Origin of the sequence: Methylobacterium planeticum, from assembly GCF_008806345.1 — a bacterium.
Lineage (GTDB): Bacteria > Pseudomonadota > Alphaproteobacteria > Rhizobiales > Beijerinckiaceae > Methylobacterium > Methylobacterium planeticum.
In genome coordinates this window covers 1-101,098 of the sequence record NZ_VZZJ01000018.1, presented here as the reverse complement: position 1 = coordinate 101,098, position 101,098 = coordinate 1, and the positions used below count along the sequence as shown (strand labels likewise).

The 101,098-nt window shown below is 69.0% G+C and carries 107 protein-coding genes, 2 tRNA genes and 2 pseudogenes; 57 read left to right on the top strand and 54 right to left on the bottom strand.

What is annotated here, in order from left to right:
* A pseudogene (locus F6X51_RS19145) lies at nucleotides 1–383 on the bottom strand (gephyrin-like molybdotransferase Glp); the annotation flags it as partial.
* A gap of 411 nt (nucleotides 384–794) precedes the next feature.
* Here F6X51_RS19145 and F6X51_RS19140 point away from each other — a divergent pair.
* Nucleotides 795–2,999 (top strand): TonB-dependent receptor, encoded by a 2,205-nt coding sequence (locus tag F6X51_RS19140; protein ID WP_150965266.1) that lies wholly within the window; start codon nucleotides 795–797, stop codon nucleotides 2,997–2,999.
* Nucleotides 3,000–4,288: 1,289 nt separating this feature from the next.
* On the opposite strand, the gene F6X51_RS19130 is transcribed toward F6X51_RS19140, so the two are convergent.
* The 5 genes from F6X51_RS19130 to F6X51_RS19110 form a co-directional block, all read right to left on the bottom strand.
* Nucleotides 4,289–4,705: a GlcG/HbpS family heme-binding protein gene (locus F6X51_RS19130; protein WP_150965265.1), complete on the bottom strand. Its 417-nt coding sequence runs from the start codon at nucleotides 4,703–4,705 to the stop codon at nucleotides 4,289–4,291.
* A 47-nt stretch (nucleotides 4,706–4,752) separates the two neighbouring features.
* Entirely contained in the window at nucleotides 4,753–5,088 is a 336-nt protein-coding gene (locus F6X51_RS19125) for a hypothetical protein (RefSeq protein ID WP_150965264.1), read from the bottom strand.
* Nucleotides 5,089–5,556: 468 nt separating this feature from the next.
* Nucleotides 5,557–6,045, bottom strand: a complete 489-nt coding sequence (locus F6X51_RS19120; protein ID WP_150965263.1) for an SEL1-like repeat protein — start codon at nucleotides 6,043–6,045, stop codon at nucleotides 5,557–5,559.
* A 402-nt stretch (nucleotides 6,046–6,447) separates the two neighbouring features.
* Entirely contained in the window at nucleotides 6,448–7,572 is a 1,125-nt protein-coding gene (locus F6X51_RS19115) for a TAXI family TRAP transporter solute-binding subunit (RefSeq protein ID WP_150965262.1), read from the bottom strand.
* 490 nt (nucleotides 7,573–8,062) lie between these two features.
* On the bottom strand, nucleotides 8,063–8,971 hold the full coding sequence (locus F6X51_RS19110; protein WP_150965261.1) for a LysR family transcriptional regulator: 909 nt from the start codon (nucleotides 8,969–8,971) through the stop codon (nucleotides 8,063–8,065).
* Between the two features lie 155 nt (nucleotides 8,972–9,126).
* On the opposite strand from F6X51_RS19110, the gene F6X51_RS19105 reads away from it, so the two are divergent.
* The 5 genes from F6X51_RS19105 (at nucleotide 9,127) to F6X51_RS29070 (ending at nucleotide 14,500) form a co-directional block, all read left to right on the top strand.
* Complete coding sequence (locus tag F6X51_RS19105; RefSeq protein ID WP_150965260.1) at nucleotides 9,127–10,338, top strand: ABC transporter substrate-binding protein; 1,212 nt, start codon at nucleotides 9,127–9,129, stop codon at nucleotides 10,336–10,338.
* Complete coding sequence (gene mmsB / locus F6X51_RS19100; protein WP_407658641.1) at nucleotides 10,335–11,291, top strand: 3-hydroxyisobutyrate dehydrogenase; 957 nt, start codon at nucleotides 10,335–10,337, stop codon at nucleotides 11,289–11,291. Before F6X51_RS19105 ends, mmsB begins: the two co-directional genes overlap by 4 nt.
* A gap of 25 nt (nucleotides 11,292–11,316) precedes the next feature.
* Nucleotides 11,317–12,828 carry an aldehyde dehydrogenase family protein gene (locus F6X51_RS19095; protein ID WP_210250321.1) on the top strand — a complete coding sequence of 504 codons (1,512 nt, stop codon included), beginning with the start codon at nucleotides 11,317–11,319 and terminating at the stop codon, nucleotides 12,826–12,828.
* Between the two features lie 22 nt (nucleotides 12,829–12,850).
* A complete protein-coding gene (locus F6X51_RS19090) occupies nucleotides 12,851–14,206 on the top strand; it encodes an NAD(P)H-dependent oxidoreductase (protein ID WP_150965258.1) in 1,356 nt (451 codons plus the stop codon).
* A gap of 156 nt (nucleotides 14,207–14,362) precedes the next feature.
* A complete protein-coding gene (locus tag F6X51_RS29070; protein WP_407658643.1) occupies nucleotides 14,363–14,500 on the top strand; it encodes a YciI family protein in 138 nt (45 codons plus the stop codon).
* A gap of 59 nt (nucleotides 14,501–14,559) precedes the next feature.
* Here the strand turns inward: F6X51_RS29070 and F6X51_RS19080 are convergent, their stop codons facing one another.
* Together F6X51_RS19080 and F6X51_RS19075 are read right to left on the bottom strand one after the other, a co-directional pair.
* Nucleotides 14,560–15,963: an MFS transporter gene (locus F6X51_RS19080; protein WP_150965256.1), complete on the bottom strand. Its 1,404-nt coding sequence runs from the start codon at nucleotides 15,961–15,963 to the stop codon at nucleotides 14,560–14,562.
* A gap of 25 nt (nucleotides 15,964–15,988) precedes the next feature.
* Nucleotides 15,989–17,521: a dihydroorotase gene (locus tag F6X51_RS19075; RefSeq protein WP_246696894.1), complete on the bottom strand. Its 1,533-nt coding sequence runs from the start codon at nucleotides 17,519–17,521 to the stop codon at nucleotides 15,989–15,991.
* On the opposite strand from F6X51_RS19075, the gene F6X51_RS19070 reads away from it, so the two are divergent.
* The 4 genes from F6X51_RS19070 (at nucleotide 17,496) to F6X51_RS19055 (ending at nucleotide 21,358) form a co-directional block, all read left to right on the top strand.
* Nucleotides 17,496–18,281, top strand: a complete 786-nt coding sequence (locus F6X51_RS19070; RefSeq protein WP_191970175.1) for a GntR family transcriptional regulator — start codon at nucleotides 17,496–17,498, stop codon at nucleotides 18,279–18,281. The two genes, F6X51_RS19075 and F6X51_RS19070, sit on opposite strands and share 26 nt — an antisense overlap.
* 118 nt (nucleotides 18,282–18,399) lie before the next feature.
* Nucleotides 18,400–18,594 (top strand): hypothetical protein, encoded by a 195-nt coding sequence (locus F6X51_RS28380; protein ID WP_150965253.1) that lies wholly within the window; start codon nucleotides 18,400–18,402, stop codon nucleotides 18,592–18,594.
* Nucleotides 18,591–19,622 (top strand): CobW family GTP-binding protein, encoded by a 1,032-nt coding sequence (locus tag F6X51_RS19060; protein ID WP_150965252.1) that lies wholly within the window; start codon nucleotides 18,591–18,593, stop codon nucleotides 19,620–19,622. The genes F6X51_RS28380 and F6X51_RS19060 overlap by 4 nt, the downstream gene beginning before the upstream one ends.
* A gap of 338 nt (nucleotides 19,623–19,960) precedes the next feature.
* A complete protein-coding gene (locus F6X51_RS19055; protein ID WP_150965280.1) occupies nucleotides 19,961–21,358 on the top strand; it encodes an adenylate/guanylate cyclase domain-containing protein in 1,398 nt (465 codons plus the stop codon).
* Between the two features lie 108 nt (nucleotides 21,359–21,466).
* On the opposite strand, the gene F6X51_RS19050 is transcribed toward F6X51_RS19055, so the two are convergent.
* The 4 genes from F6X51_RS19050 to F6X51_RS28695 all read right to left on the bottom strand — a co-directional run bounded on the left by F6X51_RS19050 (nucleotide 21,467) and on the right by F6X51_RS28695 (nucleotide 25,192).
* A complete protein-coding gene (locus tag F6X51_RS19050; RefSeq protein ID WP_210250320.1) occupies nucleotides 21,467–23,062 on the bottom strand; it encodes an acetolactate synthase large subunit in 1,596 nt (531 codons plus the stop codon).
* A gap of 733 nt (nucleotides 23,063–23,795) precedes the next feature.
* Entirely contained in the window at nucleotides 23,796–24,257 is a 462-nt protein-coding gene (locus F6X51_RS19045) for a tellurite resistance TerB family protein (protein WP_150965251.1), read from the bottom strand.
* Between the two features lie 74 nt (nucleotides 24,258–24,331).
* Nucleotides 24,332–24,535, bottom strand: a complete 204-nt coding sequence (locus tag F6X51_RS19040) for a hypothetical protein (protein ID WP_150965250.1) — start codon at nucleotides 24,533–24,535, stop codon at nucleotides 24,332–24,334.
* Nucleotides 24,536–24,619: 84 nt separating this feature from the next.
* Nucleotides 24,620–25,192, bottom strand: coding sequence for a hypothetical protein (locus tag F6X51_RS28695; RefSeq protein WP_246696893.1), 573 nt, complete (start codon nucleotides 25,190–25,192; stop codon nucleotides 24,620–24,622).
* A 233-nt stretch (nucleotides 25,193–25,425) separates the two neighbouring features.
* Between F6X51_RS28695 and F6X51_RS19030 the strand changes: the two genes are divergently transcribed.
* Nucleotides 25,426–25,719 carry a hypothetical protein gene (locus F6X51_RS19030; RefSeq protein ID WP_150965249.1) on the top strand — a complete coding sequence of 98 codons (294 nt, stop codon included), beginning with the start codon at nucleotides 25,426–25,428 and terminating at the stop codon, nucleotides 25,717–25,719.
* Nucleotides 25,720–26,043: 324 nt separating this feature from the next.
* On the top strand, nucleotides 26,044–27,732 hold the full coding sequence (locus F6X51_RS19025; protein WP_150965248.1) for a methyl-accepting chemotaxis protein: 1,689 nt from the start codon (nucleotides 26,044–26,046) through the stop codon (nucleotides 27,730–27,732).
* Nucleotides 27,733–27,862: 130 nt separating this feature from the next.
* Here the strand turns inward: F6X51_RS19025 and F6X51_RS28030 are convergent, their stop codons facing one another.
* Complete coding sequence (locus tag F6X51_RS28030; RefSeq protein WP_191970173.1) at nucleotides 27,863–28,159, bottom strand: helix-turn-helix domain-containing protein; 297 nt, start codon at nucleotides 28,157–28,159, stop codon at nucleotides 27,863–27,865.
* 336 nt (nucleotides 28,160–28,495) lie between these two features.
* On the opposite strand from F6X51_RS28030, the gene F6X51_RS19015 reads away from it, so the two are divergent.
* Both F6X51_RS19015 and F6X51_RS19010 read left to right on the top strand, forming a co-directional pair.
* Nucleotides 28,496–28,894, top strand: coding sequence for a helix-turn-helix domain-containing protein (locus F6X51_RS19015; protein ID WP_246696892.1), 399 nt, complete (start codon nucleotides 28,496–28,498; stop codon nucleotides 28,892–28,894).
* A gap of 172 nt (nucleotides 28,895–29,066) precedes the next feature.
* Nucleotides 29,067–29,300, top strand: coding sequence for a DUF6894 family protein (locus F6X51_RS19010; RefSeq protein ID WP_150965246.1), 234 nt, complete (start codon nucleotides 29,067–29,069; stop codon nucleotides 29,298–29,300).
* Nucleotides 29,301–29,548: 248 nt separating this feature from the next.
* Here the strand turns inward: F6X51_RS19010 and F6X51_RS19005 are convergent, their stop codons facing one another.
* From F6X51_RS19005 to F6X51_RS18995, 3 genes are all read right to left on the bottom strand, one after another.
* A complete protein-coding gene (locus tag F6X51_RS19005) occupies nucleotides 29,549–30,262 on the bottom strand; it encodes a Crp/Fnr family transcriptional regulator (protein ID WP_150965245.1) in 714 nt (237 codons plus the stop codon).
* A 136-nt stretch (nucleotides 30,263–30,398) separates the two neighbouring features.
* Nucleotides 30,399–30,656 (bottom strand): hypothetical protein, encoded by a 258-nt coding sequence (locus F6X51_RS19000; RefSeq protein ID WP_150965244.1) that lies wholly within the window; start codon nucleotides 30,654–30,656, stop codon nucleotides 30,399–30,401.
* A gap of 212 nt (nucleotides 30,657–30,868) precedes the next feature.
* On the bottom strand, nucleotides 30,869–31,597 hold the full coding sequence (locus tag F6X51_RS18995; protein WP_150965277.1) for a sulfite exporter TauE/SafE family protein: 729 nt from the start codon (nucleotides 31,595–31,597) through the stop codon (nucleotides 30,869–30,871).
* Nucleotides 31,598–31,737: 140 nt separating this feature from the next.
* Between F6X51_RS18995 and F6X51_RS18990 the strand changes: the two genes are divergently transcribed.
* Nucleotides 31,738–31,950, top strand: coding sequence for a hypothetical protein (locus F6X51_RS18990; RefSeq protein ID WP_246696891.1), 213 nt, complete (start codon nucleotides 31,738–31,740; stop codon nucleotides 31,948–31,950).
* Nucleotides 31,951–32,052: 102 nt separating this feature from the next.
* Entirely contained in the window at nucleotides 32,053–32,412 is a 360-nt protein-coding gene (locus F6X51_RS18985; protein ID WP_150965243.1) for a VanZ family protein, read from the top strand.
* A 121-nt stretch (nucleotides 32,413–32,533) separates the two neighbouring features.
* On the opposite strand, the gene F6X51_RS18980 is transcribed toward F6X51_RS18985, so the two are convergent.
* The 3 genes from F6X51_RS18980 to F6X51_RS18970 all read right to left on the bottom strand — a co-directional run bounded on the left by F6X51_RS18980 (nucleotide 32,534) and on the right by F6X51_RS18970 (nucleotide 33,916).
* On the bottom strand, nucleotides 32,534–32,809 hold the full coding sequence (locus F6X51_RS18980) for a hypothetical protein (RefSeq protein WP_150965242.1): 276 nt from the start codon (nucleotides 32,807–32,809) through the stop codon (nucleotides 32,534–32,536).
* A gap of 450 nt (nucleotides 32,810–33,259) precedes the next feature.
* On the bottom strand, nucleotides 33,260–33,565 hold the full coding sequence (locus F6X51_RS18975; RefSeq protein ID WP_150965241.1) for a DUF6894 family protein: 306 nt from the start codon (nucleotides 33,563–33,565) through the stop codon (nucleotides 33,260–33,262).
* Between the two features lie 93 nt (nucleotides 33,566–33,658).
* Nucleotides 33,659–33,916, bottom strand: a complete 258-nt coding sequence (locus F6X51_RS18970) for a hypothetical protein (RefSeq protein ID WP_150965240.1) — start codon at nucleotides 33,914–33,916, stop codon at nucleotides 33,659–33,661.
* 315 nt (nucleotides 33,917–34,231) lie between these two features.
* Here F6X51_RS18970 and F6X51_RS18965 point away from each other — a divergent pair, with 315 nt between their 5' ends.
* The 3 genes from F6X51_RS18965 to F6X51_RS18955 all read left to right on the top strand — a co-directional run bounded on the left by F6X51_RS18965 (nucleotide 34,232) and on the right by F6X51_RS18955 (nucleotide 36,354).
* Entirely contained in the window at nucleotides 34,232–34,561 is a 330-nt protein-coding gene (locus F6X51_RS18965) for a hypothetical protein (protein ID WP_150965239.1), read from the top strand.
* 143 nt (nucleotides 34,562–34,704) lie between these two features.
* Nucleotides 34,705–35,355 carry a hypothetical protein gene (locus tag F6X51_RS18960; RefSeq protein ID WP_150965238.1) on the top strand — a complete coding sequence of 217 codons (651 nt, stop codon included), beginning with the start codon at nucleotides 34,705–34,707 and terminating at the stop codon, nucleotides 35,353–35,355.
* A 72-nt stretch (nucleotides 35,356–35,427) separates the two neighbouring features.
* Entirely contained in the window at nucleotides 35,428–36,354 is a 927-nt protein-coding gene (locus F6X51_RS18955) for an alpha/beta hydrolase (RefSeq protein WP_150965237.1), read from the top strand.
* A 33-nt stretch (nucleotides 36,355–36,387) separates the two neighbouring features.
* On the opposite strand, the gene F6X51_RS18950 is transcribed toward F6X51_RS18955, so the two are convergent.
* The 3 genes from F6X51_RS18950 to F6X51_RS18940 form a co-directional block, all read right to left on the bottom strand.
* Nucleotides 36,388–36,786, bottom strand: a complete 399-nt coding sequence (locus F6X51_RS18950) for a pseudoazurin (RefSeq protein ID WP_407658639.1) — start codon at nucleotides 36,784–36,786, stop codon at nucleotides 36,388–36,390.
* Between the two features lie 249 nt (nucleotides 36,787–37,035).
* Nucleotides 37,036–37,530 (bottom strand): DUF992 domain-containing protein, encoded by a 495-nt coding sequence (locus tag F6X51_RS18945; RefSeq protein ID WP_150965235.1) that lies wholly within the window; start codon nucleotides 37,528–37,530, stop codon nucleotides 37,036–37,038.
* Nucleotides 37,531–37,717: 187 nt separating this feature from the next.
* Nucleotides 37,718–37,984: a hypothetical protein gene (locus tag F6X51_RS18940; protein ID WP_150965234.1), complete on the bottom strand. Its 267-nt coding sequence runs from the start codon at nucleotides 37,982–37,984 to the stop codon at nucleotides 37,718–37,720.
* 326 nt (nucleotides 37,985–38,310) lie between these two features.
* Here F6X51_RS18940 and F6X51_RS18935 point away from each other — a divergent pair, with 326 nt between their 5' ends.
* The 6 genes from F6X51_RS18935 (at nucleotide 38,311) to F6X51_RS18910 (ending at nucleotide 45,020) form a co-directional block, all read left to right on the top strand.
* Nucleotides 38,311–38,889 carry a peroxidase-related enzyme gene (locus F6X51_RS18935; RefSeq protein WP_150965233.1) on the top strand — a complete coding sequence of 193 codons (579 nt, stop codon included), beginning with the start codon at nucleotides 38,311–38,313 and terminating at the stop codon, nucleotides 38,887–38,889.
* 103 nt (nucleotides 38,890–38,992) lie between these two features.
* A complete protein-coding gene (locus F6X51_RS18930) occupies nucleotides 38,993–40,663 on the top strand; it encodes a thiamine pyrophosphate-binding protein (RefSeq protein ID WP_246696890.1) in 1,671 nt (556 codons plus the stop codon).
* Between the two features lie 337 nt (nucleotides 40,664–41,000).
* A complete protein-coding gene (locus F6X51_RS18925) occupies nucleotides 41,001–41,189 on the top strand; it encodes a hypothetical protein (protein WP_150965232.1) in 189 nt (62 codons plus the stop codon).
* A gap of 91 nt (nucleotides 41,190–41,280) precedes the next feature.
* The gene (locus F6X51_RS18920) at nucleotides 41,281–41,553 is read left to right on the top strand and encodes a hypothetical protein (protein WP_150965231.1); all 273 of its coding nucleotides are present in this window, start codon (nucleotides 41,281–41,283) and stop codon (nucleotides 41,551–41,553) included.
* A 559-nt stretch (nucleotides 41,554–42,112) separates the two neighbouring features.
* Nucleotides 42,113–43,009: a DctP family TRAP transporter solute-binding subunit gene (gene dctP, locus F6X51_RS18915; protein WP_246696889.1), complete on the top strand. Its 897-nt coding sequence runs from the start codon at nucleotides 42,113–42,115 to the stop codon at nucleotides 43,007–43,009.
* Between the two features lie 19 nt (nucleotides 43,010–43,028).
* A complete protein-coding gene (locus F6X51_RS18910) occupies nucleotides 43,029–45,020 on the top strand; it encodes a methyl-accepting chemotaxis protein (RefSeq protein WP_150965229.1) in 1,992 nt (663 codons plus the stop codon).
* A gap of 22 nt (nucleotides 45,021–45,042) precedes the next feature.
* Here F6X51_RS18910 and F6X51_RS18905 read toward each other — a convergent pair whose 3' ends face one another.
* A complete protein-coding gene (locus F6X51_RS18905) occupies nucleotides 45,043–45,861 on the bottom strand; it encodes a Crp/Fnr family transcriptional regulator (protein WP_150965228.1) in 819 nt (272 codons plus the stop codon).
* Between the two features lie 228 nt (nucleotides 45,862–46,089).
* On the opposite strand from F6X51_RS18905, the gene F6X51_RS28690 reads away from it, so the two are divergent.
* Nucleotides 46,090–46,647 carry a hypothetical protein gene (locus F6X51_RS28690; protein WP_246696888.1) on the top strand — a complete coding sequence of 186 codons (558 nt, stop codon included), beginning with the start codon at nucleotides 46,090–46,092 and terminating at the stop codon, nucleotides 46,645–46,647.
* 30 nt (nucleotides 46,648–46,677) lie between these two features.
* Here the strand turns inward: F6X51_RS28690 and F6X51_RS28025 are convergent, their stop codons facing one another.
* Nucleotides 46,678–46,830: a hypothetical protein gene (locus F6X51_RS28025; protein WP_191970172.1), complete on the bottom strand. Its 153-nt coding sequence runs from the start codon at nucleotides 46,828–46,830 to the stop codon at nucleotides 46,678–46,680.
* A 282-nt stretch (nucleotides 46,831–47,112) separates the two neighbouring features.
* On the opposite strand from F6X51_RS28025, the gene F6X51_RS18890 reads away from it, so the two are divergent.
* The 3 genes from F6X51_RS18890 (at nucleotide 47,113) to bla (ending at nucleotide 48,706) form a co-directional block, all read left to right on the top strand.
* The gene (locus F6X51_RS18890) at nucleotides 47,113–47,418 is read left to right on the top strand and encodes a GCG_CRPN prefix-to-repeats domain-containing protein (protein WP_150965227.1); all 306 of its coding nucleotides are present in this window, start codon (nucleotides 47,113–47,115) and stop codon (nucleotides 47,416–47,418) included.
* 118 nt (nucleotides 47,419–47,536) lie between these two features.
* Nucleotides 47,537–47,770: a hypothetical protein gene (locus tag F6X51_RS18885; protein WP_150965226.1), complete on the top strand. Its 234-nt coding sequence runs from the start codon at nucleotides 47,537–47,539 to the stop codon at nucleotides 47,768–47,770.
* Between the two features lie 66 nt (nucleotides 47,771–47,836).
* Entirely contained in the window at nucleotides 47,837–48,706 is an 870-nt protein-coding gene (bla, locus tag F6X51_RS18880) for a class A beta-lactamase (RefSeq protein ID WP_150965225.1), read from the top strand.
* Nucleotides 48,707–48,744: 38 nt separating this feature from the next.
* Here the strand turns inward: bla and F6X51_RS18875 are convergent, their stop codons facing one another.
* Nucleotides 48,745–48,996, bottom strand: a complete 252-nt coding sequence (locus tag F6X51_RS18875; protein WP_150965224.1) for a hypothetical protein — start codon at nucleotides 48,994–48,996, stop codon at nucleotides 48,745–48,747.
* Between the two features lie 117 nt (nucleotides 48,997–49,113).
* Nucleotides 49,114–49,341: a hypothetical protein gene (locus F6X51_RS18870; protein ID WP_150965223.1), complete on the bottom strand. Its 228-nt coding sequence runs from the start codon at nucleotides 49,339–49,341 to the stop codon at nucleotides 49,114–49,116.
* 180 nt (nucleotides 49,342–49,521) lie between these two features.
* Here F6X51_RS18870 and F6X51_RS18865 point away from each other — a divergent pair, with 180 nt between their 5' ends.
* The 3 genes from F6X51_RS18865 to F6X51_RS18855 all read left to right on the top strand — a co-directional run bounded on the left by F6X51_RS18865 (nucleotide 49,522) and on the right by F6X51_RS18855 (nucleotide 52,798).
* Entirely contained in the window at nucleotides 49,522–49,731 is a 210-nt protein-coding gene (locus F6X51_RS18865; RefSeq protein ID WP_150965222.1) for a hypothetical protein, read from the top strand.
* Nucleotides 49,732–49,826: 95 nt separating this feature from the next.
* Nucleotides 49,827–52,169 carry an Orn/Lys/Arg family decarboxylase gene (locus F6X51_RS18860; protein ID WP_150965221.1) on the top strand — a complete coding sequence of 781 codons (2,343 nt, stop codon included), beginning with the start codon at nucleotides 49,827–49,829 and terminating at the stop codon, nucleotides 52,167–52,169.
* Nucleotides 52,169–52,798 carry a GNAT family N-acetyltransferase gene (locus F6X51_RS18855; protein WP_150965220.1) on the top strand — a complete coding sequence of 210 codons (630 nt, stop codon included), beginning with the start codon at nucleotides 52,169–52,171 and terminating at the stop codon, nucleotides 52,796–52,798. The genes F6X51_RS18860 and F6X51_RS18855 overlap by 1 nt, the downstream gene beginning before the upstream one ends.
* 36 nt (nucleotides 52,799–52,834) lie before the next feature.
* On the opposite strand, the gene F6X51_RS18850 is transcribed toward F6X51_RS18855, so the two are convergent.
* From F6X51_RS18850 to F6X51_RS18830, 5 genes are all read right to left on the bottom strand, one after another.
* On the bottom strand, nucleotides 52,835–53,413 hold the full coding sequence (locus F6X51_RS18850; protein WP_150965219.1) for a hypothetical protein: 579 nt from the start codon (nucleotides 53,411–53,413) through the stop codon (nucleotides 52,835–52,837).
* Between the two features lie 180 nt (nucleotides 53,414–53,593).
* On the bottom strand, nucleotides 53,594–54,409 hold the full coding sequence (locus F6X51_RS18845; protein WP_150965218.1) for a metallophosphoesterase family protein: 816 nt from the start codon (nucleotides 54,407–54,409) through the stop codon (nucleotides 53,594–53,596).
* Between the two features lie 112 nt (nucleotides 54,410–54,521).
* Nucleotides 54,522–55,076 carry a DUF3016 domain-containing protein gene (locus tag F6X51_RS18840; RefSeq protein WP_150965217.1) on the bottom strand — a complete coding sequence of 185 codons (555 nt, stop codon included), beginning with the start codon at nucleotides 55,074–55,076 and terminating at the stop codon, nucleotides 54,522–54,524.
* Nucleotides 55,073–55,291, bottom strand: a complete 219-nt coding sequence (locus F6X51_RS18835; protein WP_150965216.1) for a hypothetical protein — start codon at nucleotides 55,289–55,291, stop codon at nucleotides 55,073–55,075. Before F6X51_RS18835 ends, F6X51_RS18840 begins: the two co-directional genes overlap by 4 nt.
* A gap of 129 nt (nucleotides 55,292–55,420) precedes the next feature.
* A complete protein-coding gene (locus F6X51_RS18830) occupies nucleotides 55,421–56,050 on the bottom strand; it encodes a helix-hairpin-helix domain-containing protein (RefSeq protein ID WP_150965215.1) in 630 nt (209 codons plus the stop codon).
* Nucleotides 56,051–56,225: 175 nt separating this feature from the next.
* On the opposite strand from F6X51_RS18830, the gene F6X51_RS18825 reads away from it, so the two are divergent.
* Together F6X51_RS18825 and F6X51_RS18820 are read left to right on the top strand one after the other, a co-directional pair.
* Complete coding sequence (locus F6X51_RS18825) at nucleotides 56,226–58,079, top strand: ABC transporter ATP-binding protein (protein ID WP_150965214.1); 1,854 nt, start codon at nucleotides 56,226–56,228, stop codon at nucleotides 58,077–58,079.
* Nucleotides 58,080–58,189: 110 nt separating this feature from the next.
* Nucleotides 58,190–59,080 (top strand): cell envelope integrity EipB family protein, encoded by an 891-nt coding sequence (locus F6X51_RS18820; RefSeq protein ID WP_150965213.1) that lies wholly within the window; start codon nucleotides 58,190–58,192, stop codon nucleotides 59,078–59,080.
* Nucleotides 59,081–59,122: 42 nt separating this feature from the next.
* Here the strand turns inward: F6X51_RS18820 and F6X51_RS18815 are convergent, their stop codons facing one another.
* Nucleotides 59,123–59,416 carry a DUF3572 domain-containing protein gene (locus tag F6X51_RS18815; protein ID WP_150965212.1) on the bottom strand — a complete coding sequence of 98 codons (294 nt, stop codon included), beginning with the start codon at nucleotides 59,414–59,416 and terminating at the stop codon, nucleotides 59,123–59,125.
* Between the two features lie 82 nt (nucleotides 59,417–59,498).
* Here F6X51_RS18815 and F6X51_RS18810 point away from each other — a divergent pair, with 82 nt between their 5' ends.
* Together F6X51_RS18810 and F6X51_RS18805 are read left to right on the top strand one after the other, a co-directional pair.
* A complete protein-coding gene (locus F6X51_RS18810; RefSeq protein WP_150965211.1) occupies nucleotides 59,499–59,873 on the top strand; it encodes a response regulator in 375 nt (124 codons plus the stop codon).
* 70 nt (nucleotides 59,874–59,943) lie between these two features.
* Nucleotides 59,944–61,317, top strand: coding sequence for a PleD family two-component system response regulator (locus tag F6X51_RS18805; RefSeq protein WP_150965210.1), 1,374 nt, complete (start codon nucleotides 59,944–59,946; stop codon nucleotides 61,315–61,317).
* 9 nt (nucleotides 61,318–61,326) lie between these two features.
* Here the strand turns inward: F6X51_RS18805 and F6X51_RS18800 are convergent, their stop codons facing one another.
* Nucleotides 61,327–61,626, bottom strand: coding sequence for a hypothetical protein (locus F6X51_RS18800; protein WP_246696887.1), 300 nt, complete (start codon nucleotides 61,624–61,626; stop codon nucleotides 61,327–61,329).
* Nucleotides 61,627–62,136: 510 nt separating this feature from the next.
* Nucleotides 62,137–62,385: a hypothetical protein gene (locus F6X51_RS18795; RefSeq protein ID WP_246696886.1), complete on the bottom strand. Its 249-nt coding sequence runs from the start codon at nucleotides 62,383–62,385 to the stop codon at nucleotides 62,137–62,139.
* 178 nt (nucleotides 62,386–62,563) lie between these two features.
* On the opposite strand from F6X51_RS18795, the gene F6X51_RS18790 reads away from it, so the two are divergent.
* From F6X51_RS18790 to F6X51_RS18770, 5 genes are all read left to right on the top strand, one after another.
* Nucleotides 62,564–63,739 (top strand): MFS transporter, encoded by a 1,176-nt coding sequence (locus tag F6X51_RS18790; protein WP_150965208.1) that lies wholly within the window; start codon nucleotides 62,564–62,566, stop codon nucleotides 63,737–63,739.
* Nucleotides 63,740–63,783: 44 nt separating this feature from the next.
* On the top strand, nucleotides 63,784–64,260 hold the full coding sequence (locus tag F6X51_RS18785; RefSeq protein WP_150965207.1) for a hypothetical protein: 477 nt from the start codon (nucleotides 63,784–63,786) through the stop codon (nucleotides 64,258–64,260).
* An 87-nt stretch (nucleotides 64,261–64,347) separates the two neighbouring features.
* A complete protein-coding gene (locus F6X51_RS18780) occupies nucleotides 64,348–66,030 on the top strand; it encodes an efflux RND transporter periplasmic adaptor subunit (RefSeq protein ID WP_150965206.1) in 1,683 nt (560 codons plus the stop codon).
* Nucleotides 66,031–66,037: 7 nt separating this feature from the next.
* The gene (locus F6X51_RS18775) at nucleotides 66,038–69,172 is read left to right on the top strand and encodes an efflux RND transporter permease subunit (RefSeq protein ID WP_150965205.1); all 3,135 of its coding nucleotides are present in this window, start codon (nucleotides 66,038–66,040) and stop codon (nucleotides 69,170–69,172) included.
* Nucleotides 69,173–69,195: 23 nt separating this feature from the next.
* Complete coding sequence (locus F6X51_RS18770) at nucleotides 69,196–69,558, top strand: hypothetical protein (RefSeq protein ID WP_150965204.1); 363 nt, start codon at nucleotides 69,196–69,198, stop codon at nucleotides 69,556–69,558.
* 95 nt (nucleotides 69,559–69,653) lie between these two features.
* On the opposite strand, the gene F6X51_RS18765 is transcribed toward F6X51_RS18770, so the two are convergent.
* The 4 genes from F6X51_RS18765 to F6X51_RS18750 all read right to left on the bottom strand — a co-directional run bounded on the left by F6X51_RS18765 (nucleotide 69,654) and on the right by F6X51_RS18750 (nucleotide 71,148).
* A complete protein-coding gene (locus F6X51_RS18765) occupies nucleotides 69,654–70,031 on the bottom strand; it encodes a response regulator (protein WP_150965203.1) in 378 nt (125 codons plus the stop codon).
* A 60-nt stretch (nucleotides 70,032–70,091) separates the two neighbouring features.
* Nucleotides 70,092–70,289, bottom strand: a complete 198-nt coding sequence (locus tag F6X51_RS18760) for a hypothetical protein (protein ID WP_150965202.1) — start codon at nucleotides 70,287–70,289, stop codon at nucleotides 70,092–70,094.
* A gap of 182 nt (nucleotides 70,290–70,471) precedes the next feature.
* Complete coding sequence (locus F6X51_RS18755; protein ID WP_150965201.1) at nucleotides 70,472–70,834, bottom strand: DUF6481 family protein; 363 nt, start codon at nucleotides 70,832–70,834, stop codon at nucleotides 70,472–70,474.
* Nucleotides 70,835–70,938: 104 nt separating this feature from the next.
* The gene (locus tag F6X51_RS18750) at nucleotides 70,939–71,148 is read right to left on the bottom strand and encodes a cold-shock protein (RefSeq protein ID WP_150965200.1); all 210 of its coding nucleotides are present in this window, start codon (nucleotides 71,146–71,148) and stop codon (nucleotides 70,939–70,941) included.
* Between the two features lie 453 nt (nucleotides 71,149–71,601).
* Here F6X51_RS18750 and F6X51_RS18745 point away from each other — a divergent pair, with 453 nt between their 5' ends.
* Nucleotides 71,602–71,847, top strand: a complete 246-nt coding sequence (locus F6X51_RS18745) for a hypothetical protein (protein ID WP_246696885.1) — start codon at nucleotides 71,602–71,604, stop codon at nucleotides 71,845–71,847.
* Between the two features lie 56 nt (nucleotides 71,848–71,903).
* Here the strand turns inward: F6X51_RS18745 and F6X51_RS18740 are convergent, their stop codons facing one another.
* On the bottom strand, nucleotides 71,904–72,107 hold the full coding sequence (locus F6X51_RS18740; protein WP_150965199.1) for a hypothetical protein: 204 nt from the start codon (nucleotides 72,105–72,107) through the stop codon (nucleotides 71,904–71,906).
* 155 nt (nucleotides 72,108–72,262) lie between these two features.
* Here F6X51_RS18740 and F6X51_RS18735 point away from each other — a divergent pair, with 155 nt between their 5' ends.
* The gene (locus F6X51_RS18735; protein WP_150965271.1) at nucleotides 72,263–72,517 is read left to right on the top strand and encodes a hypothetical protein; all 255 of its coding nucleotides are present in this window, start codon (nucleotides 72,263–72,265) and stop codon (nucleotides 72,515–72,517) included.
* Nucleotides 72,518–72,591: 74 nt separating this feature from the next.
* On the opposite strand, the gene F6X51_RS18730 is transcribed toward F6X51_RS18735, so the two are convergent.
* From F6X51_RS18730 to F6X51_RS18670, 13 genes are all read right to left on the bottom strand, one after another.
* Nucleotides 72,592–72,891 (bottom strand): hypothetical protein, encoded by a 300-nt coding sequence (locus tag F6X51_RS18730; RefSeq protein WP_150965198.1) that lies wholly within the window; start codon nucleotides 72,889–72,891, stop codon nucleotides 72,592–72,594.
* Nucleotides 72,892–73,065: 174 nt separating this feature from the next.
* On the bottom strand, nucleotides 73,066–73,233 hold the full coding sequence (gene rpmG, locus F6X51_RS18725; RefSeq protein ID WP_150965197.1) for a 50S ribosomal protein L33: 168 nt from the start codon (nucleotides 73,231–73,233) through the stop codon (nucleotides 73,066–73,068).
* A gap of 109 nt (nucleotides 73,234–73,342) precedes the next feature.
* The gene (locus F6X51_RS18720) at nucleotides 73,343–74,524 is read right to left on the bottom strand and encodes an MFS transporter (protein WP_150965196.1); all 1,182 of its coding nucleotides are present in this window, start codon (nucleotides 74,522–74,524) and stop codon (nucleotides 73,343–73,345) included.
* 182 nt (nucleotides 74,525–74,706) lie between these two features.
* A complete protein-coding gene (locus F6X51_RS18715) occupies nucleotides 74,707–75,501 on the bottom strand; it encodes an NUDIX hydrolase (protein WP_246696884.1) in 795 nt (264 codons plus the stop codon).
* A complete protein-coding gene (locus F6X51_RS18710) occupies nucleotides 75,446–75,940 on the bottom strand; it encodes a DUF983 domain-containing protein (RefSeq protein ID WP_150965195.1) in 495 nt (164 codons plus the stop codon). Before F6X51_RS18710 ends, F6X51_RS18715 begins: the two co-directional genes overlap by 56 nt.
* A gap of 28 nt (nucleotides 75,941–75,968) precedes the next feature.
* Nucleotides 75,969–76,457 (bottom strand): hypothetical protein, encoded by a 489-nt coding sequence (locus F6X51_RS18705; RefSeq protein WP_150965194.1) that lies wholly within the window; start codon nucleotides 76,455–76,457, stop codon nucleotides 75,969–75,971.
* Nucleotides 76,444–76,683, bottom strand: coding sequence for a DUF4160 domain-containing protein (locus F6X51_RS18700; protein ID WP_191970171.1), 240 nt, complete (start codon nucleotides 76,681–76,683; stop codon nucleotides 76,444–76,446). The genes F6X51_RS18705 and F6X51_RS18700 overlap by 14 nt, the downstream gene beginning before the upstream one ends.
* A gap of 59 nt (nucleotides 76,684–76,742) precedes the next feature.
* Entirely contained in the window at nucleotides 76,743–79,070 is a 2,328-nt protein-coding gene (gene rnr / locus F6X51_RS18695; protein WP_150965192.1) for a ribonuclease R, read from the bottom strand.
* Nucleotides 79,071–79,203: 133 nt separating this feature from the next.
* Complete coding sequence (locus tag F6X51_RS18690; RefSeq protein ID WP_150965191.1) at nucleotides 79,204–79,782, bottom strand: NADPH-dependent FMN reductase; 579 nt, start codon at nucleotides 79,780–79,782, stop codon at nucleotides 79,204–79,206.
* Between the two features lie 128 nt (nucleotides 79,783–79,910).
* Nucleotides 79,911–80,549: a VOC family protein gene (locus F6X51_RS18685; RefSeq protein WP_150965190.1), complete on the bottom strand. Its 639-nt coding sequence runs from the start codon at nucleotides 80,547–80,549 to the stop codon at nucleotides 79,911–79,913.
* A gap of 87 nt (nucleotides 80,550–80,636) precedes the next feature.
* Nucleotides 80,637–82,556 carry a putative bifunctional diguanylate cyclase/phosphodiesterase gene (locus tag F6X51_RS18680; protein ID WP_150965189.1) on the bottom strand — a complete coding sequence of 640 codons (1,920 nt, stop codon included), beginning with the start codon at nucleotides 82,554–82,556 and terminating at the stop codon, nucleotides 80,637–80,639.
* A gap of 412 nt (nucleotides 82,557–82,968) precedes the next feature.
* Nucleotides 82,969–84,381 (bottom strand): type I glutamate--ammonia ligase, encoded by a 1,413-nt coding sequence (glnA, locus tag F6X51_RS18675; RefSeq protein ID WP_150965188.1) that lies wholly within the window; start codon nucleotides 84,379–84,381, stop codon nucleotides 82,969–82,971.
* 216 nt (nucleotides 84,382–84,597) lie between these two features.
* Nucleotides 84,598–84,936, bottom strand: a complete 339-nt coding sequence (locus F6X51_RS18670; RefSeq protein ID WP_150965187.1) for a P-II family nitrogen regulator — start codon at nucleotides 84,934–84,936, stop codon at nucleotides 84,598–84,600.
* Between the two features lie 204 nt (nucleotides 84,937–85,140).
* Between F6X51_RS18670 and F6X51_RS18665 the strand changes: the two genes are divergently transcribed.
* Entirely contained in the window at nucleotides 85,141–86,655 is a 1,515-nt protein-coding gene (locus tag F6X51_RS18665) for an NAD(P)H-hydrate dehydratase (protein ID WP_150965186.1), read from the top strand.
* Here F6X51_RS18665 and F6X51_RS18660 read toward each other — a convergent pair.
* Nucleotides 86,648–88,180, bottom strand: coding sequence for a multicopper oxidase family protein (locus F6X51_RS18660; protein ID WP_150965185.1), 1,533 nt, complete (start codon nucleotides 88,178–88,180; stop codon nucleotides 86,648–86,650). The genes F6X51_RS18665 and F6X51_RS18660 overlap by 8 nt on opposite strands.
* A 180-nt stretch (nucleotides 88,181–88,360) precedes the next feature.
* Here F6X51_RS18660 and F6X51_RS18655 point away from each other — a divergent pair.
* The 12 genes from F6X51_RS18655 to F6X51_RS18605 all read left to right on the top strand — a co-directional run bounded on the left by F6X51_RS18655 (nucleotide 88,361) and on the right by F6X51_RS18605 (nucleotide 97,751).
* Nucleotides 88,361–88,445 (top strand) — tRNA-Leu (locus tag F6X51_RS18655).
* Between the two features lie 182 nt (nucleotides 88,446–88,627).
* Nucleotides 88,628–90,019, top strand: a complete 1,392-nt coding sequence (tig, locus tag F6X51_RS18650) for a trigger factor (RefSeq protein WP_150965184.1) — start codon at nucleotides 88,628–88,630, stop codon at nucleotides 90,017–90,019.
* Nucleotides 90,020–90,148: 129 nt separating this feature from the next.
* Complete coding sequence (locus tag F6X51_RS18645) at nucleotides 90,149–90,775, top strand: ATP-dependent Clp protease proteolytic subunit (protein WP_150965269.1); 627 nt, start codon at nucleotides 90,149–90,151, stop codon at nucleotides 90,773–90,775.
* Between the two features lie 215 nt (nucleotides 90,776–90,990).
* The gene (gene clpX, locus F6X51_RS18640; protein WP_150965183.1) at nucleotides 90,991–92,262 is read left to right on the top strand and encodes an ATP-dependent Clp protease ATP-binding subunit ClpX; all 1,272 of its coding nucleotides are present in this window, start codon (nucleotides 90,991–90,993) and stop codon (nucleotides 92,260–92,262) included.
* Between the two features lie 270 nt (nucleotides 92,263–92,532).
* Complete coding sequence (gene lon / locus F6X51_RS18635; protein WP_150965182.1) at nucleotides 92,533–94,956, top strand: endopeptidase La; 2,424 nt, start codon at nucleotides 92,533–92,535, stop codon at nucleotides 94,954–94,956.
* Between the two features lie 206 nt (nucleotides 94,957–95,162).
* Nucleotides 95,163–95,238 (top strand) — tRNA-Val (locus F6X51_RS18630).
* A 68-nt stretch (nucleotides 95,239–95,306) separates the two neighbouring features.
* Complete coding sequence (locus tag F6X51_RS18625; RefSeq protein ID WP_150965181.1) at nucleotides 95,307–95,510, top strand: hypothetical protein; 204 nt, start codon at nucleotides 95,307–95,309, stop codon at nucleotides 95,508–95,510.
* 268 nt (nucleotides 95,511–95,778) lie between these two features.
* The gene (locus F6X51_RS18620; protein WP_150965180.1) at nucleotides 95,779–96,099 is read left to right on the top strand and encodes a hypothetical protein; all 321 of its coding nucleotides are present in this window, start codon (nucleotides 95,779–95,781) and stop codon (nucleotides 96,097–96,099) included.
* Nucleotides 96,100–96,238: 139 nt separating this feature from the next.
* Nucleotides 96,239–96,403 (top strand): hypothetical protein, encoded by a 165-nt coding sequence (locus tag F6X51_RS28020; RefSeq protein ID WP_191970170.1) that lies wholly within the window; start codon nucleotides 96,239–96,241, stop codon nucleotides 96,401–96,403.
* Nucleotides 96,404–96,406: 3 nt separating this feature from the next.
* Nucleotides 96,407–96,673, top strand: coding sequence for a hypothetical protein (locus F6X51_RS18615; RefSeq protein ID WP_150965179.1), 267 nt, complete (start codon nucleotides 96,407–96,409; stop codon nucleotides 96,671–96,673).
* Between the two features lie 681 nt (nucleotides 96,674–97,354).
* A complete protein-coding gene (locus tag F6X51_RS18610; RefSeq protein ID WP_150965178.1) occupies nucleotides 97,355–97,498 on the top strand; it encodes a DUF4175 domain-containing protein in 144 nt (47 codons plus the stop codon).
* Nucleotide 97,499: 1 nt separating this feature from the next.
* Nucleotides 97,500–97,751, top strand: coding sequence for a hypothetical protein (locus F6X51_RS18605; RefSeq protein ID WP_150965177.1), 252 nt, complete (start codon nucleotides 97,500–97,502; stop codon nucleotides 97,749–97,751).
* A 19-nt stretch (nucleotides 97,752–97,770) separates the two neighbouring features.
* On the opposite strand, the pseudogene F6X51_RS18600 reads toward F6X51_RS18605, so the two are convergent.
* Nucleotides 97,771–98,079: pseudogene (locus tag F6X51_RS18600) on the bottom strand (DUF4113 domain-containing protein); the annotation flags it as partial.
* Nucleotides 98,080–98,186: 107 nt separating this feature from the next.
* Between F6X51_RS18600 and F6X51_RS18595 the strand changes: the two are divergent.
* Entirely contained in the window at nucleotides 98,187–99,689 is a 1,503-nt protein-coding gene (locus tag F6X51_RS18595) for an IS1182 family transposase (protein WP_150965176.1), read from the top strand.
* The last annotated feature ends 1,409 nt before the right edge of the window (nucleotides 99,690–101,098 follow it).

Here is a 101,098-nt window from a genome sequence, read left to right as displayed (position 1 = left end):
CGATCGAAGCGGATCACCTCGATCATCTCCCCCGGCTGAGCAGGCGGGGCGTTCGCTGGCCGGATGGTCAGTGCGTGAGCTTTCGCGAGACCCAACAGCATGGCCGTGTCTTGCATGGCCATCGCGGTGAACGTTGGCCGGCCATCCGCCCCTCGATCGAGCCGCCCCCGCAGGAACGTGTCGCGCGGCCCGACCGCGGAGAGCGGAGCCGCCAGGACGGCGCAGTCCCGTGGGACCTCGTCGAAGCCGAGGCCGGCCAGGGCGGACAGCGTCGGCTTGAGGAAGACGAGGGCATTCACGAGGGCTGCCACGGCATTTCCCGGAAGGCTGAGGACCGGCAGCCCTCCGAGAACACCGAACATCGTCGCCTTGCCCGGCCGCATTCGGATTTTCCGGAATGCGATAGGGCTAACCCACGGTTTCGGAAACCGCTGTTTTTGAGCACGGTCCACCTCCAAGGATCACTCGGGCAGCGGGTTGCTGTGAGGGATTGACACCTGCTGAAGGCCTCATCGTTCCGAGATGGCGTAGCATTTCAGCAACAATGTCAAAAATCTTCGCTGGAAGCGGATTAAAGCGTGTGAGGGCGGAAGGGAGAAAAGCGCCGCCGCCTCAACATGTTAAGGTGTCCCAAATATCTTTCATTAGATCAAGTAAAATCTACAGGCTTGGATGATCTTCTACCTCCGCTTGCTTGCGTCGCGCCAGTGGATACACGCTCGAATCCTAGTCGCTCGCAGCATCCACCGCGATCTTCCATACCCGATGGCTGACGAGCGAGCACGAGGACCGTCATGCCTGCCTCTTGTCTGTCTTTGCGTATCCTGCTGTCTTCTGTCTGTCTGAGCGCTGTCACGCTGGCACAGGCACAGGAGCAAGCTGCTCCTGTCGTGCCGGACCGAGCCGCTGATCGCGCTATCGGCTTCGGCCCAAGCGCCGGGGCGGTGACCCTCGACCAGCTCAGCGTCGAAGGACAGGGTGGCGGTGTCGTTGGGCCTCAGGGTGGCATCACAATCGGCTACCTGACCAAGCAGACGCGCAGCGCAACCAAGACCAACACGCCGCTGATCGACACGCCCCAATCCGTTACGATCGTCACCCAGGAGCAGGTCCGGGACCAGAATTTCCAGAACCTCACCGATCAGCTCCGCTACGTGCCGGGCGTGATCCCGGCTCAGGGTGAGAACAACCGCGACCAGGCGATCATCCGAGGCCAGAGCACCAGCGCGGACTTCTTCGTCAACGGCGTGCGCGATGACGTGCAGTACTTCCGCGACCTCTACAACATCGACCGCATCGAGGTGCTGAAGGGGCCGGACTCACTGATCTTCGGCCGCGGCGGCGGCGGCGGCATCATCAATCGCGTCCTCAAGGAAGCGGACGGCCTGCGGGTTCGCGAGATCGTGGCCGGCGGCGGCCAGTTCGGCGACAAGCGCGTGGCGGTCGATGTCGGCGACCGCATCAGCGACAGCGCTTTCTTCCGCCTCAACGGCGTGTTCGAGGACAGCGGCACCTATCGCCAGTTCGGCGAGCTGACGCGCTACGGCGTCAACCCGACGATGACGTTCCTGATCGACCCGGTCACCACGCTGAAGCTCTCCTACGAGTACTTCCACGACGACCGCTTCCCCGATCGCGGCATCCCCTCGCAATTCGGCCGCGCCTACAACTACCGCAACAATATCCGCACGTTCTTCGGCAATCCGGACGTGAACTTCACCAAGGTCGACGCCAACATCGCGACCGCAACACTCGACCACCTCTTCGAGAGCGGTGTCCAGCTTCACAGCCAGTTCCGCTTTGCAGATTACGATCGCTACTACCAGAACACCCTGCCGGGTGGCGCTGTGAACAATGCCGGTACGGCGGTGACCATCACGGGCTATCGCAATGAGACGCCCCGGACGAATTACTTCAACCAGAACGACTTTACCTACAAATTCCTCACCGGTGACGTGAAGCACACCCTGCTCGGAGGCTTCGAACTTGGCTACCAGGAGGGCTCGGCCTTCCGCGAAACAGCGTTCTTTGGATCCAACCTCGCCACCAGCGTCGTGGTGAACCCGCTCGCCCCGATCACGCGCCTGCCGGTCACCTTCCGCAATAACGGCGGCTCGGACGCAAATTCCCGCTATAACCTTGGCGTCGCGGCTGTCTATGCACAGGACCAGATCGAGCTGAACCCCTACGTGCAGATCATCGGTGGCCTGCGCTACGACCACTTCGACTTCGCATCGACCGATCAGCGCACATTCGTGACGAACGCGCGTATCGACGACCTCGTTTCGCCCCGCGCCGGTCTCGTGATCAAGCCGTTGGAAAATCTTGCCTTCTACGGCAGCTACAGCGTGTCCTATCTGCCGAGTTCGGGCGACCAGATCGGCACGCTCACCCCTGGCCTCGTGATCGCGCAGCCGGAGCGCTTCCAGAACCTGGAGGTCGGCGCGAAGTACGACGTCAACCCGGCCTTCCAACTCACATTCGCCGCCTACAATCTGGACCGCACCAATCAGCGGCTGGCCGACCCGAACAATCCGGGCTTTTTCATCCTCTCGGGCAAGACGAACACGCAGGGCATCGAGATCGGTGCCAACGGCTACGTCACCGACTGGTGGCAGGTCGCGGGCGGCTATGCCCTCACCGATGCCCGGATCGACAGCGCCACCTCGGCCACGATCGTAAAGGGCAACACAGTCGGTCTCGTGCCCTTCAACTCGTTCTCACTGTGGAACAAGTTCGCTGTCACGAAGGAATTCTCGATCGGTCTCGGTTACATCTACCAGACGCATACCTATGCCAGTTCGGACGACACAATCCGGTTGCCAAGCTACAATCGTTTCGACCTCGGCCTGTTCTACCAGGTCAATGAGTTTACCAGGGCGCAGTTGAACATCGAGAACATTTTCGACCGGCGCTACATTTACACGGCCGACAACAACAACAACATCACCCCAGGAGCGCCGCGCACCATCCGGGCTCAAGTCATCGTGAGATTTTGAGCACGCTTGCTTGTCAGGGCGTGCAGCGTGTCAAAGCGTGCTTCATCGCAGCCGGTCAGCAAGGCCAGGCCAGCCCCGGCTCTCCCGAGGCGAGCAACCATATTTGAGCCCACCGATCAGCAGATCGGTCTGCTCTCCTCCATGCGTCACCGTCGGCTCATCCTCGGCGGCGAGGAAACGGATGAAGAGCGCTTGAGCTTGCTACAACTTTACGTAGCTGGCCTCATCATTCAGTCGACGAGCCACCAGGGGCTTGATGTGATGGAATGGTGCCTCAGAAGCAAGGCGCGCTTTGCTTCGAGCGTCGGAACTGCGCGGAGATTTCCTGCTGAAACAGCTCTCTTGCATTCAGTTCGTGCCAGCTTGACCATGTTGCGACAAGCAGCGCAGCCCCCCGCCTGCCCTGCAAAGGGCGATCTTGGCGAAGGGAAGCCTCACGAAGGCTTATGGACCGTCACGAACTGCTGACCGGTGACAAGGCACGCCCTATTTGATCAACCGAGGGGATGCGTCGGTCGCAGGGGAGATCGGCTATGTCATTTCGGAGTCATGCTGCCATCGTCGCTCTGGTGATGACGCTTACAGCGTCAGAGCCCGCCTGGGCGTTTGGATTCCCGGGATGCCCCAACCTCCCCGAGTACGCTCGCGCGGTGGGCACGCTCGATGGACTTTCGACCTGCGGCTTAACTGTCGAAGAGGCTCGCCGCATCGTCGCAGCTCACGATGGCCCCGCTGTCCTACCTCAGGAGGGGACGCCGCTGCCGCAGGCCCACCGCCCGCGCCACGGGAGGGCGCCACATCATCGAGCCGCTGCTGGTCGGCGGCATCCTGCACGGTAGCGCACTGCCTCAGACCCTGTTTGAGCGTGTGATCTCAGGCCGGATCGTTGAGGGCGTTCTGCCGTCATCGCAGGCGGGCCGCTCTTGGCTCCGTCGTGGCCGCGCGGCCCGCACCCTGGTGCACCTGATACTCTGCGTGTGGATGATCGCCAGCCGTGGCTCCGACCGGCGTCCGCAACGCCGTCGCTGCCGGCGGGCCGGAGACCGCACCACCAGGTCCTTCAGGCGCCCCTCGTGACACGTCCGATGCCGGTGCGTCCACATCCGCTCACCACGCCGCCCCGCCAAGCGGAATTCTCGGCTGCACGCGAGACAGCGGGGGGCGGCCGCCCGAGGAGCTCAGACAGGCTCTGAGAGAAGTAACGCCAAGTTGCAGCCATCCCGTGATTCAAGAAGGACAAATGCCGTGCTTCACAAATGCACAAGCTGCCTTTGCTTGCCAATCGGAGATCATCCGTTGATCGGTAGTTCTCGAAGCGCGACGAGTGCGGCCTGACAAACGGCTTCATCCTCGTCCGGCTGGGCACCCGAGGATCCAACACCTCCAACGATGTGCTCCTGAAAGACGAGCGGCACCCCGCCGCTCAGCGGCATTCGCCCGGGAAAGGACAGCAGAGCTGGGTTGGTGCTGACTTGCCCCTGCAGCGTCGCGGTCGTCGTCCGGGCAATCGCAGCCGTCCGGGCCTTCAGTGTGGCGGCGTCCGGCGTGTGCAGGCGGGCACCCTCGAGCCTTTCGAGCAGGATCAGGATGCCGGCATCATCAACTACGGCGATGCTAACCTCGAGCCTGCGCCGCGTCGCTTCAACTCGGGCTGCATTCATGATGTGCCGCGCATCCTGGGTGGTCAGAACCAACTTCGTCCACATGGTCCATGCTCCTCTGCGAGAGCAGCTCCGCCAATGACGGCCACATTTCAGCTCGCGGGCGCCAGGACCGTGGCCTCGGTGATCAAGTGATAGAAGCGCCCATTGAACAGCTTCATGACCTCGACGGTGGCCGCATGCGATTCTGGCCGGATCGGTGATGCGAGGCAGGCTTCGATCGCGTCCATGTCGGGGAAGTCCATCTCCAGGATCATGGCGATGGGCCGGGCATCCTCGTCCTTTGAGCGCAACCGTTGAACTCGTACGGCTACGACGTTGGGAAAGCGCCGCCAGAGCGGCTCCAGCTCGTCGCGCACACGCTGGAAGAACGTATCCTCTTGGCCGTCGTGAATCGTCCCCTCGTAGATCGCGGTTCTCGTGAGCATGGAGATCTCCAACATCAGACACAGCTATGCATGGCCGATCAAACGTCGCCCATGAGAGACCGGGCGTTGGCGGCGATCAAGTCTCAGTCGCGGCTGCGGATAACCGGAGCGGCAGAACCACCGGTCAGCAGCGTCACGGCGGCCTCCTTCGCGGCTACGACCTTCGCAGATGCAATCGAGATACTGAGGCGAATAACTACGCGGCCTCTTGGAACTGCGGCGACCAGGTCATTCCGGCCATCATGCACAGAGGATTTGCGTATACTCGGAAATGTTGTAGGTTTAATTTCTTGGTACGAAACTGCAAGATCTCGTGACCTGAATTCCCAAGGCGAACGAGAACCGAGAGACGGCCGCTGACGCGGCGCCTACGAGCGCCGATCACGTCGGCCGCAGCCACTCGCAAAGCTACAGCTGCGAGCATTGCACGCTCCGGCAGTCAGGCTGCGTCCAGGGGCAGGTGGCTGGCTACTTCAGGCTGGACAAACGCGTTGCAGCTTCTGCAAAGCCATGCCTCAGCGCCTGCTCGTACAAGCTCCTCGCTTTGTCAGTGTCAGGCCGGACTCCGCGAACGCGCCACGCCGCCAAACGTGAAGGATCGAAAGTCTCAGCCAAGGCAAATTCGGCTTCCGCGTTGCCATCGGTCGCTGCTCGATCCATCAGCAGCCGGGCGGCTGCCACATCTCCAAGCTTCAGCAAACGACGCGCACGCTCCAAGAGCGCCGTGGTCGACGGTGTCGCATTGCGAGCCGGCGCAATTGCCGCGCTCGACAGGATTGGGGCGGCTTCTGCTGGAATGGCCGACTCGGTGGCCTCATTTGCGGCGGACATCGCAACAACAGCCTGATCGTCCGCAGAGGCAACAACTTGCTTTGACGGCGTTAGCGATGTAGCCACTTCCGATGCCCTGCGCATTTGTTCGCGCAACGTGCTGAGACCGGAAGCCCAGTCTTCCAAGCTCCCGCTTGTTGACCGCTGTTCCGTGATTTGAGCAGGCGGAGACAGTGTCGCTTCGCGCGAGCGGAGCGATCGTGCGATGGCTTCAACCCCAGCATCGGCACGCCCACCTGGGCTGATTATTTGGGTCGCGCCGCGCCCGAATCCCACGAGGGCGGTGACACCCACAACGAGCCCGAAGATTGCAGCGAAGCTCGCCACGGCATACCCAGCACGGCGGCGCGCGGACATGCTCCCGAAGGACACCTCCGCCCCGTCGCCCTGAGCTTGCGGGCGGCACATCTCCAGGATTGTTCGGTCCGAGGCTGCCTCAGCCGCCGCCTCACTATCAACCAGCCTCAAGGTAGGCAGGGGTCGCCGGTTCGGCGTGGCGCTCATCTCGGTTTTTCCCTCGCCGTATTATCAATGCTCGTTTCGCCGCTGCCACTCGACGAAGTCTCGGAACAGGGCTTCGCGCTTGTCTGCCCCGACAGCATCTGAACCGCGGGATGCCATGAATCTGTCGAAGGTGGCCCGACCCTTCGCCTCGGTGTTCTCTGTTGACTTCTCACCCGCACTCGCCCGTGCCAGCCAGTCCTGCGCGGCCTTGAAGCGGGTCCAGCCCGGCACCTCGGCGGCAAGATTCACCTCGGTCCATTTCGGATGGCGCGGCGGCTTCTGAAACTCAGACAGCTTAGAGAAAAAGCTGTCCACGAACCGCGCGACGCGCTGATACCGGTCGCTGCGCTCGGGCCAATTGTAGACCGCCAGCACCGAACTCACCGCAACCGTGCCAACAGGCGCACCGGAGACCAGGTTCGGGTAGTCCTCACGCGTGAACTGTCCAGGCAGATAGAGGTCTGAGATGCTTGGATCGAAGGGGATCTCAACGAGGTGCAGGCGACTGGCGGGATCCAGCTTCGCCACGGCGGAGATCGGCTTTCCCGACATCTGGAATGTCGCAGCGATCTCGCCACGCTTAAGCATCTCATAGGATGTCGGCTGATCGTAATTCGTTGCCTCGACAGCAATGCCAAGTCGCTCGAAAATGAGCCGCCCGGTGAAGTTCGCCCCGCTACCCTGCAGATCGAAATTGACGCGCTTGCCCGCGAGCTGGTGGACATCCGTGATCTCGGGGCCAGCGATGAGGTGTGCCTCGTCCGTGAAGAGGCGCACCACATAGGCGAGCGACTTCGCCTTCTCGGACAAGCGAGGATCTTTCCGCACCGCCTCCAAGCCATCGGAGCGCACGATTCCGAGATCGACACCCTTCAGCACGAGAATGTCGCGTAGGTTCTGCTCAGCGCCCTTGCCGATGATCGGCAGGATGCGCAAGCGGTCGCCGTCATCGAGGACGAAGGCGAGATCGTTAGCGATCTGGATGAAAGTCCCGGAAACCGTACCCGATATGACAGTCACCACACCTGCATTCGCGCGCTCGGTGATGGCTGCAGGGGGCTCCGCTCTGGCGACTTTGCGTACGATTCCCGCCTGGCCGTAGACGCTCGTCGAGCCAAGAGCACATGCCAAAGCCATCAGGCCGAGCATCGATGACAGCAGGCCAGAGCATGCTTGGCGGAGAGGCATCCGGATCATGGGAGCGCTAACACAAGTTAGAAACTTATGCTTGTTCCTGCAGTCCAGAACGTGACTTTTTTAGGGCCAGATGAAATAAGAACAAAGATCGTGTGCCAGACAGGGTCAAGCTTGCCTATGGATTATTGTATTAATTCGTACCGTCAACCTTTAAGCGCCGCGGCTCGGTGTCAATTGGTGTCTGAGCATTTCTAGACAGTCTTCGGCGCAATTCGTAGAATTGGGGGAGCCAAAGATGTGTCCATCCGATTGCGGCGGGTTGTGACGACTGGCAGCGAGCGTGCTTCAGGGCGACGACATGCTGACGTTGTGGCCGCCCGAGAAGGTGTCCGCGTCCGACCTTGCGGACTTTGCAGGCGGCAGCGGTGAACTTCCAGAAAGGATCAACACCGGCCGAACGACGATGTCGACGTCGGCCCATCTCGGGCGTCTTGCCCGCACTTCAAGTACTTGAGGGCAGAAATGCCGGACGAGCAGCTCGCACCACCGAGGCGATGAAATCCGAGGCGACCTTGATGCGCTTCAAATGCGACATATCGGCATGCGTGAGCAACCAGTACGTACGGGTGATCCTGAAGCTCTGAGGCAGGAGGCGGACGAGATCCGCATACTTGTCCGCCATGAAGCACGGCAAGATACAGAGGCCGGCGCCATTCCTCGCCGCCACCATCTGGGTGATCACGTTCGAAATCCGGATGATCGGCTGCAATCCTGGCAGCGCGGTCGCAAAATAATCGAGTTCCGGCGAGAAGACGAGATCGTCGATGTAGCCGATGAAGCGGTGGCGATGCAGGTCGCCATGGTCCTTCGGCCCACCTTGACGGGCGATATAGGTCGGGGAGCCGTAGAGGCCGAGTTCGTATTCGCCGAGCTTGCGCGCGCGGAGGCGCCCCGTGGCTGGACGTGCGAGGCCGATCGCCAGATCGGCTTCCCGCTTGGACAGGCTGAAGGCCCTCGGAGTCGCCACGAGTTCGATCGAAAGGCCCGGGTGGAGGGTCGAGAATTCACCGAGCCTCTCTGCGAGGCAGAAGGTCCCGAAGGCTTCCGGTGTGCCGATGCGGACAGAACCCGTAAGACCGACAGCAGGGTCAACCCGGTCAAGCCAGATGCCGAGCGTCGCACGCTCAATCTCCTCGGCTCGCGGCAGGAGAAGCTCTCCCTCCACCGACAAGTTGTACCCCGTCGGCCGCCGATCGAAGAGTTTGGCCCCCAGCGCTGTCTCCAGCCGCGTGATCCGCCGGCTGAGTGTCGTATGCTCGACACCCATGGCGCGGGCTGCCTCCGTCAGCCGGCCCGCCCGGGCCACTGCCAGAAAAGCCTGCAAGTCGTCCCACTTGTGAGGTGCCGCCATCTGTCAATCCGAAAGCACGCGTTGTGCAGAAATTGACATAGACGGGCCATCGCGTGTGCGCTTTTTTCGCCCCATCCCGCACGGTCCTTAGAATATGGGCCGCAACAGGGAAGTGAACGCGCGGCTCCAGACCGCGAACCAGGGAGGATGATGCGATGGCGCGGGCCTTCTACCGTGTGGCCGCCGCGTTCTTACTCGGCGTCTGCTCCGCAGCCGCAGCCGAGAAGAGCGTCAAGATCGGCGTCATCAACGACCAGTCATCGATCTACGCCGACATGGGAGGTCCCGGCTCGCTCGTCGCCGCCAAGCTGGCGGTCGAGGATTCCGGGCTGCGGGCCAAGGGCTGGACCGTCGAGATCCTCGTCGCCGATCACGGCAACAAGGCAGATGTCGCCTCCGCGATCACCCGGCAATGGTTCGACACGCAAGGTGTCGACGCGGTGGCGGACGTCACCAACTCCGCCGCCGCCCTCGCGGTGAGCCAGATCGTGCGGAACAAGAACAAGGTCATGCTCGCCTCCGGCCCGGCTGTCTCCGACCTGACCGGCAAGGCCTGCACGCCGAACACGGTGCACTGGACGCACGACACCTGGGCCTTCGCCAACGGCATCGGCAAGGCCGTGGTCGAGACGGGCGGCAAGACATGGTTCTTCCTCACCGCCGATTTCGCGTTCGGCCACGCCCTGGAGCGCGACACCGAGAAGATGGTGGAGGCGAGCGGTGGTACGGTGCTCGGCCGCGTCAGGGCGCCGAACAACACCTCCGACTTCTCGTCCTATCTTCTCCAGGCGCAGGCGTCGGGGGCGGAGGTCATCGGTCTCGCCAATTCTGGCGGCGACACGGTCAACAGCATCAAGCAGGCAGCCGAGTTCGGGATCACCGGCTCGAAGCAGCGGCTGGCGGGGTTGCTCATCTACGTCACCGACGTCCACGCGATTGGGCTGCCGCTGGCTCAGGGCCTCTCGCTCGTCTCGCCCTTCTACTGGGACATGAACGACGGGACGCGCGCCTTCTCGGCGCGCTTCGCGGCGCAGCGGTCGGGCGCGAAGCCCTCCATGGTTCAGGCCGGAGTCTACGCGTCCGTTCTCCATTACCTCAAAGCCGTGGAGGGGGTCGGGGATGCGGGCGACGGCGCCAAGGTCGTCGCGGCGATGAAGGCGATGCCCACCGACGATCCGCTGTTCGGCAAGGGCACCATCCGGGCGGACGGCCGCAAGATGCACCCGATGCACCTCTTCGTCGTCAAGAAGCCGTCCGAGTCGCGCTACCCGTGGGATTACTACGAATACAAGGCGACGACGCCGGCCGAGATCGCCTTCCGGCCGCTGGCCGAGGGCGGCTGTCCGCTCGTGGCGAAGTCGCAGTGACCGGCCGGACCAAGAACCGGCCGGACCAAGAGGAGACGATCAGCATGACCCGGATCGGATTCATCGGCCTCGGCCGCATGGGGCTGCCCATGGTTCGCCACCTCGTGCAGGCCGGGCACGCGGTGCGCGCCTGCGATGTCAGCCCGGCGGCGCAGGAGGCGGCGCGGGGGACAGGGGCCGAGGTGCACGCGACCCCTGCGGAGGCCGTCGCGGATGCCGAGTTCGTGGTCTCGATGGTTCCCACGGGCCGCCACGTGCTGGACATCCACACCGGGCCGGCCGGTACCCTCGAAGGTGTTCCGGCAGGCTGCACGGTTATCGATTGCTCCACGATCGCCGTCGCGGAGGCGCGGGCATTGCACGAGGCCGGCCGGCAGAAAGGAATCGCGGTTCTGGACGCCCCGGTCTCCGGCGGCGTCATGGGAGCCGAGGCCGGCACGCTCACCTTTATGGTGGGCGGCGCGCCATCCGATCTCGACCGCGCCCGGCCGATCCTGGAGGCGATGGGGCGCAACATCTTTCATGCGGGCGCCGCGGGTAACGGGCAGGCTGCCAAGATCTGCAACAACCTGCTGGCGGGCATCTCGATGATCGCGGTCTCGGAGGCCTACACTCTCGCCAAGCGTCTGGGGCTTGATCCTGCGACCATGCGAGACATTGTGTCGACCGCAACGGGAAGTTGCCACGCTCTCGTGAGCTACCCGCCAGTCCCGGGCCTCCTGCCAAACGTCCCGTCAAGCCGCGGGTATCGGAATGGGTTCGCGGCCGACTTGATGCTCAAGGACCTGCGCCTCGCAGAGGGGGCCGCGATGGACACGGGCTCGAGCCTGCCGCTCGGCACCCTGGCGGCGTCGATCTACAGCCTTTTCTGCGGCGCCGGCGCCGGGGATCTCGATTACTCCGGCGTCATCCGCATGATCGAGGGCGAGGAAACGGCCGCCGCAGTCCCGTGAACCATCACAAAACGAAGGAGCCACCATGTCGTCACCGCAGGCTGCCGCCGCCTCCGCGCCCGACCTCCCGCTGAAGCGGATGCTGATCGGCGGCGCGTGGCGCCCCGCTCTGTCCGGCCAGACCATCGTCGTCGAGAATCCCGGGCGGCGCGAACCGATCGGTGAAGTCCCCAGGGGCGACGCGGCGGATGTCGACCTCGCGGTCGACGCGGCCGCGGCCGCGTTCCAGGCCTGGTCCCGCGTGGCGGCGCGCGATCGCGGCCGGCTTCTCCTCGCCATCGGCGAGGCGCTCGAAGCGCGGCAGGAGGAGCTGGCGCGCCTGATCGCCAGCGAGACCGGCAATGCCCTACGGACTCAGGCACGGGGCGAGGCGCGGATGGTCGCCGATGCCTTTCGGTATTTCGGCGGGCTCGCGGGCGAATTGAAGGGGGTGACGATTCCCCTCGGCGAGGGCCAGCTGAGCTACTCGCGTCGTGAGCCGATCGGCGTGGTGGGCGCGATCGTGCCCTGGAACGCCCCGGCGCAGCTCGCTGCGCTCAAGATCGCGCCGGCCGTCTGCGCCGGGAACACGATCGTTCTGAAGGCTGCCGAGGACGCGCCGCTCGCGGTGTTGATGATCGCCGGGATCTGCCAGGACCATTTGCCGCCTGGGGTCGTCAACGTCGTCACCGGCTACGGCAAAGAATGCGGCGAGCCCCTCGCCGCCCACCCGCTGGTGAGGAAGGTCAGCTTCACCGGGTCGACCGCCGTGGGCAAGTCCATCATGCGTGCCGCGGCAGAGCGGGTCGCGCCGGTGTCGCTCGAACTGGGTGGAAAGAGCCCGTCGATCGTCTATCCCGACGCCGACGAGGATTGGGTCCTGGACGGGATCGTGGCGTCGATGCGCTTCACGCGCCAGAGTCAGTCCTGCACGGCGGGATCGCGTCTGTTCCTCCACGCCGACATCTTCGATTCGTTCCTCGACCGCCTCGTCGCTCGGGTCTCGGCTCTGAAGATCGGCGATCCGCTCGACGAGGCGACGGATATCGGCTCCGTCATCAACGAGCGCCAATTCACGAAGATTTGCGGCTACGTCTCTGAGGGGCTGAGCCGTGCCGAGTCGCGGCTCGTGACCGGCGGGATGCCGCCTCAGGAGGGCCCACTCACCCGTGGTTACTTCGCAGTGCCGACGATCTTTGCGGACACCTCCAACGCGTGGCGCCTCGCCCGGGAGGAGATCTTTGGCCCTGTGCTTGTTGCGATCCCCTGGACGGACGAGGAGGAAGCGATCCGCATGGCCAACGACAGCCATTATGGGCTGGCCGCCTATATTTGGTCGCGCGACATCGGGCGGGCGTTGCGGGCCGCGCATGCCGTCGAGGCCGGATGGGTCCAAGTCAATCAGGGCGGCGGCCAGGCGCTCGGCCAGTCCTACGGGGGCATCAAGGAGAGCGGGATCGGCCGCGAGATGTCGCTCGAGGGCATGCTCGACAGTTTCACCGAAACGAAGAGCGTGAACGTCAACCTCGCCCTGCCTCCGCCTCCGGGCGCTCGGTGAATGCCATGAGGGGACGCTTTCGATGAACCTCTACCCATTGTTGCTGGCTCGGCAGGCCGCCGGCAGGCCGGTGACCGTCGGCCTGATCGGGGCGGGCAAGTACGGGACGATGTTTCTGGCGCAGGCGCGCACGACGCCCGGCATGCAGATCGTCGCGGTCGCCGACCTCAACGTCGCGCGGGCCGCGAGCCAGCTGGCTGCGTGCAACTGGCCCGCGGAGCGGTACGCGGCGCGCTCCTGCGAGGACGCGATCCGCACGGGCGGGACCTACCTCACGGACGACGCCAACGAGCTGATCCGGGCGGAGGGCATCGAGGTCGTCATCGAGGCGACCGGTGATCCGCGCATCGGTATCCACCTCGCCCTCGCGTCGATCGCGGCCGGCAAGCACATCGTGATGGTCAATGTCGAGGCTGACGTGGTGGCGGGTCCCCTGCTCGCCCGTCGCGCCCGGCAGGCGGGCGTCGTGTACTCGCTTGCCTACGGCGACCAGCCGGCGATCGTCTGCGAACATGTGGATTGGGCACGCGCCTGCGGCTTTCGAATTGTGGCTGCCGGTAAGGGGACGCGCTACCTGCCGCGCTTCCATCAATCGACGCCCGACACGGTGTTCGACAACTTGCCGGGACTGATCGAGATCGCGGATCATTCTTCGATCAACCCGAAGATGTTCAATAGCTTCGTCGACGGAACCAAATCGGCAATCGAAATGACCGCCGTCGCCAACGCGACGGGGCTTCACGCTCAATCGCATGGCTTGGAGTTTCCGCCCGCGACCCGCTTCGAACTCGCCGACGTGTTGCGCCCGAAGGATCAGGGCGGCAATCTGGAGAAGGCCGGCGTGACGGAATGTGTGTCCTCGCTCTCCCGCGATGGATCACCCGTACCCCACAACCTCGCCCACGGCACCTTCGTCGTGGTCGAGGCGGCGGAGGACAGCTCCTACACTCGGGAATGCTTCCGCGAGTACCATATGCTTCCCGATTCGACGGGCCGCTACGCGGCCCTCTACCGGCCGATCCACTTCAGCGGCCTCGAACTCGGCATCTCGGCGGCATGGGCCGCCCTTCTGAGGCAGCCGACTGGCGCGCCGATCGGCTTCAGCGCCGATGTCGTCGCCACTGCCAAGCGCGACCTGAGGGCTGGCGAAATACTCGATGGTGAGGGCGGCTACTGCGTCTGGGGGCGGCAAACCCCGGCCGACGTGTCACTGCGGGAAGGCTACCTGCCGTTGGGTCTGGCGCAGCGTGTGACGTTGACGCGTGACGTTGCGATGGGAACGGGAGTTCGTTGGACAGACATCACGTTCGACCCGACCGATCCCGTCGTGCGCCTTCGGCGGGAGATGGAGGCCGCATTCGGAACGCGGGCGACCTGAGGGAATGGTCATGCCAGGATGCGTGCGGCCCGTCCCAGAGACAGTGGGGTTTAGAGAAATCTCCTCGCCATCCATCGCCTCGACGTGGCCGATCCATCGATCCGGCGGACCTACAACGACGAGCATCGTACGTATCTCGCATCAGCCCCGTGGAAGATGCTGATTGCGGGACCGCTCCTGGATGATGCTGAAACGCGCCCGATCGGACGTCTCCTCGTGGTAGAAGTCGACGATGCCGCGGCCGCCCGATCGTTCGCGTCTGGCGACCCATTTGCCGTCAACGGCGCGGGTTAAACGATCGGCCTCTATTCGTTCAGGGTCCATCGATTATCGGTGAATGCGGGGCCGAACATCTAGACTATCCTGACGGGTGCGACAGCGCTCTGTGTCACTTCTTGAGTGGGCGCGATCGAACTGGCCTCAAGCGACTTTCCCTTGGTCGAGGGGCCGAAGACCAGCACCGCCGTAAAGGCGCACAGGAGCATGACGTCGCTGACGAGGAACAGCACGAGCTTGCCTTGCAGCACCGCAAAGACGCCGAAGGCGAGCAAGAGTAGGATCGCACCAACCCGGCCCCAGGCTGAGCAGATGCCCATCCCCGTCGCACGGATCTCAGTTGGATAGAGTTCCGGTGTATAGGTGTAGATGAATGTGGCGCCGATCCCGAGCGAGAACGCTGTCAGGCCGCCGAACACGATCATCATCGTCGTATCGGTGGCGAAACCGAACAGAGTTCCAAACAACGCGATCGACACGTAGGAGACCGCTGCGGCGTATTTGCGATCCAACCATTCAACTACGTATCCGCCGAAAACGTAGGCTGGAACGAACGCCGAAAAGATGAACACTGAGAACTGGAACGACTTGACGACTGGATAGCCTTCCAGCGCAAGGATCGTCGGCAGCACGGTCATGAAGGTATAAAGCACGCCATACTGCGCAAACCATGCGATCCAGAGCATGATCGTCACCCGGAGGTAGGGGCGGCTCACCAGCGTCCAGGCCGACTGCTTCTCGATGGTGCGCGGGCCAGGCGCCGGCTCCTGGAGAGCGACCGGCGGCAGCGTGATGTTCCTCTCCCGCTCGATGGCGCGTTCGATGCCGGTGACGACACGGTCGGCCTCATCGGTCCGGCCCTGGGCGACCAGCCACCGCGGAGATTCCGGCAGGGCTGAGCGCATCAAACCGCCCAGCGCTGCGAAGGGGGCTGTCAGAAAGAGCGCCCACTGCCAGCCGAGCGTGGGAATGAGGTACAGGGCCCAGATCGGCGACGCGGCAAGGCCGAGGGCGAAGAACCCCATCATCCAGCCATTGAGCTTGCCACGGATGCGGGACGGCCAGAGCTCGATCAGGTACGCGGGGACAGTCGAACTCTCGGCGCCGACGAACACCCACGTGAAGAAGTTCAGGATCGCGAAGACGATCAGGTTGTCTGAGAACCCGCGCGACGCCGAGAAGGCCGAGTACAGCAGGAGGGTATAGAGGATTGTCTTCTTGCGGCCGAGGTGATCGGCCGCAAAGCCGGCCGCGGCCGACCCGATGAGATAGCCGAACAGCCCGATCGCCGAGACGATGCCGATCTCGCGCGGCCCGAAGTCCCAACGGCCGCGCAGATCCGCGAGCACGAAGCCCGTCACGACGGTGTCGAGCGTATCGAAGAAGAGCGACAGCGCCGCGATCACCAGCATCTTGGTGTGGATGCGCGAGCCTGGCAGTCGGTCGAGGCGCTGCGTGAGGTTGAGAAGCGCGGCGTTCATGGCCTCGGATCCTTACGGCTACGGGTCAGGCGGAGACGGCAGGCGTGGTCGACGAGGGCGGAGTGGCGGCGATGCCGGGCGTGAAACGCCCATAGCCAGGCTCCCCGACGACCTTGCCCTCGCGCATCACGGTCGCGCCGCGGACGATCGTGCAGACGGGTGCGCCCTTGGCCTTCATGCCCTCCCAAACCGTGTAGCCCGTCTTCGAGAGCATGTCGGAGTGCTTGAAGACGACCTCGCGATCGAGATCGACGATCGTCAGGTCCGCGTCGGCACCCACCTCGAGCGAGCCTTTGCGCGGATGAAGGCCGAAGATCTTGGCGGGCGTCTCGCTACAGAGGCGAACGGCATCGTTCAGGGTCAGGCGGCCTTGGTTGACGGCGTTCAGGAGCATCGGGACGAACTCCTGAACGCCGGTCCCACCGAGCGGGACCGAGAACATGTCCTGCCAGCCGGGATCGACCTCCTCTGCCGTGTGGGGGGCGTGCTCCAGCACCAGCACGTCGGCGATGCCGTCACGGATGGCGGCCCAGCTCGCTTCGGGATCGACGTGGGTGAAGCAGGTGCGCGGGCCCACCTTGGCCTCCTGCTCGGGCGTGTTGAGCATGGAGGCGAAATCCAGCTCGGCGGTCACGGCTTGCCCGAGGTCGAACTTGGCGTGCCGGATCATCTCGAAGGCGCCGACCGGCATCAGCCCGCAATGGAGCACATGCAGGCGCACGCCGCAGATACGCGCGTAGTAGAGCGATGCCGCGAGGCCGGCGACCATGCCGTGGCCGTACATGTACCCATTGCGGCGGCTGTCGAGGTAGGCGGCGAAGTCGGTTCGACCCTTGTCGATGTAGTCGCGGAAGGTCAGCCGTTTCACCCATTCCGGATCGTCATGGTGGACCGCAGCGCCGAGGCCGACATCACGCGTGGCTTCGTAGAGTTCGTAGAGGATCCCGTGATCGAGCACGCCGAGCTCGGAGATGTAGGGATACACCTCCTTGATGTGGCGCGTGTTGAACACCTTGATGCCGATCGCACCGGCCTTGGCCAACGCCTCGACCGTCCGTGGATAGAGGCCGCCACCATAGAGTGCGTAATCGACGTGTGCCTTCGGGGCGACGAGCGCCTTCTTCATCTCGAACGTCTCGAGCGTCGTCGGATGAGGGTCGTTGTTGGTCATGTCGATGCAGAAGGTCACGCCCCCCGCCGCCGCGGCACGCGTGCCAGTGCCGAAATCCTCCTTGTAGGTGTGGCCCGGCTCCCGGAAGTGGCAGTGGACGTGCCAGAAGCCCGGCACCACGTGCATTCCGCGCGCATCGATGCGGCGGTGGGCGGCCGGGAAGGGACCGCCGATCGCCGCGATCTTCCCGTCGAGAACCGCGATGTCCGCCTTCCACGACGCGGACGCGGTGGTCACGGTCCCGCTTTCCACCACGAGGTCATAGGTTTGCGTCATAACGACCCCCATTGCCGGTCGCCCCACCAGCGGTCGTTTCATGAACCGTATATGCAAGTTTTCATACATCGTGTATGAAATCAAGATGGACGTGCAGATGCCGAGAACCACAACCTCGAAGACGAGTGGGAAGCGCGCGGTGCAGCGGGCTGCGAAGGGGGGGGCCGCCAGCCACGCCTACGACGTGCTGCGCGAGCAGATCATCCGAAACCTCGCGCCCGGCTCGCCGCTCGACGAGGAGGTGTTCGCGAGGCTCGGCCTGTCACGGACGCCCGTGCGGGAGGCGCTGGCGCGGCTCGCCGGCGAGCGGCTTGTGGAACTCTCCCCGAACCGCGGCGCCCGCGTCGCCCCGGTCGGGCTGACCGAACTCCGCGAGCACATCGAGGGATTGGACGTGATGCAGCGTCTGGTCACGCGCTGGGCGGCGGCCCGGCGGACCGAGGAGGAGATGGAACTGATCGACAAGGAAAGAGCCGTCTTCGAGGATGCGGCGGCGGCGCGCGACGGCGTGGCGATGACGGAGGCGAACTGGCGGTTCCACAACGCGATCGGGGCGGCCTCCCGCAACTCCATCTTTGCGGGCTGCTACCGTCAGATCCTGACGGAAGGCCTGCGCATCGACAGGTTGGCCATGTTCAGGGAGGCCTTCGCATCGACGATCGCCTACCGGGACCACCTCGATCGGATCGTCGCCGACCACGCCGAGATGGCAGATGCCCTCCGGCGGGAGGATCAGGACCGCGCCGAGGCAAGTGCGGCGACCCATGTCGACACGGCCCGGCAGCGTTTCGGCGACTTCCTAACTCGATCGACGACGCCGGCATTTTCGATCGACCTGCAAATTCCAGCAAAAGGGGGAAGCCATGTGTGAAGTCTGCGCGATCTTCGGCGCCGGAGAACATTGGAGTGACTTCGGCCGTGTCCGGAACGAGCGCTTCCCGTTTGGCGACATCCGCCACTACCGCGAGGAACGCCGCCGACGTATCGCCATGATCAACGATTTGATCGAGCCACTCGGAGCCTCCTGCGAGGACTGGGACGGCGAGATCCTCGCCGTATTCGACCGGCACGGCAGGTCACGTCTCGCCCCGACCCTGTCCGATCTCTGGTCGGCGGTCGAGGCCCTCACTGGAGAACGGATCGATCCCCTCCTGGGACAAGGCGTTGGAGGCGCGGTGCAATGACCGAACGTCTGCCGCTCTTCATCATCACGGGCTTTCTCGGGAGCGGAAAGACCACCTTGCTTCAGCAATTGCTGCGCAAGCCTTCCACGGGCACGACCGGCGTCGTCGTGAACGAGTTCGGCGAGGTCGGCCTCGACCACCGCCTGCTGGTTCATGCCAAGGAACACCTCGAACTGGTCGAAGGCGGCTGTATCTGCTGCGCGCGTCGGCAGGATATCGGTGAGGCCATCCACGACCTCGTGCGCCGCGCGCAGCGCGAGGGCGGGAACCCGCTGGCAAGGGCGGTGATCGAGACGACGGGTCTCGCGGACCCGTCGCCCGTCGTCTCGGCGCTCGGCCGGGATCCCTGGATGCGGGCACATGTCAGGCTCGGGCGCGTGATCTGCGTTCTGGATGCCGTGAACGGGCTGGCGAGCATCGCGGCGCATGGCGAGGCCCTCCGCCAGCTCGCCGTCGCCGATACGGTCGTCGTGACCAAGATGGACATGGGCCGCGCGGCTGAGTGGGGCGATCTCGTCAGCGCCGTGCGCTCGGTCACGCCGGACGCACGCATCCTTGACGCGCACGCACCCGATTTCGATCTGGAGCAGGTGTTTGCCGCCGAAGACGGCGTCACGCCGCTTCACGGCTCCGGTTTCCGAGCCGAGGACACGACGCACGCAGCCAATTGGACCTCGTTCGTGATGCACCGGGATGGGGCGCTCGATTGGCCCGCCTTCACGCTCTGGCTGTCGGCCCTGCTGCACGCGCACGGTTCACGCATCGTTCGGGTCAAAGGTCTCTTGCGGACGACGACGTCGCCGGCGCCGCTCGTCATCCACGGCGTCCAACACGTCGTCCACCCGCCGCGTCATCTCAGGCCAGAGGATGACGACGGGCAACCGGGCTACCTCGTGTTCATCACGAATGGCATCGGGCGGCGCGAGATCGAGGAAAGTCTTGACCGTTTTCTGGATCGGGTCCGGCACCCCGGCGCACGCATCATCGGGACAGCCGCTGTGGTCGCTCGGGAGAGGGCGAAGGCCTGAGCCAGCGGGTGCGCCGATAACGGCGGAAGCCTTCGCGGCCTCGAAACCCGAGGACGGAATTGCAGCGGCGCCGCAGCCGGCTCTACGCCATCGACCGAGAATGCCGCCGCACCCGACATCCGAGGCTTGATTGAAACCGGGCGTTCCGCATGGAGCTCGTTCTCCTGTACGCTAAGGCGCTGAAGGAGGCGCGAGCGTCCCGAACTCAGCCCTGAACGCGGCTTAACCCCGATCTTGATGCGGTAGCAGCCCGCTTGTCGGCAACGTGAAGGATCGCCACGCTCCTCTTGCGCATCGGATCGGAGGCGCGCCTCCGCGATACATTCCAGGCTTTCACCATGCAGGACACGGACGCACTTCTCGACAGCCTTATTCGCTCGGCGGAGCCAGAGGCGGCGGCCGCCGTTGTGCGCTTGATTCGTGACGGGAGCGACGCCGAGCTCGCCGCTGTCAATCCACTCGCCTTCGCAGCCGAGCACAGGCTCGCCGAGGCGGCGGTGATCAGCGCATTGCTGCACGCTGCGCGCCTGGGATTGTTCGAAATGACCTGGAACGTCATCTGCCCAAGCTGCGGCGGCATCCTCGATGCCAACGCCACGCTCAAGGGCGTGCGTCAGGATGCCTATCACTGCGCCTTCTGCACGCTGGACACCGAGCCGACCCTGGACGACACGGTGGAGGTGAGTTTCCGCGTCAGCTCGCGGGTGCGGCGCATCGGCGCTCACGATCCCGATGGGCTGACATTCTGGGACTATCACCGTCAGGTGTTCTTCGGCTCGGCCGTCAACTTCCCCGACGCTTTCTCGGAATTGGCCGACCGTGCTCTCGTCGAGTCGGCGGAACTAGAGGCGGGCGAGCGCATCATCCTGGCGCTGCGGCTGTCCGAGCCGGCGATCGTGCTCGATCCGGTCACCCACGCCACACACACCATCGAACTCGTTGGCGAGCGTACGGACGAGCGCCAGGACCTGACGCTCGTCTTCAGCGACAGCCGCGGCTGTGCGACCGGTGGCGCGCTTCGGCCTGGGCCGGTGCGGCTCACCCTCGACAACCGTACCGCCGCGCGCGTCCTACCCGGTGTCTTCTCGGCGGGTGAGGCGCTGCAAGCGCTGATCGGCGGCCGTCGGCCATTTCTCAGCGCCAAGCGGCTCCTGAGCAGCCAGACTTTCCGCGATCTCTACCGCACCGACACGCTGGAGATCGACCAACGCCTGAAGATCGTGAGCCTGACTTTCCTGTTCACGGACCTCAAAGGTTCGACGGCGCTCTACGAACGCGTGGGCGACCTCGTGGCCTATGACCTCGTGCGGGCGCATTTCCGGATCCTGAACGAGATCGTCGCCGGCCAGTCCGGCGCCGTGGTCAAGACGATCGGTGACGCGGTAATGGCCACCTTCCCAACGCCGGATCGCGCGCTCGCCGCGGCGCTCGCCATGCACGAGGCGATGAACCGGTTCAATGCCGAGCGCGGCGTGAACGAGTTGATTCTCAAAATCGGCATTCACGAAGGTCCGTGCTTGGCGGTCAGCTCCAACGATCGGCAGGACTACTTTGGGCAGACGGTCAATATCGCCGCACGGGTACAGGAGCTCGCTGGCGCCCAGGCGGTGTTTGCCACCGAATCGGTGGTACGGCACGTGGGGTCTTCTTGCCTGCTGTCGGCACGCCGGGTGCGTTCCGAGCAGCGCAGTCTGCGGGGGATCGGCGGAGGAGTGACCATCTACGAGATCGCCTGATGCGGCCTCGGCCGCACATGAATCGGGTGGCCTGCGTGGTCCGCGACTCCCCTCAGACCATCCCTACAGCGCTATAGCGCAGCCCGAGCACCCCGAAAAACGGAGCCCTCAAACCAGCGCCTCGATCAGCATGGGGCCTCGGCGAGCCATGGCCGTCCGGAAGGCGCTCGTAAAGGCCTGCCTGGTGTCGACCCGGACGGCTTCGACACCCATGCCCTCGGCGAGCTTCACCCAGTCCAAGCAGGGATCGTGCAGGTCGAGCATGGTGCGTGCCGTCGCGCCCGCGTCTCCGGCCTTCACCCCGGCCAGTTCCTCGAGCAGCACCCGGTACGAGCGGTTGGCGTAGATGACGGTCGTGACGTCGAGCCGCTCGCGCGCCTGCGTCCATAGGGCCTGCAGCGTGTACATCGCGCTGCCGTCGCCCTGCAGCGTGACCACCTTGCGATCCGGGCAGGCGATGGCGGCCCCGGTCGCTACCGGCATGCCGTCCCCGATCGATCCGCCGGTCAGCTGGAGGTAATCGTGCGGGGCTGCGGTCTCCAGCAGCGGATAATGGGCGAAGCCCGCCGAGATGCTCTCGTCGCTGATGATGGCGTACTCGGGCAGGAGGTGACCGACGACCCGCATCACGGCCTCGGTGTCGAGGGGGCCGTCAAGGGGCAGGTCCGGCGGCCGGTGGGCATTGCGCGCTGCGGCCGTGGAGACGCGCAGCGCGTCGGCCAGTGCCCAGAGGGCTGCCGGACCGTCCTCGTGCGGATGGGACAGCACCAGCGGCTCGCAACCGGTCGGCGTCAGCTCGCTCGGCTGATCCGGGTAGGCGAAGAAGGCGACGGGGGCCTGCGCGCCGACCAGGATGAGGTGGCGCGTCCCGCTCAGGAAGGCCAGCGCCTGCTCCGCGCGGTAGGGCATGCGCTCGATGCTCGGACGGCCGGCACCTCGTTCGATCCGCGGCGCGAAGGTGTCGCAGAGCAGCCGGGCGCCGGTGGACGCGGCGATCCGCCCCGCCGTGATCAGGCTGTCGCCGCGCAGGACGTCGCCCCGGAGAAGGAGGGCTGCCGACTCACCCGAGCGCAGGGCGGCGAGCGCGTGCCCGATCGCCGTATCCGGGACCGTGACGGCCCCGACGCGCGGAAGCGGCGGCGCGGATCGTTCGGCGGGCGACCAGGCGGCGTCGGCGGGCAGGATCAGGCTCGCCACCTGCCCCGGCGGCATGCGGGCGGCCTGCACGGCCCGGGCGGTATCGGCGGCGGCCGTTCTGGCGCTGCGGGTGGAGGCGACCCAGTGCGAGACCGTGTGCGCGAAGGCCGCGACGTTCGAGGTCAGCGGCGCGTCGAAGCGCTGGTGGGTGGTCGCATGGTCCCCGATGATGTTGACGATTGGCGTTCCCGCCTTGCGCGCGTTGTGGAGGTTGGCGAGCCCGTTGCCGAGCCCCGGACCGAGATGCAGGAGCGTCGCCGCCGGCTTGCCGGCCATGCGCGCGTAGCCGTCGGCCGCACCGGTGACGACGCCCTCGAACAGGCCGAGCACGGCCCGCAGGCCGCCGACCCGGTCGAGGGCGCTGACGAAATGCATCTCCGACGTCCCCGGATTGCCGAAGCAGACGTCGACACCGCTGTCGACGAGGGTCCGGACCACGCTCTCGGCCCCATTGATGGGTGAGGATCCGCGGTCGTCCACCCTGGGGGTTGCGTCGGCTGTTGCCATGGTTTTGATGCTCCGGCAGTCCCGGTCTCCGACGCGCTCACGCCCGACTGGGGCCGGCGCCGGTCCTTCGGGCGACGACGGATCGAAGGCCGGAACGGTGTCAACGCGATGAGCGCGAAGACGATCGCATCGTGACGGATTCTTTTCGGCGACCGGTCTCCGCCGAGGGAAAGCGCCTCGGCACATTGGCGCTCGGTCGGCCGACATGGTGCGGTCGGTGGCGATCCAGGCGCGTGGGGATCTTCAGTCCCGCGTCTCCGGAGGACCGTAGCGCCGCGTCGAGGGACACCCGACGGACAGCGGAACTCAGCACGGGCGTCGGTGGGCCGGGATCGCCGCAGACGACCTGAAGGAGGGTGTGCGCCCGCACGCTGGGCGAACCAGCGTGTCACCATCTAAGGATCAGCCCTCATCGCGACCTGCATCAGGCCGGAGCCAGGGCCAACCCCACGGGTGTCGACATGCCCCTTCGTCTTGTATCCGCCGCTGCCGCCGCTGTTGCCACGGCGTTGACCTTCGGCCTCCTGGCGAGCGCGGCTCTCGCGTAAGCCTGCGACGGGTCTCCGATACGCCAGAGGAAATCTGACACGGCAATCCTGGAGACGCGATTGGCATCACGCCCGGGCTCCGGGATGGCGGTCCGCTCCCGTCGCGGCGGAGCCTCGGTCGGATCGAACGTTCAACAGAGGTCCGGGTGGTGCTGAAAGCTCGCCCCGCCGCGAATCCTGAGAGGTCACGACGCTGACGGCAGCGCCTGGGCCGTCGCAAGGAGGGCGGCCTTGTCGACCGACAGGGCGGCGGCGATCTCCGTCAGGGCCTTGCCCTCGATCGCGCTGATGCCCTCGTGGTCGGCAACATCCGCGGCGATCAGGAACACGTTCTGGCGCTGCTCCTCCGATCGGTCGGCGATGGCCGCGACCCGGCGCAGATTCTCGACCCGGCCGGCCCGCGTCCGCGCACGCGCGATTCCCTCGTAGAGCTCCTGCTCCAGCATGAGGGTGTCGTAGCCCTTCTCCAAGATCGGGTGGGCCCGCATGCCGAGGAGCGCCGTCTCGAACTCCTCACCGGCGACCTCGCCATCGGCGACGATGACGTTCGAGGCCGCGGAGACAGCCGCCTGCATCAGCGGCGCGTCCCCCGTGTAGGCCTTGATCGTCTGGCTGAAGCGGCTGAAGACGTTCTGCAGGATGCCCATGACGGCCTTCTGGGGAGACAAAGCCAGGGAGGAACTCGTGGCCGTCCGAAACGTGCCACGTCCCGTCCGCGGCCTCAGTCGTCCGATTGTCCGAGACGCGCCGCCTGAGCCATCTCGACCAGTTCGCGGCCGGTCAGGCCGCCGCCGTAGCGCGCCAGATCCTCGATCCTCCGGCCCCTGGCGCCGGACCGGGAACCGAGGCGCTCGCTTCGGCGAGCCTGCATCCGGGAGGCGATCTCACGCTGCAGATTGATCTGGGTGGCTAGGGCTGTCGGCATCTCGGCTCCTCCATCTCCACGGTGAGGAGCCTACCAAAGCTTAACCATACGAAACAGACTTGACAGTGATCTATCTGTCCGAGGTCAGGCCGCGTTCGAGCAGGCGCCGGCCTCGGGATCCCAGGATGCGGCAGAAAATTCAATGACTTGCATGGCGGCAACCGCCATCTCCGGAATCTGCGTCGGCCGCGAGGCCGGCTGGGTCGCCGGCTCCACGCGCGACTGCACGAACAGGGCAGCCCCGACTTCCGCACCCGCGGCTTTCACCAAGGCGGCTTCCGTGCAGGTGCCGGCGATCCTGAGGGCCAGGGCATGCAGCCGCTCCCTCTCGATGCAGTAGGCCGCGATTCGGGCACGAGCGTAGTCCGACAGGGGAGCCATCAGCGCCTCGAACTCGCCCGCGTCCGCACGGTAGAGCGGCGCGATCAACCCAACAGGGATGGGGTAGCGCGCAAGGGCGGCGGCGGTCGGCCGGAGGGGTGTCGATGCCACGGCAAGCCCTGTCGCTTCGGGGGATGCGGAATCAAGCCGCATCATGGTTAACGACGCGTTACCGTGCCGGATTGCGACTCCGTCGACCGATCCCGTGGGGGCGTGCCCGCACGACGGATCAGGGCCGTGGCTGATTCGGGCGCGAGAAGCGATCTCAGCGAGCACGCGCCTCACCTTGGTCCTGTACGGCCGCGGCGGAGATCCGCGGAGTGTCAGAATGGAAGCTCCGCCTCGCGCAGGTTCTCATCCTGAACCTCGATCCAGGCGGGCGCGCGGATCCGAGCCCGTACGGCCGGCGCACGCCGACCGGCCTCCCGCCCGCGGTGGGCAGGGCAGGAGGACCCGTGTAGTCTGGGGCCGAGAGCGGGCGCCTCGGATCGTCGGACGGAGGAGGTCGCGTGATCTGGCGTGCCTTCGTGATCATCGTCGCAATCCCCGCCGCCGTGGTGGCCGCGGGCTGCCTCGTATGGCTGATCTTCATCAGCCCGGTTCTGCTCCTGGCCGGACATCTCGGCTGGATGCGGCGGGATCTCGCGATCGACTTCGCCGTCGCGCCGGCCGAGTTCCTGGCCCTGTGCGCGGCCCTCGAGGTGCTGGCCCGCTTGTTCGTCACCTGGTTCGACGACGAGCTGCGCACGGGCGGCTGGGTGTCCTACTGGTGGCGGGAATGGTGGGCCCGCCTTCGGAAGTAGAACCTGCGGGGACCCAAGCGCGCCTCGGAGCCTCGCCCGGATCAGGGATTGGGATCAACGGGCAGGGTCGATGCGCGACCTTGAGATGCGGGGGTACATCCGCATCGGTGGGCGAGCACCGATGGTCCTGGCCTTTCACCGGCTTGCCGAGCCTCCGCGCCAGCTCCTCGCGGGTGGCCTTGTCCGTCGCTGAGCGTAACCGCCCAGGTCGCGAGGGTAATGCCGATTCCGACGCATTGAATGGGTTCAGTTAACGATTCTCGGCGACACCTATTCCCGGCGCTTAGTGGCATTTTCTCGACCAGACTGCGCCTGGAGTTCACCGTGTTTCTTCACGCTCTGTCGATTCGCACCAAGCTGATCGCTGCCTTCTCGCTGCTGACGCTGTTCATCGTCGGACTGGGCCTGTTGGGTCTAGGCAGCACGCAACGCATGCGCGAGCAGGCCCTCGAAATCGAGACGAATTGGCTGCCGAGCATTCGGACGCTGGGGGAGATCGACACCCTCACGGCGCGTTCCAGTGCCCTCGTCCTGCGTCACACCCAGGCGAGCGACCCCGCCCTGGTGGCCGGCATCGAGAAGGACATGGAGCGCTTCAGCAAGAAGCTCGACGAGAAGAAGGCGACCTACGAGCGCATGATCAGCTCGTCCGCGGAGCGAGCCCTCTACGAGACATTCACGACGGAAGCGCGCAATTTCGAAGAGGTGCGACGGGCAATCCTGCAATTGTCGCGTGATGGTCAGAAGGCGCAGGCCTACGATCTCTATGAGAGCAAGGGCATCGTTCCGCGTCGCGCAGCCTCCGTCGCGCTCGACAAGCTGGTCGCCATGAACAACGACAGCGCCGGCCAGGCCGAGGCCAGGAGCAGGGCGCTGTTCGAGGCCACCCAGACGTTGGGCATCGCGGCGGTCCTTGCCGGACTCGTGCTCTCGATCCTGTCCGCCGCCCTCATCATCCGCGGCATCACCCAGGGCATCGACGCCGTGGTGCGACCGATGCAGGCCCTGGCCGGGGGCGACCTCTCCGTCACCATTCCGCATCAGGGGAAGAGGACCGAGATCGGGACGATCGCGGACGCCGTTCAGATCTTCAAGGACGGCCTCGTCCGCATGCGCGCGCTGGAGGAGGAGACGGCGCTCGCCCGTGCCGGTGCCGAGGCGCAGCGCAAGGCCGCGATGCGCGAGCTCGCGGCGGAGCTGGAGCGGGCGGTCGGCGGGATCGTCGGCATGGTGTCCGCGTCCGCGACCGAGTTGCAGGCGACCGCGCAGACCATGACTGCCACCGCAACCCAGACGGCGAGCCAATCGACGACCGTGGCGGCGGCTGCCGAAGAGGCCGCATCGAACGTCAACACGGTGGCGGCGGCCGCGGAAGAACTCGGCGCCTCCGTGCAGGAGATCGGCCGGCAGGTCAGCGGTTCGGCGACGCTTGCCCAGGCTGCCGTCAGCGAGGCGGAGCAGACGGCCGACCGTGTGCGGGAGTTGAGCGCGGCGGTCGCCCGGATCGGCGATGTCGTCACGATGATCACGGCCATCGCCGGACAGACCAACCTCCTGGCGCTGAACGCGACGATCGAGGCGGCGCGGGCCGGCGAGGCGGGCCGGGGCTTCGCGGTGGTGGCGGCCGAGGTCAAGGAACTCGCCAGCCAGACGGCCCGGGCGACGGAGGAGATCGGGGGCCATATCAACCAGATCCAGGGCTCGACCAACCAGACCGTCTCGGCCATCGGCTCCATCACGGCGCGCATCCAGGAAATCAGCGGGGTCGCCACCACGATCGCCGCAGCCGTCGAGGAACAGGGGGCGGCCACGCAGGAGATCGTGAGGAACGTGGCTCAAGCCGCGGCCGGCACCGGCGAGGTCACGAGCAACATCGCGGGCGTGGCCGGCGCGGCCGAGGAGACGGGCGCCGCGGCGAGCCAAGTGCTCGGCGCAGCCTCTGAATTGTCGCGCCAATCCGAGCAGCTCAGCGCCGAGGTCGGCCGTTTCCTCGCGACTGTCCGGGCCGCCTGACTCGGTCAATGGTGGGAGGACCGCCGTTCGAAACGGCGGTCCTGTCGATTGCCGGTCGGGATACCGGCTGGCCCGGAGGCGGCGGCGTTCGCCTCGCTCTCGACGCGGGGCGTGCGCGTTCGCGGGAGCACTAACCCGGCGTCGGCCCATGGCGGCCCGGATATCGGCCGAAGCGCACGCCCGGCCCCTCCGGGCTTCCATCCTCAGGGATGAACGTCATCCCGTGCGCCTCGAAGCAGCCCTGCAGCTTGAGCAGCGTCTCGATCGTCACGTTCGGGGGCACGCCGTAGACGGCTTCGATGCGGCGGATCGTCTTCTCGCTCACCCCTGAGCGCTCCGCCAACGCCTCCACGCTCCAGCGCTGAGCGGAACGGGCCATGCGCACCTGGCAGGCGGTGAGTACGATCGGGCTGCGGCGTAGATCCATCCTCGGGTCCTTCTCGTCGTTTCGGTCAGCCGAAGGTGGGGATTGGCTGGATGGCTCGGTGGGTGATCCCCTTCGCAGCCGACATTCGTCACGATCACCACATGGCACATGCGGATCGGGAGATGCCACAGGGCATGGCCCGCCGTCCCAGGCCTGTGACCGGTTGCTAACTCTCCCCTCACGGAATTTCCGAGGGACCGCCTCGTGCGCGGCGAAGGCCGTTGACGGCATGAGCAAAAATCGGCCATTCATGACCGGATTTTTGAAGCGTTCGTGTCGACAAGGCTCGAAATCGCTCTCGAGGGCTTGCTCCCCAAAACCGCGCGTGGATGTCCCATGACCTGCTACGCTGACGATGACGTCTGCCGGGATCCCCTGCTGAGCAGGCTTGAGGACGTGGCGGGCCGGACGGGTGATAGCTTCACCGACCTGCCCACCATGAATGCTGCGCAGTGCCGGGCGGCTCGGGCACTTCTCGGCTGGTCGCAGCGACGCCTCGCCAAGGCCTCCGGTGTGGGCCTCTCGGCGATCGTCTCCTTCGAGCACGGAGGCGGGCGCCGCGTGTCGCGGGAGGCGGTCGCGGAATTGCGGGGCACCTTCGAGGAGGCTGGCCTGGAGTTCCTCTCGGGGAGCGAAGGCGGGACCGGCGTCCTGTCCCACGCGGGGCCAGGAGAAGCGCATCCGCACGACCCCATCCGGCCGGATTCGATCATGAGCGAGAGCCGTGCGCAGTGATGGCAGCAGGAGCGCCGGAATTCCTCCGATGTCGGTCTCGCCGGATCGATCCGGGTGATTCAGGCGGCCGGCGGGATCTGTACGCGTCTCTGACGGATGCCAGGCTCCGAAGAAGCGGTGCCTTCCGGATCGCTTGCCCGCGCGAGCGCCGGGTCACGGCCGCCGAGCGCTGATGCCTCGCTACTTCCTCGACATCCACGATGGCCGCTTCATTCTCGATGATATCGGGTCCGACCTGGCCGACCTGACCGAGGTTCGCGCCGAGGTGAAGCGGGTGCTCGGCGATCTGGTTCGGCATCTCGATTTCGAAGACGACCCATATCGGCTCAGGATCGACGTTCGTGACGCGGACGGTCGCCGTGTCCTGACCGGCAGGCTCGTGATGGTCGTCGAGGACGCCGTCTGACGGGCACCGCGCCGGACAGATTGCGCCCCGAAGCTGGGAAAATCCTGAACCCCTGCCTGCGCGGGCAGATGCCACGCCTGGAAGGCTCCGTACCTCGATGCGCCCGAGCTCATCGCAACGGCAGATCGGAGGCGGAGCAGGCGTCGATCGGGCCGACACGGGCCCTGACCGCGTTCTGGATGGGAGCAGGATCATGTGCGACAGCCTCACGGGAGCGGTTCTCCCCCGGCCCCATGGCCTGACGCCGGCTAGATCTCGATCCCGTTGAGGCAGAGGTAGCCCGGATCGAACTCCGCGAAGGCCTTCAGGCGCGGCACGTCGGGGATCGTCACGCGGTTGCCTCGCGTGATGATCAGCCTGGCGCTGCGCAGGGCCTGCAGCGTGCGGTTCGTGTGAATGACCGACACGCTCAGGGTATCCGCAAGATCCGGCTGCGATACGTGGAAATCGAAGCTGTTCTCCCGCGCCAACCCCACGGCCTGTAGGCAGACCAGCAATTCGCAGAAATGGTGTGCCAGGCGCTTGTCCGCCGGGCGACTGTCGTTCACCAGCCATTCGCGGGCGCGGCTCAGTTCCGTCAGGGTGATCGACCACATCCCCTGATGGATTCCCGAATGCGCCTTCATGAGCTTTCGGAGTTCCTGTCGCGAGATGTCCGCGACCGTGCACGGCGTGAGCGCGTTCACCCGAAGGCCGAGGCTGCTCTCCACGGCGGCATAGACCCGGCAGAGGTCGCCCGGGAGCGCGAAGGAGACGATCCGGCGGCCACCGTTCTGGAGTATCTTGTAGCGACCGGCGATGCCGCTGAGAACGAGCGAGATCCGTTCGGGATCCTGATCCGTCACGATGTCCTCGTGGACCCGGACGGCACGGTAACTCGATGTGAGTGCCTGCAGAGCATCGCGCTCCGCTTCGGAGAGGGGCCCGGCCTGTTCCAATCTCTGAATGAAGGGCCCGCCCACCGCCAATCCCTGCCGCCGCTGCGGCAACTTAAGCTTGACAATTGATGGGCTCAACCACCCGTCGATGCAGATACCCGTCCGCGGCGACGATCAGGCGGCCCGTGCGCCTCTGAGCCAGGGGGCTCGCACCGGTCGGTCAATCGCGCGGGCTGGATGGCTCCGCATCTGCGATCGAGGTCCGCTCCAAGGCGCGCCGGTAGGCCTGCCGGCGCTCCGCGCGCCACCGGTTGGCTTGCCGCTGCAGGCGCTTGAGTTGCTGGTCGGCGATCGCCCGATGCTCGACCGTGCGAATGACGTTCAGCGATGGACCGGAGGCCGCGGTGCCGCTTCCGGCCTCGGCCTGCGAGGCGAAGCCGAGGAGAGCAACGGCAAGGATCAAGCGAGCGCGCGTCATGGGAGACCTCTACGGCCTTCATCCACGCCGTCTTTGGCATCAATGCGACGCTCGACGCATCATCCAAGCGGAATCGCTTCGATCGGGACGGCAGGCCGCAATGCATATCCAAGGTCGGCCCTCGCGGAAGCGGCCCGCCGCAGCCGCCCGATACGCGAAAGCGGCGGGCCGCGCGGGGACAGGCCCTTGGTTCGGGTCCGTCGAGCGTCCGCTCAGGACGCCGAGGCGGCGCTCCAGATCATGCTTGCCCCCGAGGCCAGCATCAGGCCATCCATCACGTACCGGAACACGTCCGGCGAGAGCCGCAGCACGAATGGCTTGGCCAGGAACGCACCGATCATCAACGACGTGCCGACCACGAGCCCTTTCAGCAGCGTGCTCGAAGGCAGCGCCCCGGCTTCCTGGAAGGTGAGCGTCTTGCTCGCGTAGACCGCCAAGGAGCCGGCGGCTTCCGTTCCGATGAAGGCTCCCTTGGCGAGGCCGTATCCGACGAAGACCGGCACGGAGATGGGGCCCGTCGAGACCACGATGCCCGTGAGGAACCCGATCACGGCGCCGGCCGTCGCGAGATGCCAGAGGTTCAGCCGCAGGAGGTGCGCGCCGAGCCAGCGCCGGGCCGGGACCATCGAGACCAGAAAGGCACCGATGGCGAGGTCCACTCCGCGGGGCGGCAGAACGAGGAGCGTCCGAGCCCCCGCCACCGCCGCGAGCGCTCCGGGCCCGGCATAGGCTGCGAAGGCGCGCCAGTCGACCTCACGCCACCACGCCAGGATGCGCGAGGCGTTCGCCATCACGGCAGCCACGGCCATGATCGGCACGGCCTCCTTCGGCCCGTACACGAAGGCGAGAACGGGCACGAGCATGATGGAGGAGCCGGTGCCGATGATGCCGCTGACGACGCCCGCGATCAGGCCTACGCCGAGGACGAAGAGGAGACCCATGGCGGTACCCATATCGCTCTTGGCTGGTCGCCGCCCTGATTTTGTGAGTCGCATCGACGCCGGAAGCAGATCAGGTCAGCCGGCTACGCACTCCTTCGGATCGTCGGCTTGCGCTATGGGATGCGCATCAAGGGGACCCGATGCCGAGCACCATGACGACCGACAGCTTGCCTCAAGGCGAGGTCACCTTCCTCGGACGGGGGCTCGCGGTGATGAATGGTCGCCGGCTCTCGCTGAAGGTCTGCCCGCACTGCTCCCAGCGCAACGAGCAGCGGACTGTGGACAAGGGCTACTGCAACTGGTGCGCCTACGTGCCCACCCTGTCGGATGCGCGGCCGGTCTCGGCCGAGTGACGACCGGGCGGTGACGAAAACGTCCCGCTTCGATACTGCTATGCTGGCGTGACGATTGCCTCACGTCCCCTGTCGCCACGCTCCCGGGTCACGCTGCCTCGCATGTCCAAAGCTTCACGCATCCTCGGCTGGTCGTTGCTCGCGGCCCTCGTGTTCGTCACGGTGTGCCCGATCGGCCTGAGGCCCGTCAGCGAAGCGCCGGTCTGGCTCGAGCGGTTCGGCGCCTTCGCGCTCCTCGGCTTCCTGTTCGCGCTCGGCTATCCGAAGCACCGGTGGCAGGTGCTCGTCCTCACGGCGGGCGCGGCGGGCGGCTTGGAGCTTCTCCAAGTGCTTCAGCCCTCGCGCCACGGGCGCGTGCCCGATTTCCTGGTCAAGGTCGCGGGCGGATGCTTCGGCGCGGCCGCCGCGCTCGCTGTCAGCTTCGCGCAGCGCCTCTCCGCGATGGCTGCGTTCAAGCGCTGAGCGCACCGGGCGCGCAGCCCGGCACGATCCGTCCCGGCCGGTGAGCCCTCTCGGCCGAACCTGAGGCCGACCTTTCGAGCCGCCTCGGATCCGGCCCTCGATGCTATCCCGCGCGTCCGCCTCAGTGCGTCCCGGAACCGTGGCCCTTGCCCTTCGATCCGGGCGACGAGCCGGAGCCGGCATCGTTCGCACCGGTGCTGTTGGCGGTGCCGGATCGGCTCGTGCCGCCCGTCGAGGGACCGCTCCCGGCGGCGCCCGGCGAGGCGCCCGAGCCCGCATCGTTCGCTCCGGTAGCGTTCGAGGTGCCCGAGCGGCTGGCGCCCGAGCCGCCTTCCGCGGCCATGGCTGCCGTGCCGAGGATGAGTGTGCTGGCAATCGCGAGGGTAACGGCCTTCATCGAGGCTCTCCTTGAGTTTCCGCCCTATGGCTAAGGGCAACTCAGGCCTCCGGGACGTGTTCCGCCAAGCCCGCTCCGCCGCGGGACCTCCGCGGGTCACCGAGGAGACGCCGCGGACCGCCTGCCAGATTCAGGACAGCCCGAAGGCATCCACGGTAGCGCAGGCGCAAGGGGCGTCCGCGCGAAGCGATAAGGGATTTCTGAGAACCAAAGGTTCGACCGGGCGTTGACGTGACGCAGCGCCCTCGAAGAAGGACCGCCCGTAAGGACGGCCCAAGTCCAGGGAGGAAACGCTCGCGAGAGTGGCAGGCCCGCGACGCCATCGCGGGATGCATCGGGCCAACCGAGCGTCGCTGGGTGCGGTTCCGAGAAAACACCGTTGCCGGACAGGCTCGCCGCGAGGCGGGCCTGTTCCGCGTCGGGCGCCGCGCCGATTGGGGGAGGCGGGTCCTAGGGCGCGGATGCCGAGCGTCCGGCGAGGGGGACGGTGGAGGCTCCGGCCGCTGCGATCTCCGCTTCGGCCCACTGGATGCGCGCCTCCAAACGCGGCTTGAGGGTGGCCGTCACGATCACCCGTCCGGCCGCATCGCGGGCGGTCACCACGGTCGGGGCATGCATGGCCCCGTCGCTCTTCGGCACGCTGCGAAGGATCGCGAGGGCATGGTGCACGATCTCCTCGCCGCCGTGGCACTCGATGCCCTCATCGTCCCACTCGGACAGGCAGTCGCTGTGCAGATCGAAGAAATATCGTGGCACGGGCACAAGCCATTCGGGAGAGGCACACGGGATCGCGCAGCGCTGGTCTCTCGCTTCGGATCAGCGCCGTGAAGATCCAAGAGTTAATCTGGATTAAAGTTCCCGGTCATGGCGTAATGGGCTGCATCCGCACTCGGAGTCGAGGTGCTCGATGAAGCGAAGGCCGTCCCAGAGTTCGATGGCGTGTCCGCTGAGGAGCCTGCGAGCGAGGTCCAAAGCCGTATCGTCGTCCTGCGCCGCGAGATGCTCGATCCTGAGAACCGTCAGGTCGGCATCAAGGACGAAGGCCCGGTAGCGGCTTGGTCCGCAATCTTCGGGGAGGATCGTGCTGCGTTCGATCGGTTCGGTCATGTCCCGGCTCGCCCCGGTGGCTCGACGTCCAGTGTCCCGCGCGGGACCTGAACGGACGCTGAGATTGGCTCGGCCGATCCATCTCGGCCGCGGGCGTGTTGCTACTCCGTTCCGGATCCGGCGGGAAGCCCGCGCCGGCACCGCGACGTGTCGAGGAACACAGGGCGAGGCCGCCGTGCCGAAGGCGGCGCCCGGAGCGCCATGGGCGTGCAGATTCGCCGGTGCCCAGCATCGTGCCCGCAACAATTTGCAAAATCCGGGAAACAGCGCCGCGCTAAACGATATGGGTCCTGTCGGACCCAGGAGGACCAAGAGATGAAGAGCCTCGCAGCTGCCCTCGCGGGGGCCATGCTCGTCAGCACGGCGTGTTTCGCGCAGACCGCGCCTCCGAGCCCGCCACCGGGGCCGCCGGCCTCGGGGCCATCGGATGGCACGCGCCCGGACGGTCCGCGCCGGGGGCCGCCGGATGGCGAGCGCGAGGGCGGCTGGCGTCACCGCCCGCCCATGCTCGGCATGAAGGGGGGCCATCTGCGCTTCCGCCGCGGTGAGACCGGGATCGACTTCAAGTGTGCGGCCGATGACACCACGAAGGCCTGCGTGGATGCCCTGATGCCCCTCGTGGACAAGCTGCTTCAGGGCCGCTGATGGAAGCCCGGCGGAGGGCGCGTGGCTGCCGCAGTTTCGCCCAGCCCTCTCCGCCGGAAACCCACGGTCTTGCCACGACTGCCCGGTATCGATCCGGCTGGCTGCGGCTGATCGACAACGGGGGGCTGGATTGAGGGTGCCCGATGCTTCTGAGCGCCGATAAGCAGGGACCGCGCGCGAGCCGCAGGTTCGACTACAAGCGCACGGTCTGGATGATCGCGGCCGGCACCCTGCTGTTCGCGCTCGCCGAAGCCGCATGGGCCAACGCGATCGGCTCGAAGGACCTGCTCAAGGATGCCTCCGGCTTCGGCTACGACATCGCCCTGAACGCGATCGCGGCATTCGTGATCGGCCGCTCCGCCCAGACGGAGCGGCGCTCGGCCTTCATCATCGGCGCGCTTCTGGCCGCGACCGGGATCGACGGTCTGTCCGACCTCTGGGTCGATCTCCACAACCCGGATGCAAGCAACATCGAGGAGGTCTTCGCATCGAACCTCGTGGCCGTCGTGGTCGCCAGCTTCGCTGCGCTGGCCCTCCTGCGCTTCCGGCTCGACGAGAACCCGCTGATCAAGGCGACCTGGCTGAACGCCCGCAACGATGCGGTGGCGGCGATCCTCACCCTGGTGCTCAGTCTTCTGGCCCACTTGGCTCCGGTGCGCTGGCCGGAATACGCCCTTGAGCTGATGAGCGTGATCTTCTCCTTCCAGGCGGCCAGTGTGGTTCTGCTCGCGGCTTGGCGCGATGCCCGGAAGGGAACGCTCGATGCGGCGGAGGCTGCCGGCACGCAGCGCTGACCGTCACCGCGGCGGCGCCACGCGGCGCGGTCCCGTTCCTGCAAGGTCGGGCTGGCGTGAGGTGAGCCCCCTATGATCGATCGCAGGTCCCTGATCGCCGCCCTGGCTGCGGCGAGCCTTCCCGGGATGGCTCGCGCCCAGCCCGCCCCCGAACGCCTGCCGCTCTGGCCGCAGGAGCCGCCCGGCGGCGGCGACGGGCCGTCGGGGCCGCTCGCGACGAGCGAAGCGGGCGCCATCAGCAACATCGCACGGCCGTTCCTCGAGATCTTCGCGCCAGCCCAGCCGAACGGCACCGCAGTCCTGATCGCGGCCGGCGGCGGGTACAGGCGCATCGCGGTCGGCCGCGAGGCTTACCCGGCCGCGCTCTGGCTCAACCAGCAGGGGGTGACAGCCTTCGTGCTGACCTATCGCTTGCCGCGCGAGGGATGGGCTGCGGGTCCCCTCGCGCCGCTGCAGGATGCGCAGCGTGCCCTGCGGTTGGTGCGGGCCGAGGCGGGCAGGCGGCAACTCGACCGGAAACGCGTGGGAAGCCTCGGTTTCTCGGCCGGCGGGCATCTGCTCGGGATGGCGTCGGTGCGGTCGGCCTTTCGATCCTACCCGGCGGGCGATGCGGTGGACGATGCCTCGGCCCGCCCTGATTTCACCGCCCTCCTGTATCCCGTCATCACCTTGGAGCCGCCCTACCAGCACACATCGACCTGCCGTGAACTGGTCGGGCCCGATGCGGATCCGGCCGCGAGCGCGGAATGGTCGGTGCAGACGCATGTGCGCGGCAACTGCCCGCCGATGTTCCTGGCCCAAGCCGACGACGACCGGATCAGCGACCCGGCGAACACCCGGTTGCTCGCCGAGGCCTGTTCGGGCGAGGGCGTCCCGGTCGAGTGGGACCGGTTCGAGAGCGGGGGCCACGGCTTCGCCATGGGCCGCCCCGGTACGCCGACCGAGGCTTGGCCGGGTCGCTATCGCGATTGGATGGTGCGCCTCGGGGTTCTCGCCTGAACCGCCGACCCGTTCGGGGCGGCCGTTTCGCCGTTACGGGACCTGGGCGAACAGCGGGTCGAAGCGCTTCTTGGCGAGCTTGCCGTGCTCGACAGCCCTCGCCGGTTCCAGGTTGTCACGGTTCGAGCCGACGACCACGAGAGCGACCATGCCCATCAGGTAATGCGGCGAGCACTTGAAGCCGTAGATCCCTTCCTTGTCGAAGGTGATGGTCTCCTCCTTGCCCACCACGGTCTTGACCGCCGGCGCCCCCTCCGGCGCCATGCCCTTGATGCTCTCGATGTTGTGCCCCTTGTCGGTCGGCACGATTCTGAGGCTGTCCCCGGGGGCGAGCTTCACGAAGGCGGGGTCGAACACCATCGGGCCACCGGGGCTGCTGTTGAGGGTCTTCACGACGACCTCCGCCGAGAGCGCCTCGGTGGTCAACGACAAGGCGGCAATGGTCGTGAGAAGACAGCTGGCGAGAAATTCGCCGGCGCTTATTTGAATAAGTCTAAGCATGACTCAGCCGGATTGCGAGATTGATGCCGAGATTGGCGGCGTATCAATCACTATGATCGGCCGATATCCGCAAGCGCTATGTTTTTTACTTGTTCCAGCTCAATGCTGATGGGCGGGTCCGGTCGCGCGGACCTGCCTCATTCAGGGCCGCGGCGCCTTGTGGACCTGCGGGCCGTCCGTTCAGCGGGACAGGCCGGACTGGGCTGCCGCGAGGACCATGCGCGGGTGGCCGTGCGCGAACTTGGCGCTCGCCTGCCCGGAATGGCTGAGGAGCCGCAGGCTGGCGGCCCGGCCGACCATTTCGGGGAGGGCACGCATGCCGGCACTCTCGGGCTGGCTCGGCGGAACCGTGAAGAAGTCGCTCAGCATGCCGGGGCGCGCGAACCCATCCTTCGTCAGGACGCGCCAGGTGATCCGGTGCGCGGTCTCGACCTCACGACCCTGCCCGACGCGGGTGAGCACGGCCGCGTAGCTCTGTCGGAAGCCGCCGCGCTCCGCCACGAAGGTGCAATCCGCCACGGGCGTGCGGCCGAAGACGAGGCTGGCCTCGGGCCTGGTGATGCAGGTGAGCGTGCCGGCAATCTGCTGCGCGGCCGGCTCGGACAGGTTGCCGTGTGCGAGGGCGGCACCCGCGGCGAGAACGGCGGCGGAGAAGGCGATGGCGATCGAGCGCATGGTAGATACCCCTTGGATGGTTGGCTCGCCTCGTGTCGAAGCGTTGCGTTAACCATGAGGGGTCCGCATTGCGGGCATATTCCGTCGATTGTTGCTTGGCCGTTCACGTCGGGTGCCGGCCTGCAACCTGCCCGGCCGACACCGGGAGGAGGCGAGCCCGCGAAGGCTCGCCCCCGGATCCGACCTCTCAGCGGCCGGACTTCTCGGCGTCGCTCTTCACGCTGCCGGGGCTGTTCATGTTGTTCTCGGTGCTGCCCGGCGCCGCCTTGGTGGCACCCGTCGCCGTGCCCGTGGTGGCCGGCATGTCACGGCTCTGCATCCCCTTCTCGGAGTTGCTCTTCACGCTGCCGGGGCTGTTCATGTTGCCTTCCGTCGAGCCGCCCGTCGTTTGGGCCATCGCGGCACCGGAGAGCGCCAGGGTCAGTGCAGCGGCCGCGATCGTAAGTTTCTGCATCGGTATTCTCCAGGATGATAATCAGTGTGTCCCAACGCCGGATGCGAGTATGAAGTTTCACGTAATATCGCCGATGCCGCCAATCTGCGCAGTGCCCGCCGAAATCGGCTGAAGACGACCGGACAAGGATGAAAGGATCGTCGAAGAGAGGGAGGGCCCGGCATCGAAACGCCTCCTCTTCGTTTCAGGCCCTTCGCGGCCAGCGCCGCGACGGCACGGCACCTATCCGCGAACCGCGCGGGTTCGGTTCGGCCACCGCGGGGACCGGGTCGGAGAATTGAAAACGCAGCGCCGTGGCACATCTCGCCGTGCACGGAGATGTCCCCATGGATCAGAACGCCCAGGCCCCCATCAGCCGGTTTCCCGTGCCCGCTCTGGCGGACATGCCGGACGACCTGCGCGAGCGCCTGCTCGCCGTGCAGGAAAAGTCCGGCTTCATCCCGAACGTGTTCCTCGTGCTGGCGCATCGGCCGGAGGAGTTTCGGGCCTTCATGGCCTATCACGACGCCCTGATGGACAAGCCGGGCAATCTCTCGAAGGCCGAGCGCGAGATGATCGTGGTTGCGACGAGCAACCTGAACCAATGCCAGTACTGCGTCGTGGCGCACGGGGCGATCCTGCGGATCCGCGCGAAGAACCCGCTGATCGCCGATCAGGTCGCGATCAACTATCGCAAGGCCGACATCACGGATCGCCAGAAGGCCATGCTGGATTTTGCCGTGAAGGTCGCCTTCGAGGCGCACCGGGTGAACGATGAGGATTTCGCGACCCTCGCGCGCCACGGCTTCGACCAGGAGGACATCTGGGACATCGCCGCGATCGCCGCCTTCTTCGGCATGTCGAACCGCCTCGCCAACGTCACCAGCATGAGGCCGAACGACGAGTTCTACAGGCTCGGCCGCTGATGGCCGCGCATCCGACCGATGATGTCCTCGGTCCCGGCGCCCGCAGGGCTCGGCCGGGGGCAACCGCTGCATCGCCACGCGGCCTGACAGGCAGGGGGCCGGCGTGACGACGGACGCCAGGATACGGACCGGCGGTCGGCTCCTCGTCGATCAGCTTCTCGCCCAGGGCGTCGAGCGGGTCGCCTGCGTGCCGGGCGAGAGCTACCTCGCGGCCCTCGACGCGCTGCACGATGCGGCCATCGAGGTGCTTGTCTGCCGTGCCGAGGGCGGCGCCGCCATGATGGCGGAAGCCTACGGGAAGCTGACTGGACGGCCGGGCATCTGCTTCGTCACGCGCGGGCCCGGCGCGACCAATGCCTGCCACGGCGTCCACATCGCCATGCAGGACTCGACCCCGATGATCCTGTTCGTCGGGCAGGTCGACACCGCCATGCGGGAGCGCGAGGCCTTCCAGGAACTCGACTACCGCGCCGTGTTCGGCTCCATGACGAAATGGACCGTCGAGATCGACCGGCCGGACCGTGTCCCGGAACTCGTGGCCCGCGCCTTCCGGGTCGCCATGCAGGGGCGGCCGGGCCCCGTCGTGGTCGCGCTGCCCGAGGACATGCTGGTCGCGACCGCCGAGGTCGTGGACGCGCCCTTCGTCGCCCCGGCCCGATCCTGGCCCGCCCCGGAGGATCTCGACGCCCTCGCGCGCCTCCTGGCGGCGGCGCGCAGCCCCCTCGTCATCGTCGGCGGCTCAGGCTGGGACGAGGTCGGCGTGCGCGGTATGGCCGCCTTCGCCGAGCGATTCCGCTTGCCCGTGGCGACCTCGTTCCGGCGCGCCTCGCTGTTCCCGGCCGATCATCCGAACTACGCCGGCGAACTCGGTATCGGCCCGGATTCCCGGTTGAAAGCGCGCCTCGCGGAGGCCGATCTCGTCCTCCTCGTCGGCGGGCGCTTCTCGGAGATGGCGTCCGGTTCCTATACGCTCCTCGACGTGCCGGTCCCGCGGCAGGCCCTGGTGCATGTGCATCCGGGGGCCGAGGAGCTCGGCCGCGTCTACCAGGCCGCCCTGTCGATCCAGGCCACGCCGGCCGCCTTCGCTCGGGCCCTCGACGCCCTCGCGCCCGCCGGCGAACCCGCCTGGGCCGGGACGGCCGAGGCGGCGCACGCGGAGTACCGGGCCTGGACCGAGACGCCGCGGATCCTGCCCGGCGCCTTCCAGTACGGCGCCGTCATCGCGTGGCTGCGGGACCGGCTTCCGCCGGACGCGATCCTCTGCAACGGGGCCGGCAATTATGCGGGCTGGCTGCACCGCCACTACCGCTTCCGCCGCTTCGGCACGCAGCTCGCGCCGACATCCGGCTCGATGGGCTACGGCGTGCCCGCCGCCGTGATGGCCAAGCGTCAGCATCCCGAGCGCATCGTGGTTGCGCTGGCCGGCGACGGCTGCTTCCTGATGAACGGGCAGGAATTCGCCACCGCCGTCCAGTACGGAGCGGCGATCGTGGTGATCGTGGTCGATAACGGCCAGTACGGCACGATCCGGATGCACCAGGAGCGGGAATATCCGGGCCGGGTGGTCGGGACGCAACTCACGAACCCCGACTTCGCCATGCAGGCCCGAGCCTTCGGCGGCCACGGCGAGCGCGTCGCCCGCACCGAGGACTTCGCGCCCGCCTTCGAGCGCGCGCTCGCCTCTGGCAAGCCCGCGATCCTGCACTGCCTCCTCGATCCGCGCGCCGAGTCCCACGCCAAGGACTTTGCGCCGAGGCGGACAGCCTCGGCGTAAGCGCGAGCGGGGCGCGAGGGCCGTCCTCGACCCGGGCGGCGCGACGCCCCATGCCGCACCGGGACCCCCGAGGGCCTGCCGGATTCCCGGCGCGCTCCGTGCGGTCGCCGAAGCGCCGTCGTGGCGCGCGATCGCCCATACTATAATCCCTGTTGCTGCGTGCGATGCGTCACGTCGCTCAAGGCCATGCGTGCCCATATCAGTATCAGACGGAAACGAAACGGACCTCAGTCAGGGTCTGTAAAAGTAGAAAGAGATGTTTGATCCTATGAATGTACGCAAAACCATCGTCGCATCCGCAATGATTATTGGAGCCGCAGCCTTTGCGCCGGCCGCCATGGCTCAAGATGTTCGCCTGCCGGGCGAGCGCTACGCCCCGGTGGAGCGCGTGGGCCCGGACCTCGATCGTCTCACGACGGGCAGCGTCGGGCAGCGGGTGCCCTCGAGCGATCAGATCCGCGGGCCCGCTTACGACGCGCGGACCGGAACCGTGCGGCCCGGGAATCCCTCGCCCTCCGTCCGCTGAACGCGGGCGTCGACTTCGGCCCAGCGATGATCCGGGTCGGCTCGATCGTCCGGATCACCGGACCCACTCAGAAAAGGAACAGAGCACACACATGACCATGCGCAACGTCGCCCTCTCCGCCCTTCTCGCCCTCGGCCTCGCCGCGCCGGCCACCGCGGCTCTCGCCTACGATTTCCGCGCTCCGGCCGAGCACTTCCTGTCGGTCACACCCGATGACGACCTGACCACGGGCTCCATCGGCGGCGCCTACGGCGCCCCGCGCTCCGGCTGGTGCGCGCCGAGCTCCGCCAGCGAGGGCAACGCCAACCAGCAGACGCGGCCGGTGATGCAGTACGGCCAGACCTCCGGCGGGAACCGCTGTTGAGCGGCGCGCGGGAGGGACAGGACATGGCCCTGAAGGTTTTCTCCTACGGGATGATCGGTGTCTTCGCCTGCGGGCTGGTGATGACGATCGTGGGCTCCGCCAGCGTGCTGATGGGCGTCTAGCGGACGGACCCGCAAGGGGACGCGGCGTCCCGTGCGGCCTGAACCTGATCGATCTGAAGCGGCGAGGCGAGAGCCTCGCCGTTTTCCGTTCAGCACGATCCTTGGGCAAGACCCTCGGACAAGTCCCATGGTCCGGCTCGGGGCGCCGCCCGCGCGATCGTCGCTCCGACCGGCTCGGACTATCGCCGATCGGGGAGCGACGCGAGGTCATCGATGCGGACAGGAGCGCTTGGAGCCTTCGGCGCAGGGCAGAAATGCTCCTTCGCATGATGAGCGCGCGCCCCGCATAGGAAACGTTCCATTAAGGCGGTCAATCGTATCCGTAATTCATCAGCGCGATGGGGTGATCGGTGCGTAGAAGCTTACGTTTTGCAGCTGTGGCAGTCGGGTTGTGCTCGCTCTGGGCTGCCACGGGCGCCCAGGCGGAAGAGCGCGTCTTGCGCCTCGGCTATCTCTTCTCGCAGAACTCTCAGCTCGGCGCCGGCGCTGAGCGGTTCGCGAGCGACGTCGCCAAGCGGACGGGCGGCTCCTACCGGGTCGAGGTCTACCCGAACGGGGTGGTGGGCGGCGAGGTCGAGATGGCCGAGGAGCTGCGCCTCGGCCATCTCGACATGGCCTTCATCACCAGCGCGCCCTTCGCTAGCCTCGTCCCGGAATTCGGCGTCTTCGACATCCCCTTCCTGTTCCGGGATGCGCGACACGCGCACGCGGTGTTCGACGGGGCGATCGGGCAGGAATACCTCAGGAAGTTCCAGGCCAAGGGCCTCGTCGCCCTCGCCTGGGGCGAGAACGGCATGCGGCACATCACGAACTCGAAGCGGCCGGTCATGGGTCCGGACGACCTGAAGGGTCTGTCGATGCGGGTGCCGCAATCCGACGTCATGCTGGCGGGCTTCCGGGCCTTCGGCGTGAAGGCGGAGCCGCTGGGCTTCCCGGCGCTGTTCGGCGCCCTGCAATCCGGCCAGTTCGACGGCCAGGAAAACCCGATCGCGGTGATCACCGCCTCACATTTCGAGAAGGTGCAGAAGCACTTGACGCTGAGCGGCCACGTCTATTCCTGGGCGGCGCTGATCGTCTCGAAGTCCGCCTGGGATGGCCTCAGCCCGTCCGAGCGCGCGGTCTTCGTCGAGGCGGCCCGGGCCGGTGGCCAGGTCTCCCGCGAGGTCGCGGGGCGGGCCGAGCGGGAGGGGGTGGACGAGCTGCGCAAGGCCGGCATGAACGTGGTCGCGTCCGTCGACCGCGCGGCCTTCGAGCGGAGCCTGCAGAACACGACGGCCGAGTTCAGCAAGAAGTTCGGCCCGGAGATCATCCAGCAGATCAAGTCCGTCCAGTAGGCGCGTGAGGCTCTTCCCGATGTCCCTCCTTCATCTCGACCGGCTCTCGGTCGCGCAGCGGATCCTCGCCGGCTTCGGCGTGGTCCTCTTCCTCCTCGTCGCGTCCGCCCTCGTGACCTTCCGCAGCGTCAGTGCCCTCGACGTCGATCTCGCCAACGCCAATGCGCGCGTCCAGGCCTCGGAAAGCGCCAGCGCGTTCGAGCGGCTTCTCAACGAGGCCCGCCGCCTCTCCCTGAACTACCTCCGCACGGAGCGGGGCGAGATGCTGGCCGAGTTCAAGACCGCCCTCGGCACCCTCGTGTCGGAGGGTGAGCGGATCGGCCGTGCGGGCGATGCGCAATCGGAGGCGATCCGGCGCGCGGCGCAGGATTACGGCGCGCGCGCGAGCCTCCTGATCACGGCGATCCAGAAGCGCAAGGCGGCCACCGCCGACGTCGCGAAGTACGGCGCGATGCTGGCGAATGCCGGCTACGCGATGGCCGAGCATGCCGCGAAGGACGTGGATCTCGGCTTCAGTGCCTTCCGGGCCGACCGCGCCCTGCAGAGCAGCGTGACCGCGACCGAGCGCTTCCGCGCCAGCAACAACCCGGCGGATGCCAACACGGCGGGCGTCGAGTTCGCGCGCTACGGCCGCGAGCTCGCGGCCCTCGCGCAGATCGATCGGGACGGATCGCTTCGCGCCTCGCTCAAGGTCGTGTCGGCCAAGCTCCCGCTGTTCAAGGCTGCGGTCGACGGCATCCTGAACGGCGCGGGCGAGATCGATGCGGCCTACCAGCAGGTGCGCCAGACGGGGGACACCCTGAGCGCGCTCGCGAGCGAGGTCCGGGCGGCCTCCACCCGGCAGCAGCAGCAGATCATGTCCGCGATGGGCGAGGATGCCGGCCATCTGCGCACCCTCGTGCTCGGCATCGGCGCGCTGGCGCTGGTGATCGGCGGAACCCTGGCCTGGCGCGTCGGCCGCGGCGTCGCGCATCCGGTCACGGCGATGACGGGCGCGATGCAGCGCCTCGCGGCGGGCGACTACACGGTGGATGTCCCGGGCTCGGGACGCCGGGACGAACTCGGCGCGATGGCCCGCGCCGTCGACGTCTTCAAGGACGCGCTGATCGCCAAGCAGGCGGCCGACGCGGCGGCCGTGCAGGAGGCCGACTCCAAGATGCGGCGGGCGAACCTCCTCGACCAGCTCACCCGGACGTTCGAGGCCAACGTCTCGATGCTGACGCAGGGCCTGGCCGGGGCGGCGACCGAGATGGAGGCGACCGCCCGCGCCATGACGGGAACCGCCGATCAGACCGCCCGGCAATCCGTCACCGCGATGTCGGCGGCCGCGCAGACCTCCGCGAACGTCCAGACCGTGGCGGCGGCCAGCGAGCAGATGTCGGCCTCGATCCAGGAAATCACCCTGCAGGCCGGCCAGTCGGCCCGGATCGCCCATCAGGCGGCCGACGAGGCGCGTCGAACCGATGCGCTGGTCCGGCAGCTCGCGGCGGGCGCCGAGCGCATCGACACCATCGTGGCGATGATCAACAAGATCGCGGGACAGACGAATCTGCTCGCGCTCAACGCCACCATCGAGGCGGCGCGCGCCGGCGAGGCGGGACGCGGATTCGCCGTGGTGGCGAACGAGGTGAAGGACCTCGCCGGCCAGACGACGCGCGCGACGGACGAGATCGCCGCGCAGATCGGCGCGATCCAGCAGGCGACGCACCAGTCCGTCGACGCGATCCGGGGCATCGGCACGACCATCGCGGAGATGGCCGCCGTCTCCACCGCGATCGCGGCCGCCATGGAGCAGCAGGGCGCCGCAACCCAGGAGATCGCCCGGAACGTGCAGGAGGCCGCCGGCGGCACCGAGCGGGTGACCGGGAGCATCGCGGATGTGCGGCAGGGCGCGGGCTCGACGGGGGCGGCCGCCGCGCAGGTGCTCGGCGCCGCTCAGGAGCTGGCCCGGCACTCCGAGAGCCTCACGCACGAGGTCGGCAGCTTCCTCACGGGGGTGAAGGCCGCCTGAGGCGGGCGGGCGCGCCGCGGGATCAGCTCGGGGTCGCCACCGGCCCGCGCTCGTCCGCGGCGCGGCGGAGCGGCGGCATCGGCTCCCAGTTCGGAGCCGGCTGCCGCGGCTGGGCGGGCCCGAGCGGCGGATTGCCCGCGCCGCCGAGCTGCAGGTAGGTCGGATCGAACTCGGCGAAGGCCCTCAGGCGGGCCACGTCCGGCACGCTGAGGACGGGCCGGTTCAGCTCGATCAGCGCGCTGCTGCGGAGCGACTGCAGGATGCGGTTCACGTGGACGAACGAGATCCCGATCGCTTCCGCAAGGTCCACCTGCGAGAGCTTCAACTCGAAGCTGCTCTCCCCCGCGAGACCCATCGCCCGCAGACGCACCAGCAGCTCGCACAGGAGATGCGCCATCCGCTTCTCCGCCGGGCGGCTGTCGTTGACGAGCCATTCGCGCGCGGTGCTCAGCTCCGCGAGCGCGAGGCGCCACAGGGCGCGGGCGATCCCCGGATGCTCGGCGGCAAGGCCCGTCAGGGCGCTGCGCGGGAGGCTGGCGACCGTGCAGGGCGTGAGGGCGCGCAGGGGCAGCCCCCGCAGGCCGGTCTCGAGCGCCTGGATGTCGCAAAGGTCGCCCGGGAGCGCCAGGGAGACGATCCGGCGGTTCCCGTTGAGATGCAGCTTGTAGCGGCCCGCGATCCCACTCAGCACCAGGGCTAAACGATCCGTCTCGCCGGGCGGCGCGATGTTCTCGCGCGGGGCGAACAGCTGTGGTTCGCTCGGAAGATGCTCGAGGGCCGAGCGCTCCCTCTCCGAGAGCAGCGTCGTATACTGAAGCCTGAGGACGAAGGCGGTGCTCACGCGGGTCGGTCCCTACGGGGAAACTCACTGTACAGCAAAATCCATATAGAGTGGTAGCCTCAGAATCAATGCATCCACAAATCGTCACGGAGTATTGATCATCGGGCCGGCTTCGGGGTCGGCCGCCCACCGGCGCCGGCGAGGGCTGGAAACCCGGTGATGCGGACGAATGGGTGACCTCCAGCCAATCGGCGCTAGTATCACCGCCCGTCCTCGAAGGGTTGCGGCATGCCTGAAACGCCTATCGTCTCCGTCCCGATCGACAAGCCCGACCTCGCCCCGGAATGGGAGGAGGCTGCCCGCCTCGCAGCACACAACCTTGGCTTGAGCGGAGCCATTCCCGAACTGAGCCCGGAGCATTGGCAGATCGTGCTCGCCAGCGTCGAGGCTCGGATGCGCCTGCGCGGCACGGCACCGCCGCCGGGCTGGCGCCGGGTCCTTGCCCGCCAGTCCGGTCGGCTCGACCCGGAGGAGCGCTCCGGCGCGCGGGTCGCGGCCCTCAAGGCCAAGCGGGAGGAGATCGCCGCCGAGGTCGCGCGCGAACTCGGATTCGGGGAACTCAGGGCGCTCAGCCTCGCGGATCGCGCGCTGGTCGACCGGCAGGCTGACGAGACCATCGCGGGATGCGCCTCTGACGCGCCTGAGGCGACCGATTGCTCCGACGCAAATCGGACCATGCGGCGCCTGCTCGTGGAGCATCGGGCGCTCCTGGAATTGAAGACCGACGAGGCCAACACGCGGCTCGCCGAGGAGGGCGAGGTCTTCGCGCCGGAGGACGATGCGTAGGCTGCGGGCACCCAAGCCGGCATCCGCCCGTCAGGTCAGCGGCAAGCCGTGCTGGCGATAGGGGCGGGCCGCATCGGCTCCCTCCGGATAGACGATCGGAATCGGCCGCGGGCCGCGCCCGTGCACCAGAATGGCGTCGGTGACGAACAGCAGGGCCAAGAGGCCGAGAACGCGACGTGACATGGCTTCCGCTCCATCTGGAGCGGACCCTGCGTCCGGGGCCGACGCCGCGCTGTGATGCGGATCACGATGGTCCTGGCCGCGCCGGGGCCGGCTCCACCGCCCTAGTCGCAACTGAGCCCGCGGGCGCCACGGGACTGTGCAGCGGCGAGCGTTCCTGGCGGGTCACCGGCGCAATGCCGCAAAACAGTCAAGGTTGCGTCAGGAACGGTTCATTTGCAGGGGCGCAGCTTCTTCTTGCCCGGACGGTCGAGGCCGTTGCCGGACATCTGAGGAGGTCATGTCATGATGCACGTGAAGGTGCTCGGGATGGCTGCGGTGCTTGCCGGCAGCCTTGGTGTCTCGACGGTCGCGCAGGCGGCCCCGCTGCCGGCGGCCCCGCTCGCCGGGTCGGGCGGGGAGGCCCTGGTCCAGACGGTCGATTGGGCCTGCGGGCCCGGCGCCCACCTCAACCCCTGGGGCCGCTGCCGTCCGAACTGGGGCCCGCGCCCCTATTGGCGCCGCCCCGTGGTCTATGGCGGCTACGGCTACTATCGCCCGCGGCCCTATTATCGGCCCTACGGCTTCTACGGACCCCGGGCGTTCTACTGAGCGGCCGGCCTCTCCGGCGATCGCGGGGGGCTGCGCGTCGCGCAGCCCATCCCGCCTCGCAAGCTCCGCCGCGTGCCGGCGCGAGACATCCACAGCGCAGACCTGACGAAGAACGATCATGACGAAGTTCGAATTCCATCTCTCGGGACACACCTTCAAGATCCTGGTGAACGGCCTCGAGCAGCAATTCGGCGCGGCGACGAACGTGGTCGACCTCGACTATGTCAGCCTGCGCCACGCGGAATACACGCTCTCCTACGCGACCGACCATGGCGACACGGTCCTGGCGCTCCTCGACGTCGCCCCGTCCTGGCGGATCCCCGAGCCGCTGCGTGCCTGCCACCGCGCCTGAACCCCGTCCGCCCTCTCGGCGACACGGTGGGGCGCTGTCCGCGGCCGGTCAGGCGAGGAGTTCGGCATGCTGAGCAGACGGGGTTTCGCCCTCACGATCCTGGGCGCGGTCGAGGCCTGGCACGCGTCCGCGCAGGCCGCGGACACGTCGGAGGCGCTCCGGCGCCATTTCGCCGAGATCGAGGGCCGGAGCGCGAGTCGGCTCGGTGTCGCCGTCCTCGACCGCCGGACCGGTCTCCGAGCCGGGCATCGCGCCGACGAGCGCTTCCCGCTCTGCAGCACGTTCAAGCTCCTGGCGGCCGCGGCCGTCCTCGCGCGGGTCGATGCCGGCCGCGAGAGCCTCGAGCGACGCGTCGTCTTCTCCGCCGCCGACCTCGTCCCGTACTCGCCGGCCACGGAACGCCGCGTCGGCGCCGACGGGATGCCGCTGGATGAGATCTGCGCCGCCGCGATCACGCTGAGCGACAACACCGCCGGCAACCTGATGCTCGGTGCCATCGACGGGCCGGCGGGCCTCACCGCCTATCTCCGCAGCCTCGGGGATCCGGTGACCCGCCTCGACCGCACCGAGCCGGACCTCAACGAGGCGCGCCCGGGCGATCCCCGCGACACCACCTCGCCGGCGGCGATGCTCGACACCCTGCAGCGGCTTCTGCTCGGCCCGGCCCTGTCCGCGGCGTCCCGGGCGCGGCTCGTCGGCTGGCTGCGGGACAACGAGACGGGGGAGACGCGCCTGCGCGCCCGCCTGCCGCGAGACTGGCGCGTCGGCGACAAGACCGGCACCGGTGAGAACGGCACCGCCAACGACGTCGGCATCCTCTCGCCGCCGGGCGGCGACATCCTGGTGGCGGCCTATCTCACCGAATCCACCGCCCCGAGCCAGGCCCGTAATGCCACCATCGCGGAGGTTGGCCAGGCTCTCCTCGTCCTGCGCTGAGCCGAAGCCGGCGCCTCATGGAACCGGGTGGCCGTGCCTCAGACCGCCGGGCCGGGCGTGATCGCCTCGTCGAGCATCGCCTGGACCACCGAGGGGGTCATCACCGCGCTGGCCTTCTCGGCGAGCAGGGCGGCGAGCGCACGCGCATTGGCCTCGGAGCCGTCCCGCAAGCGGATCAGCACGATCTGATCCCCGCCCTGGCGGACGCTGACGCCGAACTCACCCTCCGCGATGACCTCCGCGGCGAAGGTCTGTTCCAGGCCATGAAGGCCGGTGACGCCGAAGCTCATGCGCGTTCTCCCCGGTTCCGTGCCGCCTCGCCGGCCCCAGTGCCGGTCGGCACCGGGCGCGGCCGGTCGGCGGGACCGCGTCGGCAAGGTTTCCGCGGCACCGAAGGTTCCAGCGCGTCAGCCGGCGCCGTAGCCGCCCTTGCGGTTGGTGGGCGCAGGGTCGCGCTGGCCCTTCTCGTAGCCGCCGCTCTCCGGACCCGCGCCACTCTCGGGCCCCGCGCCCTTCCCGGGGGCCGGCGGCGGGGAATGCGGGCCGGGCTCGGCCGCCCCGGTCTGCCGCCCGGGCGGGTGGGGCGTGGATGCGGGTCCGGCCGGTGGGCGCGGCCTGTCGGGCTCGCGGGTCATCGGGTCTCTCCTGGGCTTCCTCCGGGGCGCGTCTCCTGACGATCCTCGCCGGGGAGAAGGCGCGAGCCGGGGACAGGGTTCCGGCGGAGGCCCGGCCCCGTCCAGGCGCGGCGCTGGTGAGCCTTTTCGGCTCCGCGCCCTATCTGCAGAGAACTGATTGTCTCAGCAAGAGGAGCCAAGATGGCCAACGACAGCGGCATTCGCGACCGGGCCGAGACCCGTGCGGCCAAGCAGCAGGAGCGCAGCATCGCGGGCGCGGCCGCCTGGGCCGACCACGAGGCCACGCAGAACGCCATCGAGGCCAGAACCCAGCGCCTGCGCGCCGAGCGCCTCGCCCGCGAGTCGACCGGGACGTCGAAGGGCAGGTCGAGCGGGAAGGCGAAGGCGTAGCGCCCCGGTTCGCCGGCGGCCGCCCGGCCCCGTCATGCGAGCGTCATACTCCCGCCTAAGGGTGCGCGCCTCGACGCTCAGGGGGCCGTAGCACCATGGATTTCCACCGCCGCTTCACCGTGCTGATCAGCGCGCCCAACTTCGATCCGGACGATCTCGAGGGGGTACGGGTCCAGCAGATCGTGGCGGCGGTGGAGGGGCGCGGCTTCGAGGTGGTGCGGGCGCGCCGGGTCGAGGACGCGGCGATCGCGGTGCAGACCGACGCCGCCATCGGCTGCATGGTGGTGGATTGGGGCAAGCGCGGCCTCGACGGCAAGGCGGCGGCGCTCATCAACATGATGCGCAAGCGCGGCCTCGAGATGCCGATCGTCATCATGGTCCGGCGCAAGCGCCTCGAGGACATCCCGGTCGAGCTCCTCGACTTCATCGACGGCTACATCTTCCTCGCCGAGGAAACCCCCGAATTCATCGCCCGCGGCCTCGTCTCCCGCGTGACCCAGTACGCCGAGACCCTGAAGACGCCCTTCTTCGGGGCGCTCGTCGACTACGCCGAGAAGGGCAACCAGCTCTGGACCTGCCCGGGCCATAACGGCGGCATCTTCTACAACCGCTCGCCGATCGGGCGGATCTTCGTCGAGCATCTCGGTGAGGCGGTGTTCCGGGACGACCTCGACAACTCGGTGCTCGATCTCGGCGACCTCCTGACCCACGAGGGGCCGGCCCTGAAGGCCCAGAAGGAGGCGGCCCAGATCTTCGGGGCGGAGAAGACCTACTTCGTCCTCAACGGCACCTCCGCGTCGAACAAGATCGTGCTCTCGGCCCTGGTGGCCGAGGGCGACCTCGTCCTGTTCGACCGCAACAACCACAAGGCCGCCCATCACGGCGCGCTCTTCCTCGGCGGCGGCATCCCGGTCTTCCTCGAGACCGACCGAAACCCCTACGGGCTGATCGGGCCGATCTACAGCGAGGCGCTCGACGAGACCGCGATCCGCGAGAAGATCCGCCGCAACCCCCTCGTCACCGACAAGGAGGCCTGGCGCCGCGAGCGGCCCTTCCGCGTCGCCGTCATCGAGCAATGCACCTATGACGGCACGATCTACGACGCCCAGATGATCCTGAGGAAGATCGGGCATCTCTGCGACTACATCCTGTTCGACGAGGCCTGGGCGGGCTTCATGAAGTTCCACCCGCTCTTCGCCGGCCGCTTCGCCATGGGGCTGAGGGGGCTCGACGAGACCTCGCCGGGGATCGTCGCCACCCAGTCCACCCACAAGCAGCTCGCGAGCTTCAGCCAGGCCTCGCAGATCCACACCAAGGACAGCCACATCCGCGGGCAGACCCGGCGCGTCGAGCACCGGCGGCTCAACGAGAGCTTCCTCGTCCATGCCTCGACCTCGCCCTTCTACCCACTCTTCGCCTCCCTCGACGTCGGCGCCCAGATGATGAAGGGGCGCTCCGGCATGATCCTGTGGGACGACACGATCCGGCTCGGCATCGAGTGGCGCAAGAAGGTGCGGGCGATCCGGCGCGAGTTCGAGGAGCGCGACGACCCCGTCCAGCGCTGGTTCTTCGATCCCTTCGTGCCGGACGTGGTGACGGGGCCGGAGGGCGGCGAGGTCCCGTGGGAGAGCGTCTCGACGGACGAGCTCGCGAGCGATCCGCGCTACTGGGAGCTGGCGCCGGGGGCGGCCTGGCACGGCTTCACCCACGTGGCGCCGGGCTACGCCATGACGGACCCGAACAAGCTGACGGTGCTGACCCCCGGCTTCGACCGGCGCACGGGCGACTACGCCGAGCACGGCGTGCCCGCCCCGATCGTCGCGCAGTACCTGCGCGAGAACCGGATCGTGGCGGAGAAGAACGACCTCAACTCGCTCCTCTTCCTGCTGACGCCCGGCGTCGAATCCTCCAAGGCCGGCACGCTGATCTCGGGCCTCGTCGCCTTCAAGCGGCTGCACGACGACAACGCGCCCCTCGAGGAGGCGATGCCGGAATTCGTCCGGCGCCGCCCGAACCGCTACCGGGGCGTGCGCCTGCGCGACCTCTGCGCCGATCTCCACGCCTTCCACCGGGAGGCCGGCACCTCGGCCCTCCAGCGCAGGCAGTTCGAGCCGGGGCACCTGCCCGAGATGGTGATGCCGCCCAAGGACGCGGCCCAGATGCTGACCCGCAACAAGGTCGATTACGTGCCGATCGCCGAGGCCGAGGGCCGTGTGGCGACGACCTTGCTTCTGGTCTACCCGCCCGGGATCGGCACGGTGCTGCCCGGCGAGCGGCTGGACGAGCGGGCCAAACCCATGCTGGATTACTTCAAGATGTTCGAGCGCTCCGCCAACCTGTTCCCGGGCTTCGAGGCCGAGATCCAGGGCGTCTACCGCGAGGTCGACCCGGACGGACGCATCCGCTTCCACACCTACGTCCTGCGCGAGGGCGCCTGATGGACGGGGGCTCGATCGCGGCGGTGCCCCCCGCGGCCGCCTGTCCCGACATCGTGATCCGCCCGTCCTCCGACGCCGACGTCCCGGCCATGATGGCGATCTACGCTCACCATATCGGGCGCGGCATCGGCGATGTCGGCGATTACGAGGAGGACCGCCTGCTGCCCGACGAGCTGAAGCAGCGGCGCAAGAGCATGCGGAAGAAGCGCCTGCCCCACCTCGTCGCCGACCGGGGCGGGACGGTGGCGGCCTACGCCTACGCGGTGCCGTTCCGCAAGCGGCCGGCTTACCGCTACACCCTCAAGCACTCGATCTACGTGCATCCCGGGCACCTGCATGCCGGGATCGGCCGCAAGCTCCTGCCGGCCCTGATCGAGGCCTGCGCGGCCGGCGGATACCGCCAGATGATCGGCTACATCGACGCCGAGAACGAGGCTTCGCTGCGCCTGCACGAGGCCTGCGGGTTCGCCCGGGTCGGCATGCTGCCCTCCGTCGCCTACAAGTTCGGGCGCTGGTGCGACAGCGTCATGGTCCAGTGCGCCCTCGGCACCGGCTCCTCCGACCAGCCGGCCACCTGGCGCCGCCCGATCGAGGCGGTGGTCGCCGGGCACGATTGGACGGAGGGGTGACGCGGCAAGCGGGTTGAGGCGGCGCGGGGGCCGCGCTCAGCGCGACCATTCCCAGCCGCGCGTCTTGGGCGGGAGCGGATTGAGGGATTGCTGGCCCACCGCCTCGAACGGGATCGCCGCGATCGTGCGCACCTCGGTCTCCGGCGGACGGGTCGCGGCCGGGGCCGGGGCGGGCTGCGCGGAGGCCGCCTGCGTCGCGACCGCATGCGTCGCGGCTGCCTGCGGGGTCGCGACCTGAGTGGAAACGAGCTGGGCGGGCGCGACCTGGGCGGGCGCGACCTGGGCGATGGGAGCCGGGACCGGCGTCGTCGGCGCCCGCACGATCGCCGGCGGGGCGGTCTCGGCGGGGTGCGGGGCCGCGCGCTCGACATAGACCGGCACCGGCCGCTCCACGTAGACGACCCGGACGCGCTCGGCCCGGCGCGCGGCGTGCCGGCTCGCCCGCTGGCGATGCGAAACCTGGCGGACATCGCGCCGGAAGGCCGACTCGGTGACGCAGATGCCGCGGGAGGGCCTGTAGAACTTGCCGGGCCGGCAATGCGCCGCCTCCGCCGCCTGGATCCCCGCGAGGCAGCCCAGCGCCGCTGCCGCCACCGCCATCCCCAATGTTCTCATGGAGCACTCCAACGCACGCGTGACGCATCGAACAATCGTCACGATCAAGAACCATGATCATTCCTGTGAAATCTTGAGTATTGATTTGTGTCGATATCAAGACGAGCGGGAACGGTCAGTTCCGTACAAAGGTCTTCATAACAAATGTTGTCAGGCGGAAATCGGAGACTTGGTCTCGTCTCAGGCCGCGTCTTCCCAGCTGCTGCCGCTCCAGAGCCGGACCGTGACGGTGGCGAGCCCGTCCGCGATCACGATGCGGTTGTAGGCGTTCGGCTCGTTGCCGCGCAGGCGCGTCGAGGTGGCCGATCCCGCCTGCACGGCCAGCAGCCGTCCCCGGCCGCCCTGCATCTGGCCGCGGTCGACCGCGACGCGCTCCGGCCCGTCGCCGTCCGCCTCGGCGAAGCGCGCGTAGTGCCGGTGCAGGTGGCCCGCGAGCGTCAGCCCGACGCCGGCCCGGCGGAAGGCCGCCAGCGCCTTGTCGGCGCGGCCGACGAGGCGGGCCTCCTCGTCCCAGGGCGGCGGCATGAAGGGATGGTGGCCGACCACGATCTTGAACAGGTGCGGCGGCATCGCCCGGAGGCGGGCTGCGGCGCTCGCGATCTGCCAGCGGCGGATCTTGCCCTGCGACCAGTCGCGCTCGGGCGCCCAGGTCCGCACCGTGTTGAGGCAGACGACGCCGATCTCCGCGTCCTGGAAGGTCGGCTCGGTCTCGGGCGCGATGTAGCGCCGGTAGCGCGCGAAGGGCCGGAGGAACCGCTGCGCCAGGTGGAAGGGCGAGATGTCGTGGTTCCCCGGCACCGCGATCCAGGGCTTGGGCAGCCGCGTCAGGAAATGCCGGGCCTCGCCGTACTCGACGCGGCGCCCCGCCATGGTGAAGTCGCCGGACGCGATGATGAGGTCCGGCGGGTCCGCGTTCAGGTCCCGGACGAGGCCCTCCACCACGGCCGGGTCGGTGCGGCCGAAATGCAGGTCCGAGATCTGGGCGATGCGCCGCATGGCGGTCCTTCCTGCGCCGCTCCGGCGGGCGGCGGGCTCGACCATAACGGCGCGGCCGCGCTTCCGGATGCGTCGGTCTCCGGGGCGTGATCGGGCCCGGATACCGCCTCCGTCAGCCGCGCCCCTCGGGGAAGCTCCGGGCGAACCAGTCCCGCAGCACGGCGCGCTCGTAGTAGAGCGGCCCGCTGGAGAAGCGCGGGTTGCTGGTCAGCAGGAAATTGATGTCCGTGACGATGTCCTCGCCCTGCGCCAGCACGCGCCGGCCGCGCCGCAGCGTGTAGGCGAGGCGGATACGCGGCGGGGTCGCGTCGCGCACCACCCGCAGGCCCGTCGGCAGGATTGCGCCCGGCTGCTCGAAGCCCGCGAGGTCGATGTCGAGGATGCTGAGGTCCAGGGTTTCCGAGGGCAGGAGGCGGCGTCGCCCGAGATCCTGGAGGATGCGCGTCATCTCGGCGAGCGTCGCCCGCAGGGACTGGCCGGACCCGAAGCGGTTCTCGGCGTCGGTGAAGCGCTCCGGTGCCACGTAGCGGACGTTCACCTGGGGGCCGCCGGCCCCGGGCTCGCCCGCCCGGCGGGCGCCCTCCTGCGCGGCGGCCGGTCCCGCCAGGGCGACCGCGAGGGCGCAGAGCCCCAGCGTCCGGCGCCCCGGGGCCGGCCTTCGCCTCATTGCTTGGCGCGGTTGACCAGGGCGAGGAGCGCCCGGGCGACGGGCTCCGAGACGTTGCGGCGGTACTTGCGGTGGACGAGCTGCCCGTTGTGGTAGACGTCGTGCTCCACGTAGAGCTTCTCGCCGTCCCAGCGGACGATGTTGTCCGTCTCCGTGGTCTCCTGAACGCCCAGGTCATCGCGCAGGATCGCGCTGCTGCCGGTTTGGGTGAGCATGTGACTGTCCTCGCCTGCGACGGAGCGATCGTTGCGTTCGATCGCGCTTGCCGCACCATAGGCACGCCGCGTGGGCCGCGCCAGAGCGCAGGCCCGACTTCGCGGCCCTTCGCAGGGCCTCCGGCCGCATCACTGCACGGTGACCTGATCCCTGATCCGCTCGTAGGTGGCGCGGCTGAGGACACGCTTGCTGAGGAGCTGGTCCACCGAGTTGTAGGGCCGGCGCTGGATGATGGCGCGCCCGATCGCGCCGCCGCCGCGCAGGCGGTTGAGATCGGCGAGCGAGCCGGTGTTGAGGTCGACCAGGGAGACGGCCCGCGGGTTCGCCCCCTCCGCCACCGCTTCGCCGGCCTCGCCCCCGGTGACGGCGGTATCGGGCGCGGGCGGCGGGGCCGCGGGCGGGGGCGGGGCCGTGCGAGGCGGCGGGGCGATCCGGGCCATGTCGCCGGGCTGCATCTCGGGGACCGGCGCCGGGGCCGGCACCGGCACTGGCGCCGGATTGGGCACCGGTGCCGGAGCGGTCTCGGCCATCGGGGGAGGGGCGGGCGCGGGGGGCCGGGCCGCAGCGGGGGGCGGCTCGACGCGCCGCACCTCGCCGCGGCCCGGATCGGTCGGCATCGGCCGCGCCGGCGCGGTGCCGCGCGGCGCGGGCGTGCTCTCGCCCCCCGATTGGGGCCGGTAGAATTGCACCAGTGCGGCGAGGCTGCCGGCCGCGATGAGCAGCAACGAAACCCGCAAGACTGCTGAGCCGCTGAGCATCGCGCCTCCCTGATGTTCGAGATTTTCTGATTAGTTAACATAAGCATAATCAGATCGTCCGCAAACCGGCCCGACGTTTTGCCTGTGCGTGGGTGCCGGTCCGGCCGTGGCTGCGGCAGCAGGTCCGAGGCGCCGGGATCGACGCGAGGCCCGGCCGGCGCCATGGTCGGCGCCGATGCTGTCCCCCGCGATCAGAGCCTGGTTCCGCGAGCGCGCCGGCACGCTGCGCTACCTCCCGGCCCTGTTCCGGCAGGTCCACGCCGCGAGCCCGCGCCTGTTCGCCGCGAGCCTCGCCCTGCGGCTGGTGCGCGCCTGCCTGCCGGTGCTGATGCTCTACCTCGCCAAGCTCATCCTCGACGCGATCGTGGCCGAGCACGCCCGCCCCCGGGTCACGCCGGTCGGCCCGGAGGCGTGGCTCGCCGACCCGCATCTCGCGCGCCTCGCCGGCCTCGTCTGCCTCGAACTCGGGCTCGCGATCCTGACCGACCTCCTCGGACGGCTCGGCACCCTGGTGGACGGTCTCATCGCCGACCTCTACGGCAACGCCGCGACCCTCCGGCTGATGCGCCACGCGGCGGCCCTCGACCTCGCCCAGTTCGAGGACAGCGCCCAGCAGGACCGGCTGGAGCGCGCCCGGCGGCAGGTCACGGGCCGGGCCAACCTGATCGCGCAGGTCTTCGGGCTCGGGCAGAACCTCGTCACCCTGGCGTCCTTCGCGGTCGGGCTCCTCACCTTCACGCCCTGGCTGATCCTGCTGCTCGCCGCCGCCCTGGTTCCGGCCTTCCTGAACGAGATGTACTTCAACCGGCAGGGCTACCGGCTGGCCTGGACGCGCACGCCCGAGCGGCGCCAGATCGACTACCTGCGCTACCTCGGCGCCAGCGTGGAGGCGGCCAAGGAGGTCAAGCTCTTCGGCCTCAACGGCTACCTGACCGAGCGCTTCGGCGCCCTCGCGCAGAAGCTCTTTGCCGACAACCGCAGCCTGATGATCCGCCGGGCGGCCTGGGGCGGCACCTTCGCGGCCCTCGGGACCCTGGCCTATTACGTCGCTTACGCGGCCATCGTCTGGCGAACGGTGGCGGGGCAGTTCTCGATCGGCGACCTCGCCTTCCTGGCCGGCTCGTTCCAGCGCCTGCGCGGCCTGATCGAGGACATGCTCCTCGGGGTCTCCGTCGTCGCCTCGCAGGCGCAGTATCTCGAGGACCTGTTCTCGTTCTTCGAGGTCCGGCCCCTGATCCGCTCCCCCGACGATCCGGCGCCGATGCCGGTGCCGATCCGGGAGGGCCTCGTCTTCCAGGACGTCGGCTTCCGCTATCCGGGGGCCCGCGGCTGGGCCCTGCGCCATCTCAGCTTCACCCTGCGGGCCGGCGAGGTGCTGGCCCTCGTCGGCGAGAACGGGGCGGGCAAGACCACCCTCGTCAAGCTGATGACGCGGCTCTACGACCCCATCGAGGGCCGCATCCTCCTCGACGGCCGGCCGCTCGCCGCCTACGACCTCGAGGCCCTGCGGGCCCGCATCGGGGTCATCTTCCAGGATTTCGTGCGCTTCGACCTGACGGCCTCGGAGAACGTCGCGGTGGGCCGCATTGACGCGCGGGGGGATGCGGGCCGGATCGCCGAGGCGGCCGGGCGCAGCCTCGCCGACGCCGTGATCCGGCGCCTGCCCCGCGGCTACGACCAGCCCCTCGGCAAGCGCTTCGAGGACGGCGTCGACCTCTCGGGGGGCGAGTGGCAGAAGATCGCCATCGCCCGCGCCTACATGCGGGAGGCCGACATCCTGATCCTCGACGAGCCGACCGCCGCCCTCGATGCGCGCGCCGAGTACGAGGTGTTCCAGCGCTTCCGCGACCTCACCCGGAGCCGCTCGGCGGTGCTGATCTCGCACCGCTTCTCCACCGTGCGCATGGCCGACCGCATCCTCGTGCTGGAGCACGGCCGGGTGATCGAGTCCGGCACCCACGCGGAGCTGCAGGCCCTCGGCCGGCGCTACGCCGAGCTGTTCGAGCTCCAGGCCGCGGGATACCGCTGATCCGGCCTGAACTTTGCCCAGGTCCGGCGGCATCCTATCTGCCGTGGGCCCGGCCGGGGCGCCGGATCGCTGCCCGGAGCCGCCCCGGGCCGGATCATCCAGGAGATTCCATGACGCTGCGCACCTCCGCCCGCCTCCTCGCCGCCGGCCTGGTCACCGGATGGGCCGGGGCCGCCCCCGCGGCGCCCGCGGCCGCCCCCGCGACCGGGGACGCCCGGAAGGCCGCCGCGGCGGTGGCCCTGGCGAGCCACCGCGCGGTCTACGACCTCGCGCTCTCCTCGAGCGGCGGCACCCGTGCGGTCGAGAGCGCGCGCGGGCGGATCGTCATCGATTTCAAGGGCGATGCCTGCAAGGGCTACACGATGCAGACCCGGCAGGTGACGGTGCTCGACAGCGGCGAGACCGGCAACCGCACCTCGGACCTGCGCAACACCACCTTCGAGAGCGCGGACGGCCACGATTTCCGCTTCAAGACCACCACGGTGCTCAACGGCGTCCCGAGCCCGTCGATCGACGGCACGGCCGATGCCGGGGCGGAGGGCCTGAAGGTGCGCATCAAGGAACCCAAGCGCGACCAGATCGGCGAGAAGGGCCCGGTCCTGTTCCCGAGCCTGCACATGCGCCGCCTCGTCGAGGCCGCGCGCGCGGGCGAGACCACGCTCTCCGCCAAGGTCTTCGACGGCTCGGACGACGGCCGCAAGGTCTACGACACCCTCGCGGTGATCGGGCGCCAGGTCGCGGCCCCGACGAACGCGGCGGGCAGCGAGCGCGACAAGCCCCTGCGCGACGGCCCGATGGCGGCGGTGGCGCACTGGCCCGTGACGCTGAGCTACTTCACGCAAGGGGAGGGCGAGCGCACCCCGATCTACACCCTCACCTTCGACCTCTACGAGAACGGCGTCAGCGGCGCCCTCAAGCTCGATTACGGCGACTTCGCCATCCTGGGCGACATGACCCGCCTCGACATCGACAAGATCCAGGGCACCCCCTGCACGCCCTGAGGCGGCCCGCCCTCCCGGGGCGCCGGGACGGGGCGAGCGCCCTCAGAAATCCTCCGGCTCCGGGGGGCCGAGGCGGCGCCAGGCGGTCGCGATCGCCTCCGGGGAGATGCCGAGGGCGCCGGCGCAGGCCGTCAGCACGTTCTCGTCCCCCACCACGTGGTCGAGGACGCCCGCGAGGAAGCCCGGCTCCCCCGCGCTCGCCCGCAGGGTCTCGGGGGTGAGGCCGGTCGCGTTCAGGAACGGAAACAGCCGGTCCTCGTCGGCCACGAGCCAGCCCAGGACGTCGAGCGCGAGGCGCTCAGCGGAATCATCACCTTGAACGGGTTTGCGTTTCATCAACATGTATCACTTACAAGGCGGGCGGACGGACGAACAGTCCGTAAAGAATGAGCAGCGTGCGCGCCGGGAACAATGGGCCATGAAGAAGACGGTGCTCATCGTTGAGGACAATGAGCTGAATATGAAGCTCTTCAACGATCTCCTCGAAGCGCACGGCTACGCCACCCTCAAGACCGCCAACGGGATCGAGGCGATCGGGCTCGCCCGGGCGCACCACCCCGACCTGATCCTGATGGACATCCAGCTGCCCGAGGTCTCGGGGCTCGAGGTCACCAAGTGGCTGAAGGAGGACGACGACCTCAAGGACATCCCGGTCATCGCCATCACGGCCTTCGCCATGAAGGGTGACGAGGAACGCATTCGTGAAGGCGGGTGCGAGGCCTATTTGTCGAAGCCGATCTCGGTCGCGAAGTTTTTGGCAACGGTTCGTACGTATCTTGACGAGAGCCGATGACCGTCGGTTGATAGTCTGTGCTCGCACAACGGGTCGGACTCGTCGTTACGCAACTTGAACGCGAGAAACGATGTCGGCCCGTGTCCTGATCGTCGATGATCTGTTTCCCAACGTGAAGCTCCTCGAGACGAAGCTCTCGCTGGAATATTTCGACGTCATCGCGGCCATGAACGGGCCGGACGCGATCGCGATCTGCGAGAAGGGCCTCTGCGACATCGTCCTCCTCGACGTGATGATGCCCGGCATGGACGGGTTCGAGGTCTGCCGCCACCTCAAGAACAACCCCGTCACCGCCCACCTGCCCGTCGTGATGGTCACCGCCCTCGACCAGCCCTCGGACCGCCTGCGCGGCCTCGATGCCGGCGCCGACGACTTCCTGACGAAGCCCGTCGACGACACCGCCCTGTTCGCCCGGGTGCGCAGCCTCGTGCGCCTCAAGGCGGTGACGGACGAGCTGCGCAGCCGCGCCATGGCGTCACGCGATTTCGGCATGGGCGACCCGCTCGCCGTCGCCACCGCCGAGACCGGGCTCAACGCCAGCGTCCTGATGGTCGAGGACCGGCGCGGCTCGGCCGAGCGCATGGCCGCCGCCCTCGGCCAGCACCACGTCGTGACGGTCGAGGCCGACCCGCACCAGGCCCTGCTGACCGCGACCGACGCGCCCTTCGACGCGATCCTGGTCAGCCTCGACCTCGAGGGCTTCGACGGCCTGCGCCTGTGCAGCCAGCTCCGCTCCCTCGACCGCACCCGGACGGTGCCGCTGATCATGCTGGCCGAGCCGCACGACCGGGCCCGGATCGTCCGCGGCCTCGATTTCGGCGTGCACGATTACCTGCTGCGCCCCGTCGACCGGAACGAGCTCGTCGCCCGGGTGCGCACCCAGGTGCGCCGCAAGCGCTTCTCGGAGGTGCTGCGCGGCGCCGTCCAGGCGTCGATGGAGCTTGCCGTCACGGACGGGCTCACGGGCCTGCACAACCGGCGCTACCTCGACAGCCATCTCGGCACGCTGTTCGGCGAGGCGGTGATGCGCCAGCGCCCGGTGGCGGCCCTGATCCTCGACATCGACCGCTTCAAGTCGATCAACGACACCTTCGGGCACGAGGCGGGCGACGAGGTGCTGCGCACCTTCGCGGAGCGCATCCGCCTGCACACCCGCGGCATCGACATCGTCGCCCGCTACGGCGGCGAGGAGGTCGTGATCATCCTGCCCGAGGTCGGGCTGCCCGAGGCGCAGCTCATCGCCGAGCGCATCCGCGAGCGGATCGAGATGCTGCCCTTCTCGGTGCAGCGCGCGACCCGCAGCGTCGGCGTCACGGTCTCGATCGGGGTGGCGGTGCGCGATCCCGCCGACGTCACGGCGGGCGACATGCTCAAGCGGGCCGACCTCGCCCTCTACCGCGCCAAGGCCGCGGGCCGGAACCGGGTCGAGGCGCAGGCCGCGTGAGGCGGGGCCTCAGATCGTCTCGTAGGCGAAGAGCAGCGAGATCACCGAGAGCGTGATCAGCCCGGCCATGAAGCAGAGATCGGCCACCCGCTCGAGCCTGGCGCCGAGGCGGTTGCCGGTCAGATCCCGCATGGACAGGTAGGAGGCGAGGGCGCTCGCCAGGAACAGCAGCGCCGCGAGCCCGAAATACTCGTCGACATGGCTCGGGCCGATCTGCGCCTCGGCGATCTTCACGAGCCCGATCAGGGTGGTGCAGATCCCGATCATCGTGCCGGCGGTCGGCAGGATGTGGAGGGACAATCCGCCCATCCTCGGCTCCCGACGGGGGCCCGGTCTCTCCGCCATCGCCTCGCCCGCCCTCCGCGGCCTCTCCGCCTGAGCCTAGGCGGAAGGACGGCCCATCGGCAACGCGCAACGCGACGACGCGCAAACCCGCTGGGCGGGGCGCCGGCTCAGGGCAGCAGCGTGTTCAGGAGCGGCGCGGTGGCGAGCCCCATGGCGAAGACCACGAAGCAGATCCGCCGAAATTGCATGTCGGTTACCATGCGCCCCTCCCACCGGCCCCGAGGCCCGCGACGCCGCCGTTCCGAGCGAACGACCGTTGCGCCGAGATTGCGTCGCATGGGGGCCGATTTCTCGTGGTGACGGAGCGCACATGCGGAGCCCGGTCGCGCGGTGATCCGCGCGCGCGTTGCAGGACATCCGCACCGGTCCTCAGCGCGGCCTGCCCGCAACGCCGCGCCGGTCGAGCCGGCCCGGACGGATCGGGCCGGCATCGCATCGGATCACAGGATCGAGGGATCCGGTGACCGCGGACCCTCAATCCTCCTCGTCCTCGTCCCAATCCTCGGCGTCGCGCAGGTCGCGGCGGCGCTCGATGATCCGCACGTCCGGCCGCCGCTCCTCGTAGCGATAGGCGCGGGCCGGGCGATACCCGTCCTCGTGCAGGGCACGGACGCAGCCGTAGCCGACGCAGGAGCCGCCACCCCACTCGTAGGCCTGGGCCGAGGGGGCCAGCAGCAGGGCGGCGCCGAGGCCGGCACTCATCAGGAATGCGCGTTGCTTCACGATCGATCTCCTCTCGTGATCCGAGTGGACGGTTCGGGGAAGGTGAAGACCCGCAAACGGGCGGGGGCCGGATCGGGTTCCGGAAGGGTTGGGGCGTCAGGGCCGGCCGGGTTAAGGGTGGGGCCGCGCCGAGGCGGTTTGCCGGCTCGGGAATCTCGCTCCGGGAACCGCAGGCCTCATGACCCCCGATCCCCGCGGCCGCTCCCGCCTCGCGGTCATCAGCGCCCTCGGGGTGTTCGAGATCCTGTCCTGGGGCTCGTCCTTCTACCTGCTCGCCGTGCTGGCGGGGCCGATCGCGGCGGAGACGGGGTGGCCGACGGTCTGGATCATCGGCGGCCTCTCCCTCGGCCTGCTCGTCGCCGGGCTTGTCTCGCCCCGCGTCGGAGCCCGGATCGGGCGGCGGGGCGGGCGGCCGGTCCTGGCCTTCTCGGCCCTCGTCATGGCGGCGGGGCTCGTGCTCCTCGGCCTCGCCCCCGCCCTGCCGGTCTTCGTCGGCGCCTGGATCCTGCTCGGCCTCGGCATGGGGACGGGCCTGTACGACCCCGCCTTCGCCACCCTCGGGCGGCTCTACGGGGCGGAGGCGCGGCCGGCCATCACCACCCTGACCCTGTGGGGCGGCTTCGCCAGCACGGTGAGCTGGCCGCTCTCGGCCTTCCTCGTCCAGCACGGGGGCTGGCGGGGCGCCTGCTTCACCTATGCGGGGCTGCAACTCGCCGTGTCGCTGCCGCTGGTGCTCCTCGCCGTCCCGGCGGTGCCGCCGGTCGAGACGGGGCCGGGCGCGGGGCTCGCGCCGGGGATCGCCCTCGCGCCGGCGGAACGGCGCGCCTTCCTGACCTTTGCGGGGGTGCTGATCCTCGGCGGCACCGTGATGAGCCTGCTCTCGGTCCACCTCCTCAGCCTGCTGCAGGCCCGCGGGGTGGCGCTCGCGGCGGCGGTCTCCTTCGGGGCGCTGATCGGCCCCGCGCAGGTGGCGGCGCGGGTGGTCGAGATGGCGGGGCGCGGCCGGCACCACCCGCTCTGGACCCTGACGGCGGCCATGAGCCTCGTGGCGCTCGGCATCGCCCTGCTGGCCGCGGGCCTGCCCGCCGTCGCCCTGGCGCTGATGCTCTACGGGGCCGGCAACGGCATCTACTCGATCGCCCGGGGTACGGTGCCCCTCGCCCTGTTCGGCCCGGAGCGCTACGCGGCCCTGGTCGGGCGCCTCGCCCGGCCGGGGCTGGTGGCGCAGGCCCTGGCCCCGACCCTGGGCGCCGTCGTGCTGGCGCGGGGCGGGCCCGATGCCCTGTTCGGGCTCCTCGTCGTGCTCGCGCTTGCCAATCTCGGTCTCGTCGGCCTGCTCTGGCGTGCCCGGTGAGGCCCGATATTCCCCGCCCGCGCGAGATGCGCTACCGTGGGCGCATGAACCTTGCCCGACCCCTCGCGCGCCTGCTGGCGACGATGATCGTGATGATCGTCGCCGCGCTCGGCGCGGGCGCGGTCGAGGCGCACGAGGGCCATGCCCACCACCACGCCCCTCCGGCGGCGGCGGCGGAGACGCGGGCGGCGCCGGCCGCCGTCGCGATGCGCCCGAAGCTCACGTCGGGCGAGTCCGCGCCGGATCTCTTCGCGCCCGGCCCCTTCCTGTCCGGCAAGGCCACCGTGCCCGTCGCCGCCCTCGCCTCGCTCGCGCCGACGAAGGGCGCGGCCTGCTGTCCGGGGGCCTGCCGCGACGCCTGCTGCGGCACGCTCGCCTGCTGCGCCACCGGCATCCTGACCGGCGCCCCGATCCTGCCTCCCCGGGGGGGCCGGCACGTGGCGCGCCGCCCCCGCGAGGCTCCCGCCCGCGGCGGCCTCGGCCCCGAGACCCTGCCGGAACCACCAAGACCCCTCGCGTGACGAACGCGCGCCGCACGGCGCGCCGCTGACGGATTCCGCCCGGTCCCGGCGCGGAATCCGGTGTTCGACCGCGAGGAATCCCGATCCATGCCGATCCGTTTCGCCGCCGCCCTCGGGGCGGGGTGGCTCGCCGCCGCCTGTCTCGCCGGGCCGGCCCCGGCCCATGAGGGTCACGACCACGCCGCCGCGCCGCCGCTTCCGGCCACCGTCGCGCCGCGGGGCGAGGCGGTCTCGGAGGCCTTCGAACTTGTGGCGGTGGCCCACGGCGGCGCGCTGATCCTGCACCTCGACCGCTTCAGCACGAACGCGCCCGTGCTGGACGCGCGGATCGAGATCGAGACGCCGGAGGGCAGCCGCTGGGCGGCCCCGGCCGGGGAGGGGACCTACCGGCTGCCCGCCCCCTGGCTCGACCGGCCCGGGCGCCACGACATCCTGGCGACGGTCAGCGCCGGGGAGACCGTCGACGTCCTGAGCCTCGGCGTGACCGTCCCCTCCGCGGCGCCGGCCTTGTCCGGCGCCCGGCCCTCCGCCCCGGACGGGGTGGCAGGCCGCCTCGCCGGGCGCGATCCTGCCCTCGTCGCCACCGCGTCGGGGGCCTTCGTCCTCGGGATGCTGGCGATGCTCGCCCTGCGCGCGCGCCGCGCCGGGCCGGCCCTGGCGCTCCTCGCCCTCGGCCTCACCCTGGCATTCGTCACGCGCGCCCAGGCGCAGGACGGTCGGGCCGACGCGCCGGACCGGGGCGCGGCCCTCCTCGATGCGGCGCCGCCGCCCGCCGACAGCGCCCGGCGCCTGCCCGACGGCTCGCTCTTCGTGCCGAAGCCGACGCAGCGGCTCCTCGTCCTGCGCACGGTCCTGACGGCGCCGGCCACCGTCCGGCGGCGCCTCGAACTCCCGGGCCGCATCATCCCCGATCCGAACGCGAGCGGCGTGGTGCAATCCTCCGTCGGCGGCCGCCTGTCGCCGCCGGCCTCCGGGGCCTTCCCGCACCTCGGCGCGCGGGTGCGCCGGGGCGAGGTCCTGGCCACCGTGACGCCTCCGATCCAGGCGGTCGACGTCTCCGACATGCGCCAGCGCCAGGGCGAGCTCGACCAGCAGATCGCCATCGTGGAGCGCCGCGTCGAGCGCTACGGCCGCCTCGCGGTCACGGGGGCCGTCGCCCGCACCCAGCTCGACGACGCCGAGGCGGAGCTTGCCGGGCTGCGCGACCGGCGCGGCGCCCTCGACCGGATCCGGCGCGAGCCCGAGGCCCTGGTGGCCCCGGTGGACGGCGTCATCGCGCAGGCCGCCGCGGTCGCCGGGCAGATGGCGGTGCCCGGGACCCTGGTGTTCCAGATCGTCGATCCGGACCGGCTCTTCGTCGAGGCCCTGAGCTTCGACGCTCCCGGGCCGGCGGAGGAGGCGAGCGCGCGCCTGCCCGACGGGCGCAGCCTCGACCTCGCCTATCGGGGCGCGGGCCTCGCCGACCGCAACCAGGCGGTTCCCGTCCAGTTCGCGATCCTGGGCGGAGCGGGCGGCCTGCGGCTCGGCCAGTTCGTCACCGTGCAGGCCGCGGCCGAGGGCACGCGCCGCGGCCTCGCCCTGCCGCGGGCCAGCGTGGTCCGGGGCGCGGGCGGCGACGTCGTCTACGAGCATGTCGGGCCCGAGCGCTTCGTCGCGCGAGCGGTGCGGGTCGAGCCGCTCGATGCCGGCCGCGTCCTGGTCTCGGGCGGGATCGGGCCGGGCCGCCGGATCGTGACCGAGGGGGCCGAGCTCCTCGATCAGGTGCGGTGAGGCGGCGATGTTCGGGTTCGTCGTCGCGCAGGCCCTGCGCAACCGCCTCCTCGTCCTGGCGCTCGCGGGGGTGCTGGTCCTCGCCGGCGCGCTCGCCCTGGGCCGGCTCCCGGTCGACGTCCTCCCCGACCTCAACCGGCCGACCGTCACGATCATGAGCGAGGCCGAGGGCCTCGCGCCCCCGGAGGTCGAGAGCCGCGTCACCGTCCCGATCGAGACCCGGATGATCGGCCTGCCCGGCGTCGCCCGGGTGCGCTCGGTCTCGGGCGTCGGCCTCTCGATCGTCACCGTCGAGTTCGCCTGGGGCACCGAGACCTACCGCAACCGCCAGCAGGTGGCCGAGCGCCTCGCGCTCGTGCGCGACCAGCTGCCCCCGAACGTGAGCCCGCAGATGGGGCCGGTCTCCTCGATCATGGGGCAGATCCTCCTCGTGGCGATGACGAGCGAGACCGCGGACCCGATGGCGCTGCGCGAGGCGGCGGATTTCGTGGTGCGCCCGCGCCTCCTCGCGGTGCCCGGGGTGGCGCAGGTCATCCCCATCGGCGGCGCGGTGCGCCAGTTCCGGGTGAGCCCGAACCCGGCCGCGATGCGCGCGCTCGGCGTCACGCAGGCCGGGCTGGAGGCGGCGCTGGCGCAGTTTGGCACCGATGCGGGCGGCGGCTTCACCGACCGGGAGGCCCGCGAGTACCTGATCCGCAACATCGGCCGCAGCCTCAGCCTCGACGACCTGCGCGGCCTCGTGGTGGCGGGGCGCGGGGAGGCCCCCGTCACCCTCGGCCAGGTGGCCGACATCGCCTATGCGGCGAAGGTGACGCGCGGGGATGCGGGCTTCGGCGGGCGACCCGCCGTGATCGTCTCGGTGGAGAAGCAGCCCGACATCGACACCCTGCGCCTCACCGGCGCGATCGAGGCGGCGCTCGCCGAAGCCGCGGGGGCGTTGCCGCCCGGCATCCGCGCCGACCGCATCCTGTTCCGGCAGGCGGATTTCATCGAGGCCTCGATCCGCAACGTCGAGCGGGTCCTCGCCGAGGCGGTCGCCGTGGTGGCGGTCGTGCTCTTCGCCTTCCTGCTCAGCGCGCGCACGACCCTGATCTCGCTGACGGCGATCCCGGTCTCGGTCCTGACCACGATCCTCGCCTTCCACCTCCTCGGGCTGTCCATCAACACGATGACGCTCGGCGGCCTCGCCATCGCGGTGGGCGAGCTCGTCGACGACGCCGTGGTGGACGTCGAGAACATCCTGCGGCGCCTGCGCGAGAACCGGGCGGCGGGCGATCCGCGCCCCGTCTTCGCGGTCGTGGTCGAGGCCTCGAGCGAGGTGCGCTCGGGCATCGTCTACGCGACGCTGATCATCGTGCTCGTCTTCGTGCCCCTCTTCGCCCTGTCGGGGATCGAGGGCCGGCTCTTCGCGCCGCTCGGCCTCGCCTACATCATCGCGATCCTGGCGAGCCTCGCGGTCTCGGTGACGCTGACGCCGGTGCTCGCCTCCCTCCTGCTGCCCGGCCTGAAGCGGCTCGAAGCCCCGGAGAGCGGGCTGATCCGGGGGCTGAGGCGGCTCAACGCCGCCGGCCTCGCCGTCGCGTTCCGGCGCCAGGGCCTCGTGCTGGGGGGCGTCGCCGCCGCGGTCGTGGCGGCGGGGATCGCGGCCTGGAGCCTGCCCCGCGCCTTCCTGCCGCCCTTTAACGAGGGCTCATTCACGGTCAACACCACCTTCGAGCCCGGCATCTCCCTCACCGAGAGCAACCGCGTCGGCCTGATCGCCGAGCGCCTGCTTCTCGGGATTCCGGAGGTGGCCTCGGTCGGGCGGCGCACCGGCCGGGCCGAGCTCGACGAGCACGCCGAGGGCGTCCATTCCTCCGAGATCGACGTGGCCCTGCGGCCGCACGGACGCCCGCGGGCCGAGATCGCCGCCGAGATCCGCCGGCGCCTCGCGGTGCTGCCCCTCGGGGTCAATGTCGGCCAGCCGATCGCGCACCGGCTCGACCACATGCTGTCCGGCGTGCGGGCCGAAATCGCCGTCAAGCTCTTCGGCGAGGATCTCGACGCCCTGCGCCGGGCCGCGGAGATCTTGCGCGGGCGCCTCGCGGCGCTGCCCGGCCTCGCCGACCTGCAGGTAGAGCGCCAGGTCCGCGTGCCGCAGCTGGAGGTCCGGGTCGATTACGCCCGCGCCGCCCTCTACGGCGTCCAGCCGGCCGCCCTCGTCGAGGGGATCGGCCGCCTCTCGAACGGGCGCGTGGTCTCGACCCTCCTCGACGGCCAGCGCCGCTTCGACGTGGTCCTGCGCCTGCCCGAGGCGGCACGCACCGCGCACGGGCTCGGCGACCTTCTGGTCGAGACGCCCTCCGGCTGGGTCCCGGCGCGCCAGATCGCCGACATCCGCGAGACCGACGGGCCGAACCAGATCCTGCGGGAGAACGGCCGGCGCCGCCTCGTGGTGCTGGCCAACACCGACGGCAGCGCCGACCGGGCGGCGCTCGTCGCGGGGCTCCGCCGGGAGATCGCGGGCGCGGACCTGCCACCGGGGATCTCCGCGCGGCTCGAGGGCACCTTCGAGGCGCAGGAGGAGGCGGCCCGCACGATCGCGGCGCTCGCCGGGCTCTCCCTCGCGCTGATCTTCGCGGTGCTCGTCAGCCGCTACCGCTCCGCGGCCCTCGCCCTCGTGATCCTGGTCAACGTGCCCCTCGCCCTGATCGGCAGCGTGCTGGCCCTGTGGCTCGCGGGCGAGCCCCTGAGCGTCGCCGCGATGATCGGCTTCGTCACGCTGACCGGCATCGCGACCCGCAACGGCATCCTCAAGCTCAGCCACATCCTGAACCTCGCCCTCGCGGCGGGTGAGCCGCTCGGGCCGGCCCTCGTCATCCGCGGCAGCCTGGAGCGGATGGCGCCGGTGCTGATGACGGCGCTCTCGGCCGGCGTGGCGCTGGTGCCGCTCTGCCTCGGCGGAGACGCCCCCGGCACCGAGATCCTGCACCCGGTCGCCGTGACGATCGCGGGGGGCCTCGTCAGCGCGACCCTCCTCGACGCCGTGCTGACCCCGATCCTCGTCCTGCGCTTCGGCGCCGGGCCGCTGGAGCGCCTGCGCGCCGAGGCGCGCGCCAGCCCACGCCCGCCGGGCGCCGCGCGCGCCTCCACCGCCTTCTGAAACCCGACCCGGAGATCGATCCCATGCGCACGACCACGCTCGCCCTCGCGGCCGGATTATGGACCCTGCCGGCGTCAGGCCACGAGGCCGCAGGGCGGCACGGCGGCCGGGTCGCCGATGCGGGGGTGTTCCACGTCGAGCTCGTGACCCGGCCGGAGGGGGTCGACGTCTACCTCTCGGATGCCCGGGAGGCCCCCGTCCCGGTCGCGGGGTTCCGCGGCACCGCGATCCTCGTCGTCGCGGGCAAGCCCGCCCGCATCCCCCTGGTGCCGGCGGAGGGCAACCGCCTCAGCGGCCGGGCGGCGCTGGCGCCGGGGGAGCGTCCCAGGGGCGCCGTGCAGATCACCGCCCCGGACGGCGCCACCGCGAGCGGCAGCTTCCGCTGAGCCACGACCGACCCGACAGGACAGACAGACGACGATCCGATGGCTGACTGGCGCACGGCTTACCGCAAGCCTCGCCGGGGCCGCCCCGGGGGCCGTCAGGCGCGCAGGCCCGAGACGATCTTGCGGATCTGGCTCGACAGGAACGGCTTGCCGAGGAAATGCGCGTCCCCGGGCAGGTCGGAGGGGTCGTCGGGCCGGGGGATCGCCGAGCAGATCACGATGGTGACGTGCGGCCAGCGCTCCGCCACCGCCCGGGCCAGCGCGAACCCGTCCATGGTGCCGGGGGGCATCCGCACGTCGGTGAACAGCAGGGTGACGCCGCCCTGCTCCTCGAGGTGCCGGAGGGCGGCGTTGGCGGTCGAGGCCTCGAACACCTCGAAGCCCGCGTCGTGCAGCATGTCGGCCGCCTCGAGCAGCAGGAGAGGCTCGTCCTCCGCGACGACGGCGCGGGGCAGGCGTTCGGCGTGCTGCATCAGGTTCCTATGGTCCGGCGACCTCGGCGGTTGCCGGGCCGCACGACGCAGGGCGCGGTCTCAGGAGACGAGGGTGATCTCGCCCTCGCGCACGGCCCGCTCGCCCGTGGCCGACTTGATCCGGTAGAAGGGCTCGCCGGTGCGGTCCTCGGGCATCAGCCGGACCACCTCGAACACGCCGCCGATCGCGGTCTTGTCGTCGGCGTAGCCGATCTTCGACTGACGGACCTGCTGGCCGATCTTGAACTTGTGAGACATGGAGCCGTCCTTCCTGGCCTTCGGTTGGCGCGCGTCTGAGCGGCCGGGTGCCGTGGCCGTCGGGGACGGACGCGGCTTCGATTCTGGGGCGTCCCAGTTGAAAAAAGTCCCGCCGGCGAGGATGTCCGGGGCGCGGGGCCGCGATCGGACCCGGCGCGCCGACATCCTCGTGGAGGACCGTGTCAGCGGCGCGCGCGGGCCTTGCGGGCCGCGAAGCGGGCATCCCGGGCGAGCTTCTGCTCGGCCGCGAGGGCCGCCTGCTTCTCGAGCTTCTCGGCGGCGATCCGGGCGATCTCGGCCGCCTCCTGCTCGCGCCGGGCCTCGGTCTCGGCCTTGAGGCGGGCCTCGTCGGCGAGTCTCAGCTTCTCCCGCTCGTTGGCCCGGACTTCGCGCGCCTGGATGACGGCGCGGCGCTCGGCCTGGCGGGCGAGAAGGACCGGATCGTCGGCGGGCGGGCGGGCCCGGAAGCGGGCGAGCAGGGCCTCACGCGCCTTGGCGGCGGTCTCCAGACGATCGACGAGCTGGTTTTCTTTGAATTGGCTCACGCAGGATCCTTGTTCACGCGGCGTCCGATTCGCGCCGGGTTGGAAAACAGATGAAGCCGTTCCGGAAGGAACGGCTTCGATGCTCGGTTCGGCGGCAGCGGGCCTCAGGCGGCCTGCAGGCTCCCGGCCGATTGCTTGCCCGTGCGACGGTCGGTCTCCATCTCGTAGGAGACCTTCTGGCCCTCATTCAGGCTCTGCATGCCGGCGCGCTCGACGGCCGAGATGTGCACGAACACATCCTTGCTGCCGTCGTCGGGCTGGATGAAGCCGAAGCCCTTGGTTCCGTTGAACCACTTAACAGTTCCGGTGCTCATGGATATTTCCGTATATTCGTCGGCAATAGGATCGGACGAGCGCATGCGGAGCGCGCGCTCGTTCACGGATGTTCGACATGTGGGAGAAATGCAGAGCGCGCGCCTTGCTCAGGCGATACGGCCGGAGATCTGGCCAAAAATCGATCGGTGCTTTCTACGCCATCGAGACGATATTTACAACAGCGGATCGAAAAACATGAAAAAACCGGATGGATTGCGCTGAATTTGAGCGTTGTTTTGTGAATTTTCGCGGTTCGTCATCCAGGTTGCGGCAGCGTCGGGCATGGTCCCGGCTGCGGCCCGATCCCGGCCGCCCGCCGGGCAGGCGGGACCATACCGCCCGGCCCGGCGTTGACCCCGGTGGACCTGCGGCAGCCCGACCCGTCTCCGGAGACGGCGCGCGCTGACCGGACGATCCGCCCGAACGGCCAGTCCCGGCCCCTGGAGCCACCCGTGCCGAATTCCCAAACACCGGGACCCTGCCCGATCCTGCGCCGGCTGATCACGCTGGTGGCCCGCATCCCGGAGGAGCCCGGGCTGCCCGAGCAGGGGCGGATCATCGACCAGCTCACCGATCTCGAGACCGAATCCCTGTCCGCGGGCGCGCCCAGGCGCACGACGGAGGCGATCCGGGCGGTGCGCCTGACCGTGCGGGTCGCGAGCCTGATGCCGCACCCGCCGGGGCTGCGCAGCCCCTGAATCCGGACGGGGTCCCGGGTTCTCGTTGAACCTCTCAGCGAGTCCCGAGCCGGGTCTCAGGGCTCGGCGCCGTTGCGCAGCTCGTGCCGGGCCTGATCCAGGTATTCCCGGCGCTCCGCCTCGGTGAGGCACAGCACGCTGTGGCCTTCCCGGGCCTCGCGCTCGGTGAAGGCCGCATCCCAGGCCCGGTCGTCGTGGTTCTTGGCGATGAAGGTGCGCTTCGCCCGCGCGAGGACGTCCGCCTCGTCCGGCTCAATCATGGCTCGCTCCTGGCACTGCCGGGTCCTATAGAAGCGCGCGGGGCGCGAGCGGTTCAACCGTTGCCGCCGCCGATCCGCCGCCGGTCCACCGGGCGGCTTCCGACCTGCCGATGCCGGAGCGGTTCACCGGCGCGACAAGGGACACGGGCGCCACCATGGCGATGCGGACGACCTTCGTGGTCCAGACCTTCGTGATCAAGCGCAAGCGCCTGGTGCCCGGCGACCGGGAATTGGCGCCCACCGAGAGCGGCGCCCGCAAGAAGGCCGAGGCCATGTCGGCCCGGATGCCCGGCACCGCCGCGCTCAGGATCGTGGCCGACGACGAGACCGGCGAACTGGAGAGCGCGACCATCCTCGACCAGTTCGGCGAGGTGCCGGAGGATTTCGCCGAGAGCCTGCAGGGCAGCTGATCGCCTCCGGGTCCCGCGGGATCGCCCGCGGGACCGGCCGGAGGCTCGAGGGCACCCGGCCGGGCAGGCGCAGGTCAGCAATCGTCGCTGTTCTGGCCCTGGATGGTCTTGCCCGCCGGCGGCTTCTTCTCGCCCGAGCCCGGCTGCGTGTTCGCGCCCGTATTGTTCAGCGCGCCGACCGTTCCTGGCGACTCGGCCTTGGCCCCCGGGCTCACCTTGCCGGTCGCGCCGCCATCGACGTTGGAGCTGGTATCCGCCGCCTTCGCGCCCTGCGCGTTCGTGGTGGTGCCGGTGGCGCAGGGGGCCGCCAGGGCCGTGGCTGCGGTCAGCATCAGGATGGCGCCGGCGCCGGCGAGCGTCGTGAGGAACTTCATGCGGTTCTCCAGGGGCGAGGGTGTCGAGCCTCAACGGAGGAGCCCGCCCGGCGTTCCCGCCGCGGCCCGGCCCCGGCCCCGACGCGCCTGCGGCGAAATCGCGTGCCCCGGCCACGAAAAAGCCGCCCCGGGCGGGGGCGGCTCTCGGGTCTCGGTCGAGGGACCGGAGGCCGGTTACTTGATCTTGGCTTCCTTGAACTCGACGTGCTTGCGCACGACGGGGTCGTACTTCTTCATCGAGAGCTTCTCGGTCTGGGTGCGCGAGTTCTTCTTCGTGACGTAGAAGTAGCCGGTGTCGGCGGTGGAGATGAGCTTGATCTTGACGGTGACGGCCTTGGCCATGGCGCGGCGCTCCTGAACTGTGCGGCATTCCGCATGAGAGCGAAACGCAAAAGGGCCGGGAGGGCCCGGCCGAATACGGGCGGGTCAATGCCCGATCGGGGCCGCCGCGTCAAGGCCGGGCCATGGCCGCGGGCCCGCGCAGGCGCCACAGCACCACGGCGCCGTAGAGGACGAACAGGGCGCTCAGCGTCCAGGCGAAGCCCTGGGGCGGCACGAGGTCCATGCCGCCGCCGATGAGCGGCGGTCCGAGCATCAGGCCGACATTGTAGAGCACCACGAAGGCGGCGTTCGCCCCCGCGAGGTCGGCGCCCCGGACGCTGGCGCCGAGATGGGCGAGCCCCACCGTGTAGAGCGTGCCGGCGATGCCGCCCCAGGCGAAGAGCAGCCCGACGAGGACCGGGAAGGAGGCGGAGGCCGCCGGGATCAGGGCCGCCCCGAGGGCGCCCCCGGCCGCCGCGATGAGCAGGACGACGCGCCGGTCGATCCGGTCCGCGAGCCAGCCGAAGGGGATCTGGAACAGCACGTTGCCGAGGGCCAGCGCGCTGACGAGGCCGGCCGCCGTCTCCGCGTCGTAGCCGAGGCGCAGGCCGTAGAGGGGCAGGATCGCGAAGCCCCCGGTCTCGACCGCGCCGTAGACCAGCGCCGCGAGGGTCGCGGCCGGCGCGATCCGCAGGTAGGTGGCGAAGCGCCGGCCCGGTCCCTGCGCGATCGCCGGGGAGAGGCCCCGCGCCATGAGGATCGGCAGCATGCCGGCGAGGAACAGGACGGCGCCCGCGAGATAGGGCGCGAAGCCCTGCGTGCCGAGGACCGCGAGCAGCGTCGGCCCCACCGCGAAGCCGAGCGCCAGGACGGTGGCGTAGATCCCCATCACGAGGCCGCGCCGGGCGGGGGGCGCCGCCTCGTTGATCCAGAACTCGGACAGGACGAACAGGGCCCCGAGCGCCGCCGAGAAGGCGAAGCGCAGCACGAACCACCAGCCGATCGTGGGCAGGAGCCGGAACCCGACGAGGCAGGCCGCCCCGATCCCGATCGCCCAGAGCAGCAGCGGCACCACGCCGATGCGGGCGGCGAGCCGCGGCACGAAGGGCACCGTCAGGATGCTGGCGAGCCCCGAGACGGCGGTGTTGACGCCGATCAGGGTGCTCGACGCGCCCATCCTGGCCATCTCGATCGACAGGAGCGGGATCGACAGGCTGAGGCCGATGCCGACGACCGCCACGCAGGTGATCGCCGCCGTGATGGCGGCGATCCGGGCGCGGTCGAGGGTGGGGGCGGGGATCGTGTCGAGCATGGGCCACATGTGGGAGCGAGCGCCGCCGCGGCGCGGCGGCCTCGCCGGTCGCCCGTTCGCTCGGGGGAGGGGGTGTCATACCAGATCCGGCCGATCCCTTCGGGAGGGTGGATCTGGCCTTCGCGCGGACGCCGCGCGGGCTTGCCGGTACGGCCGTCCGCCCTGATCAAGCGGACGCCGTATCAGAGGAACGTGCGCCGGCGCGTCCCGTGCCGCATGAAGTGGTAGGGGATCTGGCGATAGGGGGCGAACTCCACGGCGATCTGCGCCTCCAGCTCGTCGAGGATCGCCCGGGTGATGCCCGGCAGGTCGAGCCGGCGCGCCTGCGCCAGGGTGAACCAGGCGAGCTCGACGAGCTCGCTCTCCGCCCCGACGCGGCCGGGCTCCTCGGCCGCCACCGCGCGCCGGTCGGCGACGAAGAAGCGGGTGTCGAAGCGGCGCGCCCGCCCGGGGGGCGTGATGGCGCGGGCCAGGAGGTGGAGCGCCTCGAGGTCCGGCAGCACCCCGTGGTCCCGGAACGCCTCCCAGCCCGCCGGCACCGCCTCGGGCGGGCCGTACGCGCGGGTGCCGACGAGGAGGCCGGTCTCCTCGTGGGTCTCGCGGATCGCCGCCAGCGCCAGGGCCCGCCCGAGATGGCGCGGCGGGCGGGTGACCTGCCGCACGAGCGCCGCCTCGGCGTAGTCGGGCAGCGTCCCGGTCACCGGCATGTGGCGGTCGCCGAGCTCGATCCGGCCCCCGGGGAAGACGAACTTGCCCGGCAGGAACACGAGGGCCGGGTTGCGCCGGCCCATCAGGACCTTGGGCGCGCGCCCGCGCCGGTCGACCAGGATCAGGGTCGCGGCGTCGCGCGGGCGGAGCGCGGCCTTGCGGAGCGCGCCCTCGCGCGGCGCGGGCTCGCGCGGCGCGGGCTTGCCGCCCGCCTCAGGCGGGACCGAGGCCGGGATGGGTGTCGGTGGCTCGCTCGTCGGCTGGTCCAAGGCGCGGCTCCTCCCCCCGCGGCGCTGCGGGTCCGCCGCTCGGTAGCGTGGCGAAGCCGTGCATGCCAAGGGCGTATTGCAGGCCGACGACGGCGCCCTTCACGGGCTGCAGCAGCCCGAGCGCCATCCCGAGGGTCGCGGCCGGCCAGAAGCTGAGCTGGAACCAGAGCGGCACGTCGTAGCCCATCTCGGTCTCCAGGATGAGGTAGCCGACCACGTGCGCGACGAGGAAGATGACGAGGTAGGGCGGCAGGTCGTCGGCCCGGTGATGGTGCAGCGCGAGCCCGCAGGCGTCGCATTCGGGGCGCACCTTGAGGAAGCGCCTGAACACCTTGCCCGTCCCGCAATGCGGGCAGCGCCCGAGGAAGCCCCGCGCCAGGGCGCGGATCAGTCCGGTGCGGGCGGGGCCGTGGCGGGTCGCGTCGAGGTCAGGATGCATGTTCAGACTGTCCGGAGGGGTTCATCGCCTAGCCGGCGGAGGGCTGGCGCGGCCCGCCGCCGTCGAGATAGGCGCAGGCGAGGGCGACGAGGCGCGGGATCGCCCGGTCCTTGGCGTAGTAGGCGACGAGGCGGCGGCTGATGCCGAGCTGCGCCGCGGCCGCGTCGAGGGTGAGCCGGTGGCGGTCGAGGAAGGCCGAGAACTCGGCATTCGTCATGGCCCGGGCGGCGAGATCCTCGACGACGCTCGCGGGGATCTCGAGATCGTCGTCCGCTCCCCAGGCGATCGAGGCGCCCCACTCGCCGAGGCGCGCCCGGGCGAACAGGGTCGGGTCGCTCCGCAGGGGGCCGAACCGGCGGTAGGTGAAGAGGTGGGGCGCGAGGTCGACGGTCTCGGTCCGGCCCGCGCGCGCGCCGGTCGCCCAGGTGACTGACACGCGCAGCGAGCCCGGCTCCGCCGTCACGCCCGCGAGCCGCGGCAGGGGATCGCCGACCCGGATCCGATCAGCCTCGCTCATTCAACGCACTCCACCGTTCCCGCAGCATCCGGGCGGTCCCAGGCTCGGACGCCCAGCGCCGAAACACCTCCAGGGCCCGCCGGTCGATCTCCCCGACCATGACGGTCAGGTCGTCGAGCCGGATCTTCGCCTCCCATTCCGCCGACAGGACTTGGACGTGCGGCGAAGTCTCGTCGTCGGCATACAGGCAGGCCTTGAAGCCGTCGAAGCGCTGAATGGTCGGCACGCGCGGATCCCCGCCCGGGCAGATAGTGCATCCCGTGCACTATCTCAAGCGCCTCCGTCTTACGTGCGCGCCCCCCGGTGCCGGGTCCCCGAGGTGCGGATCCCGGCCGGCCGCCCGCGGGGGCCCTGCTTGAAGGCGCGCGGGCCGGATTTCGGGCCCTTGGCGCCCGGACCCCTGGCGCCCGGACCCGTGCCGGCGCGGCCCTCGGAGAGGAGCTCGAAGCGCAGCGCGCCGGCGACGGCCGCGGCCTCCACGAGCTTCACGCTGACCCGGTCGCCGAGGCGGTGGGTCTCGCCGCTGCGCTCGCCGACGAGCGCGTGGCGGGCCTCGTCGTGGCGGTAATAATCCGCCCCGATGGTCGAGACCGGCACGAAGCCGTCCGCGCCCGTGTCGGCGAGCCTGATGAACAGGCCGGCCCGGGTCACCCCGGCGATCTGGCCCTCGAAGGTGGCGCCGACCCGGTCGGCGAGGTGGTGGGCGATCAGCCGGTCGATGGTCTCGCGCTCGGCCGCCATGGCGCGGCGCTCGGCCGCCGAGATCTGCTCGCCGATCTGGTTCAGCTCCGCCACGGAGACCTCGGGGGAGAGCCCGTCGCCCCCGAGCCGGCAGGCGGTGATCAGGGCCCGGTGCACGATCAGGTCGGCGTAGCGCCGGATCGGCGAGGTGAAGTGGGCGTAGCGGCGCAGGTTCAGCCCGAAATGCCCGAGATTCTCGGCGGCGTAGACGGCCTGGGCCTGGCTGCGCAGCACCACCTCGTTGATGAAGGTGGCGTGCTCGGTCTCGGCCACGGACCCGAGGATGCGGTTGAACAGGGCCGGGCGCAGCGCGCCCTCCTTGGGGAGCTTGATGCCGATCGAGGCCAGCACCTCGCCGAGCGCCCGCATCTTCTCGAGGGCCGGCTCGTCGTGGACGCGGTAGATCAGGGCCTGGCGCGCCGCCTCCAAAGTCTCGGCGGCGGCGACGTTCGCCTGGATCATGAACTCCTCGATCAGCCGGTGCGCGTCGAGGCGCTCGGGCACGATCACCCGGTCGACGGCGCCGTCCGGGCTCAGCAGCACCTTGCGCTCGGGCAGGTCGAGGGCGAGGGGCCCGCGCCGGTCGCGGGCGCTCTTCAGGGCCTCGTAGGCGGCCCAGAGGGGGCGCAGGACCGGCTCCAGCAGGGGCCCGGTCACCGCGTCGGGGGCGCCGTCGATCGCGGCCTGCGCCTGCGCGTAGGCGAGCTTGGCGCGGGAGCGCATCATCACCCGGTGGACGCTGTGGCGGATCTTGCCGCCGTCGGCGGCCACGATCATCCGGACCGCGAGCGCGGGCCGGTCCTCGCCCTCGCGCAGGGAGCAGAGATCGTTGGAGATGCGCTCGGGCAGCATCGGCACCACCCGGTCGGGGAAGTAGACCGAGTTGCCGCGGACGAGCGCCTCGCGGTCGAGGGCCGAGCTCGGGCGCACGTAGGCGCCCACATCCGCGATCGCCACCGTGACGACGAAGCCGCCCGGGTTGGCGGGGTCGGGGTCGGGCGCCGCCATCACGGCGTCGTCGTGGTCCTTGGCGTCCGGCGGGTCGATGGTGAGGAGCGGGGCGTCGCGCCAATCCTCGCGGCCCTTCAGCCCGGCAGGCGCGACCGCGTCGGCCTCCGCCAGGGTCGCCTCGGCGAAGACGTGGGGGATGTGGTGGAGATGGAGCGCGATCAGGCTCACGGCCCGCTCGGAGCCGAGGGAGCCCAGGCGCTCGCGCACCCGGCCCTTGGGCAGGCCGAAGCGGGTCTCGTGCTCGATCGAGACGCTGACGAGGTCGCCGTCCTCGGCCTTGCCCTCCTCGCCGGGCGGGATCAGGATCTCGCGGCCCTGCGCGCGCTTCTCGACGGGGACGATGCGCCCGCCCTGCGCGCCGGCCCGGAACACGCCGACCACCTCGGCCCTGTTCCTGCCGATCACCTTGATGACGCGCCCGCCGTAGCAGCCGGGGGCGCCGGGCTCCGCCTCGACGCGCAGCAGCACCCGGTCGCCGAGGCCCGGCGCCGGGCGGCCGGGCCTGCGCCCGCCGCGCGGGGCCGCGACGACGATGCGCGGCGGCGGGCCCTTGGCGGCGTCCCACGCGGCGGGCACCGCCAGGAACTCGCCGTCGCGGTCGCGGGAGCGGATGTCGGCGAGCACCACCGGCGGCAGGCGCCCGGGCGGGCTCAGGCCGTCGCGCCCGCGCTCGAGGGCGCCGTCCTCCTCGATCTCCCGGAGGATGCGCTTGAGGCCGATCTTGGCCGCGCCCCGGAGGTTGAAGGCCTGGGCGATCTCGCGCTTGCCGACCGTCTCGGTCGCCTGCGCGATGAAGGCGAGGATCTGCTCGCGGGTGGGGAGGGCGGGGTCGCCCGGGGGCGGGCTGATGCGTTTGGCCAAAGAGGGGGCTCGCCGCGCCGCCTGCGTTGCACGAGCGACGTCCATATCGAGGGAAAAGACAACGGGCGCCGCGGGCGCCGCCCGCCCAAGATGGGGATCGGCGGGCCCCGCGGCAACGCCCGGGGCCCCGGCCTCAATAGGGCGTGCCCTTGGCGCGCTGCGCCCGCATCGCCTCGGCGTACCAGACGAGCTCGTCGAGGAAGCGCTCCGCGGTCTGGCCGAGGCGCTCCTCCGCCGGGCGCCCCTCCGGGTCGAGGGCCTTCTGGATGCGCGGGATCGGCAGCAGCGAGGGGATCGAGGGCATGCCCATCTCGGGCAGCATGGCGCGCAGCTGCATCGCCGCCCGCACGCCGCCGAACTGGCCGGCCGAGTAGCAGCAGATCGCGGAAGGGCGCCAGTAGAACTCCTCGAGGAAGTGGTCGAGGGTGTTGGAGAGCGCCGGCGGGATCGAGTGGTTGTACTCGGCCGAGACCACCACGAAGGCGTCGGCCCGCCGGAACAGCCCGGCCAGGTCCTCCAGCACCTTCGGGGCCTCGCCCGCGGGGTACTCCTTGTACATCCGGTCGAGGAGCGGCAGCGCCAGCACCTGGGGGTCGACGAGGGGCGCCTCGTGCCCGCGCGCCTCGAGCGCCCGGACGAGGAACTTGCCGGCGCGGATGCCCTGCCGGTCGGAGCGGACGGTGCCGAGGATCACGGGGCAGACGAGCGGCATGGCAGCCTCGCGGAGCGGATGCGGGAGCCGCGACCCTAGCCGAGGGGACCCGCCCTGTCTCGCGGATGCCCCGTCGCCCCGCGTGGGGAAGGAACTCGGCAAGGGCTCGGCAAGGGCACAGCAAGGGCTCAGGCGAGGCGCCGCGGGCCGGCCGGGGTCTCGATCTCGGCGCTGAGCGCGAAGCCGGGGCCCGCCGCGAAGGCGAAGGGTCCGGCGAGGCCGAGATCGGCGTAGAGCGCGGCCGCCGCCTCCGGGTCCGGATGCGTCACGGTGAGGCGCCGCAGCCGGGCGCCGGATTCCGGCATGGCGGGGGCGGGGCAGCCGGCCGGGCCCCAGTCGATCAGGCACGGCAGCAGCCCGTCCCGGGGCAGCGCCCCGTCGGGGCGCACGCCGAAGCGCCAGACCCGTTCCCCGCGCGACACCCGCCGGGCCGCGCCGAGTTCCGGCGCGCGCCGGGCGAGGGCCGCGTCGAGCCGGTCGGTGCGGGCCACGAAGCTCCGCAGCCGACGCCCCGCCGCCCAGTCCGCCCGCACCGCCTCGGAATCGTCGAGGCCGAACCAGCGTCGGTGGGGCGGGGGCGCCGCCTCCGGATCGACGGCGATCACCTCCAGGAACGCGTCGTCGCCGAGCCGCAGGAGGCGGTTGTGCGTCCCCATCTCCGGGTGGCGCCCGCCCGGCCCCATGGCGAGCCCGAGGCTGTCCCGCACATGCGCGACCCCGGCCTCCAGGGACGGGGCCACGACGGCGAGGTGATCGAGGACGAGCATCAGTCGCGTCTCCGGCGGGGCGCGGCACCGTGCCAGAGTTTGGCGCCCGGGTCGCCTGCCCGGGTCGCCCGCCCGCCCCGACGCTCCTCAGGCCGCGGTGCACATCGCCGCCGGGCGCGGCAGGGCCACGGCGTGCAGCGCGGCGAGCTCGGCCTGCGGCAGCGGCCGGCTGAACAGGAACCCCTGCATGTGGCTGCAGCCGGCGGCGCAGAGGGCGCCGCGCTGCGCCTCGGTCTCGATGCCCTCGACGATGCAGGTCAGGTCGAGGGCGCGGCACAGGTCGATGATCGAGCGCACGATGCTGAGCGAGGCCGCGTTGGTGTCGATGTCGGCCACGAAGCTGCGGTCGATCTTGAGCGTGCGGATCGGCAGGTGCTGGACGTAGCTGAGGCTGGAATAGCCGGTGCCGAAATCGTCGAGCGCGATGCTGGCGCCGAGCGCCCTCAGGGCGAGCAGCGCGCGCCGCGCCTCCGCCATGTCGTTCACGAGGCAGCTCTCGGTGACCTCGAAGACGATGCGGCTCGGCGCGACGCCGCTCTCGAGGACCAGGGCCTCGATCCGGGCGAGGCCGTCCGCCGAGGCGATGTCGTGGCTCGACAGGTTGAACGAGATCCGGATCTCCTCCGGCCACCGCCGCAGGGCCGCCAGCGCCTTGCGGAGCAGGACCGCGGTCAGCTCCACGATCAGGCCGGAGCGCTCGGCGACGGGGATGAAGTCGGCGGGCGAGACGCGCCCGAGCAGCGGGCTGGTCCAGCGCGCCAGCGCCTCGTAGCTGGCGATGCGTCCGTCGCCCGCCGTGACGATGGGCTGGAAGGCGAGGTCGAATTCCGCCGCGAGGTCGGCGCCCCGCAGGGCCTGCTCGAGCACGGCCCGGCCGCGCCGGCGCGCCTCGTGCGCCTCGTCGTAGCAGACCGCGCCGCCGCGGTGGAGGGTCTTGGCCGAGTAGAGCGCGGCGTCGGCCCGCTCCACCAGGAGCGCCGCGCTCTCCGCATTCGCCGGGTAGCGGGCGAAGCCGATCGAGGCCCCGACCTTGGCCGTGCAGTCCGCCAGCGCGTAGGGGGCGCCGAGGGCCGCGCAGAGCCGGAGCCCGAGGGCGTCGAGGTCCGGCGCGCCGTCGATGATGAGGCCGAACTCGTCGCCGCCGAGGCGCGCGGCCCAGCCCAGCCCCGCCATCTCCCCCTGGAGCCGCCGGCCGACCTCGTGCAGAACCGCGTCCCCCGCGTGGTGGCCGACGCTGTCGTTGACGGGCTTGAACCCGTCGAGATCGATCATCGCGACGACGAACGGGGCCTTGCGCGCGCCGCTCTCCGCGAGGGTCGCGTCGAGGCGCGCGAAGAACGAGCGGCGGTTCGGCAGTCCCGTCAGCATGTCGGTGTGGGCGAGCGCGCGGGTCTCGGCGCCGAGGCGGACGAGGTGCACGAAGTCGCGGTAGCAGATCGATTGGATGAAGATCATCACCAGGATGATGCAGGCGAAGTTGAGGATCGTGGCCTGACCGACCTGCGTGGCGCCGACGACGTAGACCAGCGTGACCGGCACCACGGTCGTCGCGATGATGAGGGCCACCGGGCGCAGGTGCATCAGGCAGAAGATGCAGGCCATCAGGCTGGAGGCGGCGGAGAACAGCACGTGCACGTGATGGCTCTCGCCGCCGCTGCGCGACAGGGCGAACGACCAGATGCAGAGGCCCGAGCCCATGATCGCCACGAGCCGGATCGTCGTGCGCAGCCGATGCACGGCCTCGGTGGCATCGATCTGGTCGACCCGGAGCCTGCGCCACTGCAGGACGCGGGTCGCGCAGAACACGGCGAGCAGGCCGACGGGCAGCACGGTCAGCCAGACGGGCGCGATGTCGTAATGCGTGTAGGCCACCGCGAGCGCGTTCAGCGTCAGCGTGGCGTACAGGAGCGGGATCTGGCGCGCCACCGACCGGATCTGGGCCAGGACCAGATCGGGCTCATCGGCGCTGATGGTGAGCAGGCGACGGATCGAGCGGATGGACTTCATGAACACGCGATCCCGGCGAAGTGTTGTCCTTGTCTTTTGTATGCGGATCGCGGCTTTAAGATTTGGTAGCCGGACGAGCATGCGGCGGATGTTCACGTGATCGTGGCCGCTGGCGTCGTAAATTGGCATCCTATATTTGTAGTTGTAAAGTACAGGGTAGGGTTGGTCCCGCTGCGGGGACGGCTCCCTCGTTCCGCGCTGCGGGCGCCGGCGGGGCCGGTTGATCAGGATCGAACGCGGTAACATGTCCTCGCTTGGGCTCAGAAATAAATCCTATATAGGATTTTCGAGTGGAGGTCAAACCTTGTTTCCGGTTTGTTCCCCTCGACGGGCGGCGCCGGAGCCTCGTGTGAGGCCCCGGCGCCGCGTCTGTCCCGCGAGGGTCGAGCCGGGCCTCGCGCCCGGGTCCGCCTCAGAGGGAGTAGTACATCGTGAACTCGACCGGGTGCGGCGTCATCTCGTAGCGCATCACCTCGGCCATCTTCAGCTCGATGAAGGAATCGATCTGGTCGTCCGTGAAGACGTTGCCGGCCTTGAGGAAGGCGCGGTCGCGGTCGAGGTTCTGCAGGGCCTCGCGGAGCGAGCCGCAGACGGTCGGGATCTTCTTCAGCTCGCGCGGGGGCAGGTCGTAGAGATCCTTGTCCATCGCCGGGCCCGGGTCGATCTTGTTGATGATGCCGTCGAGGCCGGCCATCAGCAGGGCCGCGAAGGCGAGGTAGGGATTGGCCATCGGGTCGGGGAAGCGGACCTCGACGCGCTTGGCCTTCGGGTTCGTCGTCCACGGGATGCGGCAGGAGGCCGAGCGGTTGCGGGCCGAGTAGGCGAGCAGCACCGGGGCCTCGTAGCCGGGCACGAGGCGCTTGTAGGAGTTGGTCGAGGGGTTGGTGAAGGCGTTGAGCGCCTTGGCGTGCTTGATGATGCCGCCGATGTACCAGAGGCATTCCTGGGAGAGGTCGGCGTACTTGTCGCCGGCAAACAGCGGCTTGCCGTTCTTCCAGATCGACTGGTGCACGTGCATGCCCGAGCCGTTGTCGCCGTAGACGGGCTTGGGCATGAAGGTCGCGGTCTTGCCGTAGCTCTGGGCGACGTTGTGGATGCAGTACTTGTAGACCTGCATGTGGTCGGCGAGCAGCGTCAGCGTGTCGAACTTCATGCCGAGCTCGTGCTGGGCCGAGGCCACCTCGTGGTGGTGCTTCTCGACCTTGACGCCCATGGATTGCATGGCCGCCAGCATCTCGCCGCGCATGTCCTGCGCCGAATCCTGCGGCGGCACCGGGAAGTAGCCGCCCTTGGTGGCGATGCGGTGGCCGAGGTTGCCGCCCTCGTACTCGGTGAAGCCGTTGGAGGGCAACTCGGTCGAGTCGAGTTGGAAGCCGGTGTGGTAGGGGTCGGCGCCGAACTTCACGTCGTCGAACACGAAGAACTCGGCCTCGGGGCCGACGAAGATGGTGTCGCCGATGCCGGTGGACTTCAGGAAGGCCTCGGCGAGCTTGGCGGTGCCGCGCGGGTCGCGGGAATAGGGGGCGCCGGTCGAGGGCTCGAGCACGTCGCAGACGATCGACATGGTCGAGGCGGAGAAGAACGGGTCCATGCAGGCGGTGGCCGGGTCCGGCATCAGCAGCATGTCGGATTCGTTGATGGCCTTCCAGCCGGCGATCGACGAGCCGTCGAACATGGTGCCGTCCGTGAAGATCTCGTCGTCGACGAGGCTGACGTCGAAGGTGACGTGCTGCCACTTGCCGCGCGGGTCCGTGAACCGGAAGTCCACGTACTTGACGTCGTTGTCCTTGATTTCCTTCAGGACGTCCGCTGCCGTTTTAGCCATCCCTGGATGTCTCCTGATAATCGGCATTTAGCCGTGGTTAGACCGCGGAGCATTGGAGCCCGCGGCTTCTCGACTTGGTCTCGAGCGCGAAGGAGGTCCGAGCGCGGCCGGGAGGTGAGGCTTAAGGCCGTTTCCGGCGCGAGGGAACCGGTTCCTTATCCGCCGGACGATGGCGCTGGCGTGACACCGGTCCGGGCGGAGGCGGGGGCGGCGGCCTCAGATCGCGTCCGCGCCGGTCTCGCCCGTGCGGATCCGGATCGCCTCCTCGATGGTGGAGACGAAGATCTTGCCGTCGCCGATGCGGCCGGTCTGGGCCGACTTGCGGATCGCCTCGACGGCCCCCTCGACGAGCGCGTCGGCCAGCACGATCTCGAGCTTCACCTTGGGCAGGAAGTCGACCACGTATTCCGCGCCCCGGTAGAGCTCGGTGTGGCCCTTCTGACGGCCGAAGCCCTTCGCCTCGATCACGGTGATGCCCTGCAGGCCGACCTCCTGGAGCGCTTCCTTCACCTCGTCGAGCTTGAAGGGCTTGATGATCGCTTCGATCTTCTTCATGCCGAGCAGGCCTGACCTTCGCTACGCTGAGCCTGTTTTCTACCATTCCGGTCCGGGCTCCGCCACGCTGTTTTCCATCGGAATGGGTCGAAACTGCCTGCAGAATGGGCAGTTCGTGCAAATCGTTTGGGCATTCATGCGCAGCCGTGCCGGCTCAGGCCTCGCTCTGGGCGGTCGGCGGGCAAGCCGGCAGGGGATTTCGGGATGGACGCGGCACGGCTGCTCACGGTTGAGGCGATGGCCGCGGTCGATGCCGCGGCGATCGCGGCGGGCATCCCGGGCATCGACCTGATGCGCCGGGCCGGCGCCGCGGTCGCGGCGGAAGCCCGCGCGCTCTTCCCCGCCGGCGGCCGTGTCCTCGTCCTGTGCGGGCCCGGCAACAACGGCGGCGACGGCTTCGTGGCGGCCCGCCTCCTTGCCGGATCCGGCCACGCCGTCAGCCTGCGGCTGCTCGGCACCCGCGCCGGCCTGTCCGGGGACGCGGGCCTCGCCGCCGCCGAATGGTCCGGCCCGGCCGTCGAGGGGCTCGACGCCCTCGAGGCGGAGCAGCCCGACCTGATCATCGACGCCCTGTTCGGGGCGGGCCTCTCGCGCGACCTCGGCGGAGCGGCCGAAACCGCCGTATCGTTCATGAATTCTTCCACCTGCCCGGTGCTCTCCGTCGACGTTCCGAGCGGCATCGACGGCAATACGGGCGCAATCCGTGGTTGCGCCGTCCGGGCCGCCCGCACCGTCACCTTCGTGGCCCGCAAGCCCGGCCACCTGCTCGAGCCCGGCCGCTCCCATTGCGGCGCCCTCATCCTCGCCGGGATCGGAACCGGCGCCCCCGCCCTCGCGGCCGGCCTCGCCGCCTGCGTCCCGCCCCTCTACCGCAACGGCCCCGCGCTCTGGGGGCCGGCCTTCCCGCGCCTGTCCGCCGCGAGCCACAAGTACACCCGCGGCCACGTCCTGGTCCTGTCCGGCCCCGCCTGCCGCACCGGTGCCGCCCGCCTCGCGGCCCGCGCCGCCCTGCGGATCGGGGCGGGCCTCGTCACCCTGGCCTCGCCCGCGGACGCGCTCCCCGAGAACGCCGCCCACCTCACCGCCATCATGCTGCGCCCCTGCGGCAGCGCGGACGACCTCGACGACCTCCTGGTGGACGAGCGCCTCAACGCGGTGCTGGCCGGCCCCGGCCTCGGCACCGGCGCCCCGACCCGGGACCTCGTGGTGGTCGCGGCCTCGGCCGGCCGCCGCCTCGTCCTCGACGCCGACGCCCTGACGAGCTTCAAGGGCCAGTCCGCGGCCCTCGCCGGCCACATCGCGGAGGGCGGCGGGCAGGCGGTGCTCACCCCCCACGCGGGCGAGTTCGCCCGCCTGTTCGACGGCACCGCGGCGGTGGCCGACGGCCTCACCAAGGTCGAGAGCGCCCGCCGCGCGGCGGCCCTGACCGGCGCCGTCCTGGTCCTGAAGGGCGCCGACACCGTGGTGGCCGCGCCCGACGGGCGGGTCGCGATCAACGACCACGGCACGTCCTATCTCGGCACGGCGGGATCCGGCGATGTCCTCGGCGGCCTGGTCGCGGGGCTCCTGGCGCAGGGCATGGAGCCCTTCGAGGGGGCCGCCGCCGCGGTCTGGCTGCACGGGGATGCCGGGCGCCGCCACGGGCCCGGCCTCATCGCCGAGGACCTTCCGGAGCTGATGCCGGCGGTCCTCGCGGGCCTCGACGCCTCCCTCAGGTGACCTCGAAGGAGGTCCAGAGCCCGGTGTCGAAGCGCTCCAGCACCGTCGCGCTGAGGAGCCAGCGGCCCGGGTTGTCGGCCAGGAAGGCGATGCGGGCGGTGCGGCCCTCGAGGAGCTGGAAGGTGTCGAGCCAGTAGGGCTCCCAGCCGTCGTCCAGGGGGTGCAGCAGGCGGAAGGCGTGGCCGTGCAGGTGCAACGCCTGCGGGAAGGCGGTGTCGTTCCTGATCGCCAGCACCACCACCTGCCCGCGCTTCACCGTGAACAGCGGCGCAATGCCCGCGGCCCCGTTCGCGCCGTTCACCGCCCAGATCCGGCCCGGATCGCCCGCGTAGGCCGGCTCCGCCTCCGGCTTGTCCTTGGCGAGCGTGGCACCACCCGTGATTGTCACGTCGCGCCGCACCGCGTTCTGCAGCTTCACCTCGGCCGGCAGGAGCTTGTTGTCGCCGATCGGCCCGATGGGCGGGCGCTTGTCGGTGACGGGCTCGCCCTTGGCGGTCAGGCTCGCCAGGACGAGGCCGTTGCCCACGAGCGCCGTGATGCTGCCCTGCGCCCCGGCCTCCGCCGGAAGGTCGAGGAGGAGGTCGTAGCGGGTGCCCGGCGGGAAGGGCAGCGTCGCGCGCAGGGGCTCGAAGGTGTCGGTCGGCTGGCCGTCGACGCCCGCCACGTAGACCTTGAGTCCGTCGAACCGGATCCGGGTCGCGCGGGCGTTGCAGGCATTGCCGAGGCGCAGCCGCAGGCGGCTGCCCGGCCGCGCCTCGATCGCCTCGGGCGCCGCCCGCCCGTTGACGGTCACGAGGTTGCCGAGGCGCCCGCCCGCCGCCGCGAAGGCGGTCTGGCCGAAGGGCAGCAGGCTGCCGTCGTCCTGGAGGCGCCAATCCTGCATCAGCAGGGGGACGTCGCGGTCGACCGCGGGGGGCGCCTTCTCCTCGACGACGAGGAACCCCGCGAGGCCCCGGCCGGAGGGCTCGCTGGCGCCCCCGACCACGAGGGGCCGGACCAGGAAGGTGCCGGCATCGGGGGGCGTGAAGGCGTAGAGGAAGCTGGCGCCCGGCGCGATCGGCGCCTGCGTCACGCCGCCGACCCCGTCCATCGCGTTCTGGTTGCGCACCCCGTGCCAGTGCAGGGAGAGCGGCCGATCCGTCCGGTTCTCGACGCGCAGGCGCAGGCCCTCGCCGAGCCTCACCCGCAGCACCGGCGGCGCACGCTTCCCGTCGAAGGCCCAGATCGCGGTCTCCGCCGTGGGCTCGGGCTTCAGCCGCGCCGTCGCGGGGCCGGCGACGAGGGCCTGCGCCTCGGGCGCCGGGCTCGTCGCGGCGGGCGGTGCCGCGGCCGGGCCCGAGGGCTTGGCCGCCGGGCCCTGCGCACGCGCGCCGTCACGCGCGCCGTGGGGCAGGAGGGCCAGAGCCGCGACGCCGCCCAGCCATCCCCGGCGCGAGGGCCTGTCCGACGAGGGCCTGTCCGTCACGGTGTCCCAGGAGGCGTCGTCGGACGATTCGGGCCGGGACGCGGAGCGGGCTTGCGGCATGACACCTCGGGCAGGCAGTGGCGGAGCGCCGCTTGTAGCGGCGGTCCACGCCCCGCGCCACCAGCAGGGGTTGCCTGAGCGAAGCGGCGCCACGCCATGAAGTTTTTTGCTGCGGGCCCTGCCCCGCATGTTATAGAGCCGCCCTCCGGCGGCCGGAAGTGCGCCGGGTTGCAGGCGCTCGCGGGCGTGGCGGAACTGGTAGACGCGCTGGATTTAGGTTCCAGTGTCGCAAGACGTGGGGGTTCGAGCCCCTCCGCCCGCACCAGCACCGTCGTCGGGAACGGATTGGCTTCATCATCAGAAGGCCGGCCCGCTCTGCCGCTTTGAGTCGGCCGGCGACCCGGCTCCAGCGCTTCCCCGCAGGCCTCGGGTCCTTCCGCGATGCGGCAGGTCCCGGGGCTTTCGCAGTTTAGACGATCACACGGACTTGAGAGCGGAAAGACGACGATGCAGGTGACCGAGACACTCTCCGAGGGGCTGAAGCGCGAGTTTCAGGTGCTCCTGGCCGCCAACGAGCTCGAGGATCGCCTGACGAACGAGCTGTCCGGCATGAAGGACAAGGTGCAGCTCAAGGGCTTCCGCCCCGGCAAGGTGCCGGTGGCGCACCTGCGCAAGGTCTATGGCCGCTCGGTCATGGCCGACGTGCTGCAGAACGCCGTCAACGAGGCCAACCAGAAGATCATCACCGACAACAACCTCAAGCTCGCCCTCGAGCCGCAGGTCGAATTCCCGTCCGACAAGTCGGTGGTCGACAAGGCCCTCGACGCCAAGTCCGACCTCGCCTTCAAGGTCGCCCTCGAGGTGCTGCCGAGCTTCGAGCTCGCCGATCTCTCCGACGTCAGCCTGACGAAGTACGTCGCGAGCCCGAGCGATGCCGAGGTCGCCGAGGCCCTGGATCGCATGGCCGGCCAGAGCCGCCCGTTCAGCGACAAGGACGAGGGCGCCGAGGCTGCAACCGGTGATCGTGTCACCATCGATTTCGTCGGTCGCATCGACGGCACCGAATTCGAGGGCGGCAAGGGCGAGGGCATCGACCTCGAACTCGGTTCGGGCAGCTTCATCCCGGGTTTCGAGGACCAGCTCGTGGGCGCCAAGGTCGGCGACCAGCGCCTCGTCAAGGTGACCTTCCCGGAGGCCTACGGCGCCGAGCAGCTCGCCGGCAAGTCGGCCGAGTTCGACGTCACCGTTCAGAAGATCCAGGCCCCCGGCGAGGCCAGGATCGACGACGAGTTCGCCAAGGGACTCGGCATGGATTCCCTGGAGAAGCTCAAGGAGGCCGTCTCCAAGGCCATCGGCACGGATTACGAGGCCGCCTCGCGCCGCAAGCTCAAGAAGGAGCTCCTCGACGCCCTCGACGGGAAGTACGCCTTCGACCTGCCCCCGAGCCTGGTACACCAGGAGTTCGCGGCCGTCTGGGCCCAGGTCGAGCAGGACCTGAAGACCCGCGGCAAAACCTTCGAGGAGGAGGGCACCACGGAGGAGAAGGCGCAGGCCGAGTACCGCAAGATCGCCGAGCGTCGCGTTCGTCTCGGACTGGTGCTTGCGCAGGTCGGCGAGAGCGCCGATATCAAGGTCTCCGATGAGGAGGTGAACCAGGCCCTCATCGCTCGGGTCCGGCAGTTTCCGGGCCAGGAGCAGCAGGTCTGGGACTTCTACCGGAAGAACGCACAGGCGCTCGCCGAGCTTCGTGCGCCGCTGTTCGAGGAGAAGGTGGTTGACCACGTCCTCGCACAGGTCAAACTGGTCGAGGAACCCGTCTCGAAGGAGGCGCTGTTCGCCGACGAGGACGCCGAAGCCGACGCCGCCAGCGAGAAGCCGGCCGACGACAAGGCCGAGTGAAAACCCGCAGGCCTTCAGGGTCGGCGGGCCGAGTGAGGCGGCGTTAAGCGTCGCCGGTGTTCGCTGAATTCGCCCGGTCGCGCGTGATTCGCGCGAGGCCGGGCCCCTTGAAGCCCTGGGGCAACGATGATGAGAGATCCGGTCGACTTCTACAACAGCGCGCTCGTGCCCATGGTGGTCGAGCAGTCGAGCCGCGGCGAGCGCGCATTCGACATCTACTCACGGTTGCTCCGCGAGCGGATCATCTTCCTGACGGGGCCGGTCGAGGATTACGGTGCGTCGCTGATCGTCGCCCAGCTCCTGTTCCTGGAGGCCGAGAACCCCAAGAAGGAAATTTCCTTCTACATCAACTCGCCCGGTGGCGTGGTGACCTCGGGCCTGTCGATCTACGACACGATGCAGTTCATCCGCTGCCCCGTCACGACGCTCTGCGTCGGCCAGGCCGCCTCGATGGGCTCGCTCCTGCTGACCGCGGGCGAGCCGGGACACCGCTTCGCCCTCCCCAACGCTCGGATCATGGTGCACCAGCCCTCCGGCGGGTTCCAGGGCCAGGCCACCGACATCCTGATCCATGCCCGCGAGATCGAGGCCCTGAAGAAGCGCCTCAACGAGATCTACGTGAAGCACACGGGGCGCGACTACGACACCATTCACCAGGCGCTCGAGCGGGACAATTTCATGACCGCCGACGCTGCCAAGGAGTTCGGCCTCATCGACGAGGTGATTCAGAAGCGGCCGGAGCCGGCGGCTGCCTGATCCGTGAAGCGCGCCGCCTCACGCGCCTGCTTCGGGAGCGGGGGCGTCGGGCGATTGGCCTTGATCCTGCCGCGGCAGCATGTTTGCATCATGATTCTGGCCCCACCGACCCGTCACATGCGCGCAGGTGACTGTTTCTTTAAGCGGATGACCTTACGTTTGAACGATGCGCGTGCGCCCCTGGCTGGCACCGCGCGCACGAATCGGAGACCGATATGAGCAAGACTGGCGGCAACGACTCGAAGAGCACGCTGTACTGCTCGTTTTGCGGCAAGAGCCAGCACGAGGTTCGCAAGCTGATTGCGGGCCCGACGGTGTTCATCTGCGACGAGTGCGTCGAGCTGTGCATGGACATCATCCGCGAGGAGTCGAAGTCCTCGCTGGTGAAGTCCCGCGACGGTGTTCCGACCCCGAAGGAGATCCGGCGCGTCCTCGACGACTACGTCATCGGCCAGGACTTCGCCAAGAAGGTCCTCTCGGTGGCGGTGCACAACCACTACAAGCGTCTCGCCCACGCCTCGAAGCACAACGACGTCGAACTGGCGAAGTCCAACATCATGCTGATCGGGCCGACCGGCTCGGGCAAGACGCTGCTCGCGCAGACGCTGGCCCGCATCCTCGACGTGCCCTTCACCATGGCGGACGCCACCACGCTGACGGAGGCCGGCTACGTCGGCGAGGACGTCGAGAACATCATCCTCAAGCTGCTTCAGGCCTCGGACTACAATGTCGAGCGGGCCCAGCGCGGCATCGTCTACATCGATGAGATCGACAAGATCTCCCGCAAGTCCGACAACCCCTCGATCACCCGCGACGTCTCGGGCGAAGGCGTGCAGCAGGCGCTCCTGAAGATCATGGAAGGCACCGTCGCCTCCGTGCCCCCGCAGGGCGGCCGCAAGCACCCGCAGCAGGAGTTCCTGCAGGTCGACACCACCAACATCCTGTTCATCTGCGGCGGCGCCTTCGCGGGGCTGGAGCGGATCATCTCGGCCCGCGGCAAGGGCACCTCGATCGGCTTCGGCGCGACCGTCCAGGCTCCGGACGACCGCCGCACCGGCGAGATCTTCCGCGCGGTCGAGCCGGAGGACCTGCTGAAGTTCGGTCTCATCCCCGAATTCGTCGGCCGCCTGCCCGTGCTGGCGACCCTCGAGGATCTCGATGAGGCTGCGCTGAAGCGGATCCTGCAGGAGCCCAAGAACGCTCTGGTCAAGCAGTACCAGCGCCTGTTCGAGATGGAGAACGTCGACCTGACGTTCCAGGACGAGGCGCTGTCGCTCGTCGCCCGCAAGGCGATCGAGCGCAAGACCGGCGCCCGCGGCCTTCGCTCGATCCTCGAGACGATCCTCCTGGATACGATGTACGACCTGCCGGGCCTCGACTCGGTAGAGCAGGTCGTGATCGGCCCCGAGGTGGTCGAGGGCAAGTCACGGCCCCTGTTCATTCACGGCGACCGGAACAAGGAAGCTCCGGCAAGCGTGAGTGCGTAAGCGCACTGCGTAAGTGACTGGCCGGCCATGCTGATTTCGCATCGCCGGTTCCCCGCCAGGTTCGGAGGCGCCGCTTGAAACGGGCGCCTCCGAGAGCCACCTGAGGGCTAGCGCAGTGGCCGCACGCTCCCTTCGAGGTGCGGTGCTGCGTCACCAGCCGCACAGTCCCCACAGATACTTCCGACCCTCGCGGCCCGGTCGGCCCCTGGCAGGATGCTTGCTCTCCGAGAGAGGAGCGATTGCCCGGCGTCCATCATGAGGAAGTCAGCCATGACTCAGTCCAAATCGCGCCAGCCTGTCGTCCCGGGCTCGACGGGCGCCTACGCCGTCCTGCCGCTGCGCGACATCGTCGTTTTCCCGCACATGATCGTTCCCCTGTTCGTCGGACGCGAGAAGTCGATCCGCGCCCTCGAGGAGGCGGTCCGCACCGACCGCCACATCCTTCTCGCCACGCAGATCAACGCGGGCGACGACGATCCGGCGACCGACGCCATCTACACGATCGGCACGCTCGCCAGCGTGCTGCAATTGCTCAAGTTGCCCGACGGAACCGTGAAGGTCCTCGTCGAAGGCGCTGGCCGGGCCAAGATCACGGGCTTCAACCGCTCGGACGAGTTCTATGAGGCCGAGGCCGAGACCCTCACCGACGACCTCGGTGACCGCGTCGAGGCGGAGGCGCTCGCCCGCTCGGTCGTGTCCGAGTTCGAGAACTACGTGAAGCTCAACAAGAAGATCTCTCCTGAGGTCGTCTCCGCCGTCACACAGATCGACGAGCCCTCGAAGCTCGCCGATACGGTCGGTTCGCATCTCGCGGTGAAGATCGCGGACAAGCAGGCGATCCTCGAGATCCCGACGGTGGCTCAGCGCCTCGAGCGCGTGCTGTCGCTGATGGAGAGCGAGATCTCGGTTCTCCAAGTGGAGAAGCGCATCCGGACCCGCGTGAAGCGCCAGATGGAGAAGACCCAGCGCGAGTACTACCTGAACGAGCAGATGAAGGCGATCCAGAAGGAGCTGGGCGACGAGGACGGCCGCGACGAGTTGGCCGAACTCGAGGACAAGATCGAGAAGACCAAGTTCTCGAAGGAGGCACGCGAGAAGGCGACGGCCGAGCTGAAGAAGCTGCGCCAGATGTCGCCGATGTCGGCCGAGGCCACGGTTGTGCGGAACTACCTCGACTGGATGCTCGGCATTCCGTGGGGCAAGCGCTCGAAGATCAAGAAGGATCTTCTCGGCGCCCAGACCATGCTCGACGACGACCATTTCGGTCTGGACAAGGTCAAGGAGCGCATCGTCGAGTACCTTGCCGTGCAGCAGCGCGCCAACAAGCTCACGGGTCCGATCCTGTGCCTCGTCGGCCCTCCGGGCGTCGGCAAGACCTCGCTCGGCAAGTCGATCGCCAAGGCGACGGGCCGCGAGTTCGTCCGCATGTCGCTCGGCGGCGTGCGTGACGAGGCCGAGATCCGCGGCCACCGCCGGACCTATATCGGCTCGATGCCCGGCAAGATCGTCCAGTCGATGCGCAAGGCCAAGACCTCGAATCCGCTGATCTTGCTCGACGAGATCGACAAGATGGGCATGGACTTCCGGGGCGATCCCTCGGCGGCCCTCCTCGAGGTTCTGGATCCCGAGCAGAACGCGACCTTCAACGACCATTACCTCGAGGTCGACTACGACCTGTCGAACGTGATGTTCGTGACGACCGCGAACACGCTCAACATCCCGGCGCCTCTGATGGACCGCATGGAGGTGATCCGCATCGCCGGCTACACCGAAGAGGAGAAGCTGGAGATCGCGCGTCGCCACCTGATCCCGGAGGCGCTGAAGAAGCACGGCCTCGATGTCAAGGAATGGTCGATCAGCGACGACGGCCTGATGATGCTCATCCGGCGCTACACCCGCGAGGCGGGCGTGCGTAACCTTGAGCGGGAGATCTCGAACCTCATCCGCAAGGCTGTGAAGGAGATCCTGATCACCAAGGTCAAGTTCGTCGAGGTCACGTCCGAGACGCTGCCCGAGTTCCTCGGTCCGCCGAAGTTCCGCTACGGCGAGATCGATGCGGATGATCAGGTCGGCGTGGTGACGGGTCTGGCTTGGACTGAGGTCGGCGGCGAGTTGCTGACGATCGAGGGTGTCATGATGCCCGGCAAGGGCAAGATGACGGTCACCGGCAACTTGCGCGACGTGATGAAGGAATCGATCTCGGCGGCGGCCTCCTACGTCCGGTCGCGGGCGATCGATTTCGGCATCGAGCCGCCGCTGTTCGAGCGTCGGGACATCCACGTCCACGTGCCGGAGGGGGCGACTCCGAAGGATGGGCCGTCGGCCGGCATCGCGATGGCGACCGCCATCATCTCGACGCTGACTGGCATCCCGGTGCGCCGCGACGTGGCGATGACGGGTGAGGTCACCCTTCGGGGCCGCGTGCTGCCGATCGGCGGCCTCAAGGAGAAGTTGCTCGCGGCTCTGCGCGGCGGCATCAAGACGGTGATGATCCCGGAAGAGAATGCCAAGGACATCGCCGAGGTGCCGGACAGCGTGAAGAACGGCCTCGAGATCATTCCGGTCTCGCGGATGGATCAGGTCCTGACGCACGCCCTCGTGCGCCAGCCGGAGCCGATCGAGTGGGACGAACCGCTGCCCGCGACGAAGCCCGCCCGCACCGAGGATGATGGTGCGGCTGTCGTCGCCCATTAACCCGGACCGATGCGCACGGTTCGCCGTGCGGCACTGACGGAAAAGGTCCCCGGAGCCTGCACTCCGGGGACCTTTTTCACGGGGCCGAGCGCTTGCGCATCCGAAGTGCGAACGCATCAGGGGCTTGCGCGCCCGGGTTGGCTTGGCCTACCACGCGCCCAGCGCGCGATCGGGCGCCGACGGCCCTGATCGAGGGTCGATGATCCGGGCGGTTAGCTCAGTTGGTAGAGCGTCTCCTTTACACGGAGAGGGTCGGGGGTTCGAGTCCCTCACCGCCCACCAATAATTCAGACACTTAGTCGAACCCCTGCTTGCCAGAGATCCGGAATTGTAAGCACATAGTAAGCGGCATGGCCAAATCTCCTCCCACCGGCGAGCCGGACAACGTCGTCGAACTCCGCCCCGGCCAGCTTCCCCCGGCTGACCTGAGCGCCGTCGCGGCGCTTGCTTACATCCGCACACTGACGGAAAATCTGAGCTACGCGAGTGGCGAGAAGCTCGTGGACGCGCACCTCGACATGATTGGGGTGCTTATCAGGAAGGCGCTGAAATGACGGAGGGCCGCCGCAACCCAGGACCCTGGCGTATCGTCGAACTGCTCGAGAGCTTCCGCGTCGAGGACGCGAAGCGGTGCGCCCTGGCCTGGACTTACTTCACGGACGATCCCGAGCGCCGAAGCGTCACTAGCCGCATGACGAGGGACGTTGCATAGCGCCCCCTGGCTACGATCAGCCCTTGTGCGATCCACTTTCGACAGCTTGGATTGGGCTGGTCTGACGGCTCAACCAGATGGCGGTCGCCTCCCGTAAGGGACGTAAAGAGATGCCTGAACGTCGCGCTAGATACGACACCGAGGTGATCGGGAACGTGATTTGCCTTGTCGAACTCGACAACGCGAACTCCATCACGAGCGACGCCGACCGGGTCATTGAGGACCTTCATCAGCGCTTCGGAGATCTCGGCAGCTACCGTATCATCTATCGAGATACGACGGGGACTTGGGACGAACTCGCGGTGACGGGGGATCAGTTTCGCGGGTTCAAGTCGATCAACGAGCGCAGTCAGGCTGCCGCACTCGCCGCAGTCTCACGGCAGGGCTCCGATGAGGCCCCACACCCTCAGGACAGCTACCGGACGGGTTGAGGTCTGCGGCAGCGAACGGGTGTCCTCCTCGATGCTGATGGAACGTGCCGGGCGCCAGCGTCGGGATCCCGGTCTGGGATTTCCACCGGCGATCGGTATGCTCTGAGGCATGACTGACCCGGAACCTCTCGAGCTCCTGTTGAGCGACGCGATCCGATTTTTCATCGCTGGCGGGCTTCAGCATGAGATTGACGAGAAGGACGGTCAGCAGACCTACACGGTCGATGGACGCGATCTGACCTCCGAACAAGTGATCGCCAAGGCCTACCTGCTTGGCCTGAGCGGCCGACAGCCGTTCAACTGAGCCATGGCTGACAACCCCACCACCGAGGAACTGCTCGAGGCTGAGGTGATCACCTGGGACCGCCCGTGGCAGGCCATCGAGATGTTCGTGGCCGATCCGGAAATGGATTCGCTCAACCTTGGAGCGAGCTACAGCTCGAACGTTCACGCAGCGATTGATGCTAGCGTGCTCGCAAAGGATCTGCTCTTGAAACCCTCGATCGACGACCACCTGAAGCGCGCTGCGGTCCGCACCGCAATCCTGCTGGCGCGGCCGGAGAAGCGGACATAGACTCAAGCGCTGAACCTGCACAGGCAGTGCATGAACTCAGAGGATCAAATGCGATTCCTCCTCATCCTCGGTATGATGGTCCTGCCAAGCACAGGCTGGGCCGCTTGTACGTGCAGCTGTTTTCAGGGTCAGGCTCACGCACTCTGCACGTCGCCAACCGACATCGAACCGATCTGTATGCAGATTTGCCCGGCTCGTATCGAGCAGAGGATCGAACCGCAATCTCTCGGCCCTTACGGAGGGGTTGGCGGCGGAGGGGGCGAGCTGACGGATCGAGATGACCGTCTCCCAGGCAGAAATCCGAGGCCGCCCGAGCCCGGCCCTTTTGGCCTGTCTGGGAATATTTCGGGCCGACTGAATGTTCCGGGCGTACCATAGCAGTCTGCGCGTCGCCGACGATCGACGCGATGCCTATCACCGCAAACCTGAATGCATCATTTTCTCACTTCGTTTGCGCTAACAAATTCCTCCTGGCTTCGCTCCAGCGCCAAGATGCCTGGACAACTATCCATCCGAAATATGATCCGTCAGCGGTGGATGGCCTTACGCCCCTTTTGAGGGTGTCTCATCCCCTAGCTTACAGCGGAAGCTCGATAGCGGGGCTCTGATGCGACAAGCTAAGGCGCTTGCTGCGACCGAGCTCGCGAGGCGCACAGATCTGCCCGCGCGGCCGGAGAGGGGATGAACCCCGTCGCCGGCACCATCATGATCGCGATCGCAGCCGCGTTCTTCGGTCTGATCTACTTCTCCGTCGCGTACGGCCATCCCTGGCTGCTGGCCACGTTGGTTGTTGCGATCATCGCAGCCTTCGTGAGGTGGGGCTGAGATGAGCGCCATCGACCAAGCCATGGCCGCCCTGACCAAGCACTGGGTCAGAGCCGGCCAGTCTGCCGACGGCGACAGGCTTGAGCGGATCCGCACCGCACTTCGGGATCGGTATGTGGACGGCTACCGCTCGGACTGGCGCACTCTGCTCGACCACGCCATGAGCGACCTCGGCTGCACCATCGACTGGCGCAACGACCAAGTGCACAGCGTGATGGTCTGGGGCGATCCGATGGAGCCGGAGAAGCGGTAGCCCCCCGGAACGCCCAGGCTCATGCCATTGCCGTCGGCAACTCGGCGATCTGGGTCGTGTAGCGCGGTGTGCGCATCTCGAACTTGGTGCTCCAGGTGCGCTTCTCCTCAAAGCCGGCGCGGGCCGGCACGACGCTGCCGCGCCCGAACCGCGTATTGCGGGCGTCGATCGCGGCCATCAGTGGACCGGAGCGTTCGCGGTCGAGCTGCCCGATCAGCGCCCGTGGGCTGTCCACCAGCAGCAATAGGTCTGTCGTCATCACGGCCGCCTTGCTGTAGCGCCAGGGCCGCTCGCCCGGCTCGCGCCAGGTCTTCGCGACGCCGAGGCGTGGACTTGCCTCGGAGAAGATACTGCTGGCGAATGGGATGAATCGGGATCGGCGGGTCGAGCGTTTCGGATTGAGGCGCCCGGGGCGCCTCAATCCGGAGGCCGGCGATGTCACTGCCCCCTGTCCCAGGTCGCATCGTTCCCCATCAGACCCTCGTGGTCGCCCGCGCCATCTTCCCGCGCGGCCCTTCCTCCCTCGATCTGCGCGACACGCTCGGCCCCATCTTCGCCGACGCGCAATGCGCGTCCCTGTGTTCCGCCTGCGGTCAGCCGGCCGAGTGCCCCTGGCGGCTTGCCCTCGTGACGCTGCTGCAGTTCGCCGAGAACCTCTCGGATCGCCGGGCTGCCGATGCCGTTCGCAGCCGGATCGACTGGAAGGACCTGCTCGCCCTCGAACTCCCCGATCCGGGCTTCGACGCGTCCGTCCTGAGCGAGTTCCGCACCCGCCTCGTGGTCGGCCACGCCGAGGCGCTGTTGTTCGACACGCTCCGCGCCTTGTGCCGCGACCGAGGCCTTCTAACCCGGCGCGGCCGCCAGCGCACCGACGCCACTCATGTCTTGGGCTCCGTGCGCAGCCTCAACCGGCTCGGCTGTGTCTTTCAGACGCTCCGCGGCGCCCGACGCGCCCCCTGGTTGCACGACGTGCCGGCCATCGCCGTGCTGCGGCGCGTCTGGATGCAGAACTTCGTCTGCTCCGAGGTCGAGGGGCGATCACCGGGCTCCGGCGCCTCCTCGGTGCGATGGCGGACAGCGGCGGAGGGCTTGCCGCCTTCGCTGCTCATGGTCGCCTCGCCCTACGATCCGGACATCCACGACGCCAAGAAGCGCACGACGAGCGGGGTCGGGTACAAGGTCCACCTCACCGAGACCTGCGATGATGACCGACCGCCCTTGATCACGCACGTGACGACCACGCCCGCATCCGTCGTCGATCGCGCCACCTTGGCGCCCCTGCACGCGGCACTCGCGGCGAGGAAGCTGTTGCCGGCCCGGCATCTCGTCGATGCCGCATACCTCGACGCCGATCAACGCGTAGCCGCGGCCCGCGACCACGCCGTTGCACTCGTGGGACCGGCACCCAAGGACAACCAGTGGCAGGCCCGCACGGCAGGGGCGCTCACGATCGCGCAGTTCACCTTCGACTGGGATCGGCGGGTGGCGACTTGCCCGGCCGGGCAGATGAGCGAGAGCTGGACAGACGAGCACAACGCGGGCCGCACCGTGATGCGCGTGCGCTCCTCGACGCGGCACTGCAAGGTCTGCGCGCTCAAGCCACGCTGCACACGCTCGGCCCGTCGCTTGCTCACGCCGCGTCGGCGCGGGGAGCACGAGGCGTTGGTTGCGGCACGCACGCGCGAAGTGGAGCCACCCTTCGCGACCGAGCAGCGCCGACGGGCCGGCATCGAGGGGACGCTCTCGCGCAGCGTGCGGGTCATGGGGCTACGGCGGGCGCGCTATCTCGGGATGGCCAAAACACGCCTGCAGCACCTGATCACGGCGGCCGCGCTCAACCTCCTGCGTCTTGCCGCTTGGTTGAGACAGACGCCAGCGGCCCGAACGCGACGCTCCGCCTTCGCGCGCCTCATGTGCGCCTCACCCACCTTCGCCTGACCCATTCGCCAGCAGTATCCTCTCCGAGGCAAGTCCAAAGTGTCTGGGCGAACCGATCGGCCTGCACTCGCGTCAGACCCTTCACCAGTAAAGCGTCCTGCTGGTAGATTCCGTAGGCTCCGTTCGGCAGCGATTTGACCAGAAGCATGTGCCCTCCGGGTAGCTTTGACGCCTACAAGGATCGGGCAGCGGGCCAGATCGCATGGGTTAGGAACGCCTGAGCCAGCTGGCCACGCCGATTTGCTGAGGGGACAGGTCGGTGCCGCCCAAGATTATATGCACATTACGTGCCTTGCTGGCGGAGCGCCTGATGTTTGAGCTTAGCGGGCCGTAATACCGCGCCGCATTCTCTTTTTCCGCATCATGCCAGACCTCATGCCTTTGGATTTGGACATGGTCGACTTCACGACGGATCCACCGTGGATGTTGCCGCCTGAACCACCTCCACCCGGCGCGCCCTGAGCGAACGCGCCACCCGAAAGAGCAAGAGCTATAGCGGCGGAGAGTATAAGCGTTGTGATGCGCATTGAGCGTTTCTCCCGGGCCTTGAATAGGCCCAGAGAGCGAACTCAAGCATGTGCCAAATGGTTCAACGCGGGATCTGCTACCGCCCACGCAGGAAAAAGAACCACACTAGGAGAATGATCGGGATCGGAACCCCGATGAGCCACAGCAGGCTGCCCGTCAGCATATCATTCTCCTTTAAGGTGCAAGAGCAACGGTCGGCTGTGGAGGACTGTTCCGCTACCTTGAGCAACCCGACTCAGCCTCCGGAGAGAGCCGCGATGGGGAGCACCTCTCCGACACGACGAGGCCCGCGCGAAGGGTGCTGCCGCAGTGAAATGGAAATCCGCGCAAGCCATGAGGTTGCGGGGCCGGGGTGTCGTACCTGCGTTGAGGGCTTAGCCGCCGCCAGCCCCACCATTGCCGCCGCTACCGCTGGCGCCGCCTTGCGGCACGGCACGCTAGGGCTGGCCGGCATTCCCACCGGCTGCGGAGTCCGTCTGGATCGTTGACGCACCGGTAGCACCTGGCGCGAGTGTGACTTCGCGGTCGTTTCCGGTGTTGTTAGGAGTGCCCTGGATCACGGCCCCGCCAGCCACTCCAGGCTCGCGCGCGACTGGTACGCCTTGAGCAAAGGCGGGACTGGCAATCAGCAGCGCCATGGCGCTGATCGTAGCGAACTTTGTCATCATCTCTCCCTGCCGGATGAATCCGGCCCAGAGGCGGACAACGGCTGCCATCGCTAGCAGTTGCTCCTGCGCGGCTCAGTTTTCGACAGAACTTCTGTTTGGATTGCTGCGTGTTAACGAAGAAGCTCCGCAGGCCAGAGCCGCAGAGCTAGAGCGCTGTCCGAGCGGGCTGAAACGGATAGCCGGGTGAGAGGTTGGTCGGCGAAGGAGAGCGCC

Coding starts and splice junctions, on each gene's coding strand:
- F6X51_RS18620 (WP_150965180.1), top strand. CDS start 95,779: ATGCCTGAACGTCGCGCTAGATACGACACCGAGGTGATCGGGAACGTG.
- F6X51_RS18820 (WP_150965213.1), top strand. CDS start 58,190: ATGACGCTGCGCACCTCCGCCCGCCTCCTCGCCGCCGGCCTGGTCACC.
- F6X51_RS18910 (WP_150965229.1), top strand. CDS start 43,029: ATGTCCCTCCTTCATCTCGACCGGCTCTCGGTCGCGCAGCGGATCCTC.
- F6X51_RS28690 (WP_246696888.1), top strand. CDS start 46,090: ATGCCTGAAACGCCTATCGTCTCCGTCCCGATCGACAAGCCCGACCTC.
- F6X51_RS19115 (WP_150965262.1), bottom strand. CDS start 7,572: ATGCTCGGCCTGATGGCTTTGGCATGTGCTCTTGGCTCGACGAGCGTC.
- F6X51_RS29070 (WP_407658643.1), top strand. CDS start 14,363: ATGCTGATTGCGGGACCGCTCCTGGATGATGCTGAAACGCGCCCGATC.
- F6X51_RS18865 (WP_150965222.1), top strand. CDS start 49,522: ATGGCCAACGACAGCGGCATTCGCGACCGGGCCGAGACCCGTGCGGCC.
- clpX (WP_150965183.1), top strand. CDS start 90,991: ATGAGCAAGACTGGCGGCAACGACTCGAAGAGCACGCTGTACTGCTCG.
- F6X51_RS18730 (WP_150965198.1), bottom strand. CDS start 72,891: ATGAAGTTCCTCACGACGCTCGCCGGCGCCGGCGCCATCCTGATGCTG.
- F6X51_RS28025 (WP_191970172.1), bottom strand. CDS start 46,830: ATGTCACGTCGCGTTCTCGGCCTCTTGGCCCTGCTGTTCGTCACCGAC.
- F6X51_RS18825 (WP_150965214.1), top strand. CDS start 56,226: ATGCTGTCCCCCGCGATCAGAGCCTGGTTCCGCGAGCGCGCCGGCACG.
- F6X51_RS19090 (WP_150965258.1), top strand. CDS start 12,851: ATGAACCTCTACCCATTGTTGCTGGCTCGGCAGGCCGCCGGCAGGCCG.
- F6X51_RS18790 (WP_150965208.1), top strand. CDS start 62,564: ATGACCCCCGATCCCCGCGGCCGCTCCCGCCTCGCGGTCATCAGCGCC.
- F6X51_RS18920 (WP_150965231.1), top strand. CDS start 41,281: ATGACCATGCGCAACGTCGCCCTCTCCGCCCTTCTCGCCCTCGGCCTC.
- F6X51_RS19060 (WP_150965252.1), top strand. CDS start 18,591: ATGACCGAACGTCTGCCGCTCTTCATCATCACGGGCTTTCTCGGGAGC.
- F6X51_RS19140 (WP_150965266.1), top strand. CDS start 795: ATGCCTGCCTCTTGTCTGTCTTTGCGTATCCTGCTGTCTTCTGTCTGT.
- F6X51_RS19040 (WP_150965250.1), bottom strand. CDS start 24,535: ATGCCGACAGCCCTAGCCACCCAGATCAATCTGCAGCGTGAGATCGCC.
- F6X51_RS19015 (WP_246696892.1), top strand. CDS start 28,496: ATGACCTGCTACGCTGACGATGACGTCTGCCGGGATCCCCTGCTGAGC.
- F6X51_RS18815 (WP_150965212.1), bottom strand. CDS start 59,416: ATGAAACGCAAACCCGTTCAAGGTGATGATTCCGCTGAGCGCCTCGCG.
- F6X51_RS18890 (WP_150965227.1), top strand. CDS start 47,113: ATGATGCACGTGAAGGTGCTCGGGATGGCTGCGGTGCTTGCCGGCAGC.
- lon (WP_150965182.1), top strand. CDS start 92,533: ATGACTCAGTCCAAATCGCGCCAGCCTGTCGTCCCGGGCTCGACGGGC.
- F6X51_RS18665 (WP_150965186.1), top strand. CDS start 85,141: ATGGACGCGGCACGGCTGCTCACGGTTGAGGCGATGGCCGCGGTCGAT.
- F6X51_RS19050 (WP_210250320.1), bottom strand. CDS start 23,062: ATGGCAACAGCCGACGCAACCCCCAGGGTGGACGACCGCGGATCCTCA.
- F6X51_RS18990 (WP_246696891.1), top strand. CDS start 31,738: ATGCCGAGCACCATGACGACCGACAGCTTGCCTCAAGGCGAGGTCACC.
- F6X51_RS18785 (WP_150965207.1), top strand. CDS start 63,784: ATGAACCTTGCCCGACCCCTCGCGCGCCTGCTGGCGACGATGATCGTG.
- F6X51_RS18945 (WP_150965235.1), bottom strand. CDS start 37,530: ATGCGCTCGATCGCCATCGCCTTCTCCGCCGCCGTTCTCGCCGCGGGT.
- F6X51_RS18760 (WP_150965202.1), bottom strand. CDS start 70,289: ATGTCTCACAAGTTCAAGATCGGCCAGCAGGTCCGTCAGTCGAAGATC.
- F6X51_RS19130 (WP_150965265.1), bottom strand. CDS start 4,705: ATGTGGACGAAGTTGGTTCTGACCACCCAGGATGCGCGGCACATCATG.
- F6X51_RS18940 (WP_150965234.1), bottom strand. CDS start 37,984: ATGCAGAAACTTACGATCGCGGCCGCTGCACTGACCCTGGCGCTCTCC.
- F6X51_RS19045 (WP_150965251.1), bottom strand. CDS start 24,257: ATGGGCATCCTGCAGAACGTCTTCAGCCGCTTCAGCCAGACGATCAAG.
- tig (WP_150965184.1), top strand. CDS start 88,628: ATGCAGGTGACCGAGACACTCTCCGAGGGGCTGAAGCGCGAGTTTCAG.
- F6X51_RS18955 (WP_150965237.1), top strand. CDS start 35,428: ATGATCGATCGCAGGTCCCTGATCGCCGCCCTGGCTGCGGCGAGCCTT.
- F6X51_RS18660 (WP_150965185.1), bottom strand. CDS start 88,180: ATGCCGCAAGCCCGCTCCGCGTCCCGGCCCGAATCGTCCGACGACGCC.
- F6X51_RS18735 (WP_150965271.1), top strand. CDS start 72,263: ATGGCGATGCGGACGACCTTCGTGGTCCAGACCTTCGTGATCAAGCGC.
- bla (WP_150965225.1), top strand. CDS start 47,837: ATGCTGAGCAGACGGGGTTTCGCCCTCACGATCCTGGGCGCGGTCGAG.
- F6X51_RS18595 (WP_150965176.1), top strand. CDS start 98,187: ATGTCACTGCCCCCTGTCCCAGGTCGCATCGTTCCCCATCAGACCCTC.
- F6X51_RS18835 (WP_150965216.1), bottom strand. CDS start 55,291: ATGCTCACCCAAACCGGCAGCAGCGCGATCCTGCGCGATGACCTGGGC.
- F6X51_RS18855 (WP_150965220.1), top strand. CDS start 52,169: ATGGACGGGGGCTCGATCGCGGCGGTGCCCCCCGCGGCCGCCTGTCCC.
- F6X51_RS19070 (WP_191970175.1), top strand. CDS start 17,496: ATGGACGTGCAGATGCCGAGAACCACAACCTCGAAGACGAGTGGGAAG.
- F6X51_RS19110 (WP_150965261.1), bottom strand. CDS start 8,971: ATGGCGGCACCTCACAAGTGGGACGACTTGCAGGCTTTTCTGGCAGTG.
- F6X51_RS18605 (WP_150965177.1), top strand. CDS start 97,500: ATGAGCGCCATCGACCAAGCCATGGCCGCCCTGACCAAGCACTGGGTC.
- F6X51_RS18690 (WP_150965191.1), bottom strand. CDS start 79,782: ATGCCGCTCGTCTGCCCCGTGATCCTCGGCACCGTCCGCTCCGACCGG.
- rpmG (WP_150965197.1), bottom strand. CDS start 73,233: ATGGCCAAGGCCGTCACCGTCAAGATCAAGCTCATCTCCACCGCCGAC.
- F6X51_RS18710 (WP_150965195.1), bottom strand. CDS start 75,940: ATGCATCCTGACCTCGACGCGACCCGCCACGGCCCCGCCCGCACCGGA.
- F6X51_RS18770 (WP_150965204.1), top strand. CDS start 69,196: ATGCGCACGACCACGCTCGCCCTCGCGGCCGGATTATGGACCCTGCCG.
- F6X51_RS19080 (WP_150965256.1), bottom strand. CDS start 15,963: ATGAACGCCGCGCTTCTCAACCTCACGCAGCGCCTCGACCGACTGCCA.
- F6X51_RS18775 (WP_150965205.1), top strand. CDS start 66,038: ATGTTCGGGTTCGTCGTCGCGCAGGCCCTGCGCAACCGCCTCCTCGTC.
- F6X51_RS18980 (WP_150965242.1), bottom strand. CDS start 32,809: ATGAAGGCCGTTACCCTCGCGATTGCCAGCACACTCATCCTCGGCACG.
- F6X51_RS18875 (WP_150965224.1), bottom strand. CDS start 48,996: ATGAGCTTCGGCGTCACCGGCCTTCATGGCCTGGAACAGACCTTCGCC.
- F6X51_RS18960 (WP_150965238.1), top strand. CDS start 34,705: ATGCTTCTGAGCGCCGATAAGCAGGGACCGCGCGCGAGCCGCAGGTTC.
- F6X51_RS18740 (WP_150965199.1), bottom strand. CDS start 72,107: ATGATTGAGCCGGACGAGGCGGACGTCCTCGCGCGGGCGAAGCGCACC.
- F6X51_RS18925 (WP_150965232.1), top strand. CDS start 41,001: ATGGCTCAAGATGTTCGCCTGCCGGGCGAGCGCTACGCCCCGGTGGAG.
- F6X51_RS19010 (WP_150965246.1), top strand. CDS start 29,067: ATGCCTCGCTACTTCCTCGACATCCACGATGGCCGCTTCATTCTCGAT.
- F6X51_RS18840 (WP_150965217.1), bottom strand. CDS start 55,076: ATGAGGCGAAGGCCGGCCCCGGGGCGCCGGACGCTGGGGCTCTGCGCC.
- F6X51_RS18610 (WP_150965178.1), top strand. CDS start 97,355: ATGAACCCCGTCGCCGGCACCATCATGATCGCGATCGCAGCCGCGTTC.
- F6X51_RS18860 (WP_150965221.1), top strand. CDS start 49,827: ATGGATTTCCACCGCCGCTTCACCGTGCTGATCAGCGCGCCCAACTTC.
- F6X51_RS18970 (WP_150965240.1), bottom strand. CDS start 33,916: ATGACCGAACCGATCGAACGCAGCACGATCCTCCCCGAAGATTGCGGA.
- F6X51_RS19055 (WP_150965280.1), top strand. CDS start 19,961: ATGCAGGACACGGACGCACTTCTCGACAGCCTTATTCGCTCGGCGGAG.
- F6X51_RS18810 (WP_150965211.1), top strand. CDS start 59,499: ATGAAGAAGACGGTGCTCATCGTTGAGGACAATGAGCTGAATATGAAG.
- F6X51_RS18885 (WP_150965226.1), top strand. CDS start 47,537: ATGACGAAGTTCGAATTCCATCTCTCGGGACACACCTTCAAGATCCTG.
- F6X51_RS18750 (WP_150965200.1), bottom strand. CDS start 71,148: ATGAGCACCGGAACTGTTAAGTGGTTCAACGGAACCAAGGGCTTCGGC.
- F6X51_RS18805 (WP_150965210.1), top strand. CDS start 59,944: ATGTCGGCCCGTGTCCTGATCGTCGATGATCTGTTTCCCAACGTGAAG.
- F6X51_RS18965 (WP_150965239.1), top strand. CDS start 34,232: ATGAAGAGCCTCGCAGCTGCCCTCGCGGGGGCCATGCTCGTCAGCACG.
- F6X51_RS18935 (WP_150965233.1), top strand. CDS start 38,311: ATGGATCAGAACGCCCAGGCCCCCATCAGCCGGTTTCCCGTGCCCGCT.
- F6X51_RS18765 (WP_150965203.1), bottom strand. CDS start 70,031: ATGCAGCACGCCGAACGCCTGCCCCGCGCCGTCGTCGCGGAGGACGAG.
- F6X51_RS18625 (WP_150965181.1), top strand. CDS start 95,307: ATGGCCAAATCTCCTCCCACCGGCGAGCCGGACAACGTCGTCGAACTC.
- F6X51_RS28030 (WP_191970173.1), bottom strand. CDS start 28,159: ATGGATCTACGCCGCAGCCCGATCGTACTCACCGCCTGCCAGGTGCGC.
- F6X51_RS19125 (WP_150965264.1), bottom strand. CDS start 5,088: ATGCTCACGAGAACCGCGATCTACGAGGGGACGATTCACGACGGCCAA.
- glnA (WP_150965188.1), bottom strand. CDS start 84,381: ATGGCTAAAACGGCAGCGGACGTCCTGAAGGAAATCAAGGACAACGAC.
- F6X51_RS19000 (WP_150965244.1), bottom strand. CDS start 30,656: ATGACGCGCGCTCGCTTGATCCTTGCCGTTGCTCTCCTCGGCTTCGCC.
- F6X51_RS18845 (WP_150965218.1), bottom strand. CDS start 54,409: ATGCGGCGCATCGCCCAGATCTCGGACCTGCATTTCGGCCGCACCGAC.
- F6X51_RS18685 (WP_150965190.1), bottom strand. CDS start 80,549: ATGCTCGTCCTCGATCACCTCGCCGTCGTGGCCCCGTCCCTGGAGGCC.
- F6X51_RS28380 (WP_150965253.1), top strand. CDS start 18,400: ATGATCAACGATTTGATCGAGCCACTCGGAGCCTCCTGCGAGGACTGG.
- F6X51_RS19105 (WP_150965260.1), top strand. CDS start 9,127: ATGGCGCGGGCCTTCTACCGTGTGGCCGCCGCGTTCTTACTCGGCGTC.
- F6X51_RS18680 (WP_150965189.1), bottom strand. CDS start 82,556: ATGAAGTCCATCCGCTCGATCCGTCGCCTGCTCACCATCAGCGCCGAT.
- F6X51_RS18645 (WP_150965269.1), top strand. CDS start 90,149: ATGAGAGATCCGGTCGACTTCTACAACAGCGCGCTCGTGCCCATGGTG.
- F6X51_RS18985 (WP_150965243.1), top strand. CDS start 32,053: ATGTCCAAAGCTTCACGCATCCTCGGCTGGTCGTTGCTCGCGGCCCTC.
- F6X51_RS18830 (WP_150965215.1), bottom strand. CDS start 56,050: ATGCTCAGCGGCTCAGCAGTCTTGCGGGTTTCGTTGCTGCTCATCGCG.
- F6X51_RS18995 (WP_150965277.1), bottom strand. CDS start 31,597: ATGGGTCTCCTCTTCGTCCTCGGCGTAGGCCTGATCGCGGGCGTCGTC.
- F6X51_RS18850 (WP_150965219.1), bottom strand. CDS start 53,413: ATGAGAACATTGGGGATGGCGGTGGCGGCAGCGGCGCTGGGCTGCCTC.
- F6X51_RS18615 (WP_150965179.1), top strand. CDS start 96,407: ATGGCTGACAACCCCACCACCGAGGAACTGCTCGAGGCTGAGGTGATC.
- F6X51_RS18870 (WP_150965223.1), bottom strand. CDS start 49,341: ATGACCCGCGAGCCCGACAGGCCGCGCCCACCGGCCGGACCCGCATCC.
- F6X51_RS18720 (WP_150965196.1), bottom strand. CDS start 74,524: ATGCTCGACACGATCCCCGCCCCCACCCTCGACCGCGCCCGGATCGCC.
- F6X51_RS18705 (WP_150965194.1), bottom strand. CDS start 76,457: ATGAGCGAGGCTGATCGGATCCGGGTCGGCGATCCCCTGCCGCGGCTC.
- F6X51_RS18670 (WP_150965187.1), bottom strand. CDS start 84,936: ATGAAGAAGATCGAAGCGATCATCAAGCCCTTCAAGCTCGACGAGGTG.
- F6X51_RS18780 (WP_150965206.1), top strand. CDS start 64,348: ATGCCGATCCGTTTCGCCGCCGCCCTCGGGGCGGGGTGGCTCGCCGCC.
- F6X51_RS19095 (WP_210250321.1), top strand. CDS start 11,317: ATGTCGTCACCGCAGGCTGCCGCCGCCTCCGCGCCCGACCTCCCGCTG.
- F6X51_RS18800 (WP_246696887.1), bottom strand. CDS start 61,626: ATGGGCGGATTGTCCCTCCACATCCTGCCGACCGCCGGCACGATGATC.